Annotated in this window: 98 protein-coding genes (1 of these 98 running past the window's edge); 43 read left to right on the top strand and 55 right to left on the bottom strand. The window is 44.9% G+C overall.

Features of this window, described 5'->3' with window-relative positions; translation table 11 throughout:
• Positions 1-802: the 5' portion of a histidine-type phosphatase gene (locus ACYQ4O_RS05320; RefSeq protein ID WP_460174980.1), read on the bottom strand. It extends 368 nt beyond the left edge of the window; the window shows 802 of its 1,170 coding nt (coding positions 1-802); its start codon is at positions 800-802; its stop codon lies beyond the left edge, outside the window.
• A 449-nt stretch (positions 803-1,251) separates the two neighbouring features.
• Here ACYQ4O_RS05320 and ACYQ4O_RS05315 point away from each other — a divergent pair, with 449 nt between their 5' ends.
• Positions 1,252-1,464 (top strand): TOBE domain-containing protein, encoded by a 213-nt coding sequence (locus ACYQ4O_RS05315; protein ID WP_308513012.1) that lies wholly within the window; start codon positions 1,252-1,254, stop codon positions 1,462-1,464.
• 117 nt (positions 1,465-1,581) lie between these two features.
• Here ACYQ4O_RS05315 and mgtE read toward each other — a convergent pair whose 3' ends face one another.
• The 5 genes from mgtE to mpl form a co-directional block, all read right to left on the bottom strand.
• On the bottom strand, positions 1,582-3,039 hold the full coding sequence (gene mgtE, locus ACYQ4O_RS05310) for a magnesium transporter (RefSeq protein WP_308513013.1): 1,458 nt from the start codon (positions 3,037-3,039) through the stop codon (positions 1,582-1,584).
• Positions 3,040-3,077: 38 nt separating this feature from the next.
• Positions 3,078-3,899 carry a shikimate dehydrogenase gene (gene aroE, locus ACYQ4O_RS05305; protein ID WP_460174979.1) on the bottom strand — a complete coding sequence of 274 codons (822 nt, stop codon included), beginning with the start codon at positions 3,897-3,899 and terminating at the stop codon, positions 3,078-3,080.
• 285 nt (positions 3,900-4,184) lie between these two features.
• Complete coding sequence (locus tag ACYQ4O_RS05300) at positions 4,185-6,185, bottom strand: ribonuclease catalytic domain-containing protein (RefSeq protein WP_460174978.1); 2,001 nt, start codon at positions 6,183-6,185, stop codon at positions 4,185-4,187.
• Positions 6,186-6,213: 28 nt separating this feature from the next.
• The gene (locus tag ACYQ4O_RS05295; protein WP_460174977.1) at positions 6,214-6,795 is read right to left on the bottom strand and encodes a YqiA/YcfP family alpha/beta fold hydrolase; all 582 of its coding nucleotides are present in this window, start codon (positions 6,793-6,795) and stop codon (positions 6,214-6,216) included.
• Positions 6,788-8,149: a UDP-N-acetylmuramate:L-alanyl-gamma-D-glutamyl-meso-diaminopimelate ligase gene (mpl, locus tag ACYQ4O_RS05290; protein WP_460174976.1), complete on the bottom strand. Its 1,362-nt coding sequence runs from the start codon at positions 8,147-8,149 to the stop codon at positions 6,788-6,790. Before mpl ends, ACYQ4O_RS05295 begins: the two co-directional genes overlap by 8 nt.
• Positions 8,150-8,335: 186 nt before the next feature.
• On the opposite strand from mpl, the gene ACYQ4O_RS05285 reads away from it, so the two are divergent.
• The 6 genes from ACYQ4O_RS05285 (at position 8,336) to ACYQ4O_RS05260 (ending at position 13,239) form a co-directional block, all read left to right on the top strand.
• Positions 8,336-8,965 (top strand): hypothetical protein, encoded by a 630-nt coding sequence (locus tag ACYQ4O_RS05285; RefSeq protein ID WP_460174975.1) that lies wholly within the window; start codon positions 8,336-8,338, stop codon positions 8,963-8,965.
• Between the two features lie 224 nt (positions 8,966-9,189).
• On the top strand, positions 9,190-9,624 hold the full coding sequence (aroQ, locus tag ACYQ4O_RS05280) for a type II 3-dehydroquinate dehydratase (protein WP_308513019.1): 435 nt from the start codon (positions 9,190-9,192) through the stop codon (positions 9,622-9,624).
• Between the two features lie 14 nt (positions 9,625-9,638).
• Positions 9,639-10,100 (top strand): acetyl-CoA carboxylase biotin carboxyl carrier protein, encoded by a 462-nt coding sequence (gene accB, locus ACYQ4O_RS05275; protein WP_308513020.1) that lies wholly within the window; start codon positions 9,639-9,641, stop codon positions 10,098-10,100.
• 2 nt (positions 10,101-10,102) lie between these two features.
• Entirely contained in the window at positions 10,103-11,461 is a 1,359-nt protein-coding gene (gene accC, locus ACYQ4O_RS05270) for an acetyl-CoA carboxylase biotin carboxylase subunit (RefSeq protein ID WP_066593795.1), read from the top strand.
• A gap of 8 nt (positions 11,462-11,469) precedes the next feature.
• Positions 11,470-12,369 carry a 50S ribosomal protein L11 methyltransferase gene (gene prmA, locus ACYQ4O_RS05265; protein WP_308513021.1) on the top strand — a complete coding sequence of 300 codons (900 nt, stop codon included), beginning with the start codon at positions 11,470-11,472 and terminating at the stop codon, positions 12,367-12,369.
• A 117-nt stretch (positions 12,370-12,486) separates the two neighbouring features.
• A complete protein-coding gene (locus ACYQ4O_RS05260) occupies positions 12,487-13,239 on the top strand; it encodes a DUF3426 domain-containing protein (protein WP_460174974.1) in 753 nt (250 codons plus the stop codon).
• A gap of 103 nt (positions 13,240-13,342) precedes the next feature.
• On the opposite strand, the gene modC is transcribed toward ACYQ4O_RS05260, so the two are convergent.
• The 3 genes from modC to modA are packed head-to-tail and all read right to left on the bottom strand — an operon-like array spanning position 13,343 to position 15,888.
• Positions 13,343-14,434: a molybdenum ABC transporter ATP-binding protein gene (gene modC, locus ACYQ4O_RS05255; protein WP_308513024.1), complete on the bottom strand. Its 1,092-nt coding sequence runs from the start codon at positions 14,432-14,434 to the stop codon at positions 13,343-13,345.
• Positions 14,435-14,446: 12 nt separating this feature from the next.
• On the bottom strand, positions 14,447-15,127 hold the full coding sequence (gene modB, locus ACYQ4O_RS05250) for a molybdate ABC transporter permease subunit (RefSeq protein ID WP_282164065.1): 681 nt from the start codon (positions 15,125-15,127) through the stop codon (positions 14,447-14,449).
• An 11-nt stretch (positions 15,128-15,138) separates the two neighbouring features.
• Positions 15,139-15,888 carry a molybdate ABC transporter substrate-binding protein gene (modA, locus tag ACYQ4O_RS05245; protein WP_460174973.1) on the bottom strand — a complete coding sequence of 250 codons (750 nt, stop codon included), beginning with the start codon at positions 15,886-15,888 and terminating at the stop codon, positions 15,139-15,141.
• Positions 15,889-15,975: 87 nt separating this feature from the next.
• Between modA and ACYQ4O_RS05240 the strand changes: the two genes are divergently transcribed.
• Both ACYQ4O_RS05240 and ACYQ4O_RS05235 read left to right on the top strand, forming a co-directional pair.
• Positions 15,976-16,719 carry a TOBE domain-containing protein gene (locus ACYQ4O_RS05240; RefSeq protein WP_460174972.1) on the top strand — a complete coding sequence of 248 codons (744 nt, stop codon included), beginning with the start codon at positions 15,976-15,978 and terminating at the stop codon, positions 16,717-16,719.
• A gap of 214 nt (positions 16,720-16,933) precedes the next feature.
• The gene (locus ACYQ4O_RS05235; RefSeq protein ID WP_460174971.1) at positions 16,934-17,557 is read left to right on the top strand and encodes a cytochrome c3 family protein; all 624 of its coding nucleotides are present in this window, start codon (positions 16,934-16,936) and stop codon (positions 17,555-17,557) included.
• A gap of 117 nt (positions 17,558-17,674) precedes the next feature.
• Here the strand turns inward: ACYQ4O_RS05235 and ACYQ4O_RS05230 are convergent, their stop codons facing one another.
• A complete protein-coding gene (locus tag ACYQ4O_RS05230) occupies positions 17,675-19,105 on the bottom strand; it encodes a C69 family dipeptidase (protein WP_460174970.1) in 1,431 nt (476 codons plus the stop codon).
• 185 nt (positions 19,106-19,290) lie between these two features.
• Here ACYQ4O_RS05230 and pepN point away from each other — a divergent pair, with 185 nt between their 5' ends.
• Both pepN and ACYQ4O_RS05220 read left to right on the top strand, forming a co-directional pair.
• Positions 19,291-21,966: an aminopeptidase N gene (gene pepN / locus ACYQ4O_RS05225; protein ID WP_460174969.1), complete on the top strand. Its 2,676-nt coding sequence runs from the start codon at positions 19,291-19,293 to the stop codon at positions 21,964-21,966.
• 13 nt (positions 21,967-21,979) lie between these two features.
• On the top strand, positions 21,980-22,972 hold the full coding sequence (locus tag ACYQ4O_RS05220; RefSeq protein ID WP_460174968.1) for a class 1 fructose-bisphosphatase: 993 nt from the start codon (positions 21,980-21,982) through the stop codon (positions 22,970-22,972).
• A 57-nt stretch (positions 22,973-23,029) separates the two neighbouring features.
• Here ACYQ4O_RS05220 and ACYQ4O_RS05215 read toward each other — a convergent pair whose 3' ends face one another.
• A complete protein-coding gene (locus tag ACYQ4O_RS05215) occupies positions 23,030-23,590 on the bottom strand; it encodes a LapA family protein (RefSeq protein WP_460174967.1) in 561 nt (186 codons plus the stop codon).
• A 111-nt stretch (positions 23,591-23,701) separates the two neighbouring features.
• Here ACYQ4O_RS05215 and upp point away from each other — a divergent pair, with 111 nt between their 5' ends.
• Together upp and ACYQ4O_RS05205 are read left to right on the top strand one after the other, a co-directional pair.
• Positions 23,702-24,352, top strand: a complete 651-nt coding sequence (gene upp / locus ACYQ4O_RS05210) for a uracil phosphoribosyltransferase (RefSeq protein WP_308513032.1) — start codon at positions 23,702-23,704, stop codon at positions 24,350-24,352.
• A 167-nt stretch (positions 24,353-24,519) separates the two neighbouring features.
• Positions 24,520-25,365, top strand: coding sequence for a fumarate reductase cytochrome b subunit (locus ACYQ4O_RS05205; protein ID WP_277029977.1), 846 nt, complete (start codon positions 24,520-24,522; stop codon positions 25,363-25,365).
• Positions 25,366-25,717: 352 nt separating this feature from the next.
• Here ACYQ4O_RS05205 and ACYQ4O_RS05200 read toward each other — a convergent pair whose 3' ends face one another.
• Positions 25,718-26,986 (bottom strand): amidohydrolase, encoded by a 1,269-nt coding sequence (locus ACYQ4O_RS05200; protein ID WP_460174966.1) that lies wholly within the window; start codon positions 26,984-26,986, stop codon positions 25,718-25,720.
• A 127-nt stretch (positions 26,987-27,113) separates the two neighbouring features.
• Positions 27,114-28,388: a C4-dicarboxylate transporter DcuC gene (gene dcuC / locus ACYQ4O_RS05195; RefSeq protein ID WP_460174965.1), complete on the bottom strand. Its 1,275-nt coding sequence runs from the start codon at positions 28,386-28,388 to the stop codon at positions 27,114-27,116.
• 201 nt (positions 28,389-28,589) lie between these two features.
• On the opposite strand from dcuC (ACYQ4O_RS05195), the gene ACYQ4O_RS05190 reads away from it, so the two are divergent.
• The 3 genes from ACYQ4O_RS05190 to narL all read left to right on the top strand — a co-directional run bounded on the left by ACYQ4O_RS05190 (position 28,590) and on the right by narL (position 32,499).
• Positions 28,590-29,867 (top strand): hydantoinase/carbamoylase family amidase, encoded by a 1,278-nt coding sequence (locus ACYQ4O_RS05190; RefSeq protein WP_460174964.1) that lies wholly within the window; start codon positions 28,590-28,592, stop codon positions 29,865-29,867.
• A 157-nt stretch (positions 29,868-30,024) separates the two neighbouring features.
• A complete protein-coding gene (locus tag ACYQ4O_RS05185; RefSeq protein ID WP_460174963.1) occupies positions 30,025-31,815 on the top strand; it encodes a histidine kinase in 1,791 nt (596 codons plus the stop codon).
• A gap of 30 nt (positions 31,816-31,845) precedes the next feature.
• On the top strand, positions 31,846-32,499 hold the full coding sequence (gene narL / locus ACYQ4O_RS05180) for a two-component system response regulator NarL (protein WP_460174962.1): 654 nt from the start codon (positions 31,846-31,848) through the stop codon (positions 32,497-32,499).
• A gap of 76 nt (positions 32,500-32,575) precedes the next feature.
• Here narL and ACYQ4O_RS05175 read toward each other — a convergent pair whose 3' ends face one another.
• The 6 genes from ACYQ4O_RS05175 to ACYQ4O_RS05150 form a co-directional block, all read right to left on the bottom strand.
• Positions 32,576-32,887: a nitrate reductase cytochrome c-type subunit gene (locus ACYQ4O_RS05175; RefSeq protein WP_460174961.1), complete on the bottom strand. Its 312-nt coding sequence runs from the start codon at positions 32,885-32,887 to the stop codon at positions 32,576-32,578.
• Positions 32,880-33,785, bottom strand: coding sequence for a quinol dehydrogenase ferredoxin subunit NapH (napH, locus tag ACYQ4O_RS05170; protein ID WP_460174960.1), 906 nt, complete (start codon positions 33,783-33,785; stop codon positions 32,880-32,882). Before napH ends, ACYQ4O_RS05175 begins: the two co-directional genes overlap by 8 nt.
• A complete protein-coding gene (gene napG, locus ACYQ4O_RS05165) occupies positions 33,775-34,551 on the bottom strand; it encodes a ferredoxin-type protein NapG (RefSeq protein WP_460174959.1) in 777 nt (258 codons plus the stop codon). The genes napH and napG overlap by 11 nt, the downstream gene beginning before the upstream one ends.
• A 36-nt stretch (positions 34,552-34,587) precedes the next feature.
• Complete coding sequence (gene napA, locus ACYQ4O_RS05160; protein ID WP_460174958.1) at positions 34,588-37,347, bottom strand: nitrate reductase catalytic subunit NapA; 2,760 nt, start codon at positions 37,345-37,347, stop codon at positions 34,588-34,590.
• 19 nt (positions 37,348-37,366) lie between these two features.
• Positions 37,367-37,645 (bottom strand): chaperone NapD, encoded by a 279-nt coding sequence (locus ACYQ4O_RS05155; protein ID WP_308513040.1) that lies wholly within the window; start codon positions 37,643-37,645, stop codon positions 37,367-37,369.
• A gap of 214 nt (positions 37,646-37,859) precedes the next feature.
• A complete protein-coding gene (locus tag ACYQ4O_RS05150) occupies positions 37,860-39,221 on the bottom strand; it encodes an anaerobic C4-dicarboxylate transporter (protein WP_460174957.1) in 1,362 nt (453 codons plus the stop codon).
• Positions 39,222-39,566: 345 nt separating this feature from the next.
• Here ACYQ4O_RS05150 and larB point away from each other — a divergent pair, with 345 nt between their 5' ends.
• The 3 genes from larB to larE are packed head-to-tail and all read left to right on the top strand — an operon-like array spanning position 39,567 to position 41,906.
• Positions 39,567-40,235 carry a nickel pincer cofactor biosynthesis protein LarB gene (larB, locus tag ACYQ4O_RS05145; protein ID WP_308513042.1) on the top strand — a complete coding sequence of 223 codons (669 nt, stop codon included), beginning with the start codon at positions 39,567-39,569 and terminating at the stop codon, positions 40,233-40,235.
• Complete coding sequence (gene larC, locus ACYQ4O_RS05140) at positions 40,232-41,077, top strand: nickel pincer cofactor biosynthesis protein LarC (protein ID WP_308513043.1); 846 nt, start codon at positions 40,232-40,234, stop codon at positions 41,075-41,077. Before larB ends, larC begins: the two co-directional genes overlap by 4 nt.
• Positions 41,070-41,906 (top strand): ATP-dependent sacrificial sulfur transferase LarE, encoded by an 837-nt coding sequence (gene larE / locus ACYQ4O_RS05135; protein WP_460174956.1) that lies wholly within the window; start codon positions 41,070-41,072, stop codon positions 41,904-41,906. The genes larC and larE overlap by 8 nt, the downstream gene beginning before the upstream one ends.
• Here larE and ACYQ4O_RS05130 read toward each other — a convergent pair.
• The 13 genes from ACYQ4O_RS05130 to ACYQ4O_RS05070 form a co-directional block, all read right to left on the bottom strand.
• On the bottom strand, positions 41,896-42,546 hold the full coding sequence (locus ACYQ4O_RS05130; RefSeq protein WP_308513045.1) for a response regulator transcription factor: 651 nt from the start codon (positions 42,544-42,546) through the stop codon (positions 41,896-41,898). The genes larE and ACYQ4O_RS05130 overlap by 11 nt on opposite strands.
• Complete coding sequence (locus ACYQ4O_RS05125) at positions 42,533-44,350, bottom strand: sensor histidine kinase (protein ID WP_460174955.1); 1,818 nt, start codon at positions 44,348-44,350, stop codon at positions 42,533-42,535. The genes ACYQ4O_RS05130 and ACYQ4O_RS05125 overlap by 14 nt, the downstream gene beginning before the upstream one ends.
• A gap of 158 nt (positions 44,351-44,508) precedes the next feature.
• Positions 44,509-45,102: a TlpA family protein disulfide reductase gene (locus tag ACYQ4O_RS05120; RefSeq protein ID WP_460174954.1), complete on the bottom strand. Its 594-nt coding sequence runs from the start codon at positions 45,100-45,102 to the stop codon at positions 44,509-44,511.
• Positions 45,103-45,113: 11 nt separating this feature from the next.
• Positions 45,114-45,917 (bottom strand): ABC transporter permease, encoded by an 804-nt coding sequence (locus tag ACYQ4O_RS05115; RefSeq protein ID WP_460174953.1) that lies wholly within the window; start codon positions 45,915-45,917, stop codon positions 45,114-45,116.
• A gap of 2 nt (positions 45,918-45,919) precedes the next feature.
• Complete coding sequence (locus tag ACYQ4O_RS05110; protein ID WP_460174952.1) at positions 45,920-46,792, bottom strand: ABC transporter ATP-binding protein; 873 nt, start codon at positions 46,790-46,792, stop codon at positions 45,920-45,922.
• An 89-nt stretch (positions 46,793-46,881) separates the two neighbouring features.
• Positions 46,882-48,174: a nitrous oxide reductase family maturation protein NosD gene (gene nosD / locus ACYQ4O_RS05105; RefSeq protein WP_460174951.1), complete on the bottom strand. Its 1,293-nt coding sequence runs from the start codon at positions 48,172-48,174 to the stop codon at positions 46,882-46,884.
• Positions 48,174-48,674 carry a nitrous oxide reductase accessory protein NosL gene (locus ACYQ4O_RS05100; protein WP_308513051.1) on the bottom strand — a complete coding sequence of 167 codons (501 nt, stop codon included), beginning with the start codon at positions 48,672-48,674 and terminating at the stop codon, positions 48,174-48,176. The genes nosD and ACYQ4O_RS05100 overlap by 1 nt, the downstream gene beginning before the upstream one ends.
• Before the next feature lie 101 nt (positions 48,675-48,775).
• Complete coding sequence (nrfD, locus tag ACYQ4O_RS05095) at positions 48,776-49,714, bottom strand: NrfD/PsrC family molybdoenzyme membrane anchor subunit (protein ID WP_460174950.1); 939 nt, start codon at positions 49,712-49,714, stop codon at positions 48,776-48,778.
• Positions 49,715-49,716: 2 nt separating this feature from the next.
• Positions 49,717-50,475, bottom strand: coding sequence for a 4Fe-4S dicluster domain-containing protein (locus ACYQ4O_RS05090; RefSeq protein WP_308513053.1), 759 nt, complete (start codon positions 50,473-50,475; stop codon positions 49,717-49,719).
• A 153-nt stretch (positions 50,476-50,628) separates the two neighbouring features.
• On the bottom strand, positions 50,629-51,423 hold the full coding sequence (locus ACYQ4O_RS05085) for an FKBP-type peptidyl-prolyl cis-trans isomerase (protein ID WP_460174949.1): 795 nt from the start codon (positions 51,421-51,423) through the stop codon (positions 50,629-50,631).
• 53 nt (positions 51,424-51,476) lie between these two features.
• Positions 51,477-51,902 carry a rhodanese-like domain-containing protein gene (locus tag ACYQ4O_RS05080; protein WP_460174948.1) on the bottom strand — a complete coding sequence of 142 codons (426 nt, stop codon included), beginning with the start codon at positions 51,900-51,902 and terminating at the stop codon, positions 51,477-51,479.
• 62 nt (positions 51,903-51,964) lie between these two features.
• Positions 51,965-54,022, bottom strand: a complete 2,058-nt coding sequence (locus ACYQ4O_RS05075) for a cytochrome c3 family protein (RefSeq protein WP_460174947.1) — start codon at positions 54,020-54,022, stop codon at positions 51,965-51,967.
• 537 nt (positions 54,023-54,559) lie between these two features.
• The gene (locus tag ACYQ4O_RS05070) at positions 54,560-55,834 is read right to left on the bottom strand and encodes a nickel-dependent lactate racemase family protein (protein ID WP_460174946.1); all 1,275 of its coding nucleotides are present in this window, start codon (positions 55,832-55,834) and stop codon (positions 54,560-54,562) included.
• 283 nt (positions 55,835-56,117) lie between these two features.
• On the opposite strand from ACYQ4O_RS05070, the gene ACYQ4O_RS05065 reads away from it, so the two are divergent.
• The 4 genes from ACYQ4O_RS05065 to nadD are packed head-to-tail and all read left to right on the top strand — an operon-like array spanning position 56,118 to position 59,523.
• Entirely contained in the window at positions 56,118-56,840 is a 723-nt protein-coding gene (locus ACYQ4O_RS05065; protein WP_308513058.1) for a YebC/PmpR family DNA-binding transcriptional regulator, read from the top strand.
• A gap of 29 nt (positions 56,841-56,869) precedes the next feature.
• Complete coding sequence (gene purD, locus ACYQ4O_RS05060) at positions 56,870-58,147, top strand: phosphoribosylamine--glycine ligase (protein ID WP_460174945.1); 1,278 nt, start codon at positions 56,870-56,872, stop codon at positions 58,145-58,147.
• On the top strand, positions 58,148-58,867 hold the full coding sequence (locus ACYQ4O_RS05055; RefSeq protein ID WP_460174944.1) for a hypothetical protein: 720 nt from the start codon (positions 58,148-58,150) through the stop codon (positions 58,865-58,867). It abuts the gene before it with no gap.
• A 5-nt stretch (positions 58,868-58,872) separates the two neighbouring features.
• Positions 58,873-59,523 carry a nicotinate (nicotinamide) nucleotide adenylyltransferase gene (gene nadD, locus ACYQ4O_RS05050; RefSeq protein WP_460174943.1) on the top strand — a complete coding sequence of 217 codons (651 nt, stop codon included), beginning with the start codon at positions 58,873-58,875 and terminating at the stop codon, positions 59,521-59,523.
• A 62-nt stretch (positions 59,524-59,585) separates the two neighbouring features.
• On the opposite strand, the gene nrfD (ACYQ4O_RS05045) is transcribed toward nadD, so the two are convergent.
• From nrfD (ACYQ4O_RS05045) to ACYQ4O_RS05005, 9 genes are all read right to left on the bottom strand, one after another.
• Entirely contained in the window at positions 59,586-60,473 is an 888-nt protein-coding gene (gene nrfD / locus ACYQ4O_RS05045; protein WP_460174942.1) for an NrfD/PsrC family molybdoenzyme membrane anchor subunit, read from the bottom strand.
• Positions 60,470-61,048 carry a 4Fe-4S dicluster domain-containing protein gene (locus tag ACYQ4O_RS05040; RefSeq protein WP_308513063.1) on the bottom strand — a complete coding sequence of 193 codons (579 nt, stop codon included), beginning with the start codon at positions 61,046-61,048 and terminating at the stop codon, positions 60,470-60,472. The genes nrfD (ACYQ4O_RS05045) and ACYQ4O_RS05040 overlap by 4 nt, the downstream gene beginning before the upstream one ends.
• Positions 61,049-61,050: 2 nt before the next feature.
• Positions 61,051-63,624, bottom strand: a complete 2,574-nt coding sequence (locus ACYQ4O_RS05035; protein WP_460174941.1) for a molybdopterin-containing oxidoreductase family protein — start codon at positions 63,622-63,624, stop codon at positions 61,051-61,053.
• Positions 63,625-63,877: 253 nt separating this feature from the next.
• Complete coding sequence (nrfD, locus tag ACYQ4O_RS05030) at positions 63,878-64,765, bottom strand: NrfD/PsrC family molybdoenzyme membrane anchor subunit (RefSeq protein ID WP_460174940.1); 888 nt, start codon at positions 64,763-64,765, stop codon at positions 63,878-63,880.
• Positions 64,762-65,340: a 4Fe-4S dicluster domain-containing protein gene (locus ACYQ4O_RS05025; protein ID WP_460174939.1), complete on the bottom strand. Its 579-nt coding sequence runs from the start codon at positions 65,338-65,340 to the stop codon at positions 64,762-64,764. The genes nrfD (ACYQ4O_RS05030) and ACYQ4O_RS05025 overlap by 4 nt, the downstream gene beginning before the upstream one ends.
• Before the next feature lie 3 nt (positions 65,341-65,343).
• Positions 65,344-67,917 (bottom strand): molybdopterin-containing oxidoreductase family protein, encoded by a 2,574-nt coding sequence (locus ACYQ4O_RS05020; RefSeq protein ID WP_460174938.1) that lies wholly within the window; start codon positions 67,915-67,917, stop codon positions 65,344-65,346.
• 379 nt (positions 67,918-68,296) lie between these two features.
• Positions 68,297-69,679, bottom strand: coding sequence for a C4-dicarboxylate transporter DcuC (gene dcuC, locus ACYQ4O_RS05015; protein WP_460174937.1), 1,383 nt, complete (start codon positions 69,677-69,679; stop codon positions 68,297-68,299).
• A 23-nt stretch (positions 69,680-69,702) separates the two neighbouring features.
• Positions 69,703-70,974, bottom strand: coding sequence for a M20/M25/M40 family metallo-hydrolase (locus ACYQ4O_RS05010; protein WP_460174936.1), 1,272 nt, complete (start codon positions 70,972-70,974; stop codon positions 69,703-69,705).
• A 168-nt stretch (positions 70,975-71,142) separates the two neighbouring features.
• Complete coding sequence (locus ACYQ4O_RS05005; protein WP_308514044.1) at positions 71,143-72,270, bottom strand: metallophosphoesterase; 1,128 nt, start codon at positions 72,268-72,270, stop codon at positions 71,143-71,145.
• Positions 72,271-72,403: 133 nt separating this feature from the next.
• Between ACYQ4O_RS05005 and rsfS the strand changes: the two genes are divergently transcribed.
• The 6 genes from rsfS to pdxY are packed head-to-tail and all read left to right on the top strand — an operon-like array spanning position 72,404 to position 75,920.
• Positions 72,404-72,778 carry a ribosome silencing factor gene (rsfS, locus tag ACYQ4O_RS05000; protein WP_308514045.1) on the top strand — a complete coding sequence of 125 codons (375 nt, stop codon included), beginning with the start codon at positions 72,404-72,406 and terminating at the stop codon, positions 72,776-72,778.
• Positions 72,775-73,242, top strand: coding sequence for a 23S rRNA (pseudouridine(1915)-N(3))-methyltransferase RlmH (gene rlmH, locus ACYQ4O_RS04995; RefSeq protein WP_066593897.1), 468 nt, complete (start codon positions 72,775-72,777; stop codon positions 73,240-73,242). The genes rsfS and rlmH overlap by 4 nt, the downstream gene beginning before the upstream one ends.
• 1 nt (position 73,243) lies before the next feature.
• Positions 73,244-73,852: a Maf family protein gene (locus ACYQ4O_RS04990; protein ID WP_460174935.1), complete on the top strand. Its 609-nt coding sequence runs from the start codon at positions 73,244-73,246 to the stop codon at positions 73,850-73,852.
• Between the two features lie 27 nt (positions 73,853-73,879).
• Positions 73,880-74,476 carry a chromate transporter gene (locus ACYQ4O_RS04985; RefSeq protein ID WP_460174934.1) on the top strand — a complete coding sequence of 199 codons (597 nt, stop codon included), beginning with the start codon at positions 73,880-73,882 and terminating at the stop codon, positions 74,474-74,476.
• A complete protein-coding gene (locus ACYQ4O_RS04980) occupies positions 74,473-75,000 on the top strand; it encodes a chromate transporter (RefSeq protein WP_308514049.1) in 528 nt (175 codons plus the stop codon). The genes ACYQ4O_RS04985 and ACYQ4O_RS04980 overlap by 4 nt, the downstream gene beginning before the upstream one ends.
• A 20-nt stretch (positions 75,001-75,020) precedes the next feature.
• The gene (gene pdxY / locus ACYQ4O_RS04975) at positions 75,021-75,920 is read left to right on the top strand and encodes a pyridoxal kinase (protein WP_460174933.1); all 900 of its coding nucleotides are present in this window, start codon (positions 75,021-75,023) and stop codon (positions 75,918-75,920) included.
• A gap of 57 nt (positions 75,921-75,977) precedes the next feature.
• Here pdxY and ACYQ4O_RS04970 read toward each other — a convergent pair whose 3' ends face one another.
• Positions 75,978-76,385, bottom strand: a complete 408-nt coding sequence (locus tag ACYQ4O_RS04970; RefSeq protein ID WP_374041579.1) for an FKBP-type peptidyl-prolyl cis-trans isomerase — start codon at positions 76,383-76,385, stop codon at positions 75,978-75,980.
• Between the two features lie 123 nt (positions 76,386-76,508).
• Between ACYQ4O_RS04970 and ACYQ4O_RS04965 the strand changes: the two genes are divergently transcribed.
• The 9 genes from ACYQ4O_RS04965 (at position 76,509) to ACYQ4O_RS04925 (ending at position 89,072) form a co-directional block, all read left to right on the top strand.
• The gene (locus tag ACYQ4O_RS04965; RefSeq protein WP_460174932.1) at positions 76,509-77,861 is read left to right on the top strand and encodes a DEAD/DEAH box helicase; all 1,353 of its coding nucleotides are present in this window, start codon (positions 76,509-76,511) and stop codon (positions 77,859-77,861) included.
• A complete protein-coding gene (locus ACYQ4O_RS04960) occupies positions 77,839-78,939 on the top strand; it encodes a 3-deoxy-7-phosphoheptulonate synthase (RefSeq protein WP_308514052.1) in 1,101 nt (366 codons plus the stop codon). The genes ACYQ4O_RS04965 and ACYQ4O_RS04960 overlap by 23 nt, the downstream gene beginning before the upstream one ends.
• Positions 78,932-79,291, top strand: coding sequence for a hypothetical protein (locus tag ACYQ4O_RS04955; protein ID WP_066593912.1), 360 nt, complete (start codon positions 78,932-78,934; stop codon positions 79,289-79,291). Before ACYQ4O_RS04960 ends, ACYQ4O_RS04955 begins: the two co-directional genes overlap by 8 nt.
• Entirely contained in the window at positions 79,291-81,117 is a 1,827-nt protein-coding gene (locus ACYQ4O_RS04950; protein WP_460174931.1) for an aminopeptidase P family protein, read from the top strand. The genes ACYQ4O_RS04955 and ACYQ4O_RS04950 overlap by 1 nt, the downstream gene beginning before the upstream one ends.
• 8 nt (positions 81,118-81,125) lie before the next feature.
• Positions 81,126-82,136, top strand: coding sequence for a YeiH family protein (locus tag ACYQ4O_RS04945; protein ID WP_308514054.1), 1,011 nt, complete (start codon positions 81,126-81,128; stop codon positions 82,134-82,136).
• A 203-nt stretch (positions 82,137-82,339) separates the two neighbouring features.
• Positions 82,340-83,986 (top strand): N-6 DNA methylase, encoded by a 1,647-nt coding sequence (locus tag ACYQ4O_RS04940; protein WP_460174930.1) that lies wholly within the window; start codon positions 82,340-82,342, stop codon positions 83,984-83,986.
• 317 nt (positions 83,987-84,303) lie between these two features.
• Positions 84,304-85,410, top strand: coding sequence for an efflux RND transporter periplasmic adaptor subunit (locus tag ACYQ4O_RS04935; protein ID WP_308514056.1), 1,107 nt, complete (start codon positions 84,304-84,306; stop codon positions 85,408-85,410).
• Positions 85,411-85,412: 2 nt separating this feature from the next.
• Positions 85,413-88,508: an efflux RND transporter permease subunit gene (locus ACYQ4O_RS04930; RefSeq protein ID WP_460174929.1), complete on the top strand. Its 3,096-nt coding sequence runs from the start codon at positions 85,413-85,415 to the stop codon at positions 88,506-88,508.
• 192 nt (positions 88,509-88,700) lie between these two features.
• Positions 88,701-89,072 (top strand): NirD/YgiW/YdeI family stress tolerance protein, encoded by a 372-nt coding sequence (locus tag ACYQ4O_RS04925; protein ID WP_308514058.1) that lies wholly within the window; start codon positions 88,701-88,703, stop codon positions 89,070-89,072.
• Positions 89,073-89,150: 78 nt separating this feature from the next.
• On the opposite strand, the gene ACYQ4O_RS04920 is transcribed toward ACYQ4O_RS04925, so the two are convergent.
• The 7 genes from ACYQ4O_RS04920 to ACYQ4O_RS04890 form a co-directional block, all read right to left on the bottom strand.
• Positions 89,151-89,933: a transporter substrate-binding domain-containing protein gene (locus ACYQ4O_RS04920; protein ID WP_308514059.1), complete on the bottom strand. Its 783-nt coding sequence runs from the start codon at positions 89,931-89,933 to the stop codon at positions 89,151-89,153.
• Positions 89,934-90,014: 81 nt separating this feature from the next.
• Positions 90,015-90,743, bottom strand: coding sequence for a pseudouridine synthase (locus tag ACYQ4O_RS04915; protein ID WP_460174928.1), 729 nt, complete (start codon positions 90,741-90,743; stop codon positions 90,015-90,017).
• A 16-nt stretch (positions 90,744-90,759) separates the two neighbouring features.
• Positions 90,760-91,449 carry an AAA family ATPase gene (locus ACYQ4O_RS04910; protein ID WP_460174927.1) on the bottom strand — a complete coding sequence of 230 codons (690 nt, stop codon included), beginning with the start codon at positions 91,447-91,449 and terminating at the stop codon, positions 90,760-90,762.
• Positions 91,450-91,639: 190 nt separating this feature from the next.
• Positions 91,640-92,791 (bottom strand): molecular chaperone DnaJ, encoded by a 1,152-nt coding sequence (gene dnaJ, locus ACYQ4O_RS04905; protein ID WP_066593931.1) that lies wholly within the window; start codon positions 92,789-92,791, stop codon positions 91,640-91,642.
• Positions 92,792-92,916: 125 nt separating this feature from the next.
• Positions 92,917-94,830 (bottom strand): molecular chaperone DnaK, encoded by a 1,914-nt coding sequence (gene dnaK / locus ACYQ4O_RS04900; RefSeq protein WP_277041746.1) that lies wholly within the window; start codon positions 94,828-94,830, stop codon positions 92,917-92,919.
• 76 nt (positions 94,831-94,906) lie between these two features.
• Positions 94,907-95,473 carry a nucleotide exchange factor GrpE gene (gene grpE, locus ACYQ4O_RS04895; protein ID WP_460174926.1) on the bottom strand — a complete coding sequence of 189 codons (567 nt, stop codon included), beginning with the start codon at positions 95,471-95,473 and terminating at the stop codon, positions 94,907-94,909.
• Between the two features lie 463 nt (positions 95,474-95,936).
• A complete protein-coding gene (locus ACYQ4O_RS04890; RefSeq protein ID WP_460174925.1) occupies positions 95,937-98,267 on the bottom strand; it encodes a phosphoethanolamine--lipid A transferase in 2,331 nt (776 codons plus the stop codon).
• A gap of 113 nt (positions 98,268-98,380) precedes the next feature.
• Here ACYQ4O_RS04890 and ACYQ4O_RS04885 point away from each other — a divergent pair, with 113 nt between their 5' ends.
• Positions 98,381-99,073, top strand: a complete 693-nt coding sequence (locus tag ACYQ4O_RS04885) for a response regulator transcription factor (protein ID WP_460174924.1) — start codon at positions 98,381-98,383, stop codon at positions 99,071-99,073.
• The gene (locus ACYQ4O_RS04880; protein ID WP_460174923.1) at positions 99,074-100,357 is read left to right on the top strand and encodes a HAMP domain-containing sensor histidine kinase; all 1,284 of its coding nucleotides are present in this window, start codon (positions 99,074-99,076) and stop codon (positions 100,355-100,357) included.
• Between the two features lie 38 nt (positions 100,358-100,395).
• Here ACYQ4O_RS04880 and hemH read toward each other — a convergent pair whose 3' ends face one another.
• The 4 genes from hemH to glnE all read right to left on the bottom strand — a co-directional run bounded on the left by hemH (position 100,396) and on the right by glnE (position 106,310).
• The gene (hemH, locus tag ACYQ4O_RS04875; RefSeq protein ID WP_460174922.1) at positions 100,396-101,403 is read right to left on the bottom strand and encodes a ferrochelatase; all 1,008 of its coding nucleotides are present in this window, start codon (positions 101,401-101,403) and stop codon (positions 100,396-100,398) included.
• A 15-nt stretch (positions 101,404-101,418) separates the two neighbouring features.
• Complete coding sequence (locus ACYQ4O_RS04870) at positions 101,419-101,985, bottom strand: VUT family protein (RefSeq protein WP_308514069.1); 567 nt, start codon at positions 101,983-101,985, stop codon at positions 101,419-101,421.
• Between the two features lie 40 nt (positions 101,986-102,025).
• Positions 102,026-103,003, bottom strand: a complete 978-nt coding sequence (locus tag ACYQ4O_RS04865; protein ID WP_460174921.1) for a YheT family hydrolase — start codon at positions 103,001-103,003, stop codon at positions 102,026-102,028.
• 460 nt (positions 103,004-103,463) lie between these two features.
• The gene (glnE, locus tag ACYQ4O_RS04860) at positions 103,464-106,310 is read right to left on the bottom strand and encodes a bifunctional [glutamate--ammonia ligase]-adenylyl-L-tyrosine phosphorylase/[glutamate--ammonia-ligase] adenylyltransferase (protein ID WP_460174920.1); all 2,847 of its coding nucleotides are present in this window, start codon (positions 106,308-106,310) and stop codon (positions 103,464-103,466) included.
• 105 nt (positions 106,311-106,415) lie between these two features.
• Between glnE and ACYQ4O_RS04855 the strand changes: the two genes are divergently transcribed.
• From ACYQ4O_RS04855 to tldD, 3 genes are read left to right on the top strand one after another with little or no spacing between them, the layout of a single operon-like run.
• Entirely contained in the window at positions 106,416-110,402 is a 3,987-nt protein-coding gene (locus ACYQ4O_RS04855; RefSeq protein ID WP_460174919.1) for a YhdP family protein, read from the top strand.
• 18 nt (positions 110,403-110,420) lie between these two features.
• On the top strand, positions 110,421-111,242 hold the full coding sequence (locus ACYQ4O_RS04850) for a carbon-nitrogen hydrolase family protein (RefSeq protein ID WP_308514073.1): 822 nt from the start codon (positions 110,421-110,423) through the stop codon (positions 111,240-111,242).
• Positions 111,235-112,677, top strand: coding sequence for a metalloprotease TldD (tldD, locus tag ACYQ4O_RS04845; RefSeq protein ID WP_460174918.1), 1,443 nt, complete (start codon positions 111,235-111,237; stop codon positions 112,675-112,677). Before ACYQ4O_RS04850 ends, tldD begins: the two co-directional genes overlap by 8 nt.
• A gap of 53 nt (positions 112,678-112,730) precedes the next feature.
• Here the strand turns inward: tldD and ACYQ4O_RS04840 are convergent, their stop codons facing one another.
• Both ACYQ4O_RS04840 and ACYQ4O_RS04835 read right to left on the bottom strand, forming a co-directional pair.
• Complete coding sequence (locus tag ACYQ4O_RS04840) at positions 112,731-114,164, bottom strand: MATE family efflux transporter (protein ID WP_308514075.1); 1,434 nt, start codon at positions 114,162-114,164, stop codon at positions 112,731-112,733.
• A gap of 205 nt (positions 114,165-114,369) precedes the next feature.
• On the bottom strand, positions 114,370-115,343 hold a 974-nt coding region (locus ACYQ4O_RS04835), incomplete at its 5' end, for a zinc ribbon domain-containing protein (protein ID WP_460174917.1).

Below are 115,343 nucleotides of genomic sequence, written 5' to 3'. Positions count from 1 at the left end.
CTTTGTAACGAGCCACTTCCATATCTCGGTTAAGAATTGAGAAAACGCCAACTCGTAAAGGCATAACTTTCAGTATCTCGGTCCAGGGCATCTGACCCCAGCCCGGGAGTTGGTCAGGCCATTGTCCCCACTCCAAAGCCAAAATTTCCGTAAAGCTTGAACCATAGTAAGGCCCCCCACTCAAGCCAACTTTATGTTTACTAGCATGACCTACCATTTCGCCGGAAAAATTGCCTTCGGTAACTTTATTTAATAGAGATATCTCTTGAGCGTAGACCTCAGAGACGCCTTTAGAGTTTTGGGTCAGTTTCTCAGCTAAAGAATCTGGATGTTTAATCTTACAAACCTTGGCTTTAAGAGGGGAAAACAGCTTCGAATGTTTTGCAGAAGTAACTTTGACTTTTATTCCACACTGTGGAAATAAGCCTTCGCTTATAGCCTCAGCTGTTTTAATTGTTCGTTCGTCTACGTCCGCAATGATTTCGACTTCATTCGGATTTGGGCATTGACTAAAAACGAATGGGCTTATTTTGCTGTTTTGTTTCCACGTTCCCTTAACCAATCTATATCCTCTTGGGGTCAAATACCCTTTTTCTACTCCCCAATTTGGCCATTGACGAGAACTCCATGAAGCAAGCGTTTCAGCAGACTGAGTCGGGGATCGAACTCCGTGTCTGGAAACTACTACAACTTTCTCCAGCTCTTCATAAACCGGTGTTCCTGGAATCGGCTCTTGAGAAAAACTGGAATTACATACAGATATAACTAACGCAGAAACTAGATAGGCCCACTTATTATTCATCATCCACTCCAGGAGGTTATTAAGAAGAATATATAGCGTGGAAAACAGTTTTCGGTTTAAAACCAACCGAATCGGTTAATCAGAAATAGTCAACCAAGTAGAGTTCTAATTAAGAAGCTTTTCTTGCTTCGAATAACGGAAAATGAATCATTAGTTTTAAATCTTAGGAAATACCCTTAGAAACAAGCGGAGAATGTATCATTTTTTTCAAACAGGCTCATTACATTTTTTCTGTCAATCCGTTATTCAATTTCCAACTCTTGCAGAAGCGTGCTTCTCTTTCGCAAGCACTGATACCCAAGAGTTCCCTAATAGAATAACGCAGTTAGAAAACTTTATAACTAAAAATATTCTTCTGAGAAATAACGGCCTAAAATGTTGCTTGCTCATTATGTGTCAATTAAGATTTCTCTCACTTAATTATTTCAATTAACACATTGGAGTTTCAAATGAAATTATCTGCACGTAACGTTTTAGAAGGTAAAGTTGTTTCCATCAAAGAAGGCCCTGTTTCCACAGAAGTCACTATCGAACTCCCCTGCGGCACACAGGTAGTCTCCTCTATCACTTCTACTTCTGCCAAGTCTCTTAACCTCGAAGTTGGCAAAAAAGCTTACGCTGTGATCAAGGCTTCTAACGTTATGGTTGGCACAGACAACTAATTAATTCTCACCTCAGAGAATTAATGCGCTAAAGCGTATCAGCCTCCTTCGGGAGGCTTTGTCTTTTTCAGAACTTACTTCTGTGAGAGCCAAATTCGATTCTCAGCCAAAATAGCATTACACGCTGAAAATATAAGTAGCCAAGGCTAAGAAAATAAAGAAGCCGCCGGAGTCAGTGATGAAAGTAAGAAGAACCGAGCCGCCTAATGCCGGATCTCTTCCTAATTTTTTAAGAGTGAGCGGAACAAGAATAGCTACAACGGCACCCATTAGCATATTCAGCATCATCGCCATAAACATCGTCAGGCCGAGAAGTTTGCCGTCCGGAGAGTTGTAGTAAAGAGCCCAAGCAAAAAGCCCTGCGATAATTCCCCAGATAAATCCGTTGATAAGAGCAACTAAAACTTCTTTCTTAATAACGTCCAACTGGTTTGATTCTGTAATCTGGCCTGTCGCTAAAGAACGAACGAGCAGAGTTAATGTCTGATTACCGGAATTTCCGGCAATACCTGCAACAATCGGCATCAAAGCGGCCAAAGCCACAACCTTTTCGATTGTTCCGTCAAATGCAGAAATCACTCGGGATGCAAAGAATGCCGTAAACAAATTTATTCCAAGCCAAATCCAGCGGGCTTTTGCAGATGACCAAATGGATTCGAACAAGTCTTGGTCATCATCCAAACCGACGGCACCGAAAGCTTCTTCATCACTTTCTTCACGAATGATGTCGACGACTTCATTAACGGTCAAACGACCTACCAATCTGCCGCTTTCGTTAATTACAGGTGCACTAACGAGGTCATAACGTTCGAAAGCAGATGCCGCATCTCCGACATCTTCCAAAGGAGAAAGTGTCAAAACGTCGGCAACCATTACATTTTTAACCAACTGATCGGGAGCATGAGTAAGAATTCGATCAACCGGAAGAGTTCCCATTAATCTCTCATCTCTGTCCACTACAAACACTTGGTCAGTGTGATCGGGGAGTTTTTTTAAACGGCGTAAATAGCGAAGAACGACATCGAGCGTAACGTCTTGTTGAATTGAGACGATATCGAAGTCCATACGGGCACCCACGGAATCTTCCGGGTAACTCATTGCAGCCCGCAGCTGTGCTCTCTCTTCGTGAGAAAGACCTTCCTGAACCTCAGCAACAACGTCCGGCGGCAGGTCTTCAACAAGGTCCGCAATCTCGTCAGTGCCCAACTTTTCAACGGCATCGACAAGCTCGTCCTTGTTCATCGCATCAATAAGGGTTTCACGAACCGCTTCATTGACCTCAACAAGAATTTCACCGTCTTGACTGGACCTGACACAGTCCCAGACAATCAGACGTTCATCAAGAGGAAGAGCTTCAAGAATGTAAGCAACGTCAGCAGGATGCAGCTCAGATAGAGTATCTCGAAGATCGAGCCGAATGGCCTCTCTGTCTTTCAGATCTTTTCTATCCTCGGCCTCTTCGCCTTCTTCGATTAACTGTTGGACAAGCGCCAAAGCACGTGCCGCTGCTTCGGGGTCACGTGCTGTAATCTCTTCATCCTGGGCCAAGCCAATAGTGTTTTCTTGAAGGCTCAAGCTTCACTCCTCAAAGAGACACCTGGTCTCTCACATTTCTATTTTTTCGCTAACAGTTTCCTAATATATTCATAGACCGGCGTCGTTTCGGGCCGATGTCCAAGCCAGAAATTATAAGAATCAGCGGCCTGCTCGACAAGCATTCCCAGGCCGTCAGATGTAACTTTTGCGCCACCTTCTTTTGCAACTTGCATAAACGGTGTCGGATCAGCAGCATAAACCAGGTCGTAAGCTAGTTCACAATCTTCAAAGGCGTTTGCCGGAATTAGAGGAGCCTTATTCTGAAGGCTTGCAGGAGTGGCATTGATAATAAGATCGTATTGTTCAGAACCTGTCTCATCGTACAAAATACTTTGGATTCCGAATTCATCGGCGAGCTGCTGGGCGCGGGCAACCGAACGATTGGCAACTGAAATCTTTTTAGGAAGCTCGTCAAGAATGACCGGAAGCAGCCCTCTAACACTTCCGCCGGCACCTAAAATCAAAATATTCTTATTTTTCAAAGAAAAATTCAGGCGCCCTTTTAGATCCTGAACAAAACCAATCCCGTCGGTATTCTCTCCGAGAACCTTATTTCCTTCAAATTTGAGAGTGTTAGCGGCAGTTGCTTGTCTTGCATAGGCCGTCGTTTTAGTGGAAAAACGATAGGCATCTACCTTAAAAGGAATGGTCACATTGACGCCCTTATATCCCTCTGAGATCAGATCTTCAATGTAACTTTCAAATTCTCCTAATGGAATTTCTATTTTTTCATAAGAAATATTGTCGCCAAACTGTTTAGCAAAGGCTTCATGAATTTCCGGTGACAAACTGTGGGCCACGGGGTTACCGACTACGGCGTATTTTGATTCTTTACCCATGTTTTTCCCTTTCTTAAAAATTTTTAAAGTTTCTTTTTCCCAAATAATAACACTCTCATGGGATGGCTCAATAGCTAATTTTTCTTATGAAAAATTTAATACCTATAGAGCAAAAAAGATCCTCCGCGCAAAATTAAACCCGCGGGGTCATTCCGCGGGCATTATCCCTTGACTATCAAGGGGTAAAGCGCATCTATTTTTAATTTATGAAGCCTTAATGCATTACTTTGAATATGTAGAAATTTCTTTCAGAAACCATTTTGAATTCCCAAAAGAAGAAATCTCTTAACTTGCTTCATTGGATTTTGGTTGCTCCGAATCATTGGAGTTAGTCTCAGGGGTCGGATTTTCCGGATTTTCTTGAGGCTCCTCAACTTCGACGAGTTCTTCCTCCGGTAAATCTTCAGCATCCTCTTGATCCAAAACTTCAACTAAGCGCAATTCGAGAACAAGCTCAATGTAATCGACACCTACTACTCTCATAAGAAGGTTTTGTCCTCGGGGGTACTCCGGAAGTCCCGGTACTCTTTGCATCATTGGCAAACCTTCTAAGCGAACCAAATCTCCCTTAGCAACGGTGACTTTAATGTTTTCGATTTTCTCCTGTTCAATCCAGCGCAAAGACCAATAACGGTTCATTCGAGTTTGGAAGTCATTAAAAGCAGTGTATTTCGTATCAAAGTTGGAAATAATGCTGAATAAATCCAGATCATTAGATTTAAACGGAGGTTTCTCCTCTCTCACGGCAGCTATCAATTGACGTTGATTGACCATGTCAACATACCGTCGCAGCGGAGAAGTCGACCAAGCGTAGTACTCAACACCGATGCCGTCATGAGGTCCCGGAACGGAAGTCATCTTAACCTTGCCCATTCTCTGACTGCGGTATATGCCGGCTACCTTCTTTTTCTCCAACCACTCACCCCAAGAAGCATTGGCAAAAATCATTACCTCAGCCACCAATAAATCAAGGGGAGCACCGCGTTTTCTGCCCTTCAGCTCAACAGTTGCGTTTTCATCTTCGCCTTTCAGATCAAAATACCAATCAATTTTTCCTACCGGCTCAGGGCGCCCGCGAACTTCTTCGCGTTTTTGCTGAAGATGTTTTGCAAAGTGCCAAACCCAAGACATTTCTTTACCGAACGGTATGTCCAAAGTGTTGTCTCGGACAGCCTCTTCTGTCACTTGGCTTTCAATCTTGTCGTACCACAAGTTGGCGGCGATTTTAATTCTCTCTAATCGTGTTTCCGTCACGACTACTTCGAACGTCTCGTTATCTACTAAAGCATACAAAGATAAAACCGGACAAATGTTTCCTTCATCCAAAGAAAAGGCTTTAACCCAGCTTTTCGGCAGCATCGTCGTCTTCAGACCGGGAGCATACACAGTAGACATTCTTTCTCGTGCAGCTTTATCCACTTCAGAGTCAGTCAAGATTCCAAGACCGGGCGCTGAAATGTGAATGCCTAGCTTGGTTCTGTTGTCTCCCACGGGTGTCACGGAAACCGCATCATCAATTTCAGTTGTGTTGGAATCGTCAATCGAAAAAGCTTGGCCGTCTGCAAGAGGAAGATCCTCAAAACTTTCCTTTTGAGGTTCCGGTAAGGTCTTCGGAAATTCCTTTCCTTTAGGAAAGTTAATTGAAAAGAAATTCTCTACGTGGTATCTCCATGCGTTAGGAATCGCTTTTACTTCTAAAAGCAGTCTTAGAGGAGAACAGCTTCTAATGTCGGTTGCTTCTTTCAGCGCTTTCCACTCAATAGAGTTTTTGTCGGGCTTAGACAAAAGCTGAATTGCCTGAGCAGCGATAGCCTCGGGAGCTCGGCCTTCGAGAAGTTCCTTGACGTAAGCATCTTTTTGTTCGTCCAGCTTTCTCTTTCTTTCAATTGCCGCCAGAGCAAGTTTGAGAGTCTCTTCGGGAGCTGCTCTGTATTTTCCTCGACCTTTTCTATAAAAGTAGACGGGATTGGCATGAAGACGGAAAAGAGTTCCGGCCTGTTCAAGCTTGCCGGCTTCTTCCCCGAAATATTCCCTTGCAGCATCCTGATAAGTAAATTCTTCAGCTGCAGCGAACTCCCAAAGCAAATCTAAATCAATAGTTTCAGCTACAGCCTGAGCCTGCTGAATAAATTCGAGAGGAGAAGGGGCGGAAAATTCAAAAAAACTATGCGATTTCTTAACTTTTATTCTTTTTCCTGTCGGTAATTCAATCTGATATGCAGCATCCGTCGCGTTCAGAATGACTCCTGCCTTAAAAGCACCGTCTTCTTCGAAAAATAAATTCATTATCGTCCTTTCTTTGAGAAAGCAGATCTTACCTGGAGATCCCGCCATGAAGAAAATTCATAACATCATCTGCAAGAGAATCAAACTCTGAGAGTCTATGGTCCGCTCCGTGCACAATCTTGACATTAGTCCCATGGTAAAACTCCTCACCATCGTGCCAATTGAGCACTTCATCCTTATCGCCCAAGATTGTCAAATAATTAGCAGGAGTTTTAAGACGGTTAACTGCTAATGCCTTTAACTCTTCTTCGTACTCCGGATAGACAACGATTTTGTCACCGGTTTGTTCCACATAGTGCACCCCGACTTTGTCCTCCATAAAAAGCCAAGGACGAACGGCAGGATTTAAAAGAGCTGCCTTTTTACCGAACTTTTCCGCTGCCCAGGTGGCATAAAAACCACCTAACGATGAACCGATAAAACAAAAATCGTCCGTTTGAACCTGATCTACGGCAGCCATAATTATCTCGGCGGCTTTCTTCGGTCCTACAAAAATTTCCGGAGCAATAAAAGGAATTCCTCTTTGAAGATGCCTTTGCGCCAGAATCTTTCCTTTATTGGAATACGGAGAAGAAAGAAATCCATGAATATAGATAGTTGTGCTATTCATTAGCAGACCTCTGTCGGAGAGCTTTCAGAAGTTTTTCGTGAATATTGCCGAAACCTCCGTTGCTCATTACCAAAATTGTATCTCCCGGCTCGGCAGTCTTCACTGCTGCTTCGGCCACTTCCTCAAGATGACTAAAGACTTTAGCTTTATTTCCAAGCGGCTTGAGAGCTTCTGCCACATCCCAATGCACTGCAGGAGATTGGAAACAGACAACTTCATCGGCCAACTCCAATGATCCGGGAAGTTTGTCTTTCATGCTTCCAAGTTTCATCGTATTTGACCGGGGTTCAAGCACCGCAATGATTCTTCCCTCTCTCTGGACGCTTCTTTGTGCCTTAAGAGTCTCTTCAATGGCAGTTGGATGATGGGCGAAATCATCAATAACTTTGACTCCGTCTTCCGTTCCTCTAAGTTCCAGTCTGCGTTTTACACCTTCAAAGGATTCCATATGATGCAAAGCATCGACAGCAGAAATTCCGATTGCAGCTGCCGCAGCTACTGCGGCAATTGTATTCATCCGGTTATGATGTCCGGGCAACGGAGAAGGAACTTCCCCGATTTCCTTAGAACCGGCGAACAATCGCGAACCTTCATGATCTTTTAATTGCCAATTGTCTGAATCTGAAGTACCGAAAGATTCAGCCGGCGTCCAGAGCCCCATTTCTAATACTTCTTTAAGAGCTTCGGACTCGCCGTTGTAAATCACTCTTCCCTGCGATGGAATAGTTCTGACTAAATGATGGAACTGTCTTTGAATTGCTTGGATATTCGGAAAAATATCGGCATGGTCATATTCAAGGTTGTTCAGAATAGCCACCCAGGGGCGGTAATGAACAAACTTGCTTCTCTTATCAAAGAATGCCGTGTCGTATTCATCTGCTTCAATTACAAAATATTCTGAGTCAGTCAAACGTGCAGAACGATGGTAATTATTAGGAACTCCCCCAATTAAAAAGCTTGGATTCAAACCAGCTTCTTCCAAAATCCAAGTCAGCATGGAACTTGTAGTGGTTTTACCATGTGTACCCGCAACAGCTAAAACTTTCTTCTTCCACAAAATGTTTTCTGCGAGCCACTGAGGCCCTGAAGTATACGGAGCTCCTGAATTAAGAATAGCTTCAAGAAGAGGGTTTCCTCGAGAGATAGCATTACCGATAATATACAAGTCAGGATTTAACTTTAACTGCTCAGGATCGTAGCCCTCGATGAGGTCAATTCCAGCTTCCTTAAGCTGATCTGACATCGGTGGATAAACAGCTGCATCACACCCGCTGACCCTGATACCTAGGGATTTGGCCAGCTGAGCAATTCCTCCCATGAAGGTCCCGCAAATACCAACAATATGAATATGCACAATTTCTCCGAACATCTATCTCGTAATCAAAGAACTATAGATCGAGGCGCTCTTTAGTCTCAAGACTATACATAAGAAATTTGGTAACGATTTAGACGTCAGACAGCTCAGAATAATTTTTTCTTGGTTTTGCGGCATTCTGAGCGCCTAGAATTTGTTACGTTTTCATAAAAATCTAAGGACACCGTGATTCAGCCTAATAAATATGCAGCCCTTGCTGCCGGCATAATCGCCGAAAAAGGGCTTCCTTGGAACGAAGCCAGAAGCGAAATACTTGAAAGTAATCCGCATCTTTCCACTTCTATGCTTCCGTCGGATGAACAAATCGAGACGGCACTAAGGGAACATTACGCAATTTTTGATCCGGAAGGACATAAAGAGCGTCTAAGGGAGCTTCGGTTGATGGCTCTAACGGTCATGAAGGAGTTAGAGCAATACTCTCCGCTTTTAACCAAAGGTGTTCTCAACGGATGCGCAGATAAATTCTCTAATATTTATATCGATCTGGCTGCGGACGATCCTAAAGAAGTAGAGTTATTCTTGTTGGATAGAAATATTGATTTTGAGTCTTATCCTGTGGAAGCAAGAACTAAAAGAGATCCGGTTGAAGAACTAGTTGTCGAAGCACCTTCATTGAGAAACGGTGTACTTCGCGATCAACACATCTCTGTCTGGGTAGTATTACGCGTCTACGACGCTCGCCAGCCAGGAAAGAAAAAGCAAAACAAACTTCCTGATCGATGGCAAATCGAAGAAGAAAGCTTCAAGTTTGCCACAATTGAAGATCTTGCAAAAATTCTCGATAAAACTAAATAACCGGAAGATTTTCTGCTTTTTTCGCTTATCTTCGCCGATCTTTACATATTTCTTTAGCGTTTTAATAAGGAACTTAAAGCCCCGTTCTCCCTCTAATCAATTCGTCAAGATAGATACAAATAGCCCGATTTCTTAATGTTTTTAGAGAAAGTTAAGTACTATACTTACGAAATGAATAACTCTAAGGGGAGCTAAGAGATTTTCTTCGAGTCTCCCTGAACGTGATGAACAAAATTTTGCTGCTTAACGGCCCCAATCTAAATCTTTTAGGCAGAAGAGAGCCTGAAAAATATGGATCTGTGACCCTAGAACAAATTGAGAACGAACTTAGTCAAAAATGTGCTTCTTACGATGTTGAGCTGATTTGCTATCAGAGCAACCACGAGGGAGACCTTGTTGACAAAATTCATCAAGCCGCCAGAGAAGAAGTCGACGCAGTCATCATCAATCCCGGCGCATACACTCACACAAGCATTGCTATTAGAGATGCCTTCTTGTCAGTCAACATTCCTTTTATAGAAGTCCATCTTACAAACATCTTTGCTAGAGAACCTTTTAGACATCATTCCTATCTGTCCGATATCGCTAGAGGATGCATTATCGGCTTAGGTTATAAAGGGTATCTGCTGGCGGCTGAATATTTAATTAATTCTAATTAGAGAAGAGGATCATCATGGATCTGCGTAAACTTAAAACACTTATTGATTTGGTACAGGCTTCAGGTGTTTCCGAGTTGGAAATTACTGAAGAAGGCGAAAAAGTCAGAATCGTCAACAAACCGGTATCTGTTGCTGCTCAACCAGCCGCAGTAGAAGTTCCTCAGCCAGTTTACAGACCGGCAGAGCCTGCAGCTGCACCTGCGGCCGCACCCTCTCCTGCTCCGAAGGCCGCTGCTCCGTCCGGAACTCAGGTAACAAGCCCGATGGTAGGCACTTTCTACCGCGCTCCTAGCCCCGGCGCTGATCCTTTCGTTCAGGTCGGTTCTCAGGTAAAGAAAGGCGACACCTTATGCATTATTGAAGCCATGAAGCTGCTTAACGAAATTGAAGCAGAAGTCAGCGGTACCGTAAAAGAAATTCTTGTTGATAATGCTCAGCCTGTTGAATTTGGACAAGCCCTCTTTGTTATTGAGTAACCATGTTTGGAAAAATCTTAATTGCCAACCGAGGTGAAATTGCCCTCAGAATTCAACGTGCTTGTAAAGAAATGGGCATTAAAACGGTGGTTGCTCATTCTTTGGCAGACACTGACGCCAAGTACGTTAGGCTTGCAGATGAGTCCGTCTGTATCGGACCGGCTCCCGTTCACCAAAGTTATTTGAATATCCCAGCTTTAATTAGTGCGGCTGAAGTCACCGACGCCGAGGCTATTCACCCGGGTTACGGCTTTCTTTCGGAAAATGCAGACTTCGCTGAACGCGTAGAATCCAGTGGGTTCGTATTTATAGGGCCTCGCCCGGAAACTATCCGTTTAATGGGTGATAAAGTTTCGGCCAAACAAGCCATGATTGAAGCCGGCGTTCCTTGCGTTCCGGGTTCGGGCGGTGCCCTTCCGGATGACCCGAAAGAAATTATTCGTCTGGCGCGTGAAGTCGGCTATCCGGTCATTATTAAAGCAGCCGGTGGCGGCGGCGGCCGAGGAATGAAAGTCGTTCACACCGAAGCCGCTCTAATTAATGCGGTCAATACCACAAGGCAAGAAGCTAAAGCCGCTTTCGGCAACGGCACCGTTTATCTGGAAAAATTCCTTGAAAATCCTCGTCACATCGAGATTCAAGTACTTTCAGACTCTTTCAGAAATGCTATCTGGCTTGGTGAAAGAGACTGTTCTATACAAAGACGCAATCAGAAAGTCATTGAAGAAGCTCCGGCTATCGGTATTCCTCGCCGTCAAATCGAAAAAATCGGCGAACGCTGCGTAGACGGCTGCAGAAAGATTGGCTATCGCGGTGCTGGTACCTTTGAATTCTTGTACGAGAACGGAGAGTTCTACTTCATCGAAATGAATACTCGCATTCAGGTTGAACATCCGGTCACAGAGTTAATTACAGGCGTGGATCTGGTCCAGGAGCAGATCAAAATTGCTGCCGGCGAACGTCTAAGCTATCGTCAAAGAGATATTCAAATCAGAGGCCATGCCATTGAATGCCGACTTAACGCTGAAGATCCGTTTAGATTCACACCGAGCCCCGGAAGAATCTCAACTTTCCATGCACCGGGAGGTCCCGGCATCCGTGTTGACTCCCACATTTACCCGGGATATTTTGTACCTCCGCACTACGATTCAATGATCGGCAAGCTGATCTCTTACGGCGACACACGTGAGCAAGCAATTGCACGCATGAGATGTGCTTTGTCCGAAACTGTCGTTGAAGGAATTTCTACAAATATTCCTCTTCACAGAGAAATGATGATTGACCAAACTTATTTAAAGGGCGGTCCCAGCATCCACTATCTGGAAGAAAAGCTCTCGCACATGAACCGTAAACACGCATAGGCTGCTAAATGCTCAAAGAATTTTCAATTTTGGTCGAAAAAGACGAAGCCGAAGAACTTTCGGATTTCTTAATGGACGAAGGTGTCTATTCAGTCAGTATCGAAGATGCCGATGCCGACAGCGAAGACGAGGCCCCGCTTTACGGTGAACCCGGTCTCGAGCCCGAAAGACTGGCTTGGAATCGTTCCAGATTGAAAATTCTTGTCCCGGCAGACTTTCCTATTGCGAAAGTTTTAAATAAATGCTGCGATGAACTGCACTTTAGAGTTCCGGAGATTGAGGCAGAAACCATTGTCCCGGATAACGATTGGGTACGCATTACGCAAGCTCAATTTTCTCCAACTCAAATCTCCGAAAAACTCTGGATTGTTCCGTCCTGGCATCAACCTCCCAATCCCAATGCAATCAATATCAGACTTGATCCGGGCGTTGCGTTCGGTACAGGGACTCATCCTACAACCCATCTTTGTCTTGAATGGCTGAGTTCGCATGATCTTTGCGGCCGCAGTGTTCTCGACTACGGCTGTGGTTCTGGAATTCTTGCCGTAGCAGCAAAGAAACTTGGTGCTGATATTGTTATGGGCACCGATATCGACCCGCAATCCATCGAAGCGGCTAAATACAATGCCGAGCAGAATGGAGTTGAGGCAGGTTTCTATCTCCCGTCCAAATTGCCTGATGAAAAATTTGATGTGGTGGTAGCTAATATTTTGAGCAACCCCCTCCGAATCTTGGCTCCTGCACTCATATCCCGCGTAAAAGACGGCGGATCCTTGGTTTTATCGGGTATATTAGAGAGACAAGCTGAAGAGCTAATGGAACTTTACAACGGGCTGTGTGCTACCCTGGATCTGAAGATTTGGAAAACTTCGGAAGGATGGGTGTGCTTAGCAGGACAAAAGAAATAACCGAGCGAGCAGAATATGGAGCCGAAAATCTCTGGCAATTCAAAAGGTCTTAGATTTCCTTATGAACCGAGTCTTTCTCAACCTTTAAAGCGAAAAGAAGACTTAATTCCGAGGATTGTGCCCGCTGAACTGAATTCTCCGGTTCCGACATCTGCCAAGACTGAAGCTCCAAAAATTTCTCCCTCTCCTACAGAATCCTCTTCTGCGGGTATCCCCACGGGCAGTCCCGCCGGACAAACTCCTCAGAATCCCGTTTCTTCAACCGCTGAGCCCTCTTCAGTTAAGCGCAAAGATCCTCGTGAAATGATGGCTGCGCTTTCCAAGGATTTAGAGGAACTCTCAACGCCTTTAAGCCAAAAGCCTAAAGCCGTCATGGAACCTCCCGATGAAAATCTAGAAGCTCCCGAAGAAGCTCCGACTCCATCTGGCGTTCTGAGATCAGTGATGCTTTTTATTTGCTTTATTGTGGTTTGCTTGTGCACCTGGCAAGTTGCCTTATTCTTGCAGCCAAGCATCATGCAACAGGATCCTCTTAACTCAATTTCTGAACGAAGCTGCAAGTTCTTCTATTGCCCTCCGATGAGGCCGTTGAGAATCCTGACTTCGGAAATGAATGCCACAGGACGAGATACATGGGACGTCTCACTCCAAGTACAAAATCAGGATATGAGAACCCAGAGACTTCCTCAGTTTCAAGTCACTTTGGTCAACACCAATAAGACTATCTTCCAAAAAACTTATCCGCCTTCTGAATACACAGTCATCCCGGATATGAAGAGCATTAAAGGGGGGCTCTCTGTCAAGATTCAAATTCCTGTTGTCTATTCAGAAGGAAGACCTTCGAACTTTATGGTTAAAGTCTTGGAATAGGCAGGTTGAACCGTAAATTCAAAGAAGATCAGTCTAGAAAACTTGATCCCCTTTTGTGTTTCAAAGCAAAATTTTTCTCTGCTTCAACAAATCTTGGGCTGAATCACCGAGCGCTTAGGCTCATAGATTTAAACTGAATCCAAACATTCGAGCCCTCCTGGAGACAGAGAGAATTTAAAGATTTGTTTGTCACCAAAGACAAAAATTTCTGGCCGTTACAGTCAATTTGAACCAAGCTATCTATATGATTATCTTCTTGCCGTATTTGCGTGACCTTACCCGGCAAGATATTTAAAATTGAGGTCGATTCAGGCTTTGCCGCGGTAATAGAAACGTCTTTAGCCAGCACCTGCAAACTTACTGAGTCTCCAACCTCTTCTCCACCGTCAGGGACGGTAATATCAAAGTTTTCAATTCTGACTGTCAACAAATTCCAGTGCGAGTCTTTGTCAGTTACTTTTCCGCGCAGAACCACTCCAAGTTTTCCTTCAAGCTTAACGGGAAGATCTACGTTTGATAAAACGCTTTGCAGAGAGCCGCTGGCTTTCAAAAGCCCTTTCTCAAGCACAATGATGTGATCGGCAAGTTTAACTACTTCATTTGCAGAATGAGTCACATAAAGCATTGGTATTTTGAGTTCTTCTTTAAGCTTTTCCAGCCAAGGAAGAATTTCAACCTTTCTAGCAAAGTCCAAAGAAGCTAGTGGCTCATCAAAGAGCATAACATGAGGATCCGTCGCAACGGCTCTGGCAATTGCCACTCTTTGCCGTTCTCCGCCCGAAAGCTGAGAAGGCATGCGGTTAAGCAAAGTTCGAATTCCTAACAATTCAATAGCGGTTTCCATTCTCTCTTTGGAGTTGGGACTTTTGCTTCTCTTGATAGCGAACTCTAAATTTTTTAATGCAGAGAGATGAGGGAAAAGAGAAGATTCTTGAAATACATAACCAAGCTGGCGCTGCCAAGTCGGTAAAAAGATATTTTTCTTGTCGTCCTGCCAGAGTTCATTGCCGACGTGAACATAACCATGTGCACGTTCGAGCCCGGCTACACATCTTAAAAATGTTGTCTTACCGGAACCCGACTCTCCAAAAACAACAGTAATTCCCTCTGTGGGGAATTTAACGCTGCAGTCAAGCTTAAAACCTTCTTTCCTTTCCAGGAATAAGTTCACTTCACTTGTACTTATTGTTTCCAACTTATTCTTCTCCTAGGTCAAGAAGCGATCGTTTTTTCTATTTAATAATGTTAGTCCGAGTAGAACAAAGAAACTAAATAAGACCATACCGCCAGCCAGCCAATGGGCCTTTGAGTATTCCATTGCTTCCACATAGCTGTAGATTTCTGTGGAAACAACTTGAGTTTTTCCGGGAACATTGCCCCCAATCATCAGAACAACGCCGAACTCGCCGATTGTGTGCGCAAAAGTAAGTAAAGAAGCAGTCACGAATCCAGGCTTCGCTAGTGGTAGAATCACATTGAAGAAAGTATCCCACGGCGTGGCCCGGAGTGTTGCAGCGACCTCCAGCGGCCTTTTGCCGATGGATTCGAACGCTCCCTGCAGCGGCTGCACAGCAAACGGCATCGAATATACGACGCTGCCGATTACAAGTCCCGGAAAAGTGAATGTCAGAAGCCCTACCCCTAAAGCTTCTGTCAATTTACCCAAAGGCCCATTTGGCCCCATGGCTACTAAAAGATAAAAACCTAATACACTGGGCGGTAAAACAAGAGGTAATGTCACCACTGAACTCACTGCGGATCTCAGCTTCGACTTTGTATTAGCGAGCCACCACGCCAGTGGCGTGGCAACAATTAAAAGAAACACTGTAGTTATGGCAGCTAGCTCTAGAGTTAGTTGGATAGGCAGTAATTCTTCAGCGGTAAACATCTAAAACTCTCTTACAGTCCGTATCCGTAGGACTCAATTAACTTCTTAGCTTGAGGATTGGTTTCAACGAACTTGAGGAAGTCAGCGACTTCTTTGTTGCCTTTACCCGGGTTCAAGACAACAACGTCCTGACGAATAGGCTGATACAAGTCAGTTGGAATAATCCAGCCCGATCCTGATGTCATCTTGCCGTCCTTGAATACTTGAGATAAAGCGACGAAACCAACCTGCGCGTTAGCTGTCTTGGCATACTGGAATGTCTTACCGATATTGTCCCCGGTTACAAATTTGGGTTCCGCTTTCTTCAGATTACCCCAAGCTGTCATTGTTTGATAAGCAGCCTCTCCGTATGGAGCTAACTTGGGGTTAGCAACGGCAATCTTCTTAACTTTGTCGGAAAGAATAAAGTTCTTATCTTCTTTTACGAAGTCAGGTGCAGCGCTCCACAAAACTAACTTACCGTACGCATATACCTTATTCGTACCTTCAGCACCCAAACCTTCCTTTACAATCTTAGCCGGGGTTTTTGCATCAGCGGCAAAAAGAACCTGATAAGGAGCACCGTTTTTTATCTGTGCGTAAAAGGCACCTGTTGCACCGTAGGAAGCTAGAATCTTGTTACCGGTTTCTTTTTCATACATAGCGGCCAATTCTTTCATAGGAGCTGTAAAGTTGGCAGCTACTGCGACATTAATGTCGGCAGCATTGGCTGAGGTTGAGAAGATAGCTGCTACAGCTAAAAGCAATAAACTATGTTTCATGATGCTCCTTTAAGAAATAATTATCTTGTCGTTATTCTAGATTAGAATAACGGTATTGTATACGTAAAATAATTAATTGGTAAAGATATGAACATCTTTGATGCCCTGGGGTTAGAGAGTGTAGATAAAAGAATAGATATTCTTCAGAGAATCGACAGTCTGGGAAGTATTTCTCAAGCAGCCCGTTCAGCCGGAATCAGCTATAAAGCCGCTTGGCAGGCAATTGAAACTCTAAGCAATCTTGCCGGCGAACCGCTGGTCGATAAAGCTGTCGGCGGCTCTTCAGGAGGCGGCGCAGTCTTGACACCTGCCGGAAGACTGGTACTTGAGGCATCCGCCTCTCTGAACAAAGTCCGCTCACAAATTTTGACTGATATTGAGAACGGTCAACATTCAAAACTTGCATCTCTAGCCGCCAGTACGCTCAAAATGAGCGTAAGAAATGTGATTCCTTGCGTGATTGAAGAAATTCACGGAGGTCTTTCCCAATCCAAGGTGGTTTTAAAAGTTGCTGAACAAGCATATCTAAAAGCCAGCATTACGACAGAAAGTCAGCAGCTGCTCGGTTTGAAGGTGGGAATGGCTGTACTAGCCTTGTTTAAGGCGACCGGAGCAAAAATTCTTGGCTCCCTTCCGGAGAGCTATGACAAGGAAGTATTAAAAGGCCAGGTTGCTCGCTTACCCCAAAAAGATAAAGGCGGTGAAGTTACTCTACGACTAGCCAATGGAATTAATGTTGTCGGTTTTGTGCATAGCCCGCATAACCTGACTATCGGTTCGGACGCCTATCTTGAAGTCGATCAAACAAATTTGATTATTGGCCTGATGTGATGACCCAAAAAGATTAACTCTAATTGGGGAGAACCCAAAATTTCTAGGGTTAGTTCCATATTTTTTTTATTTCTGCTTTTTATTTCTAATTATTTCTTAAGATAAACTTAGTTCATGCCGCTCTTTCGTATATTTCAGAACAAGCATGGAGCGACTCGACTCACCCTTAGAGTCAGAACATTTTGACTAACTAACAACAGCAAGGAAGAAGAATATGTCCTCTAGAAGTAAATGGGGAGTTTTTTGGCTCTTAGTTATTGGTATTGTTGTCGGTATCGTGATTTCTGCTTCCACCGTTTCCGTCGTACAGTGGGCAGGTTCCGATAAATTCTGTACTACATGGTGCCACTCCATGGACGGCGTAGCCTATGCATGGAAACAAGGCCAGCATGCCAGAACTCCGACAGGCGTGACAGCAGGCTGCTCTGACTGCCACCTTTTAAATGAAACAAATCATCCGTTGACCCCGATTGCTTATACTCAGCTTCTTTTCGCAAAAGCTGAAGCCGGTATGGTTTCTCTCATCGGCGAAATCAAGGGCAACTATTCCACACCGGAAAAATGGCTTGAAAGACGTAAAGTTACTGAAAAACGCGTTATCGATACCATGACCGGCAACAACTTCAAGAACTGCCGCGGCTGCCATAACTTGGAAGAAATGTATGATGCCAAGAAGCCGATGATTGCTCAGTTCCACAAGGGCTTTATCGACAAACCAACCAACTGCGTACAGTGCCACAATACGGCCGGCCATAACTACAAAGAAGTTGATGCTTACATCGCTGAAAACAAGAAGTTCCCTCCTCTTGAAGATGCATGGAAAGCCGCTGCTAAATAATTAACTGAAATGCAGGATAAGGCCTCTTCGGAGGCCTTTTGTCTGCCTGGACGTTTTCGACAGCAAAAAAATACCTCCTAGCTTTACAGATAGGAGGCTGTTCTCAAAAAAGAAAGATTAGTCTTTCATTTTCTTATTTGCGAAGAAGTTTTCTTTCTCGATCTTTGTTGTGAGAACTGTAAAGAGCTCATTCATCAAACCATCGATGACTTCTTCAGTCTCTTCGAAAACTTCCAAATTGAATTTCTGAAGCAGATCATGAGCTGCCTGCTTATCAGTTGCATACACGCTGGTGTATTCTTTTTCCATAGAAGACTGCTTTTCACTCATGGCAGCTTCATGCTCAGCAAATTTCTTCTGAACAATCGGTGCAAGTGTCGGGAAGTCTGTCATAACAAGCGTTTGGAGCTTACGGAACTTCCAATAGATAGACTTGTCGTCTGCATGATCAGTTCCTTCACCGAATGCAGCAGGAACTTGATCTAAACCTTGGTAGAAAGGCATGAAGCAAGAAAGGCAAGCCATACCGAACGCAACGTAAATCACATCGCCGATTTCTCTCGGCATCCATGGGCGAACTTGAAGAATATGAGCTTCATAAGTTCTGAATACGCTGATTGGTCTCCAAGGTTCGCTTCCGTTTAATCCAAAACTGTAAGGATCGTGAGCGTAACCTTCGAAGTGGTTGCGCATAATATCTTTCAGATTTTGAAGAGTAACGGGCTGTTCAGGCTTGAGATAAACATCAAAGTTTCTTCCGTCAGCAACTTTTTGCTCTAAAGACGGATTCAAAATCTTCTGCATTACCCAAACGCGCGGATCGTTATAAATACGATCTCTGTCATCGTTGCGAGTGTAAGCGGCAGCGAAATCAAACTTGCCTGACTTAGGATCGTAGAAGCCATGTTCTTCTGCGAAAGAAATCAATGTAGGAGAACCCATCATTGTGTCGTCTTTCGGATCAAAGAAGCGCAATCTGCCTTGGTTGCCGGATGCAAAGTAGACTTCGGCCGGAGTACGCTGAGCCATCCATTGATGACCAGTTCCGGTTTCGAGATACCAGACTTCTTTGTCATCGGCAAAACCCACACCGAAACCTTCTCCGGCACCTTGTGTTTCGATAATCTTGCCAAGAAGGGCCACTGCTTCGCGAGCTGTTTTGCAGCGTGGAAGAAGAACGTCAAGAATATCGTCTTCAGTAATGCCGGATTCCTTATTGTAGGGATCAATAGCTAAAGCATCATCACGAGCAAAGATAGATTCAGTGCCGGTGATGCCGAGACCTTCGGAGTTAAATCCTACTGCACCGTGCAGTCCTGTTTTCCAGTTAGGAACCGTTGTGTAGCTCATTGCCTGTCTTGGCAACGGATAAGAAAAGTCTGTGGCGCCATCGTAGTCCTTGGTGCGGTACATCGCACCTTCGGGATATTCTTTTGCCGGATGAATTACAAAATGTTGGGCCTTTAGAGCAGAGCTGTCAGCGCTTCTGGCCATCAGAAAAGAGCCGTCGTAACTGGCCTTTTCACCAACAATGACTGTTGTGCACATAGGAATCTCCGTTAAATATTTGAGAGGATTCTAGCTATTGAAAAATTATGAAGCTACATTTTTTAGTGATTATTTGTTTCTGGAGCTTAACCTCCAGAATTTCGATGTCTATTCCGATTTGTTAATTTCTGATAACTTCCTCGATATTAATTAGAATAATCGGACAGTTTTACGCGAGGATTTCAATGTCAAACAGACAAACGGTCGTTTACCGTAAAGATTACAAAGCACCTAACCACGATGTTGAAACGATTAATCTCGTTTTTGATTTAATTCCCGATAGAACAATCGTCACCTCTACCATGCATGTCGTCCCGAGAGAAGGCAGAGAAAGCGACGAATTTGAATTAAACGGTGAAAGTCTCCAGCTTGTCTCAATAAAAATTAACGGACAACCGAGCTTGACTAATCAGTATGCCATGAATGCCGGCAAATTGATTTTTCACTCAATTAAGGAACCCACCGATATCGAAATTGTTACTCGAATCAATCCCAAAGCTAACCTTGAGCTTTCAGGTCTGTACCTTTCGAATAACAACTTCATAACACAGTGCGAAGCAGAAGGCTTCAGACGCATCACTTACTTCCCTGATCGCCCGGACGTATTAGCGAAGTACACTGTGACTCTTCATGCTCCTAAAGAATGCAAAGTTCTTCTGTCCAACGGGAACCTTATAGATCAAGGAGTGCTTCCTGACGGGCGCAAATACGCAATCTGGCACGATCCTTTCCCGAAACCTTCTTATCTGTTCGCCCTGGTTGCCGGCAACTTCACCGTCAACGAAGACAAAATTGAACTCAATAACGACAAAACCGCTCTCCTGCAGATTTATACAGAACCGGGAAACGAGAATAAGACTGTCCACGCTATGGATTGTCTTAAAAAAGCAATCCGCTGGGATGAGGTCCGCTACGGCCTTACCTTAGACCTGGAACGCTTCATGATTGTTGCCACTAACGACTTCAACATGGGCGCAATGGAAAACAAGGGATTGAATATTTTCAATGCCAAATACGTTCTTGCCGATGACAGAGTTGCGACCGATTCTGATTACGCTGCCATTGAATCCGTTATCGGACATGAATACTTCCATAACTGGACCGGTGATCGCGTAACTTGCAGAGATTGGTTCCAATTATCTTTGAAAGAAGGCTTGACAGTTTTCAGAGAACAAGAGTTCGCAAGCGATATGCTGGGCTCTGAATCAGCAAAAGTCGTAAAGAGAATAAAAGACGTCCGAGCTTTGCGCACGGCTCAGTTCCCGGAAGACTCCGGTCCTATGGCCCACCCGATTCGTCCGGATTCCTACAGTGAAATTAACAACTTCTACACCATGACCGTTTACGAAAAAGGTGCAGAAGTTGTTCGTATGTATCAAACCATGTTCGGCAAGGAAGGTTTTAAGAAAGGACTTGCTGAATACCTGCGCAGATACGACGGTTCTGCCGCCACTTGTGACGACTTCCGAACTGCGATGGCAGAAGCCAACGACGCTGATCTTTCTCAGTTCGCTCTTTGGTATTCTCAAGCCGGTACTCCTCGCGTCTCGGTGAAGACTCAATGGGACGAAGGCAAAAAGACCTTTACTATTACCGCGAGACAGTCCAACCGTACCCTACCCGGTCAACCGAAACCACAGCCCCTGATGATTCCTTTAGCTATCGGAGTCCTCAATGACAAAGGCGAGGATATTCCTTTGCAGCTCGAAGGTGAACCGCTGCCCGTCGGAACTACACGTGTCCTTCTTTTAAATCAAGACGTACAAACATGGACTTTGGTCAATGTGGACAGAAGACCACTTCTGTCTTTAGGCAGAGGCTTCTCTGCTCCCGTCATCTTTGACATGGATTTAACCAGAGATCAACTAGTCTTCTTAGCCAAAAACGACTCGGATCTGTTTAACCGGGCTGAAGCCTTTGAGAAGCTTTCTATTTTAGCTATCGACGCCTTCATCCAAGAATTAAGAAAAACTCAAAATGCGAATTCTCTTTCTCCAATGGAAGCTTATTTAGCAACTTTTGAAGAAATTCTTAACGATGAAAGATTGTCCCCCGCTTACCGAGCAGAAATTTTAAAGCTGCCTAGCGAACAAGCCATTTATGAAAGCCAAATCATTATTGAACCGGCTTTAATTCGTGCGGCTTGTCAGGCGATGCAAAAGAAGATTGGGCAAAGACTCAAGACCAGCTTTGAGGATAAGGTAAAAACCTGCACAACCGAGGGAATATACAAATATGATCCCGATCTCGCCGGAAAACGAGCTTTGAAGTTCCTTTCCTTATCCTATCTTGTCGCCTCCGGTAATCCGAAGGGGGTTCAGCAAACCCGCAACTTCTTTGAAAAAGGGAACAACATTACGGACAAACTAGGCGCCTTAAGCATAGCTGTACACTCCGGTCTTCCCATTCGTCAAGAAATGCTCAACAAGAGTTCTATCGCATGGGCAACAGAGCCTCTCCTAATTAACAAATGGCTCGAAGTTCAAGCCTTAGCGACCTCGGTTCACGGAGAGATGCCGGTTGTGAACAAAATCCGCTCTTTGATGATGGATCCTCTTTTCTCCATTAAGAATCCGAATAACGTCTATTCGCTGTTAAGAACTTTCTTTGCCAAAGGCGGTCCTGAATTCCATACTCTTGACGGCAGCGGTTATCAGCTCTGGATTGAAACTGTTCTTAATATCGACAGTTTTAACCCGCAGGTCTCTGCCCGCTTGGCCAGAACACTAGAAAATTGGAGAAGGTATGAGCCGAGACTGTCTTCAATGATGTACAAAGCATTAAGATACGTAAGTCAACAAAAGAATCTCTCAGCAGATCTCAGAGAGATTGTGGATAAAGCTATTAACGAACCCATTTAATCGGAGAAGTGTTGTGTCTATTACTCTTTCTCAATATCTAACAACTGCCGTTCAAAACAATTTGATTGACAGCGAATTATCCGCATTAATCAGTGCCGTTGCTCAGTTAAGCAAAGACATCAACGATAAAGTTACTCATGGTGCGCTGGCCGGCGTTTTGGGAATGGCCGGTACTGACAACGTCCAAGGAGAGCATCAAAAGAAATTGGACGTTATTTCCAACAAGATCTTTGTTTCCGGAGTTGAATGGACCGGTTCCGTTGCCGGTATGGCTAGCGAAGAGATGGATGACTGCCTTGTCACTCCTCCTCAGTTCAAGAAGGGCAAATACCTCATTACCTTTGACCCTCTCGACGGCTCCAGCAATATCGACATTAATGCTCCTATCGGAACAATCTTCTCAATCACAAAGGCTCCGGAAGGTGAAATCACGAACGAAAGTTTTCTGATTCCGGGACGACAGCAAGTTGCTGCGGGCTACGTCATGTATTCTCCGCAAACTATCTTGACATTCTCGTTCGGCAAAGGAGTCGTCATGTTCACTTTAAACATGAATACCGGCGACTATATCCTTACCAAAGAAAACGTCCAAATCCCAGCGACTACGGAAGAATTTGCAATCAATATGTCCAACATGCGTCATTGGGCGGCTCCGGTCAAAGAATACGTTAAAGACTTATTGGCAGGAAAAGACGGACCTTTGGGTAAAAACTACAATATGCGCTGGGTTGCCGCCATGGTTGCGGAAGTCCACCGTGTTCTTTGCCGCGGCGGCATTTTTATGTATCCATGGGACAACAGAAAGCCCGAGCAGCCCGGTAAGCTTCGTCTTATGTATGAAGCTAATCCAATGTCATTCTTAATTGAACAAGCCGGCGGAGCTGCTTCCACCGGTAAAGGCGCTATTCTTGATCTTCAACCGGAAAAACTTCATCAACGCGTACCGGTATTCTTAGGAGCTAAAGAAGAAGTAACTCGCGTTGAGGAATATCACAAAAAATTCTAATTAACTCAAAACGTTAAAGGCCGGTTTTAACCGGCCTTCCTTTTGCACTGCCCAGAATTATTGCTCTGTCTGCGGTGCGGGGGCGCTCTTAGAAGACGCCGTAACTTGTTTAACGTCGATCAATACTTTAGTGATCTTGTCATCCATCGTATCCAAAGCCGTTGTAATGTTCTTACTTAAATCTTGATTGCTTTGCTCATTATTCTTGAGTGCTTCCTTGAAAGATTCAAGTAAATTAGTTTGTTCCTGCATAATTCTCTTTTCAGAGGCTTCCAAGATTGCAGTTTGACTGTCAACGAGCTTCTGCCATTTAGCATCAAATTCAGATTTAACGTTAGTAAGGCGAGAGTCTTCAGCATTAGCTGCCAACTTTCTCTGAGCTTCTAACTCTTTGGCCATCTTATTTGCTGTAGTTAATGCTGTGGCTTGCTGCTTGACCAGACCATAGCAAACAACGAGAAACAGGATACCGAACCAGACTAAAAGCATCATCCCGAGAGGGGCTTGGGCTTTGGTAAATACCATATTGACTTCAGTCGGACTGCATACTGCGTCCCAATTCAGGAACACGAAGCCTGCTCCTAATAAAAGCAGAACTAAAAGTACAAGATAGCGCATGTAATTTCCTTTAATTTGTATCTATTATTGCAAGTTTAAACAATTTAGGAGAAGTCATGGAAACTTCCTATCAGTGGGAGGATAATTGAGACACTTTTATGGGAGTTCTAAATGAAGACAGATCCGAGATTTCCTAACCTTTATATAGTCGATCATCCACTCATCCAACATAAACTCAGCACAATGCGTCAAAAAGGTACACCATCTAATACCTTCAGACAGCTTCTTCGAGAAATATCTTACCTTTTAGGTTATGAAGTAACCCGAGATCTTCCGTTAGAAACTCGTGAAATTGAGACTCCTTTGTGCAAATGCAAGACAAATTACCTTTCCGGTAAAAAACTTGTTATCGTTCCGGTTCTCAGAGCCGGACTTGGTATGAGTGACGGACTTTTAGATTTAATGCCGTCTGCGCGTATCGGCCATATCGGGATGTACCGCGGGCCTGACCATCGTCCTGTTGAATATTTAGTTAAGCTCCCTTCCAATTTGAAGAATAGAAAGATCCTGGTTGTCGATCCGATGCTTGCCACCGGATACTCTGCAGTCGCAGCAGTGGATGTTCTTCTCAAACGCGGTGTTAAGGCAAAAGATATTGTTTTCGTAGCCTTGGTTGCAGCTCCTGAAGGAGTCCAGACATTCCAAGAAAAACATCCCGATATCAAGGTCTATGTCGCCTCCCTTGACGATCATTTGAATGAAGATGCCTACATTGTTCCAGGTTTAGGTGATGCCGGAGATAGAATATTTGGCACCAAATAGGTGCATAAGTAGATATAAATAGGATAAAACCCTTAAATTTTTACTTAATTTTCAAAATATCGATTGAAAGTCGCTTTCTTTCGATATTTTTTTATTCCTTAAAGGAAGATTAAAGAGCAAGATCCTTTTCAGTTAAATTGCTTTATTAATTGAACTAAGGTTTTACTATGGCCGACGATTTTAAGGACATCTCCCATTTATATAAGGTCACTCCAACCGCCAAAACAATTATTGACGGTGTAGATTTGACAGAAACTCAGCACAAGTCTCATGCCTATGCATGGGTTGACGTGCTTCAGAGCGGAACAGGCTTGATTCTTGGTTTGTTCCTCTTCTGCCACATGGCTTTCACAAGCTCCATCCTTCTTGGTAAAGACACCTTCTGGAATTTAGTTTCCTTGACAGGCGGCTACTTTATCGACGGTGTTGATCACCTCTGGATGCACTCCTTGTTTGTTGGAGTTATTTTCGTATTAGTGGTTATCCACGCTATCACTGCTCTTCGCAAATTCCCATCCAACTACAAAGCCCTCCGCACTATGCGCGGCCACGTTAAACTTCTCCGCCACGGTGATACAACTTGGTGGTGGTTCCAGTTCTTGACTGGTGTTGTTCTTACAGCTTTGGTTTTCCCGCACATGCTCCCAATGCTTATGAACCCGGGCGAAATCGGACCATACGGCTCCGGCCTCGAAGTTTACAATTCCTGGTTGTGGGTTGTTTACTTGTTCCTCATCGTTACTGAAGTTCACGGCATGATCGGTTTGTACCGTCTCTGCATGAAGTGGTGCGGTCCTTCCAACGCTACACGTGTTCTCCTCCGCAAGATTACAATCGGCTTGATCATCTTCATGATTGCCCTCGGAAGCTTCACAATCATGGGTTACTACAATGCTGGTAAGGAAGCTGCAGAACTTGGTAAGACACACTTTGTTCCTGGCTATCTCCAGACACCTCAGACTCAGCCGTACCCATCTTGGTGGCCTGACAGACTCAAAGGTATCTCTCACTAATCAGTAGTATAGATATCGCAAGGAGGCTGGTAATCCAGCCTCTTTTTTATGCCGTTTTTGAAGCGCAGAAAAACTTTCTCATCGAGAGAATCACAAGTCTTTCTTCCCCTCGAAAAATCGCTATTGACGTTAGCGAATTTATATTTGATTGAGTTTTCCATTAAGAAAGGTATAAGCCTAAACCTTGGAGATATATCTTAAAGATCGTCTTCTGCATTGACTTTGAAAATTAGACCTCTCTTAAGCCATTCCTTCCTAACATTCGCTAGAAACCTTCTTCTAAGCAAAATTTTAGGCTGCTTTGACTCGAACTTTCCGAGCCTCCACAGCCTATTTCAGCTAGCTATTCAGCTTACTTATTTACTTTTTCAACAATGCCTCTGTACATATCAAATGCTGTTTGCAAAGCATTTTCATCGATGTCAAAGTTTCCTTGATGGTGGCCTGCAGCTCTATCAGCGCCGCAGATGAAGAATGCAGCTTTACCGCCGTTAGCCTGTACTCTTCTGCCTAAAACAGAATAGTCTTCAGAACCGCCGAAGTTGCCATCCGGAATAATCTTATTAACGCTAGGAACTGTCTTAGCAACATTTTCAATAATGTCGCTGCATTCCTTGTCGTTGGTGAAGTCAACAGCAGCACCCATCTGAGATACTTCATATGTCACGTCAAAGCCCTTAGAAATGCCTTCAACGATGTTCATAACTTGTTCTGTCATGTAGTCGTTAATAGAGCTGGTTTCGCCGCGAACTTCCAAAGCCATATGAGCATGTGTAGGAATAACGTTACGGCCTTCGCCGGCTCTGAGGGTACCGACATTAATACGTGTCATGCCGCCGCCATGACGTGGAATACCCATCATTTGAACAACAGCATTGCAAGCTGCAGCTAAAGCATTACGGCCTGCATTTGGCTCTTTACCTGCGTGAGCCGGTTTTCCTGTAAATTTAACGTCAAATTTAGATGTGCAGAGCAATCCGTAAGGAGCTACAACGATTTCACCGCTGTCAGCCATAAAGGAGATGTGGCTGCCGAACAAATAATTGGCATCATCAAGAATACCGGAGCCGGCGATAGCGGAAGCACCGCGAACACCTTCTTCTGCTGGTTGGAAAACAATCTTGAATTTTCCTTTAAGTTCATCCTTGTGATCGGCAATCCATTTTGCCAATGTCAGACCGATAGAAGTGTGAGTGTCGTGACCGCATGCATGCATAAAGCCGTTGTGCTGGCTGCGGAAACCTTCCTTATTCGGCTTGTGATCAGCATTTGCTGTTTCCTGAACACAGACGCAATCGATATCAAAACGGAATGCAGTTGTAGGACCTTCTTTACCTGTATCCAACAAACCTACAGCACCTGTGTAACCTTCCATTTCGGCGATTAGTTCTTCGGAAACTCCACGGGCCAAAGCGTTTTTCTTACCTTCTTCAACTAATTCAACATTTCTGCCGAAAACTTGTTCTGGGTTAATAATTTTTGTTCCAAGAAGAACTTCATATCCAAAACTGCGCAGCTTCTCGACAATGTAGGCAGTAGTCCAGAACTCTGTCCAGCCTTCTTCCGGCCATTGGTGCAAAGTTCTTCTTTGTTCGATCAGCTGGGATGAATAATCTGACATTGTGTCTCCTCTTTAGGGTTTGTATTAATTATTGGATCATAGCGTTTTATTGGGAATTAAGCTAGCAATTTTTTACAAATTCCCAGTAAAAAAGGTCCCGAAGGACCTTTTTTGCGGTAGCAAAGAATTAAACCATAATCAATGCCAGTGTGAACACGGCAATAATCATTGGGATAAATGTTCTCTTAACCAATTGCATTGGCTGAACCATAGCAAGACCGGAAACTACGATCACAACACCAGCGATCGGGGACATTGTTCTGCCCAAAGAACCGGAGATAAGAGCCAAAGCACCGAGGTTAGGAACCTGCATACCGAAATCAGCAGCGTGAGGTGTAACAGCTTCATTGAAGGCGAATGTAGCAGCGTCGCCGGAGCCAGTAATAACAGCGAGGATGAATGGTCCTAAAGAACCGCCCCAACGGGCAATTTCGTTAGAAGCCTTAAGACCTGCGACGAATGCATCGACCAAACCGGCAGCTCTCAAGCCAGCAGCAAAGACACCGGCCGCAATGATGATACCCATCACAGAACCGTAACCTGAACCCATTCCCTTAAAGAATTCTTTGGAGAATTGTTGCGGATTTGTCCAGCTGACTGCTAATGTGTAGATAGCTCCGCAGACCATGGCCTGTGCCACGCCCATCTTGATAGCTGGGAACCATTGGTTGCCGGCAACCAAAATGCACAATGGAACGAGCGGAGCAAGAGCCTTGAGGATGTTGATGCGACCGATTTCGCCGGCCTGACCAGCCTGAGCATAGTAGGCATCAAGTTCTTCTTGACTTGGCTTGTTATCGCGCAAGACTAAGCAGACGATTGTGATACCAACAAGGCCGATAGCCATCATGATCAATGTGAATGGTGTATGAAGACCGATAACGTCCATAACGTCCATGTTGGAGATCTTAGCTACGAAGTTATTATGGCTCATACCTGGGGACAAGCAGGAACCATAAGTACCCATCAGAATAGCTGCGCCTGCAGCGGCCGGACGGATACCGGAGCGGATCATCACAGGGATCAAAGTTGCGCCTACGGCAGCGGCACAGCCGGCTGCGGAAGGAAGTGCAATGTTAACGAAGAAAGTAACAGCTGTAGCGGCTGGAATCAAAAGAATACCAATCTTCCTCAGAGGAGCTGCTAACAGAGAAACTAAATGCTTATCACACTGTGTGTGAGTCACGACATATGCGAAACCCATCGATCCGCAGATTGCCATGATAAGAGTTGCAGTTGTCATGCTCTTTGCGAACTGGTCCAGAGCCATCATCGGCTTCATGGAAATGCAGCAAAGGAACAAACCTGCCGTGAAGAGAACCAAGCGGGTCTCATAGCGTTTAATTAAGCAATAGACCGTGACGATAACCACGGCTACTGCTATCCAAGCGGTTAATGACATGAATAACACCTTTCAAACTAGCTAATTTTTGTAATCCCCGTAAGATATTCTCTTCCGGAGAATGCCTTACTATTTCACATCTTGTAATATCTAGTAAACCGTACTAACCCTGTAATTTACAATTTTTTTGAATAGTTATTTAATTTTCATTTGTCTCGTTCTTCTAAAATGAACAGATTTAATCCAAGGAGAATCTTAAAAATGCCTTCTGAATTCCAAAAAAAATCATCAGAATTTGCTAAAAAATGCTTCGACGACATCCGCGAGATGTCAAAAGATGGTCAAGGCGTATCCCGTCAGGGATACTCTCCCGTAGAAACCCAGGTTCTCGAATATTTTAAGAAAATCGGAAACGAACTTAATCTTGAAATTTCTACCGATAAAGCCGGAAATGTTTGGATGACCATTCCGGGTAAAAATCGTAACCTCCCCGCACTTGTCAGCGGCTCACATGTGGATTCCGTACCACAAGGCGGCAACTATGACGGGCTGGCAGGAGTAGTCGCTGCTTTGACTGTTGCTCGCTGGATGAGAGAAATCAACTACGTTCCCGAAAGAGATTACGCAGTTCTCATGATGAGAATGGAAGAAAGCTCTTGGTTCGGCAAGTGCTATGTAGGCTCTCTCGGTATGACTGGACAGCTCACGGAACAAGACCTTGCTCTCAAGCACCGCTCCACCGGCAAAACATTAAAAGAAACCATCAAGGCCTGCGGTTTTAATCCGGACGACTTAACCACAGGTGTTCCTGTCGTTGATTTAGCTAAGATGGCAGCTTTCATCGAACTTCACATTGAACAAGGGCCTACTCTCGATTCTTCCGATACAAGAGTTGGCATTGTGACAGGTATTCGCGGCAACTTCCGTCATAAAACTATCAAATGCATCGGTGAAACAGCTCACTCAGGTGCTGTTGATAAGCAATTCCGTCACGATGCTGTGTTGGCAATGGCTGAACTCGCTTACAAGATGGACTGCTTATGGGATGATTGGCTCAAAGACGGCAAAGACTTAGTCTTCACGATCGGTGTTGTCCATACCTCTGCTACTTCAGCTATTGCCATTGTTCCGGGAGAAGTCACTTTCTGCTGCGACATCAGATCTCTTCATCGTGAAACTCTTGAACAGTTCCATGCTCTCTTATTGCAGCAAGCTGAAGAAATCGGCAAGAAACGCGGCGTTAAGTTTGAATTTGACAAGACTATCATCAGCGAACCGCTGGCTATCCATGAAAACCTTATGAATCATTTGGATAAGAGTGCCCGTGAAGCCGGACTCAATGTACGCAAGCTGCCTTCCGGTGCAGGTCATGACTCCGTTATCTTCGGTAACTTGGGAATTCCTGCCGCTATGATTTTTGTGGCAAACCAAGATGGTTCTCATAATCCTCATGAAAAGATGAAACTTGAAGACTTCATCCAAGGGGCCGACGCTCTTTGGAATGCTGTCAAGAACTTCCCGATTGAAGGCCTTAAGTAACCTTTAGATCACTATCAAAAAAATCGCCCCACCTTTTTGGGGCGATTTTTTTCCTCCCCGTTGCTACAATTAGTCTCACAGCTCAGAATTCTCACGTGTAATGACCTTACTTAAGACTCTCCAAGGAAAGAAACTTTTCTTTCAATTTGCACTGTTAATGCTTATTTTCTCTCTCGGCATTACATTCACGCTTTTCTCTATTTTCTTATTGACTGGCCAGTCGTCAAATAAAGGAAGTGCCATCAACATCTCCGGCTCATTGAGAATGCAGAGCTACGTAGTTGCCCTAACCGTGGCTGAATATGCCACTAGAGAACAGGAGCAAAGAACAAAGGCAATTACGAGAGCAGTCAATGAGTTCGAGCGAAGGCTAAACAGCCCCGGGCTGGTTAAAGCTATACCAAACAAACCCAACGACTCGCTTCGAATCCTCTACCACGAAATCTATTCAGACTTTTACGGCATGCTAAAGCCCATGGCTGAACGAGTCATTGAAAATCCGTCAACAGAAGCCAAGTTTCTTAATTATGTGCCGTCCTTTGTCTCTAAAGTCGACAAGTTTGTTTTTGATATTGAACAAAGTCTGGCTGTACAAATGACTTGGCTTCGAATTGGTCTGATAGCCACTTGTATTTTGGTTCCACTCCTGGGAGCAGTATTCTTAATATATTTCCAAAGAGTATTCTTCCTCCCATTGCAAGCTCTGGCAGATGTTGCCTCTGCTGTCAGAAAAGGAAACTTCTCAGTTCGTTCCAATTACAAAAAAGAAAACGAACTTGGAGTGCTAGCAGGGAGCTTTAACTACATGATTGAAGACTTATCCAGACTTTACGAATCTCTGGAAGAGGAAGTTAAACGTAAAACCAAAGATTTAGATCAACGTAACAAGACCGTAAATTTGCTGTTTACTTTGCGCAGTATCTTCAGCAGTTCCCCAACTCTCCAAGGAGACACTTTATCAAAAGCTCTGGCAGAGTTAATGCACTATATTCATGGAAATAGGATTGCCCTTTTCGTAGTTTCCGACGACCTTGACTCTTACCGCCTCTCTACTGCATATCCTCAGTTAGATGATAAAAATAAGGAAGAATTCCTTCAAAACTTAAAAACGCAATTCTCCTCGGCTAATCAAAATAAATTAACCGAGGAAAGCGGAAACTATCTCCGAATCCAAGTCAAAGATGCCTCCAGGCTTGTTGGATATTTGGTAATCCATTTCGAGGAAACACAGGATGAACTTAGAGATTACCGGTTATTCGAAAGCGTCAGTGAAATCTTTGCGACAGCCTTAATCAATGCTCGTAAAAGAGAAGAGGGTTACCGCCTTGCTCTTTATGAGGAACGTTCAACTATTGCCCGCGAGCTTCACGACTCTATAGCACAGTCCTTAGCCTTTTCTAAAATTCAGCTTACACGCCTTTCCTTAGGCCTAAAAGAAGAACTTCCCAAAGAGCAACTTCAAGAAATTGTAAACGAGCTTAGAACCGGCGTTTCTACTGCTTACACGCAGCTCCGTGAAGTACTGACAGCCTTCCGGCTTAAACCTACTTCCGCGGACATTCGCCAATCTATTCATAAATTATTGGAAGAATTCCATGAGCGTTCCGGGATCGAATACAACCTGAAGAACGACCTTCTTGATTTTGAAATTAATGCTAACAAGCAGGTACACTTAATCCATATACTTAAAGAAGCATTAACTAATATTGAAAAACATTCTCGAGCATCAAAGGTCAACGTTTCTCTTTCCATTGACTCCGATAATTTCATTAATGTTAGTATTGCTGATAATGGAAAAGGTTTGCAACCGGCTGAGCGTGAGAAGAAAGGCCACTTCGGACTTTCGATTATGGAAGAAAGAGCAAAAGCTTTAGACGCAGAAATTAACTTCCTGCCCAATACTCCTACCGGCTTGATTGTTAATTTTAGATTTAGAACTGCAAATTAGAAAACCAGTTAATGAGGACGGATATTGGTCATGGCCGAAAATGAAATAACAAAAATCTTTGTTGTAGACGATCATCCGCTTTTTCGTAAGGGTGTCGTTCAGCTTCTCCAACTGAATCCAAACTTTCAAGTCATTGGCGAAGCCGGGACCTTTGAGGGAGCTGTTGCCGGCATAACCTCTAAAGAACCGGATTTAGTCCTCTTGGACTTGAACATGAAAGGAACGAGCGGTATCGAAATCCTCTCAGCCATCAAAAACCATGACCCTTCTATAAAAGTTGTAATGCTGACCGTATCTGACTCTCCTAACGATTTGCTGCAAGCAATTAAAACAGGAGCTGACGGGTACCTACTCAAAGATCTGGAGCCTGAAGAAATCCTGGAAAATATCAATCGAGCAATCGAGGGACAGGTCGTTTTAAGTCCTGTTCTTACCAATGCTTTAGCAGAAGCTCTTAAAGAAAAGAAAGATGAGCCGTCACGCTCTCTTCAAGGTCTCACAGAAAAGGAACTGATGGTTCTTAAAGGAATTTCTCAGGGACTAAGCAACAAACTTATTGCCCGAGAATTAAATATTTCAGACGGGACCGTAAAAGTTCATGTAAAACATATATTGAAAAAGTTAAATTTCCATTCCCGCGTTGAAGCTGCAATCTGGGTTAGTGAGAACAATATCAAGCTTTGAAATCTTCCTCTCCTTGCCAAAATGCCGGTACTCACACCGGCATTTTGTTATTAACGAAGCAGTACTGACTTACTGATTACTTCTTCTCAGGAAGTAATTCAGCATGGCAGAGCATGCATTCATAACGATTCGGATTAACCTTATCTCCTGTTACATGGCTCGGCGGCAATGGAGTCGGCATACCTTTCATCTTCTGCATTCCGGGTTTCGGAATCTGATGGCACATCAAGCATGCATTCTTTGTCGGAGTAATCGGAAGATAAGCCGCTACCGGATGCGGGATCATCGGAGGAGTAAATTGATCTGTGATGGCGGCATCGGCGGCCGGTTCTTGTGCGAAAGCAGCAAAGCTTAACGCCATCAGGGGGACTAATAAGAGTTTATTCATGAATGTCTCCTATTTTTGCGTTTTCAGTCTTTTTCTGGGGTACAAAACGCAACTTAAAATTCAAACTATTTTCAGGACAAATTGAAATACATTTTCCGCAGTTAACACACTCGCCGGAGGCAAATCTCCCGACTTTGGCGGCTTCTTTAAAGTTAATCACCTGAGGTTCAGGACAGACTTTAAGACAATCACCGCAACGGGTACAAGTATTGTCATCATAACTGACCTTCAGCTGTCCGAACCGTCCCCAAAGTGCCCAGAAGGCGCCCAGAGGACAAAGGTGTCCGCACCAGCCTCTCTTAGTGATAGCCAAATCCAGCGCAAAGATCCCGAAAACCGCGCTTAAGAATCCATAGCCGATTCCATAGACCATCTCGCGCCAGATAATTCCTTGGGGACTAACTGCTTCAAATGCGGCTTCGCCTGTAAGAACACATAACACCAAGCAAACTGCAAGCAAGACATAACGCATTGCTGAAGGGACAGCAAGCATCTGAGATTTAATATGCAGCTTTTCTCTAACCCAAAAAGCGAAGTCCGTAACTAAATTCATAGGACAGACCCAAGAACAAAATGTTCTGCCGCTGACAAGGGCATAGAAAACCAGAATGATAAAGGCACCAAGTAAGGTCTCCGGAGAAAGCCAATACTGAGCCAATACTCTTTGTAATGCCGCAAACGGATCAGAGAGCGGAACTAAAGAAAGAATTCGTGAGGAAGACAGATCCCCTTCAAGAAGAGGAAGTCCAAACAAATTCCATCCAAGTCTGAACGTACCGATAAACAAAGCGATGAGCGTAAATTGAACTAATCGTCTTGCGATGGTATACCGCAGTCGGAAAAGCCACTCCTTCAAGGTCTTTGGAGGAGGCAGATGTCTGATTTCCTTATTTGCCATTCGGACCCTCCGAATTCAAATAATCCAATCCTCCCGGAGGAAGCTCGTGTGTCGGGCCCTCTCCAAGCATTGGACTGTTAGGAATAGGTCTGGCGTCATCTGCCTCTTTCCAACCGAGACGATAATGATCGCCTATCCTGCCTATGAATTTATCCGGATCAACAATGTTGATGCATGGAACGGCTGTCGGACAGCTGTGAACGCACAATCCGCATCCCGTGCACTGATCCGGCTGAATGACCGGCAGAAACATACCGTGTTTACTAATCTGCCGAGGCTGCGTATCGATAATGATTGCCTTATTTTGTTCAGGGCAATCACGATAACAGATTTCGCATCTCAGGCCTTGCCAAGAAAGACACGTACTGTGGTCAATCGCAGCAACTCCCATCTTTGCTTTTGTAATATCCGTCAGATTCGGATCCAATGCTCCTGAGGGACACGCTTTGACACAAGGGAGATCTCTGCACATATAGCATGGAATTTCTCTTGGTTCAAAGTAAGGTGTGCCAGGTGCTGCGATGTCACCAAACTTGGCAAGTTTGAGTGTTTCGTAAGGACACGCTCTGACGCATAAACCGCATTTGGTACAGGCTGTATCAAAATCCTTGCCTTCGAGTGCTCCCGGAGGTCTCGGAACGAATCCTCTGGCTTGGGCACTTTGTTGAAGAAATAGATTCCACAGCAGACCTGCACCTACTCCTGCAGCTCCAAGCTGAACGGAACGAGTAACAAAATCTCTTCTTGATGTCTTTTTCTCAGTCATGCTTTGGACGGAGCCTTTCGGCTCCGCATACTATGGTTATTGAGCCTTATAAATCTTGACTGCAGATTTCTTGAAGTCAGGTTCTTCAGAAATCGGGTCAGTTGCGTCGATGACTACCTGGTTGGTTTGAACCTTTTCGTCAAAGAAAGCGAGCCAAGAAGAGCCCTTAGGCATGAAGTTGCGCTGATTTGTCTGGACGATCGCATTGATCTTCCCGCGTCTGCTTTCAACTGTTGCCACATCGCCGTTCTTAAGGCCGCGCTTAGCAGCATCGTCTGGGTTCATGTAAACAAAAGCGTTTGGCTGAGCTCTGTAGAGTTCAGGAACTCTCATGGTCATAGAACCTGTATGCCAATGTTCAAGGATTCGGCCTGTGCAAAGCCACAAGTCGTAGTTGGCATCCGGTTGTTCAACCGGAGCTGCATACGGACGGTAGAAAATCTTTGCTTTATTGGGCAACGGAACCGGCTTCGGATCTGTGATGCCCCAAAGGTTGCCAGTCGGGATAGCTTTAAAGAGCTTGCCGTAGAAAGCATATCCGCCTTCCTTAACATACGGGTCGAAGTCCTGATTAAAGCGGTACGGTGTTTCTTTTCCGTTCACAACAGGCCACATCAAACCACGTGTCTTGGAATTGAGATATGTATCGAAATCCGCAAGATCGTGACCGTCGCCTAAAGTGAATTGACGATATTCAGAGAACAATGCCTTTTCCGGGAACCAGTTCAGTTTAGACGGAGCCGCTGTGCTGTTGATCTTGCAGACAAAGGCAGGATCAGGCCATGCGACGTTAGTGTTGGACTTGCGGGCATACAAAACTTCATAAAGAGTCGTTTCAGGAGTGTAGCCCATCTTCTGAGCTTCATCCAAAACGCTCGGAAGCTTGCCGTCTTCGTAACCTTCTACCTTCAAACCGGGAACTGATTGTTCGCCCCACACATCTTTGAGTTTGATGCGCTTAGCAAATTCCATCATCATCCACAAGTCTGTTCTTGCTTCTCCCGGAGGAGTTGCCATCTGCTGCCAGCCTTGTGTACGTCTTTCGGCGTTGCCGTATAAGCCCCATTTTTCGAAGATCATAGCGGCAGGAAGAATCAAGTCAGCATAGCGGCAGCTGAATGTCGGATAAGCATCGGCAACAACGATAAAGTTGTTTGGATGACGGGCAGCCTTCAACCAGTGGTTGCTGTTAGGAGCGGCTTGGAACGGGTTAACAACCTGTGTCCAGACGAAATTAACGGAATCATCCTCCATTCCGCGCAGAATTTCCATAAAGGCTCTGCCGACTTTCGGATTGATAGTCTTTTCCGGGACTCCCCAAATCTTTTCAGATTTGACGCGTGCCGGTTTAGCAGCTACCAACAGATCAGAGGGCAAACGATGGCAGAAAGTACCAACTTCGCGAGCCGAACCGCAAGCAGACGGTTGACCTGTCAAAGAGAAAGCGCCATTGCCCGGACGTGCATGCTTAGCCAGCAAAAGATGAACGGCATAAATCTGTTCGTTTACCCATACGCCTCTTTGATGCTGGTTAGCTCCCATACACCAGAAGCTGAGAATATCGTTGGCCTTATCAATGTAAGTATCAGCAAGGGCGACCAATTTCTTCTTGAAGTCTTCCATGCTTTCATCAGGATCTCCCTTGGAGAGCTCAGCTACGAAATCAAGTGTATACGGTTCAAGCCCCTTCTTGAATTCTTCAAAAGTAATGGACCAGTGACCGCCGGCTTTACCGCCCTGCTGAACTTGCTTAACAACCTGACCTTCTTTGCGGCCTTGGGCAATAGCTTCCCACTTATCTAAGACGATCTCATTTTGTTTCTTTTGAACATCTTTTTCTGCCGGGAATGCAAATTTGTCGGTAGGACGCATTCCGTAACCGATGTCAACGTTACCGGTTGCGAAAATACAGTGTTTATTAACGAAATCCTGCTCAACGGCACCTCGATTAACGATTTCTCTCAAGATGTAGTTGAGAATAGCAAGATCTGTATTCGGCTTGAAGATAATTGTTGTGTCTGCCAAGTTAGAACTCATGTTCTTATAGGTAGTCACGTTAATAATCTTAGTGGCTGCGTGGGTCAATTTTCTGTCGGCGACTCGAGACCACAAAACCGGATGAGCTTCCGCCATATTGTTGCCCCACAAAACCATTGTGTTGCATTTTTCAATGTCGGAATAGTTATTAGCGGGTTCGTCAATACCGAATACTTGATAGAAGCCTACCACGGCACTTGCCATACACAAGCGGGCATTCGGATCCAAGTTGTTAGAACGCCAGCCGGCCTTTACAAGCTTGCTTGCTGCGTAAGCTTCAGGGATGGTGTACTGACCGGAACCAAGAATAGCAACAGCAGTCGGGCCTTTAGCCTTGTATGTCTGAAGGAATTTATCAGCCATAACATCAAGGGCTTCTTCCCAAGAGACAGCTTCGAACTTGCCGTTCTTGTCGTATTTTCCGTCTGTCTTTCTTAACAACGGCTTGGTAAGTCTGTCTTTGCCGTACAAAATCTTGGCGTTGAAATAGCCTTTAATGCAGTTAAGACCTCTATTGACAGGTGCGTCAGGGTCTCCTTTCGTTGCAACTACACGGCCGTCTTTTACACCGACTGACAAACCGCATCCGGTTCCGCAGAAGCGGCAGACGCCTTTTGTCCAAACAATTCCATTTTCAGCAGCTCCGGCAGCAGCCTTAGCTACTTCTGAAACAGGAATGCCAACTGTCATTGCAGCTGAAGCAGCAATACCTGCTTTTAAAAGTTCACGACGCTTGACTTGGGGTAAATTAGTCGTCATACGCTCTCCTAAACCAAAGTTATTGGGTTAACTTTTCAAAATTATCAAGGGGATTAATTTCAGCGGATTCTTCAAAATGATGGACTAAAAGGGAAACATCCATGACGGAGTCAAGGGCTGAAATTGATTTAAATATTTCTGTCTCTTCAGTGACCGACGGGGCTTCGACCACCACAATAAAACGACTGGCTTCTTCTTGTTTTTGGTGAACTTCGACACCGGAAATCGTGGAGACAGCTTCCAAGGCTTGCGAAAAGCATCCGGGTTTGCAAGCCACCAGCAGGCCAGAATAATTCATGGGGTACCTACTTACACTAGTTGTTCATTAGGGGTTTTTTAAATTATGAATAATCTTGAGTAAGGAGCAAATATTCTACCCAGAAATAACCAAAATCATTAGGTAGAAACACTTACTTTTTAAGGTATTTGTATATGATTTTTACGATTTCTCCCCATAAAAAAAGGAGGACGAGCCTCCTTTTTTTAGTTCAAAAGAACTTTTGTTTTATGAATTAGATCCAGCCGCGCAAGAATGCCATGCAGTAACCGGCAACCGTGGCGGTACACACACCAATCAAACCCGGAAGGATGAAGGAGTGGTTGATAACAAACTTACCAATCTTAGTTGTACCGGAGCGGTCGAATTCGATAGATGCTAAGTCAGACGGATAAGTCGGGATAATGTAGTAACCGTAGCAAGCTGCAGAGCAACCGACTACAACGCCTGCAGGTGTTCCAACGGCCAGAGCAACCGGAACGATGGTAGCAACTGCAGCCGCCTGAGAGTTAACCAGCTTAGAAACAAGGAGGATAACGAAAGCATAGGCCCATGGATAAACCTTAACGTATTCAACCAAGACTTCCTTAAGATCGTTCAAGTGAGCTTTAAACACTGTATCGGACATCCATGCAACACCGAACACGCAAACAACGGCAACCATACCTGAACGGAATACCGGAGTGGCGCCAATGGACTTCGGAGCAGTTCCTGTCGCGAATACGATGATCGCACCGCAAGCGAACATGAACATCTGAATTACTAATGTCATGGAGAGCGGTTTCTTTCCAACCATTGGTCTGAATTCAGAAACTGCACCAAGACATGCAACGACAGCAACAACGGCCAAGAAGATCCACATAGCAGTCCACTGTTTTGTAGGAAGCTTCTTGCCAAGGAGAGTCAATGTTTCGCCGTAGACATACTTCTTAGCTTCCGGATCTGCAATAAGAGCCTGGAATTCCGGATCTTTATCCAAATCTTTACCGCGGAAGTTAGACCAAGTTGCCATTACGAGCAAACCAATCAAACCGGCAGGGATTGTCAAAGACATCAATGTCAAAAGGTTGATTTCTGTACCGTTTGCCATTGGGTGGCCAGCCATCAAGGCGATCATAGAAACGCAAGCTACGGAAACCGGAGAGCAGATAACGCCCATCTGTGCAGCAATAGAAGAAGCTGCCATCGGACGTTCCGGACGGATTCCTGTCTTAATAGCCACGTCATAAATAATCGGGAGCATTGTGTATACAGTGTGGCCTGTACCGCAAAGAATAGTCAATGTGAAAGTGACCAATGGAGCGAGGAAGGTAACCATCTTCGGACGATTACGAAGAATTTTTTCAGCTACCTGAAGCATGCAGTCCAAACCGCCGGAGGCCTGAAGTGTGGCGCCAGCAGCTACTACAGCAATAATAGTCAGAATAACGTCAACTGGAGGTTTTCCTGGTGGGAGTCCAAGCCATGGCTTCGGGCCGAAAACGAAAATGATAAGGCCAATACCGCCCAAGAGGCCCAAACACATACCGCCTTTTCTTGCTCCGAAGCACAAGAATGCTAAAAGCAGTAAAACTTGAAACCAAAAAATAGCACCCATAATTTTCTTCCTGAATGAATTGTAAAAATGTGTCAAATATGGACAACATGAATAATTACCGAATTTACGAATTGATACAAGAGGCGAACCCAGTTTGGTTATAAATATTAGGGTAATTACTTATTAGTAGTAACCCTTATTTTTAACTAACTAAATGATTTTAAAGATGTTTGAAAAACACTGATTTTTAAGGGTTTAGACCTACCTAATTAAAAGGTACTAAGAGTTGATCCGAATTAATGAATAATCGCATTTCGAATTAAATATTAAGTAAACCAATATTTTTGCAGAGTCTTTTGCAAACTCTTGCAAGGAAAGCTAAAAACCTCTCACGTTTAGAACTTTATGAGTGAACATGTAAATTTTGATTTCGCCCGGATGGCCCGCACGGGTATCCCGGAAGTCATTTACGCAGAAGGAAAAGAAAAAGCCTCAGTTTTAAAGCTTTTAGAAAACTTCGCTTTAAAAGCCGAAAATCCCATTTTGTTTACCCGATTGGAATCTATCACCTTTAGCCAATTAGATCCTCAATTGCAGTCAAAATATTGTTTTGATTCTTTGGCTAAAACAGCGTATACGAATAAGATAGCCAAGAAAGTCGAGGGTCGGGTTGCCGTTGTTTCGGCTGGAACCTCTGACGGCTTCGTCACGTGGGAAGCCAAAAGAACTTTGGATTATCTCAATGTTGAAAACCAAGTTTTTGAAGATTGTGGCGTCAGTGGCCTATGGAGGCTACAGGAAAAAATCTCCCAGATAAATTCCTGCGACATAATTATCGCTGTCGCAGGAATGGAAGCTGCGCTCACCAGTGTTTTAGCCGGTCTGACCAGCAAACCCGTCATTGGTGTCCCTACATCGGTAGGATATGGAGTTTGCGCAGGAGGACAGACCGCGTTAAATTCGATGCTTGCCTGTTGTGCGCCGGGCGTAGCCGTAGTCAACATAGACAATGGATTCGGGGCAGCGTGCATGGCATACAAAATATTACTATCCTGCAAAGGATTCATTAAATGACAAACGAACACCACCATTCTCATCAGGACCACTCTCACTGTGATATTGAGATGCCACACCATCATCATGATTTCGGCAAGTCTTCTGAACAAAGTGACAAACTCGAAGCAGGAAAGAAGGTCTTGACCATCAGATCCCACTCAGGACTTGCGGGTGATATGTTCTTGTGTGGTCTTATCCGCACACTTGGACTTTCTTCTCAAGAGACGGACAACATCCTTAACGGCATTTTTCCCGCCTTAAAAGGATCGGTCCAGCTCGTAAAAAAGGAGGTAAATCACATTGCAGGCTGGCATTGTTCAGTTCAGCTCCCACACGAACATCAGCATAGAAATCTTGATGATGTTTTAAAAATTATTTCCCAAGCGCAGCTTTCTGAAAAAGCAAAGTCCTATGCCGTCTCGGCCTTCTCTTTTGTTGCTGAAGCTGAAGCTGCCGTCCACAGTCTTAACATCGAGGAAGTCCATTTCCATGAAGTAGGAGCATTAGACAGTATTTTGGACATCTGCTTTACCTGCGAACTGTTTGCCAGGTTAAATCCTGATTACTTTGTAGTCAGTCCTCTTCCTATTGCTGACGGTGTAATTCATTGCGCTCACGGCGCTATCCCTTCCCCGGCTCCGGCCGTCCAAGCGATGCTTCCGGGAATTCCTGTCCGGCCCTTTGGAGCCGAAGGAGAAACCGTCACTCCAACGGCATTAGCACTTCTTAAAGCTTTTAATCCGACATTCGGAGGCTGGCCCATGATAGTGGTTGAAAAAATTAATACCGTCTACGGTACTTATATTTATCCCGGAGTCCCTAACGGAGCGGTTTTTGTTTACGGAACAAGCTATGTTTAATCCGAAACTCGAAAGGTTAAGAGATTTTTTATCTGAACAATTCGGCGAGGAACCTGTAAACATAGCTTTTTCAGGAGGACTAGACAGCCGCTTTCTTGCATATGCTTCTACCTATTTAGGATTCAAAGTACGGCTGTTTCATATATCCGGCCCGCATCTTTCGCTTCAAGAAACAAAAGATGCGGAAAAATGGGCAAAAAATCACAACTTTCCTTTAGAGATTCTGGTTCAAAATCCTTTGGAAATACCTGAAGTCAAATTCAACTCAAGAACTCGATGCTTTCACTGCAAAAAAGGACTTTTCTCTTTCTTATTAACCCGTGTTAATAAACTATGCGACGGCACTAACCACTCTGATTTGGAATGTTACCGCCCGGGCATTCGAGCTTTAAAAGAGCTGAATGTTCTCTCGCCTCTGGCAGAGGCAGAACTTTCAAAGGCAGAAATCCGAGCTATTGGAAAAGAAATTGGATTGGATGACTTTAATCAGATATCTAAACCTTGTTTGCTTACAAGATTCCCTTACAACTTCGAAATCACAAAGGAACAAATAAACTCAATCGAAAAAATTGAGCAAAGAATTCAGAAAATCCTGGGGGAAGTGTCAACAGCGACGCCTTTTCGTGTCAGAGAAATAGGCGAGCCCTATCTTGCTGTTCACATTCCCGAAAGCCATAAGGCTTCCCTTTCAGATTCTTTGATAAAAAAAATTGAACAGGCCGGTTCGGTAGATTCTGCTTCAGAAAAAGCTTTAAAAGTCCTTTTTCTCCCTGCTCTTTCCGGGTATTTCGACCATTTGGACGGCTTTTCAAAGAAGGCTAGCGGATAGCTTCAGAGCTGGAATCTTCCTCGTTAATAATCGAGAGAATATTGGCGACTCCTACCGCACTCTTGACACCTAGTTTGCGGCATACCACACCTCTGTGAACTTGAACAGTTTTTTCACTGATATTCAGTTCCTCACCGATTTGTTTGTTAAGTAAACCGCGGGCAACTTTACGGGCAACCATCTTTTCTCTTGCCGTCAACGTATTGAAAGCTTGTCTGGTTTCTTCAGCCAGTTTCTTTTCTTTCCGGCGCTCTAAGTCTTTCTTAACCGCTTTCTCGATGGCCTCTAAAAGCCTGTCAGCGCTGACAGGTTTCGGCAGAAAATCAGATGCGCCATCCTTGAGAGCTTGAACGGCCATATCGATATCGCCGTGAGCAGATACAAAGATAATAGGCAAGCCATTCTTTTGCAGCATCATGACTCTTTGCAGTTCTATGCCGCTCATATCAGGCATTCGAACGTCTAAGACAACGCAACCAGGCTCTTCACGGTTGTCTTCTTCAAGAAAACGCAGCGCAGAAGAATAACAAACAGTACGCCAGCCTTCGCCTTCAATTAGAAATCTCCAAGATTTCCTCATTGCATCATCATCGTCCACAATTCTGATAAGGGCACTCTCCTGCAGCTTATCTAAGTTCATCCTCATCCTCCAAAGCTAATGGCAAAGTAACTACACAGCGAAGACCTCCTGTGGGAACCTTCGAGAGCTTAAGCGAACCCCCGTTGGCTTCTAGAAGTTCTCTAACAATTGCCAATCCTAATCCTAGACCATCTTTTTTGCTTGAATGACCAAGATTGCTCAGAGAGGCCAATTTTTCATCGCTCATTTCCGGCCCATTATCCTCGATTGTCACCTGAGCAGTTGACCCAGCCTTTGTAATTTCAACATTAATTTTTGGAGAAGGCTGCCCGGACACGGCTTCTTCCGCATTTTTTAATAGATTGATTAAAACCAGATCTACATTAAGAGGATCTGCGTAAACTATCAAATCTTTGTCACCGCTCAACGTGCAGTTCAGGTTAAGTCTTCCTAATCGCTTCATTAAACTGATAATTCTAGAGGCCGTTCCCTCCAGATTAAATTTCTTCCTTTCCCTTCTTTCTTTTCGTCCGATAGTTCGAACGAAGTCAATAATATCCGAAGCACGCGTGCTTTCACCCTTGATTTCTGAAAGGGCCTCCTTAAGAACTTTTTCCGACGGACTTTTATTCCGGTTAAGTTGTCTAAGAAGTGCTTCTGAATAATTATTAATCGCTCCCAGAGGCTGCTTTAGCTCGTGGGCAACCATGGCAGAAATAATTGCGATGGAATTCGTCTTTTCCAGATTTTCAATTCTTTCCTGAATCTTTCTGTTTTCTCTCTCATACTCTTCGTTTTCTTGATTTTTCTTCTGCAGCTGATGAGTCTTTCTTCTAACTGCAAATCCAAGATAGATCGAATTAAGAAGAATCAGAAGCAAGGCAGCCCCGCCTGCGATGAAGTACCATCGATAATAATGGAGAAGCCAGCCTAAAGTTCTATCTTCTAAATAACGGACTTGAGACTTCTCCAAGAGCAAATTCATCTGGTCATAGTCATTAGCTACTGTCCAATAAGCACCTTCATCTTTATCGACGGGAAGCTGCAGCAAACTAATGGTAATAGCTCGGAGAGTTGGGGAGTCCAACGTCGGTTGAACGGAAAACATCCACCCTGGATAAAGGTGAGTGGAGTGACGGCAACTGAAATTATCATCAAATTTTTCATTAACTACTTTGATGGAACTTAGGTCACCATCAAAGTTTTTACGCTCCATATTCTCCAGAATACAGCTGGCGATAAACGCCACTTCAATTTCTTTGTCAAGTACTCTTTTGACGAGGTCCGGCATCGGCCGATGCGTGGTGGTCACTGAACCGAATAAGTTATTGGGATTCAAGCCTTCTGCATCAATCTCTCCCATGATTGCAAGAAAGCCTGCAAAGGCTTTCGTACTGGAAACTCCAACCTTTTTACCCTTTAAGTCGGCCAGAGTATTGATGTCGGTTCTATCCTTGTGGGTGATGATAACGCCGGCATTAGCCCTATTAGGATCGGGAGTCCACTTATTGATAGCTGTCAGAAGAGAAATCCCTCCGCTGGAGGACTTCATCATAGCGGTCAAGCCGCTTGAGGCAATTGAAAGATCGAATTTCTTCTCAGCAGCATCCTTCAAGAAATCATCTTGATCATAGAAATGAACATCTAATCGACGAGGAGCGATCGCAGCACGGATGGCTGCAACAGTATTGCTAAAGTGCTTAGCCGATATGCCCGCATCATAACTATTTACTACCGCTAATTTAACCGGACGCTCATCAGGACGGGCAAAAGAAACTTTGGAAATAGAAGCAAAAAAAATACTTATGCAGAAAATAAGGAGCAACCGCCCCATATTCGTTTCTCTGTTAAACCTTAAAACCATTTTCCTAAATCAAATTGCCGTCTTATTATTTTCTTCCTTCTTATCTTATCCTTGTAAAAGAGTTCTGAGAAGCCTGACTATCGGACAGTCCCGTCAGAACTCTCTCTCATTCAGGTTCCGAGCTCTACGCTCAGCATTGCAAAAAAGTTGTAAATCTTTTATTTGGTGACCGTTGCATACTTCTTTTCCAACTCTGTAAGAAAAGGAAGGATGGTAGGATCATCCCACGGAAGAAAGCCCGGAAGATAACCGATCAAATTTCCCTTTGCATCAAGAAGAAAATTAGTTGGCACAACTTCCATCGGCATTACAGCCTCTACGGAAGTTGTCGGATCAAACCAAGTTTTAAAGTCCGTCTGTTTTTGTTTCTTCAGAAACCCTTCGACTTCCGCCGGATTAGCATCGATAGATACACCCACGAGTTCAATATTCGTACCGGCCAACTTCTTCTGCAGCTCGGCCAGTTGCGGAATTTCGCGAATACAAGGAGTACACCATGTAGCCCATACATTTAAGATAACCAACTTTCCTTTCAAAGATTCAAGATTAATGGGCTCTCCTTTGAGGTTCTTGATTTTAAGGTCCGGCATCTTACGTGCCTTGGAAAACTCTACAAATGGTTTCATCACTCTTGGTTTTTTCAGAGGTTCGCCGGTGCTGTAGAGTCCGGGGGAAAAGATCGCCTGAGCGTTGGTAGATAACGAGAAAGTTAAGGCAGCAGCAAAGCAAAGTGATTTAAGTAAAAATTTCATTTTCAAAACCTTTAGTACGTTCTTCTTACCAATAACCAACGATCAATCAAGAAGAAAACAACAAACCAAATACACAAATACATTCCCATCAGCAGAACATTCTGACTAAGAACTTGAGCTTCAATTAGGTCATGATTTAACAATCTAAACAGGGTTGAAGGGTTAATCATCAAACAAATGTTCATCAATTCATTGGTGATTTTTCCTTCAAAGGCAATTGTGAAAATCAGAAGTCCCAAATCATAGAGAAGAACTGAAATCAGCCAAATTAGCAGTAATGCAGCCAAGGCCTGGGCTTTAGTCGAGGCACAAAGACTAATTGCGTATGAAATTAAAATAAAAACCAGCCCTAATAGCCATCCGGAAATAACCAAGACAAAAGCCAGTTTACCCACTTCTGTCAAGTCATAAGGCAGCAAATGGACTGCTGACAGAATTGGTAACACAGAAGAGCCGATAAGGAGGCATAAACCGAATGCAAACCCTTGTCCTAAGAGTTTTCCAACGAGTAATGCAGTCCGGCTAATCGGATAAGTCAAAAGCAAAAGCAGAGTTCCTTGCTCCTTTTCTCCTACAAAAGCGTCGTAAGCCATCAAAACGGCGATAAGGGGAATAAGAAATACGTCCAGCATCAGCAAGGAATTCATTACAGAAGGAAGAGGTCTGAAGCTAAAATCCCCTCCTAAAGCAGCCACTCCATATATGACGGATAACGATGTCAGAACAAAAAGACAGGATCCCGCCAGAAGCCAGAAACTGCGTACTGTATCTTTAAATTCTTTACAGGCGATAACCCAAGTAGAAGCTCCTTTCACAACTAAAATCTCCCCTTTCCTATGGCTTTTTTATATATGTCTAGAAGCGAAGGGGCTACCACGCCTACACTCTTAATATCGTATTTCATCTCTAAATACTCTTGAACTTTCTCCAGCTTATTGGCTGGACAAAACAAGCGGTTTTCTCTCAGAAAGGAAGAAAGTTTTGGGTCCGTACGAGCTGCATCAACTGCCTTTGAAGAGACCATCTCATAGGGGACATCAAATTGTTCGCTCAAGCTTCTGACAGTACCGTCTGCTACTTTCACACCATTGCATAAAATAACGGCACGATCGATGAAATCTTCTACCAACAAAAGTTCGTGAGTACACACTACTACTGTACTGCCGCTATTCTTTAACTTAACCAACTCGCTGTACATTAAGTCAGAGGCTAGCGGGTCAAGACCGACGGTCGGTTCATCTAAAAATAACAATTCGGGTTTAGTCAATAGGGCCTGGGCTAAGCCGAGACGCTGACGCTGGCCCTTGGAGCACAGAGAAACTTTCTGATTAGATACTCTGGTAAGTCGGAGTGTCTCAATAAGTTCATGGACACGTGCTCTCGGAACTTGTTTGAGGTCTGCGAAGTAATTTAAGTTTTCTTGAACAGTCAAGTTGTCATAGAAACTGACATTCTCAGGTAAATATCCAATTTTTTTAGCTGCCGATCCTGGTTTAGTTCCAAGAACCGACACCGTCCCGGAGGAAGGTGCAATGAGGCCTAATAAGATTTTTATTAAAGAAGATTTACCGGCTCCATTGTGCCCGATTAGTGCCACGAATTGCCCCCTCTTGATTGAAAGAGAGATGTCTTTGAAGATACATACCTTCCCGCGCTTTAATGAAATATCTTGGCATTCAATTGCTGTCATCTTCTTTTCGCTACTTCTGTTTTAATAAGCTCTAAACCACGTTTTAGCTGAATTTTTCTCATCGAGGCATCCGGCTCAGCTTGTTCCATTTAATTGGAACTTACCGTCCAATCCTTTTTTGGTTTTAACGGATCTTGAATTAGTGGGTTTGAATCCACGATCCCTTTTCCCTTATCTAATTGAAACTGAGCATTCAAATAACGAAGAAGAGAAGCCAAAGGACTGTCCATCAGGAACCGAGCTTGCGGATACATCCAAAATAGCCTGTCGAGAGAATCGTTCGGCTGATAAGCTTGGTCTCCAATTCCATCTTGATTTAAATCCCAGCCTTGATAATTGCTCCAAAAATTTCCTACTCCGTTAATACTCCATTCAACTGAACCGGAGCCAACGTAGCGAACCTGCTGACGGTTATGGATAAAGCGGTTGCGAGAAAGAATCGTTCCTTCTCCGCCCATGGCCACCCCAACCCCAATCTCGCATTCCTCGAAGGTATTGCCATCAACGGTATTTGTTCCTCCTCCATAGATAAAGAGGCCTTTTCCTTCGGTATCCAATGAAGCCTTCCCACGCGGATTTTTGACTTTAGTCACATGATTATTTTCGACCGTCGATTTATCACTTTCGTTAAGAAGAATTCCGAACTCAACAGTACGCTTGCTGGTATTGTCAGCTACTCGAACTCTTTCAGAACTCATAACGGCATATCCGCCGATACACGCCTCTGCTTCGTTGTTAAAAGCCGAGTCACCTCGGGTGTACATATAGTGAATCCCGTACTGCAGAGCTGCAAAATAATTATCTTCCGATAAGGTATTGTCGGTATTTTCGAAATAAAAGCCGTCCCTTGTATAGAGCACGCGATTGTTTACGAGCTTAGCGTTTTTAACATAATTGAAATAAACACCGTCTCCGCGATCTAAAACATGACGGCGTTTGTATCCACGAACCTCACATCCGGAGATTTTGATATCTGAAGCTTTATCAGCTCGAATTCCAAATCCAGCGGTATTGATTTTCAAGTTTTTAATATCGATGCCGCTGAAGCCTTCTTTTATAAGAACGCCGCTCTGTCGTTCATATAAATCTTTTCCGCAATTCTGTAGAGAAAGATTTTCAAGGGTGACGTTATCAGCCTCAACTACAAGACAAGAACCTATGTCGCCGCCATCAATCACGGCTTTCTCGGTTCCTTTTAAGACAATGCTTTTGGTGATCGAGAAATTGCCTTCATAAATGCCTGAAGCAAGAGTGATAGTGTCCCCCGGCACAGACGATTTCAGAGCTTTTTCCAAGCTTGCTGCAGAATCCGCCTGCAATTCTGCGCTTCCCGCAGCTGATGCAAGAAGCGCAAGGATAAGAGCGAAAACTCTTAACGTCATTAATGACCTTTTAATGACTTCAGAAGTTCTAGGTTAACTTCAGAATAATTAACGATTTTGCCGCCATGCTCTTTGGTAAATTTTTCAACTGCTTCTTTGTTTGCGAAAGGCAGGATAGATTTACCCATTGCTCCTCGGACGTCTGAGCCGGCGTTATAGACGGCTTTTTCAGCTAAGAGCATTTTTTCGTGTAAAGGAACATCTTTGGTATTTCCGAAATCACTCACGAAGAAGGCCTCTACTTTTTTGGCATTTTCCGGCTGCAAGGAATAAACGAAACCGTCTTTTACCGAGCAGAACTTAAGCGGCTCTTTTTCGCCCTTTACATAAACCTGAGCCTTCGCTCCGGGATAGTTGAGAATAACCATGCCACAAATAAGACAACGGTCATGTTTTGTAAAAGCCGCAGGAGAAAAAGTTTTGGTTTCTTTTTCGGAAGAACAGCCTCCGATAACTAAGACACAAGCAGCGACGGCTAAAAGACTAAAAATTTTTTTCATAAGCTATTTCTGAACCCTTTTCACCTGTTACACGGTGCAGAGGGGTCTCCAAAAGAGGAACTCTGTGCTGAGAAAGTGTTCCGAGCACAGAGTTGTTTTAATTACATGCCGTTGATCTGGCCGGCGTAGATGATGAAGAGGCGCAAGCACATCATGCCGCAGATAGCTGCAATGCCTGATGTATAGAAAGCGCCAGCACTGTCTCTGAATGCTTTGCTTCCGAAGAAACTCAGAACCAATGGAACGAAGAAACCAACGCCCACGGCCCCAATCCAGAATACCTGTGCCCAAATACCTGTTGTAAAGGCTACGGAAGCAGCTTGGGCAGCAGCATTGCCGCTGACCAGAGCAACCATAATCATCAACAAGCACATTGCTTCGACCGCCATAATCGGCCATTCAGCAGCGTGAAGGACATGAAGATCTTTTCCATGACGATCTGCACCGAACAACCAAGCTGCAAGAACCTTGGTAGCTGCACAACCGGCAGAAAAGCCGGAAGCAACGAACAAAGCAGGAAGAACAGCAGTGTTGATCAGAGGGAATCTGATAAGAGCAGAAATCAAGAATCCGGTGTAGGCACAAATTGCAATTGCCAAAATTAGAACGAGCCAATCTAAGATAACTCTAAATTTGGCACAGAAACTAATAATGGGATCAAGCCATTTGAGCCAACTAAATGACGTAATTTCTGTTTGCAGAGAAACGCACATCAATACGAATACCAACGGGATGTAGAAAAGAAGTGCCATCACGCCGATACTCATCACTGAGGTTGGATTGTAGTAAACAAGAATACGCCAGAAAAAGAGCGGATTAGTTAAGTCAAGGACAAGACAGATCATCCCGAGAACGATCGTAATAAAGCCGATCAAGCTAGCTGCTTTCATAATCGGAGTATTTAGATGTGTTCCTCGGAAGAGATTTAAGCAAATAGCGATGGCTACGGCACCTCCGGAAATACCTGCTAAAAACAGATATACGGCAATCGGCCACGGCCAGGCTACGCCCTCGGATAGACCAATAGTGAAATCCAGCATAATCAGACTCCTTGTTTAGTGACAGGGACATATCTCAGGTTCGGATTCGTTCCCAAATGGGCACGAATTCGTACCGTATCCTTGACACGCAGCAACCTGCTGATAATACTTTGAGGGTCATTTAGATCGCCAAAATATAAGGCGCCATGACGGCATGCGTTAACACATGCAGGCTCCAGCCCTTTACTCAACCTGGTATCCAAACAGAAGTTGCAGTTATCGGCAACTTTAGTTTGAGAATTGATGAAACGGACATTGTACGGGCATGCCGCAATGCAGTATTTGCAGCCTACGCAACGATCCGGATCCATAGTCACGATATTTGTCTTCGGATCGCGGTGCGCTGCACCGGTAGGACATACTCTTACGCAAGGTGCATCCTGGCACTGCTGGCAGGAAACTCGAACATAAACGCGTTCACAGTCGCAGTCTCCGGGACCTCCGCAAATCGGACAAGTTGTCCCCGGAATATGGGTGGTCTGACGCTCCAACAAAAGCCTTGAAATTCCGGGAGGAAGATTGTTGGCTTCGTTACATGCATCCTTACACTCGCCGCATCCAATACATTTATTCTGGTCAAAGACCATTCCATAAACTGGATGAGGCTGGGCACTGCCTGACTCTGCTGCTACCGCAGTTTGAACTGCAGTGTTGGCTGCCTTTTTGTCGTCTCCGGGTTTACAGCCTCCCAGGGTTAACAAAACTAAGGAACCCGCGGTTGTACCGGCTAGAAATGTTCTTCTATCGATGTTTTTACTCACGGTGATTCTCCATAACGGACGAGATTGGTCTGTCAATAATTCTTTTGAGCTAAGTGCTCTGAAACTCTTATCGGCTGCTTACGCAAAGAAATTGCTTCAGAGCTTCTAAAACTTAATGTCGGGAAGGCCCCTTCATTAGAATTAGTTATTTCATTAGCCGTGCGGCCATGCCATCTTCGGACGGTTTCCTTCTACTTTAGGATGTCCGCCCGGCAATTGCCCGTCGGCAGATTTATTAGCTCCGGGTTTTTCGACCTTTTTCAATGTCACTTCAAAAACCAAAGCGGATTCCGGAGGAACTGGACCTGCTCCTTCTTCGCCATAAGCCAGGCTGGCCGGAATAACAAAAATCGCTTTGCCGCCTTCCTTCATTTGATACAGACCTTCTTTAAAGCCCGGGATAAGAGTCATAACAACATCTTTTTCCTCAACGGTCTTTCCTTCCGGATTAGTGAAAGGAGTTCCATCTACGAGCTTGCCGACATAGTCCATCGTCACTATGTCTTCTTCCTTCGGAGCAGCTCCTGTACCGGCCTTTAATTCTTCGTACTGCAGACCTGATTCAAGCTGTTTTACGCCTTTGCGAGCCTTATTTTTGTTTAAATAAGCTTCGCTTTCAGCTTTGTTTTTCTCTTTTGCCTGCTTGACTCTAGCTTCATGAAGCTTATTCAACTTTTCAGCTCTAGCATTTAAAGCTGTGATGATCTCTTCTTCAGTAAGCTTAGACTTGTTTTTCAGCGCATCTGTCAGACCTTCCATTACCTGGTCCATGTTGACAGGAACACCCAATTCAGACTGTTTATAAGCCTGGGAAGAAAGGTAGTTACCTAATGAAGCACCAAGGCTATAGGACTCTTTTGCATCCTGGGAAAGCTCTTGTGAAACGGCTGTTCCGACAAATGCGACGGCTAAAACAGCAGACAAAATAGATTTGGTGAAAATTGACATAGTGTTTCTTTCAAATGATTTTTGGTGGGGGATTAGAAATGGGGTTTATCAAGTTACGGTCTTTCAATCTTACGGCCTGAAAGCTTCCAACCTTCGATTCCGTCAGGCATCTGGCGGACGTCGGTATAGCCCAGCTTCATCACTTCTCTTGCTGCCATTTCACTTGCAGTGCAAAGTCTGTTGACGCAATAAAACACGATGGTTTTATCTTTGTCTTTCGGGAGAAGATCCTTCCAGTTTCGTACGTTGAAAAACTTAGCACCGGGAATATATCCCTGGGTCCAAATCTCGAGCGTATTTACATCAAAGAAAGGAACTCCGGACTCCCAAAGCATCTCTGCTTCACGCATCGAGATCTGATTCAGAAGTTCATCGTAGACCGGCGCCTCCACCGGCTCTCCGCCTCCGCCCGCAAAATTGATTTGCGAATAAAGGCAAAGAAAAGAAACTGCGACTATTTTGACTAACTTGTTTATCATTTTTTGTCCCGTTTTCACTTCGGACCCGAGGGTCCGAAGTAAATGTGACACTGGGTTTTAAATTACTTTGTCACTGTATTTTCAGCTTTAATGGCCTTGTAACCGCCCTTGTCAATGATTGACTGAGCTTTGGTGAGATATGCCTCAGCTGTTTCTACACGTTGTTTTGTGTAGTTGAAGGCATGGACACCCCAAGAACCGTCTTCTTCAACTTGCTTAATGATTTCTCCGGCCTTGTCAATAAGAAGCATAGCTTCCGTTCTTTGTTCCGGAGTCAGCTTAGTGACTTCAAGCAACTTGTTAATACGTGTCATGGCATCAACGTTCTTCTGATGGCTTTCCTTAATTGGGTTCTGCCACTTCATAACTTCACCGTAGATTTCCTTCTGGTCTTGGTAAATGAGACCTTGATCCAGTTCGGACTGGAATGGGCTATGGCAGCCTTTTCCTTCTGTAACTGTGAAATCGGCGATAGAAGTTCTTGCGCAGCTCCACATTAAGTCAACGTAACCGTGACCTTCTTCGTCACGAGCAATACGCCAGCCCTTAGAGCTTGCATCACGGGTTTGTCCCGGACCCGGATTCATCATCTTCTTCTCTGGGTCGACCATGATCTTGAAGAGGTGAGAACGGCGAACGGCATCGAAACCAGCCATATCCGGACGCTGAATAGCTGTGAAGTTTTCGCAGCTCATTGTGAACGGCATATGACATGCAATGCAATCAACCTTGCTGTGTGTGTCAGCCTTGGAGGCCATTTCAGCCTGAACCTTATGGCAGTCTTGGCAAGTCTGACGGATAGCCGGGCGTGTAGTACCGGATGTCCAGTCGTTGCTTGTCACTTCATGAGGATCGTGGCAAGTTACGCAGCGCATACCTTTTTCATAGTGCTTTGACATGAAGAGCTGTGCGCCTTCTGTACCGCAGGACGGGCAGGAAGATTTTGTCTTAGCATTGAAAGCTTTTTCCAATTTACCCTTAGCATCCGGACGATCGACCTCATCTTCGATGAAGTTCAAGCGCTGATGGCAGCGGTCGCAGTTAGTGCTCATGTTGTTGGTGTTGCCAATCAAGTGGCCGCCTTCACCGTGGCACTCTTCACAAGCGATACCGCGAGAAATTGTGTGCTTCTGGAGCTCTTTCGGATTACCCAAAGCGGCAAAGAATTCTCTCTTATCCTTAAAGTCAAACTTGAATGCGTGGCAGACTTCACAGTAAGAAGAAGCAGCCTGAACAAGAAGTTTTCCTTCGTAGGTAGAGCCGTAGGAAGTCATACCCCACTGGTGAGAAGCTGACGGACCGAACTGGTTGAGTTCTGTCGGGAAGTCAGGAATAAGTTTCTGAATCTCTTTTGCCTTGGCAGGTGTAAGCCATTCAGCCCAGCCGCGGGACATCTGGTTGCCGCCGGCTACGATACTGCCTGTACCGTCTTTCAGAAGACCGTCACGAACGTGATAGGAACCACGAACGAGCCATCCGTCGATAAAACCGTATTTTGTACGCGGTGTTCCGATGGTAGCGTAGATAACGTCTGCTGTAATACCGTCAGGAAGAATAGAAGCTTCCGTTCCGTACAGCTTCTTCTTCAGATCGTTATCCACTTCAGGATGTTCTCCCGGGAATCTAACGGTCTTAGCATGACGGGAACGTTTCCATTGTTCGTACTGAATAGCGTGGCATTCGCCGCACTTTTCAGGACCTACGAATTTATTCGGGAAGTCAAGAATTGAACGTTGACCTAAGCGATACTGAGATGCCATTGGGCGATTGCCCGGCTGGTGAGCGGAATATTTCTGAGCATTACCTTCTCCCAAATACTCAGAACCACGGGAAGAAATGACCGGAGTACCGATAACACGTCCGTCTTTGCCATATGTTGCAAAGATCGGGTGATTCTCGAATATGTAATCCCACATTTCCTTTTCTTGGACAATGTAGTCTTGCAATGTCCGGATGCCTTTTGATTGCTCGGTCACGTCAGGATTATCCCAGACCTTCTGAGTCAATGCGTCAACTTTCGGAGCCGGAAGCGGCTGGCCGTTAGCGGCATAGACACAAAATGCTGTCATTGTCGCTGCAATGCCAAGCCCAATTTTTGTCAATCGTGTCTCTTTTAACATTTAATTTCTCCTTGTGAGGCGCGATGATCAGCGAACGTCTATCTTTCACAAATAAATCAGCCTCTGTAGGTATAGGGTTGATACTCGATACTGGTGGGGAATCGAAATACCAAGTTCAGTTTAAGTTAAGGAAAACGGATGAAGAATAAGACTAATGTTGTACGTGTTATCCCTTAAATTCATCCTTAATTAAAGATTATTAAGAAAGATTTTCTTAAATTTTTACAAACTTGATAAAAACTATCAGTTATTAATTTTTATAGCTTTAAGTAAATAAAACCCCCGATAACTCTGGGGTTTTGAAGAAAAAATAGAATATTTTGAAATTCGAAGAGAAGATTTCTCGACCACAAGTATTAAGAATCATCGGAAAAATTGAAACAAAGTCTATTAGATGATTGTCTTAGATCGGTTACCTCTATAACACTTAGAAATAATGTAAGGAAAAGAAAAATAAGTAAACAAAAAGAGACGGATTATGATGTCCGTCTCTACCTAAAAATAGTACTGTTATTCTACTGAGAAGTTGGTAGGCAATCACTCCTTAAGACGAGGTACAGTCAAACTTCCCTCCGGCATGAGAATAACTTTTCCGTTTCTGCCGATCTTTGCTTCAGCAGCGGCCAGAGCTTCTTCAAAAGTATCAAAGGCTCCTTCAAACAACATTTCTCTAGCCATCTTTCGATCAAGACTGGATACGAGATAGAACTTAGCTTTTTTCATAAGGCGAGTAACAGCAAAAGCTTTGTTAGCGCCGATTTGGAAGTTCTTCTCTAATTCTGCCTTGATAGCATCCGGAGACCCTAAACGCTTGCAAGTTTCTTCTAACACCGCAGAGCCGCTTCCTTCCACACACTCGGCAAACAGAATAACGGCACCGTCTTGTTTAACCGCACAAACGGCATTGTCCATTGTCTTCTGCATTTGATAGACGTTAATGTCTTTCGGATAACCGCCGCAGGAAGCAACAACGATATCGGCCAATTCAGGAATTTCGCAGCCGTAGACCTTATCAACAAACTTGCAAGCCTCTCTGTGAGCTTTGAAGACATCGCCGGCAAAGACTTTCAAGATCTGATGATGAGCATTGAGGACGGCATTAAATAAGAAGAGAGAACGTCCTTTTGCAAAAAGCTTTACGCCTTCTACCTGATCCTCATAGCAGGGATTGCCGTCCATACGGCCGATTGCCGCTTCCGGCTGGAGCATGAAGCTGTGGTTAACTCGAACGGTTTCCATAGCAGCACAGCCTGGGAGGATAGCTTTTCTACCCCCGCCGTAACCGCTGAAATAGTGATGAACGATGCTTCCTGTCAAAATGACGTGGTCTGCGTCGCAAATATGCTTATTAATCCAGACAGGAGTACCGCGGGAAGAAGTTCCAAAATATCTGAAGTCTTCCGTCTGAGTAGAGATGCTGTTGTACATCTTTACTCTGGAAGCTACGTTTTCGCCCACGGCTTTAACCATTTCTTCATGAGTCATTGCGCGGTGTGTGCCGAGGGAGAAGAGAATATGCATATCCTCGTCTTTTACGCCAAGCTTGTTCATTTCATCAAGAAGAATCGGCATGAATTCAAATGAATTTGCAACTCGGGTCAAATCGTTGCAGATAAAAGCAACCTTTTGACCGGGCTTAACGATTTGATCGATAGGAGGAAGACCGATCGGGTTATAAAGCACATCATGAATCGCTGCTTTCAGATCTTTGATAGGCTCGAAAGGTTCAGTCCTAACCTCTTTAATGATTCTTTCTTCTTCCAAAGCAAAAGATTTTTTGCCTTGTCCGTAGGCAAACTCAAACGTCTTCATTTCATTTCTCCTGCACGCTGTCTGAAACGTTTTGTAAAATCTTGTGAAGCATGGCATAAAATCACAATTTTTACATTAATTAACAGGGTTAATACCTAATAGAATAGTCTTAGACTCTCTTCATCGGAACAAAAGAAATCCTTTCGACTAGAAAAGCCTTCCTAAGTTCTACCTCTCGAAAAGATGCCTCGTTGTTTTCAAAGACTTTCTTCACGGCGGACATTTTTCAAAGTAAAAAACACTAAAATAATCGTTTATCTAAATTTTAAGAAGGATTCTAAGAATGTCCGGACATTCCAAATGGGCCAATATTCAACATAGAAAAGGCCGTCAAGACGCAAAGCGTTCCAATATTTGGACAAAGTTGATTCGTGAAATTATTGTTGCCGCTCGTCTTGGCGGAGGAGATGCAGACAGCAATCCTCGCCTTAGACTCGCTCTTCTTAAAGCCAGAGGTGCCAACGTTCCGAAAGACACCGTTAACAACGCTATTCTTAAGGGAACCGGCAAATTAGAAGGCGTAAGCTACGAAGAAATTCGTTATGAAGGCTACGGTGTCGGCGGCGCAGCTCTTATTATTGACTGCACGACAGACAACAAAACTCGTACTGTTGCCGATGTCAGACATGTCCTTTCAAAGAACGGCGGAAATCTCGGTACTGACGGAAGCGTCTCCTTTATGTTCAAGCACTGCGGCTACTTTTTGTTTGCTCCCGGCCTGAGCGAAGACGAAGTCATGGAAGTCGCCTTGGAAGCCGGTGCTGACGACGTCATCACTGATGAAGAAGGCGCCATCGAAGTCATCTGCTCTCCGCAGGCCTTCGAAGAAGTCAATGCTGCTTTTGAAGCTAAAGGCTGGAAACCTGAAGTTGCTGAAGTTACATGGAAGAGCGACACAGAGACAGTTCTATCCGGCGAACAAGGCGAAAAAATGCAGAAACTTCTGGATGCTCTCGAAGATCTCGACGATGTTCAGCAAGTTTTCACAACAGCTGTTATTGAATAATTTCTAAAAATTACTTTCTCAGGGTCAAAATGAATATTCTTGTTATTGGAAGCGGCGGCAGAGAACATGCCTTGGCATGGAGACTTGCCCAATCTAAAAACGTCTCTAAAGTTTATGTTGCTCCCGGCAATGCGGGAACTGCCCTAGAGCCCAAACTCGAAAATCTACCGATTCAAGATTTGAACGAGCTTGCCGCTTTTGCTGCTGATAATGGAATTGCATTTACCGTTGTAGGACCGGAAGCTCCCCTGGCCAAAGGCGTGGTAGACCTCTTCAGAACTAAAGGCTTAAGGATCTTCGGACCGACTCAAGCAGCTGCTCAATTGGAATCTTCTAAAGACTTTGCTAAAGCCTTTATGAAGAGACACAACATCCCAACGGCTGAATATCAAACTTTCTCCGATATCGACAAAGCCCATCAGTACGTCAATGAAAAGGGTGCCCCTATTGTTATTAAGGCAGACGGTCTTGCCGCAGGCAAAGGCGTCATTGTTGCTTTAACTGAACAAGAAGCCCATGATGCTATTGACTTCATGCTTGGCGAAAACAAGCTGGGGGACGCCGGCGCAAGAATCGTCATTGAGGAATTTTTAACCGGCGAAGAAGCAAGCTTCATCGTAATGGTTGACGGTGAGCATGTCGTTCCGATGGCTTCCAGCCAAGACCACAAGAGACTTCTCGATGATGACAAGGGCCCGAATACCGGCGGTATGGGTGCTTACTCTCCTGCTCCCGTCGTCACTCAAGAAATCCATGACAAGACAATGGAAGAAATTATTCTTCCAACTGTTAGAGGAATGGCAAAAGACGGCATCCGCTATACAGGATTCTTGTATGCCGGCCTGATGATTGACAAAGACAAAGAAGGTAAACCAACCGTAAAAACTTTGGAATTCAACTGCCGTTTCGGCGACCCTGAGACTCAGCCTATCATGTCCCGTCTCAAGAGCGATTTTGCAGAGCTCGTTCAAGCAGGTATAGACGGTAAGCTTGACGAAGTTAAAGTTGAGTGGGATCCTCGTTCAGCTCTCGGCGTAGTCTTGGCTGCAGAAGGCTACCCCGCTTCTCCGCGTAAAGGTGATGTCATCACAGGAATTCCTGCGGAAGATGATTCCACTAAGACATTCCATGCGGGTACTAAATTGAACGATAAGAAAGAAATCGTTACTTCAGGCGGACGCGTGCTTTGCTGCGTCGGCTTAGGCAGCACTTTAAAAGAAGCACATGACAAAGCTTATCGTACAGCTGAAAAGATCCACTTTGACGGATGTCAATTCCGAAAAGACATCGGCCACCGCGCTCTTTAAATGAACTTTAAAAAACGAATTTTTTCTATTTTTTGTGCAGCTGTATTCTCTGCAAGCGCAGCTGCACAAACTGTTGTTCCGAAAGTAGTACCTCCGAACAACGATAAAACGCCCGCTCCTTTTTCCTATCCTGCCGATCTTGCCTCTCCGACTTTTGATCAACAGGAAAATATCGGCAGCTATCTCCAGCTAGGAGTTTTTGACGTAATCCTCGGCCAAACACCTCTTTCCATCGCAATTCATGTTTTGGGAGGAGAACTTCACTTTACCCAGGACAAGACCCCTTTCCTTTGCTATTCCGCTCCGGTTCCTGAGATTAAGCAAAAAGTGAAAGCTAAGAAGAAGTCGGAAGAGAAAGAAGAAGAGCCGCAAGAACCATTCTTTCAGAATATTTGGCTGACAGTCGGCAGCAGAGGTGAAATTTCTGAGGTAAGACTTCAGAAGCTTAATGATCCTGCGCAAATGTGCCCGCTTCTTCCTGAGGCCTACCGGGAAGTATCAATCTACGGCATATTCATCAACGAAACTTCCAAGCAATTAAAGAGCCTGATACTTCCGGAAATTTCAGCAGAAAACGAAGAGACCCAATGGAAATACTGGTTCAGTCTTCTGCCCTCAGATCGCCCCGGATACAATGTGGCAGGTTTATTCGGCATCAAGCTCGACAATGATACCGTCGACCAGATCATCTCTGTCAGCATTCCCCTTAAGGCTCAATAGTTCTCATGAGAATCGGCATCTTCGGCGGAAGTTTTGACCCTGTTCACACAGCTCATATTCAAATGGCTTTAGGAGCAAAGTCACAGCTTAATCTTGACGAACTCTATTTAGTCCCTACTCGCCCCTGGCAAAAAACGGCCAGAGCATCCGACGAAGATCGTCTGGAGATGCTGAAAATTGCCTGCGCTCCTTATAGTGCTCATCTAAGAATTGATACACGAGAGCTGGAGCGTGCAGGGCAATCTTATTCCATTGATACGATTTTCTCTTTCAGAAAGCAATACGGACCGACCTGTAAATTATTTTTTGTAATGGGGGCCGACCAGTGGCGCAACTTGACTACCTGGATTCAGTGGCAAAGGTTCCCGGAATTAACAAACTTAGCAGTCTTCAAAAGAAACGGAATAGCTTTTTCAGATCCCTATGAAGGGAAGTACAAAGTTATCCCCGCCCAAGATTCTCAAGAATGCTCGGCGTTCGGAGAAATTTTTCTTCTGAATCTTCCGGAACTGGATGTCTCTTCTTCTGCGATTCGTCAAGCTCTTTTTCAAGAACCTTCTCGAAGCTCCCGTATCGTCGGCCTTGATCCAAACATCCAGAACTACATTCTGGAGCACGAACTTTATCTTCCTAGAGAAGGCTCTCATAAGATTTAATTTTTTCGCTGCAAATATTTGAAAGGCCGCCCGAAAGCGGCCCTGTGCTCTAAGGAGAAGTCTTAGAAAATGATTGGATCGTAATAACCGGCAAAGAGAATAGATGCTCTCAGCAAGAGTGCCCCGATAATGCCCAGGACAGCACTGCAAGCTAAAATCTTGTGGCTTCTGGTCAGCAGATTCAGCAAAAGAGGAATCACTGAACCAAAAATAATCACGCCAAACCAGAACATCGTTGACTGCGGTCCGCTGATAAGACTTTCAGCCCCTGCTCTTGCGCCCGTCAAAGCGGAACCCAAAGCAACATGGACGAATGCAAAAATTGTGAATAATTCTGCGATTTCAACCCAGAAGGCAGTTCTGCGGCTCCAACGAACAGTGTCAGGATTGATCAGTTTGAAGATCATGAGCAATTCGATACAGCCGATAGAACTTGCCATACCGGACATGATCCATAGCAACGGAATCAAGGCTGTATTCCAAAGAGAAATGCCTACTGCTTGAGTCAGCAAGAAGCCGGAATAAATCGTGCAGCACACACCGAGCAATGCAAAGATACCGTTGAACCAATCAGAGTGTGCCATTGCCTGCCACTTCTCTCCTTTAAATAAAATACCGGCGCAAATCAAAGAATAGAAGACAGAGGCGATACACAAGATTGACAATAAGCAAATCCCGATTAGCATCCATGACTGAAGGTTGAGCGCCAGATCCATTACGGAGCTAAATACGGCGATCGGCAAATTCAGCATTCGACCCAAATGGCTGACAACCAAGAGAGTCCCTACAATGCCTGAGACAGTCAAAACATAAACAAAGTTTTTTTGACGAATCCAGTAATTTAAGAAAAATCCCATGCCTGCTAAACCCACAAGCCACAGGAATATGGCAATTGTCCAACCCCAATGGGCGGCCTGAAGCTGAGGTGTAAGTGAGGTTAATTCAATCATTTTGACACCACTACGTAAAAGTTAGGCTTCGTGCCTTTGTTAGGCATAAGCAATTCTGTACGACAGGAAGCAATTTTTTGAGAAATTTCGCTCTTTGGATCAAGAACATCTCCAAACAATCTGGCCTCAGCCGGACAGGCTTGAACACAGGCCGGTTGCTGACCGTCTTGAATTAACTTCATGCAGCCTTCGCTAATGCATTTGACCGGCAGCCCGCTGTCAGGATGAGACCATCTGGCATCATATGGACAGCTGGCAATGCAGTAATTGCAGCCGACGCACTTGCTCGGATCGTTGCGAACCAAACCGTTTTCATCGTAATAATTGGCACCGAACGGACATGTTTTTACGCACGGAGCATTTTCACACTGCTGGCACTGAACCAGGAGATTGACGGGACGGTTCGTCTCGGAGCGATAAATCTTGATATTGGAAGCCGGCAGGTTTGTTCCCGGAATATTTCTATTCATCATTTCCGGGAAATTAGTCTGGGAGCAGGCCAAGATGCATGCTCCGCAGCTGATGCATTGGGTTGCATCAAACAGATGTGCTAGTTGTTTTGTTTTTACAGCCATTTCTAGCCTCTCACTTTATTGATTCGAACAGAGCTGTTATTAGCCACGTTGCCGAAGAAGGGCTGAGCGTATCCCGTGGAGAACCAGTGGGAGTTGATCCCTTCTTTGACAAATTGATAGTTGGGATCGAGCAAGTTCTTTGTCCTCACGCCACCGGAGAATCCGAATGCGAAGACTGAACCTGGAATGACCTTTTTAGTCACTGTAATAGCGGCACGACCTTTCGCCTTGGTATCAATACCTTCAATCTCTACAATTTCATGGTTCTTGATGCCCAACCTTGCGGCATCTTCAGGATTCATCCAGACAGTTCGGTCGCCTAAGTAACGTGTGGGCTCCGTAAACATATTCAAGCCGGAACAGGTTTGACAATTCTTACCGGAGACCAAAACAAACTCGTTGCTGTTAGATTTCGGTGCCGTGTAAGCCGGTGACTGAATATATCCGGTAATAGGAGCGATAGCTTTTGAGCAAGCCGGATTTGAAACGCTCTTAAAAGAGTAGATTTCAGCTTTTCCGGAAGGCGTTCCGAAAGGCTTTTTATATGGATAGACATCATAGACCTTGGGCTTGATAGTAGACCATCCTTTAGTAGCCATGTCTTCGCGAATTTGTTTGCCCCACCCCGGAACAGCTTTCTCACAGTCGGCAACAAGTTTGTCGTATCCACGTTGTGCAAATGCATCGAAATACTGATTAAACTCTTCAGCAGTCTTGCATTCTTTATAGCCGACTCTTTCAGCTCTTTCCGGAAAAGCTCTGCGAAGAACTTCAAGAAGGATCCACACGTCATGGCGTGCGTCACAATCTTTAGGCGGTGTGAGCTGCGGGTCTGACAAATAAATGGATCCGTTTAATGCCCATTTAACACCTGCTATGTCTTTTCTTTCCAGGAAGTAAGTAGCCGGAAGAACATAGTCAGCATAGTCCACGATTTCTTGCGGAAGAACATCTTGTACGACACACAGTTCCAGTTTCTTCAGATGATCGGCCAGCTCCTGAGAGTTTGCTTCACGGTGGAACATCGTTGTACCAACGAAGAATGCAGCTTTGACCGGATACGGTTTGCCGGTTACAGCAGCTTCAAGGGCGACTTTAAAAGTTCCAGCAGCATCAGGATAAACAATCTTGTCGATACGTTTTTCCGGCGCCATTTTCCATGTTTCGCCGTTCGGGCCTTTACCGGCTGACACGCTTGGAACCTTCAAGCCTGCGCCTGCAGTCACAACCAAACCACCTTTAGCATCAATGTTTCCGCTGATGGTATTAGCGATGCTGATTAATTGATAAAGCTGTACATCGGTACCGTTTTTGGAACTGTACCAACCATCATCAATAACGCCTTTGAAATTGGCAAATTCTTTAGCGATTCGGCGGATTGTTTCAGCAGGAATTCCAGTGATTACAGAAGTTTTTTCAGGTGTGTACTCGGCCATTTTCTCTTTCACAAGAACAAAGGCTGTCTTCACCGGAATGCTGGTCCCGTCAGCTAAGTTAACGGTTGAGTTGGCGTTGAGATCGGCTCTAAAAGCAGGATCTTCATCGAATCCAACAACAATTCCTTTTTCATTTTTCTTGAGCCCGCGGAACGAGATATTACCTTTGGAATCCATTACAACGTACATGGATTTACTGCCGTTAGGACGAACTTCACTCTGAGTTAAAGGCTGTCCGTCTTCTTTAATTAGATAAGCACCGTTGGTATGTTTTTCAATGAAAGAAAGATCCGCAGTGCCTTGTGTGATCATCTCGTTAATCAATGAGGCTACGAAAGCACCGTCTGTTCCCGGACGAATAGCGACCCAGTCGGCATCTCCGTAAGCAATGTCGGGCATTCGAGGATCAATTGCGACTACTTTGGCGCCGTTTTCTCTGGCTTGATTTAAAGTATGAAGAGCGCCCATCGAAGCTCCCATGGAGCGTCCAATCAGGATTAAGTAACGCAAATTGGCATAATCCGGTTCCATCTTTCCTGCGCCGTCAAAACCTTTACCGAAAACCAAATTACGGCCCGCGATGCCTGCGGCATTACAAGAAGATTGATGCCCGATGTTATTCGGAGAACCGAGAGGGAAAGTCAGCCACTTGCTGTAGCCGGAGAAGCTGTGGGATGTAGAGACAACGCTGCTTTCTCCGTTTTTCTCAACGATGTCTTTAAGTCTGGCAGCAATATCATTTAAAGCTTCATCCCAGGTAACTTCTTTAAATTGGCCCGCACCCTTTTCTCCTACACGTTTTAATGGTTTACGTAAACGAAGAGGATGGTTCCACACCCACATTGCAGCAGCTGAACGGCCGCAATAACCTTGTTGGGGGTGTCCTGGGTTCGGAAAGATTCGAACGGTATGTTCGGAGAGCGGTTCGCCATCTTTACGCATAGCGAGCAGACCGCAGTAGGCGCCGCACATTGTGCAAGCGACAGGATGTTTAGTCCAACCTTCTTTTTCAAGTTTTTCAATTTTTTTGGCAAAAGCCCAATTATTAATTGCAGGGGCTGCTGCCATAGAAGCGGCAACCGCGCCGCCTTTCATCAACGTCCTCCTGGAGACAGAGAGGTCGATAATTTGATTACTCATAGTTAAAGTCCTACTTGGAATGGGGTATTACTACCTGCTAGGTAGTCCGAAAATAGTAGGCCCTTTACTATTTGAAATAAATTGGATAATTTGCTTACAACACTTATCTTATAAGGAAATCCCTAATAAATTTTTACATTAATTACTTTTGGACAAATTACGCATTATTTCTAAACTTCAATTCACGCCTGTTGCTTTTCCACAAAGACAACGGCCGCCCGAAGGCGGCCGCGTCTATCGTCTGAGAAAGGAATTAGAAAACGATTGGATCGTAGTAACCGGCGAAGAGTACGGAAGCTCTAAGGAAGAGAGCACCCATAATGCCTAGGACGGCACCGCAGGCTAAGACCTTGTGATTTTTGGTCACCAGGTTCAAAAGCAAAGGAGTTACACAACCGCAGACAATCACGCCGAACCAGAACATAGTTGACTGAGGTCCGCTGATAAGACTTTCCGCACCGACGCGTGCACCGGTCAAAACTGAACCTAAGGCAACGTGGAGGAAGGCAAAAATTGTGAAGAGTTCTGCAATTTCAACCCACAGGGCGGTTCTTCGGCTCCAACCGACACTGTTAGTATCGATAAGATGGAAAGCCACCAAAAGTTCAATACAACCGATAGCGCTTGCTAAGCCGGACATAATCCAAAGCAATGGAATCAAGGCTGTATTCCAGAAAGAAATACCGACGGCCTGAGTCAGCAAGAATCCGGAATAAATTGTGCACAAGACACCAAGGGCTGCAAAAATAAAGTTAAACCAGCTTGACTTAGCCATCTTCTGCCACATTTCTCCTTTAAAGAGAATGCCGGCGCAGATCAATGAGTAGAAAACGGAGCCGATGCACAACACTGACAGCAAAACAATACCGATGAGCATCCAGGATTGTGTATTGAACGAGCCTGCTGAAAGAGCACTGAAGATCGCAATCGGCAGGTTCAGCATACGTGCCAGATGGCTGGACACCAACAAGGTACCCAAGATTCCGGAAACCGTAAGAACGTAGACGAAGTTCTTCTGACGAATCCAGAAATTCAAGAAAAATCCCATGCCGGATAAGCCGACCAGCCAAAGGAACATGGCAATTGTCCAGCCCCAATTTGCTGTTTGAAGCTGAGGTGTAAGAGAAACTAATTCAGTCATTTGGACACCACTACGTAAAAGTTAGGCTTCGTACCTTTATTAGGCATAAGCATTTCTGTACGGCTAGAAGCAATTTTTTGAGAAATAGCGCTTTTCGGATCCATTGTGTCGCCGAAAAGTCTTGCTTCTGCAGGACAAGCCTGGACACATGCCGGCTGTTGTCCGTTTTTAATCAGCTTCAAACAACCTTCGCTGATGCATTTGACAGGCAGACCGGTATCCGGGTGAGACCATCTGCAATCGTACGGGCAGCTGGCAATACAATAGTTGCAACCGACGCACTTGCTCGGGTCGTTTCTAACCAAGCCGTTTTCATCGTAATAGTTAGCTCCAAACGGGCATGTGCTTACGCATGGAGCGTTTTCACATTGTTGGCACTGAACCAAAATGTTGACCGGACGGTTCTCTTCAGAACGGTAGATCTTGATGTTTGAAGCAAGTAAATTTCTTCCCGGAATGCTTCTGTGAGCCATCTCGGGGAAGTTGGTCTGAGAACAGGCCACAATGCATGCACCGCAGCTGATGCATTGAGTGGCATCAAACAGGTGTGCTAGTTGTTTTGTTTTTGTCGCCATTTTTTAGCCTCTCACTTTATTAATTCGAACGGAACTGTTGTTGGCTACGTTGCCGAACATTGGTTCGGCATAACCTGTTGCGTACCAGTGAGTGTTAATACCTTCTTTAACGAATTGATATTCCGGGTTAATCAGGTTCTTGGTACGGATACCGCCGGAGAACCCATAGGCAAACACAGAACCGGGAATGACCTTGCGAGTCACTGTTACAGGTGCGGTTGCCTTGACCTTTGTATCCAAACCTTCAATTTCAACAATTTCTTGGTTCTTAATGCCAAGCCTTGCTGCGTCGTCGATGTTCATCCAAACCGTTCTATCGCCTAAATAACGTGTAGGTTCAGTGAACATATTCAAGCCGGAGCAGCTGTTGCAGTTTTTACCTGAGACCAAAACAAACTCATTAGAGTTAGGTTTCGGTGCTGTATATGCCGGAGATGGTTTGTAGACAGGGAACGGAGTAAAAGATTTCAAGAATCCCGGATCAGAGAAAAGCTTAAAGGAATAGATCTCAAGTTTGCCGGACGGTGTTCCGAATGGCTTCTTGTACGGATAAATTCCATAAACCTTCTTCGTAATCGTAGACCAACCTTTTGTGGCGATATCCTCTTGGATTTGTGCTTTCCAACCCGGTTTTGCCTTGTCGCAGTTATCAAGGAATTGATCGAAACCACGCTGTGTAAAGGCATCAAAATACTTGTTGAACTCTTCGGCTGTCTTACATTCTTTATAACCTACACGCTCGGCTCTTTCCGGGAAGGCTCTGCGGAGGATTTCAAGAAGAATCCAGACATCGTGACGAGCTTCGCATCCCTTAGGAGGTTCGATCTGCGGATCAGACAGATAAATGGAACCGTTCAGAGCCCATTTAACGGTGCTCATTTCCTTTCTTTCCAAGAAATAAGTTGCCGGAAGAACATAATCGGCATAATCCACAATTTCTTGAGGAAGAACGTCCTGAACTACGCAAAGTTCAAGTTTTTTGAGGTTGTCTGCAAGCTCCTGGCTGTTAGCTTCTCTTTGGAACATTGTTGTGCCGACAAAGAAGGCAGCCTTGATAGGATACGGTTTTCCTGTCACAGCAGCCTCAAGGGCCACTTTGAAAGTTCCTTCTGCATCAGGGTAGATAATCTTGTCGATTCTCTTTTCCGGTGCCATCTTCCAAGTTTCGCCGTTAGGACCTTTACCTGCGGCAACGCTTGGGATCTTCAATGCGGCGCCGGCTGTAACTACCAAGCCGCCCTTGACATCAATGTTGCCGTTAAAAGCATTGGCGATGCAGATTAATTGATAAAGCTGAACGTCCGTACCGTTTTTAGCGCTGTACCAACCGTCGTCAATAACGCCCTTGAAGTTAGCGAATTCTTTTGCGATAAGACGAATCTTAGCGGCAGGAATACCAGTGATTTCTTCTGTTTTTTCCGGAGTGAACTTTGCAAGTTCTTCTTTAATAAGAACAAATGCTGTTTTAACAGGACACTCGGAACCGTCGGCTAACTTGACTGTGGTGTTGGCGTTAAGGTCCGCTCTGAAAGAAGGATCTTCATCAAATCCAACAGCCATTCCTTTGTCGTCTTTCTTAACTCCGCGGAATGCTAAATTACCTTTGCCATCCGTCACAACATAAAGAGATTTGCTTCCGTTAGGAAGAAGATCTGCTTGGGTCAACGGGGCACCGTTTTCCTTAATGAGATAAGCGCCGTTAGTGTGCTTTTCAATGAAGGAAAGATCGGCAGTACCTTGAGCAAGCATTTCATTGATCAGACCGGAGACAAAAGCCGTATCGGTGGCCGGGCGGATCGGCACCCATTCTGCATCACCGTAAGCCATATCCGGCATTCTCGGATCAATAGTAACAACCTTGGCTCCTCTTGCACGAGCTTCGTTCAAGGTGTGAAGAGCGCCCATAGCGGCACCCATTGAACGGCCAATCAAGAGGATGTAGCGCAGATTTGCATAATCCGGCTCCAACTTGCCTGCGCCGTCATATCCTTTACCGAATACTAAGTGACGGCCTGAAATACCGGCTGCATTGCAGGAAGATTGATGGCCGATGTTATTTGGGGATCCAAGCGGGAAAGTAAGCCACTTACTGAACCCTTGGAAGCTGTGAGAAGTAGAAACAACACTGCTTTCACCATTTTTTTGAACGATGTCTTTGAGTCGAGCTGCGATGTCGTTTAAAGCTTCTTCCCAGGTCACTTCTTTAAACTGACCTTCTCCTTTTTCACCAACGCGTTTCAAAGGTTTTCTTAAACGCAATGGATGATTCCAAACCCACATAGCTGCTGCAGAGCGGCCGCAGTAACCGCGCTGAGGATGTCCGGGGTTCGGGAAAATTCTTACTGTTTTTTCGGAAACGGGCTCGCCTTCTTTGCGCATCGCCAAGATTCCGCAATATGCACCGCACATAGTGCAGGCTACCGGATGTTTAGTCCAACCTTCTTTTTCGAGTTTTTGGATCTGTTCGGCAAAAGCCCAATTGTGGATCGCAGGTGCTGCTGCCACTGCAGCGGCCGCTGCGCCGCCTTTAATCAACGTCCTCCTGGAGACAGAGAGGTCGACAATTTTGTTGCACATAATATTAGTCCTACTATCGTTTGGGGTATTGCTACAAGTGAGTAGTTTCCCTAATTTTACTCCTTTAACCATAGCGGATAAATTGGATGTTCAACCTAAACCTTTCATATATCGGATGATTAGATGAGGGGTAGTATCCCCATAAATAGGTATACAAATTTGGAGGGTGAGGGAGACATGTTTCTATCCCTCAGGGTTGTACATATCCCTTGCACAGCAAGCCCTATCCTTAGATAGGCATATTTTCTTTAAACCTTTTTCTGAGGGGCGCCCAATAAATTAAGCCCGTCAACGTAAATTCGCCGACGGGCTTTTTCGCTATTTCTCTTCGATGAGAAAATTTTTAATTGTTACAACAGACTAACAAAATTTTTAAATGTTACAACAACATAAGTGAGCGCAGATAGGTCACCACAATCGCAATCACCATAACGGGGATTGTCCTTCTGATAAGGTCAAAAGGATTGAGTCCGCTTAAGCCGGCGACCGCGATGGTCACACCTGCAATCGGGCTGGAAGAACGAGCCATGCCGCTGGTTAACTGCAACGGCGACATCATGAACGCTGCATTAAGGCCAACCTTAGAGGCAATGTCAGGAATCATCGGCGCAAAACTGAAGAAGGCAGCATTGCCTGAACCCATCACGAAGGCGGATCCCACAACAATAAGGAACATCACCGTAAATACCGCATAACCGCCTGCCTGCATACCTGAGACGGAGTTAATAATTTCCGAAATACCGCCGGACTTTGTTAAACCTGCAGCAAAGACTTCGGCACACACAATCAGGAATACAGTGGAAGTGAACACTTTGCCCATACCTTCAGCGAAAGTCTTCAAGGTACCGATAGATTCTTTCAAGTTCATTCTTCTTAATCCGTCGCAGAATAAGGAGATGAACGTAGAAACCAGCAAAGCTGTTACGACTTCCATTCTGATGCCTTTATAGACAAGCGGAGAGAAGACGAAGAGCAGAATAACCGGGATCAGCGGGAAAAAGGCATACCACAAAGGCGCGTTAATCGCTTTGGAATCTTCCTTGGTTAATTGCGGAACTTCAAAATCTTCTTTGGTCAAAATGCCTTTAGCCAAGTCTCGTTTGTCAAACCAGCGTTGGATGAAGAAGTGAGCGATTAGCATGGCAATAACTGCCGCCCAGCCAACGGACCATTGAACATTCAGGAAGAAATCCATGACGTGCATTTTGGTCAATTCGGCGGCCAAAAGATTGTTACCGCCCGAAGGACCGAAGCAGCAGCACCCGCCCGCAAGAATGGTAGCCGCGGCAGATTGACGAGAAATGCCACCCATAACCATGACCGGATAAAGTGATACCATCAAAAGCAGTGCCAAGCCAGCTGCCGAAGGAATAAAAACATTCAGCACCAAGCTGAGTGCGAAACCTAAAACCATCACGATGTAAGGTGCCTTAATCATCTTTAGAGGTTTAACGCTAAGTCGAACCAAAGCACCTGAAGCACCGATTTTATCCATGTAATAGGTAAAGCCGGCAATAGCCATGATATTCATGCCGAGACCGGCAGTTCTGGTCTGAAGCAGATTAGTAAAGATCTGAATAACATCAAGACCGGCTAAATGCGTAGCTTTTTTACCGGTAATTAAAGGCTCCGGACTAATAACGGCAACCACGGCCAAAGTAACCAGACCGACAAACAAAAGCGCGCCGGGAGCGTAGTATTTTTTGAAAATCAGATACGCCGCCGCAAGAATTGAAACGATAACAATGCCAATACTTAGCATAGTTTTTTCCTTTCAGTTTGAGATTATCGAGGTTGTTTTTCTAATAAAGGTTCAGTGACACCGTCTACGCCGACCAAAGTCAAAGCAGTTAAGAAGGCAACCTGAGGACCTTGGAAAGCGTCTTCAGCATCCCACCATTCACTCAGAGAGTGGTTATTGGCTTCTACCCCGCCGGCTCCCAATGTTGTAGCAGGAAGACCATAGAAAAGAGGCACATTCTGGTCAGTTGCCGCTAAAGTGTATTTGTCCAAAGAAATGCCCATGGACTGGAGAGTTCCGTAAGCAGCTTGAATGACTGAAGCATCATCTTTGTTTGCCCCGGCCGGTCTGTCTCCGATTTGTTCAATTATCAAGCGGACAGCGTTTTCGCCTTCAAGGTTCCAACGATTATTTTCTTCGTCACAGGCTTCTTGAATGGCTTTAAGGACTCTTTCAACAAAAGCTTCCAAGGACGGCTGGTCCACGCTTCTGATATCAAGCTCGGCTTCTGCACGCGCTGCGATGGCATTGACGCTTGTACCGCCTTTAATAACACCGAAGTTGAAAGTGCATTTCGGATCAGTCGGAACCTGAAGATCATCTACTTTGGTAATTGCACGAGCCAGCCCGTGGATGGAAGAGCCGACAATACCGAACTTGTGAAGGCTGTGACCGCCTAAACTTTCGAAAATTACGCGGAAACGTTTGCAGCCTACGCTTCCTCTGAGAATTCTGTGAACGTTTGCAGAGTCAATTGCAAGCATTCCGTCGTAATCGTTCTTTGCTTTAAAGAGCGCTTTGCATCCGCGCAAGTCTCCGTTGCCCTCTTCTCCAAGAGTTCCTACAAAAACAATATCTCCGACAGTCTTGATTCCTTGCTGAGTAATGGAGCGGGCCACCTGAAGCAAAGAAGCTAAACCGGCGGCATCATCGGAAATTCCGGGGGCAAAATATTTGGTGCCTTCTTGGGTGACTTTAATCGGCGTACCTTCTTTGAAGACGGTATCGATATGAGCACCGATTACCAATGTCGGTCCGTTTCCGGTCCCTTTAAGTCTTCCGATAACATTGCCGATTTCATCTTGATGCACGTCCGGTATGCCAGCGGCAGCCAGAAGCTGAGCAAAAACTTTAGCTCTTTCTTCCTCATGGAAAGGAGGTGCCGGAACTTCGGTCAGTTGAACCTGTTCGTTGATTCTTTGCTGATGCTGTTCTTCCGCTTGAGCAAGGCCTTTTTCGACCGCAGGACAAGCTCTTAACTTAGCGATTAGATCATTAGTTTCTTGAGTACAAATAGGTTGATGTTCTTGTGACATTTCTGCTCCTCGAGGTGTATTTCTACGAATACATATTTGACGATTTAAGTAACCGAATTGATTACCTGAACTTAATTATTAATTAAGTACCGCCAAAACGTTATGAGGTACAACCAGAAGCCACTTTGAAACAATTAAAAATCAACAAAATAGTGCTTAAGAATGAAGCTAACCTTCCAATTTAATTAGGGAAATTTCGGATGGAACGCCTAATCTCATGGAAAAACCGTTCCAGAGGCCTGTCCCTCTGTTGACGTAAATTTGTTTCCCGTTTCTTTCATAAAGACCGAACACGAGCCCGTCATTGAAATAACCGACTAGGGGATACATAAAGAGAAGGTGACCGCCATGGGTATGACCTGACAATTGAAGCTCGAATCTTTCATTGCTCCGATAAGTCGTCTTAGGCTGATGAGTCATCAAAATTCGAACTGCTCCTGCCGGGGTTCCTTCGAATGTTCGCTGCAAATCCGGAGGGAGCATATTAAATCTCGAAGCTCCGAAATCAGTCGTACCGCCGATAACTAAAGGTGATCCATCTTTAACAAGCACTGCAGAATCATTTTCAAGCATATGGATTCCTAAGCCTCGAAGTGCGTCCATCCAAGCCTGATAACCGGAGTAGTACTCGTGGTTGCCGGGGACAGCATACGTTCCATATGCAGACTTCAATTCTTTTAAAACTTCCAAGTCCGGCAATTCTCGGCTGACTCTGCCGTCAACAAAATCTCCGGTAATTAAAACTAAATCCGGCTTTAAAGCATTAACCTTTCGGACAATTTCCGTCAGCCACTCTCGGCCCTGTACAGCTCCGATATGAAGATCGCTCAGTTGGACAATCTTCAAACCTTTCCATTGAGCAGGAAGGTTCTTAATTGTTATCGTCTGCTCTCGGACATCCGGAACTTTTATCGCCTGCCAACATCCGTAGGGACCGGCTAACAAAGCAATGCCCATCAAAGCAAATAAAAAAGAATTTTTATTAAATGAAAATGGGATAACTACGCCCCATTTCCTCAACAAAAACAATCCAATGGAAGCGATATCTTTCAGGATAAGAAGAAAAACCAGAACCACCAAGGCACCATACGCCGCTTCCATGACAATCATCATTTCTTTCGAAACAGAAGGAGTCAGCCACGTTCCGCCTCCCGCTGTATAGATGGGATACTTTAAGCCGGCAAGAACGATGACTAATCCCAGAAGAATTTTCCATCCGTAAGAAATCTTCAGAGGCAGCACTCCGCTGCAAACCGCATAAATAATTAGAAAGGCAGAAGGAACGAGAAGAAACATGTAATTTTTGTCCGCACGTTTGGTCAGAATCAGAATTATGAATATAACGATTTCCGGCTCAAAAAATCAAAATGTTTCAACTTAATAGTTTGAAACTGAATACAATAGAAATACTGATTCTCAGGAAAAGTTAATGGATATTAGAAAACTTCAAAGAATTATTGTGAATGCTTTGGAAGACGTAAAAGCTAAGGACATCCAAGTATTCAACACCACAAAACAAACCGCATTATTTGACCGCGTCATCATTGCCAGCGCTAACTCCAACCGTCAGGCACGAGCATTGGGCCACCACGTTTTCTGTGAAGTCAAGGAAAACGGCGGGGAAGCCGTAGCTATTGAAGGGTTAGAAACCGGAGAATGGGTTTTAGTTGACTGCGGCAATGTCATCGTTCACATTCTTCAGCCGGCTCTCAGAGCTTATTACAACCTTGAAGAGCTTTGGGGTGCACATCCGGTCAAGCTGAAAATGCTCGAAAAGCAGTCTGAAGATTCAGAAGAAGAATGAAAGTCGTTGTCATCGCTATCGGACAGAAACTTCCTGACTGGGCCAACACCGCCTGCGAAGACTATCTTCGCCGCTTTCCGAAAGATTGGAACGTAGAAGTCAAAGCCCTAAAAGCCGAAGATAGAAATACCAAAACAACGGAAAAAATCATGCAGGCCGAGGCAGAAAGAATTCGATCCGCTATTCCCAAGAACTCCGTTCTGGTTATTCTCGACGAACGAGGAGTCGATCTCACCAGCGTCAAACTGGCATCCAAGCTCAATAGCTGGAACGACCAGGGGAGAACGGTAGTATTCGTGATCGGCGGAGCCGACGGTCTGGACAAACATTTAAAGGCCGAGGGAGAGCTGATGCTTCGTTTATCTTCGCTTACCCTTCCCCATGCGATGGTTCGCGTTTTGATATTGGAACAGATCTACCGTTCTTGGTCTCTGCTGCACAACCATCCGTATCACCGAGCTTAAAGTGCATAATCCCGCTCAACTTTATCTTGCCTCAAAATCGCCGAGAAGAAGAGAACTTCTTTCTCAGTGGGGATTGAATTTTGAGGTGTTGCTTAATCCGACTGACGACGTGAGCGAGGAACCTTTAGCCAATGAAGAGCCGATTGACTACGCTACACGCGTCGCTGCAGAAAAAGCCCTTTCCGTCGACTCCTATATTCAAACGGCCGGAATGACTCGATTGCCCGTTCTCGCTTCCGACACAATCGTTGAACTAGACGGAGAAATCCTTCGAAAGCCGGTTGACAAAGCCGATGCTTTTAAAACTTTAAAGAAACTGAGCGGAAAAACTCACCGTGTCATTTCTTCTGTCGCCGTAATAGACAAAAACAGAAAACTTCTTCAGGATACTTCTATCTCTCAAGTGCAATTCCGGGAGCTTTCTGCAGACCAAATCCAAGAATATATTGCCACGGGGGAACCGATGGACAAAGCCGGTGCCTACGCTATTCAAGGGGGAGCTGCCAAGTTCGTCAAATCCTTCAACGGCAGTTATTCAGGAATTGTCGGCCTTCCAAAATTAGTCACTTTTTCTTTATTGCAAAATTGCGGCATTACACTTTTAGGTTAACTAGAATTCTTATTTAACCTAAAAAGAATGCCTCAAGAACCCTCTTCTATAAAACAGCCAAAGAACTGTTGGGACATCTTTTGGTCCTTCACGTGCATGGCCATGCAAGCCTTCGGAGGATCAACTGCAATTGCACAGCAATTTTTAGTCGACCAAAAGCAATGGCTGACGATGCCGCGATTTCTGGAAATGCTAACGGTTTCGCAAGTTCTTCCCGGACCGAACATCATGATTCTTTCCGTCATGCTCGGAGACCGATACTTCGGATGGCGCGGTGCTTTGGCGGCATTCTTGGGCATGATTACCTTTCCGGCAACATTGATGCTGACCGTATTCGTCATTTACGAACAGTATGCCTCCAATCCCGTCGTTTCAGCAGCGCTGGCAGGAATGGCAGCCTCGGCCTCCGGTATGGTCATCGGTGCAGCCATTAAATTAGTACCGAACATCAAAAGCAACATCATCGGCAAACCCGTTTGGATTTTGCTTCTTGCCGTGACATTCATTTCAGTCGGACTGTTTAAGATGTCAATGATCAAAGTTTTGCCTCTCGTAGGGATTCCGGCCTTTTTCTGGGCTCTCTACCGCATCGTTCAAAAAGCCAATAAGGAGCTTAAAAAATGACTCCGACTCTCTTCTTGTTGATGTTCGGCAACTTTTTTCTGATTTCTATTTTTGCTATCGGCGGCTTCATGGCAAGCTTGCCGGGCATGTATTCTTTTTTAGTAGAAAGCAGCGGGCTGCTCACACCGGAACAATTTGCTGCAACAGTGGCTTTCGGTCAATCTCTTCCCGGCCCGAACGTTCTAATTGCCGCCGTTTTAGGATGGGCAGCCGCAGGCCCCTTAGGATGTCTTGCGACCTTCGCAGGCACCTGCGTTCCCTTCACCTTGATTGCTCTTTATGCGGGCCGTTTTGTCCGCAATCATGCCGACAGCAAAAATATCAAAGCCTATAAAGCCGGGCTTGCACCTGTTGCAATTGGTTTATTATTCGCTACGGGATATCTCCTACTTCAAGGCAATCTGGATAACTACAAACTTTTATTGTGGGCAGCGATCGTCACGATCATCGTATGGAAGACCAAATTTCCGCTAATTCTGCTAATTGCCGCCGGCGGTATCCTCGGTGTCTTAGGAATTTTTTAATTGAAAAACAGGATTTAGATATGGCACGCTATGTTTTAACGATGCAGTCGCATGTAGCTTACGGTTTTGTGGGAAATACAGCTGCTGTTTTTCCATTACAGCTCATGGGATTTACTCCGATCGTCGTTAACACGGTTCAATTCTCCAACCATACAGGCCATCCGACTTTTCGCGGTGCCGTTTTCAGCAAAGAACATTTGCTTGACGTCATCCAAGGACTTAGAGAAAGAGAGCTGTTTCCTAAGATAGAAGGACTTCTTACAGGCTATTTAGGCGATGTTCAAACCGGAGAGATTATTTTAGATTTAGCCAAAGAAATTAAAACTGCTAATCCGAAAGCTCTTTGGTGCTGTGATCCGGTTCTCGGAGATACCGGCCCGGGCGTTTACGTAAGACCGGAAATTCAGGGATTTATGAAAGATGAACTGCTTCAAGGTATTGCCGATATCACAACCCCGAATCAGTTCGAACTGGAATTACTCAGCGGCAAAAAATTAACCAGCCGTGAAGATGCCGTGGCTACTGCAAGAAAGCTTTTCTGCTCTCACGGCTGCCGTACCGTTTTCGTGACTAGTCTTCGGACACCGGACGTTCCGGAAAATGAAATTGATACCCTAGCCGTCACAAAAGATGAAGCCTGGATTGTCAAGACACCATTTATCAAGATGGCCGGAGAACAAGAAGGAGCTACCGGAACCGTCACGGCCGTAGCAGGCCAAGGAGATGTGTTTACTTCGGTGGCTTTCGGTACTCTTTTGCGGACAAATAATCTAAAAGAAGCTCTGGAACATGCCGTATCCACGCTTTACATGCTGGTGAAACTTACCCCGAAAGGATCTCTTGATTTGCCTCTTATTGAGGCCCAAAAAGAAATAACTGCTCCGAGCATTCACTTCGAGGCAGAAAAAATCAATATCTAATTCGCCAGATCAGAACAGGCCTCAATTGAGGCCTGCGTTTCAATTAGATTTTGTTGATTATGGCTGTTGCTGGACCGGTTCAATCACATCTTTTTCAAGCTGCCATTTACCGTTGTCCTGTACGCCTAACAACTCAACTTCAAAGATCAATGTTGCATTAGGAGGAATTACACCGCCTGCTCCTCTTTCGCCGTAAGCCCACTGTGCCGGGATAAAGAGGCGGCGAACTCCGCCGACTTTCATGCCTGCGACTCCGCGATCCCAACCTTGAATTACCATACCTGCGCCGAGCGGGAATTCGAATGGTTCGTTTCTGTCGAGGCTGGAGTCAAACTTAGTACCGTCTTCAAGCCATCCTGTGTAATGGACGCGAACTAAGTTACCGGGTTTAGCTTCAGCACCGGTACCTACTTTCACATCAACAATCTTGAGGTCTTGGAGATCTTGTGTGTCAATACCAAACATCGGAAATTACTCCTCTAACTAGATGGTTACATTGTGAACTTTTACGATTACCCGTGGTGAGACGATCTCTCAGAATGAGAAACATTCGAAATTAGACTTTGAATGGTAAAAAAGGAGAACATCATGTCCGTACGCTTTGATAATCTTGGACTTTCGGAAAATCTTCAGAAAACCGTCACTAAGAATGGATATTCGGAACCGACCCCGGTTCAGGCACAAGCCATTCCGATTATTCAACAAGGAAAAGATCTGCTCGCAGCAGCTCAAACAGGCACCGGGAAAACAGCGGCCTTCGTACTTCCTTTGCTTAATGAAATTGAAAAAGACCCGACGAATTATCAGCCGTGTTCTCCTCGAGTTTTGATTCTTACTCCGACCCGCGAATTAGCGGCCCAAGTCGCCGAAAACATTGAAATGCTCAAAGGAGACCTGCCGGTCAGAGTTGCCTTGGCTTACGGCGGCGTAGGCATCAATCCGCAAAAGAAGGCATTAGCCAAAGGAACGGATTTTCTGGTTGCCACTCCGGGACGTTTACTCGATCTCATTGGCCAAAGAATGGCCAAGCTTTCTTCAACCCATACTCTTGTCCTGGACGAAGCCGACAGAATGCTGGACATGGGTTTTCTTCCTGACCTGAAACGCATCATGAAGTTTTTACCAGAAGATCGCCAGACCTTGTTGTTTTCAGCCACCTTCTCTCCTGAAATTAAAAAACTCAGCCTTCAGTTTCTTAATAGTCCGGAAAGCGTTGAAGTTTCCAGAAACAAAACTGCCGACCTTGTCCGTCAAACTTTCTATAAGGTTCCAAAGACGGCCAAAGCAGATGTCATCCGTGATTTGATTGTCGATAATCAATGGAACCAAACACTAATCTTTACCAGAACAAAATACGGCGCCGACAAACTATGCAAGCAGCTCCTCAGAGACGGCTTTAAAGCAAAAGCCATTCACGGCGATAAAAGCCAGAACCATAGAAGCACTGCTTTAGAAGAATTCAAGAATGGCGAACTACCGATCCTTGTGGCTACGGATGTTGCCGCAAGAGGACTGGATATTGAAAAGCTGCCTCAGGTAGTGAACTACGAACTTCCCGAACAGGCAGAAGACTATGTTCACCGCATCGGTAGAGTCGGCAGAGCCGGCCTTGAAGGAGAAGCCTACTCTTTAGTCAGCAGTGAAGAGCTTCCTCGTTTCAAGGCAATTGAAAAATTCTTAAAGACCTCATTAAGAGCTACTGAGTTTCCCGGCCTTAATTACGATAACTATAAAGAAGGCTCCGTTTCGGGCTCTGAAGGACCTTCTCGGAAGAAAAGCAGTCCGCGGACCGGTAAATCAGCGCCAAGAAACGCCAAAAACCGAGACTCAGCCTCTAAAATGGACAAAATCAAGAACAAAAGTCCTCGCGGTTCAAGAAGAAGAGCCTCGGGCAAAACCTCCGAAACGAGAAAACAGAATGAAACAACCAGAATTAAATGAAGTGAAACGCTCTGCAGGATTTTCGCTTGAAGACGTCAACATTGAGGGCTTCTCCCCGATGCCGACTCCGGCGGAAATCAAAACCATGGCACCTTTAACTGAGGCGGCAGCAGCTAACGTGGCCAAAGGACGTACAGCTGTCAAGAATATTCTTGATGGTCAAGACGATCGCTTGATCGTTATCACAGGCCCATGTTCTATTCACGATCCTAAGGCTGCTTTAGATTACGCGGAGAGATTGCTTTCTATCTCGGACCATATTTCCGAGACCATTTTTCCCATCATGCGCGTTTATTTCGAAAAGCCAAGAACCGTTGCAGGTTGGAAAGGCTTCATCAACGATCCGCACATGGATAATTCCTTCAATATGGCTGAAGGAATGCTTGAGGCCCGCAAGCTTTTGCTTAAGATTAACGAGATGGGATTAGCAGTCGGAACCGAAGCGCTCGATCCTTTCAGTCCTCAGTATCTCGGTGAATTAATCAGCTGGTATGCGATCGGCGCGCGCACAACCGAAAGCCAAACCCATCGAGAAATGGCCAGCGGCTTGTCTGCACCGGTCGGATTCAAGAACGGCACCGATGGGTTGCTCGCAACTTCTATCAACGCTATCAAAGCAAGCCGCCACAGCCACTACTTCCTCGGAATTTACGAAAACGGCCAAAGCTCCATTATCAAAACTAAAGGAAATGCTTACAGCCACTTAGTGCTGCGCGGTGGCGGCGGAAGACCGAACTTTGATACCGTCAGCATCATGCTTGCGGAAAAAGAGCTGGAAAAAGCCGGTTTGGAAAAACGCATAATTGTTGACTGCTCACACGGCAACAGCATGAAAAACCCGGCCCTTCAGCCTTTTGTTCTAAAAGACTGCATCACCCAGATTGTGAATGGAAATACTTCAATTTGCGGTGTAATGCTTGAGAGCAATATTCATGAAGGCAATCAACCGATTCCGGAAGATCTTTCTCAGCTTAAATACGGTGTTTCCGTTACAGATGCCTGCATCGACTGGGAAACAACGGAGCATGCTTTACGCCAAGCACACAGAAAATTATTGGACAAAAAATTAAATGATTAGAAGAATTCTGATACTGGCATCCTCTTTAGCCGTTCTGTTTTTAGCCGCATGTTCGACAACCGGCGACTCCTATCGTCAAGCGTTCATCCCCCATGTGGATCGAGCAGGCCTCGATCCCCTCATTGACTCTCCGGTAAGAACGCAAACGGAATGCAAGGGAGTGGAATTATTTTCAGCCGGTGAAAAGCTTGCGGGCTTTAAATTCGAATGTCCTGACCTTGACGTAGAAGCGACTCTCAATGAACTCAGAGATGCCGGATGGCGTATTGAAAAAATGAATATTGGAAAACAAGTAGTCGAATCCAATGAAAGCGGCACACCATTGAGCATCCAAATTAGAAAGGTATATTAATGACACTTCGGGCAGAAGATAAACTCAGTCTTGTTCGCACATACATGGAAGAAAAAGGGCTTGATGCTCTGATTGTTCCTACCGCCGACCCGCATCTTTCCGAATATTTAGATAAACATTACGCCTCTCGTGAATGGTTAACAGGATTCACAGGCTCAACCGGAGACGCGATCGTCACTAAAAAAGAAGCGGCTCTTTTTACTGACCCCAGATATTGGATTCAGGCAGAAAGACAACTCGCAGACACGGGAATTTCTCTTATCAAAGCCCAAGGGAGGTTGATATCAGAGGAAAGCGCATGGCTGAGAAAAAACTTATCTTCTGACTCTTCCGTCGGAGTCCCCGCGGCCTTTATTAGTGCAGCAGATGCCGACATTTTGGAAAAAGAACTGCAGAAATCCGGCGTCAAGTTAGTTCTTCTAGAAGAGGATCCCTTTGATGTTGTCTGGAAAGAAGATAGGCCGGAGGTCTCTTTCAGCCCGATTTTTGAACACAAAATTAGTCCCAGAAGCGTCAAAGACAAAATTGGGATATTAAAGCCTCTTGTTGAGAAGGAAGGTGCACAAAAGCTCTTGCTCACCAGTCTGGAAGACATTGCGTGGCTGACAAATCTGAGAGGCAATGATCTGCCGGAAACTCCTGTTTTCTATTCATTCGGAATGTATGACGTAGAAAACGGTTTGACAATTTTTGTCAATGAAAAGAGCATCTCCGTCCCTCTGGCGGTCAACCTCGTTCTGAAGAACGTTAATTTTAGGCCGTATGAAGAGTTTTCTGATTATTTGAGCTTTTTGGGTAAAGAAGAAAAAGTTCTTTATTCGCCATCCACCACTAACGCATTAATTGCAAAGAAACTTCAAAAATTTTCTTCTCCTATCGAAGGAGAAGATATTGTGGAACTTTTAAGGGCCAGAAAAACTCCTCAAGAGGTCAAGCTTATCGATGAAGCCATGCTGAAAGACGGGGTTGCTCTCGCAAAATTTTTCTGTTGGCTTGATAAAAATAAAGACAGCGGAGAATTAACGGAAGAATCGTGCGCCGAAAAACTTCTGGAATTCCGAAAAGAGCAGACCGGCTTTCTTTGTTCCAGCTTCAAGACTATTTGTGCCTTCGGACCAAATGCAGCGCTCCCGCATTACCAACCGGATCATGACAAGCCGGTAAAAATACAAGGCAGCGGATTTTTGTTGATTGATTCGGGGGCTCAGTATCCTGAGGGAACAACGGACATTACCCGAACAGTTCCGATAGGCGAAGCATCCGAACAGATGAAGGCTGATTACACGGCAGTCTTAAGAGGACATATCAACCTTGCCAAGTTAATCTTTCCTGAAAACATTTCATCACAAATCTTAGATACAGCAGCAAGGGCACCAATTTGGGAAGATTTAGCCGACTATGGGCATGGAACCGGCCACGGCGTTGGCTTCTTTTTGAATGTCCATGAAGGGCCTCAGCGAATTAGCTATCCTCGCGTTTCAAACGGGGTTAATTCATTAGTAACCTATAGAACTCAAATGAAAAAGGGCATGATTACCAGCAATGAGCCCGGTTTGTATCGTGAAGGAAAATGGGGAATTAGGATCGAAAACTTAACAGTCGCTATTCCTGTGGGGGATAGCGAGTTCGGAAGCTTCTTAGGTTTTCGTACTCTTAGTCTCTGTCCGATCGATTTGACACTTGTTAACTCAAAATTGTTCCAAGCCGATGAAATTAACTGGCTAAACGCTTACCATAGCGCCGTGTGGAAGAAACTTTCTCCACTACTTATTGATGATATTGAAACACAGGAGTGGTTAAAAGCCAAGACCTCCCCTGTGTGTTAGGAGGTTATATGGTTAGCAGAACGAAAGTCTGGCTTGAGTCCCGATGGAGGGGGACCCTAATTGCGGTCATTATTGGTGCAGCTGCACTTTATGTTTCCGAGAAGTATGGTGGCCCTGCCGTTTTGTTCGCTCTTCTGTTTGGAATGGCCTTTCATTTTCTTTCCGAAGAAAAGAGAACGTTAGGAGGCATCCATTTCTGCGCCACTACGGTTTTAAGAATCGGCGTGGCTCTGCTTGGTGCAAAAATTTCTGCAGAGCAACTTAGTCTTTTATCTCCCGCATTACTTGTAGTTATTGTCGGAGGTGTTTTCTGCACCGTTATTTTCGGTGTAATAATCAACAAATTCTTCAAGTGGCCTACTGCTGAGGCAGCATTGGCTGGTGCATCCACTGCAATTTGCGGTGCATCTGCCGCTATTGCTTTGGCTGCAACACTTAACAAGAGTCAGCTTCGCGAACAAGCATTGTTGGCAATCGTCGTTGTTGTTACCGCATTGTCAACATTAGCGATGATTATTTATCCAAGCATTTGCACTATGCTTGGATACAATAATGTTGATGCCGGTATTTTCCTCGGAGGCACCATTCATGACGTCGCTCAGGTAGTCGGTGCCGGTGCCATGATTGGTCCGGATTGTTTGGAAATTGCCAGCATGACCAAGATGCTGAGAGTTGCGATGATTATTCCAATGCTCATCATCTTCATGTTTCTTTTTGCTTCTAAGAAACACAGAGAAGCTGAAGAAGCCGCTAAGCCTTGGTACAAGAACATTCCTTCGTTCTTGATCTGGTTCATTGTTTTAGCCGGATTAAACGTCGGAGGCGCTATTCCAACCGAAGTTTCCAATGCAATGGGTGAAATCTCCAGATTGTTCATTTTGATTTCTATCGGCGCTCTTGGTCTTAAGACTTCTTTAGGTAAGTTAAAAGAAGTTGGTTGGACGCCGATTATTCTTATGACTCTTGACACTTTCTTCTTGTTGTTCTGGGTCATTATCGGTATCGCTATTATTAAATAATCCAGTTTTGCGCTGCGATGAATCCTCCTTCGGGAGGATTTTTTTGTGCCTTGGAGTTTTATTCCCGATCCTCTTCGCCGGTAAGGAAAACAGACAAAAAATTGAAGCTATGATAATATGTAGGCTTACTAAACCTAAATATTTAATAGATACTTCCCCTCCGTAATTTTTTCATTTTCATAACAACAATATAAGGCGTCAGCATGAATCCTTCCTTACAGAATATGAATCTTGCTTTAGCTGTCATCGCTTTCAGAGCATTGGCTCGGCTAAATGAAATAGAATTTAAAAGCCTCAGCAGCAATCTCACGAACTTCTTCTCGGCCATTAAAGAAAAGCTTCCTGATTACGAAGTTCAAATTTCCAAAGCTACTTTCTTGCTTGGCAAAATGCCCTCAAGGGATCAAGAGGATATTTTGGAACTTGTTCATAGTGTTTCCGGCACTACCGAATCATCATTTTCCCCAGCCAAAAGCGCCTGGAGTATCTTGAAATACATATCTTTGTTCAACAAACTATTTTCTTATTTACAAAGACCTGTTGCCGACTCTATCTCGCTTTGTTTGTCACCGTTAAATCAGAAGGTTTCAGATGAGCAAGAATTCCTTTGTTTCGGAGATATCGGACTGACTACCGCTTTTGCCCTAGCGTTGAGAGGCAAACAAGTTGATTATGTGCCCTTCTCCGCTTCTTATCAATTATCTTCGGAATTTCTCGACTTAATCGTTACCGCTGAAAAAACAAAAGGGAAGATTAAGCGGAATATCGCCGTGAGCCAAGAAGGTTCGGCATTTTCGACGAACGGGAAAAACTATGCCGGAGCGTTTGTTTTTCCTAATCCCGATGCAGCCGGTTTCAATATTGAACCCTTTATGAAAGCGATTTCTGCCCCTCTGGTTTTCTTGATTCCTGCTCCGTTACTTTGGATGAGAACAACAGAGGACAGAAAGCTTCGGAAAGACCTAATAGGAGGGAATAATCTAAAAGCGGTCATCATGCTTCCTCCGAATTCAGTGAGCGATTCGGGATGTGATTTCGCACTCTTGGTCTTGAACACGCCGAGTACAGAAAACGAAGTTTGGTTCATTGATAAATCAAATCAGAAGACTTTTCTCACCAGAAAACGAACATTGCACGATTCCTTAGAAAGTTTTGATCTGCTTGAGAGATCACAAAATTCGGGTTCTGCCAGTCGAGAAGAGCTAATTCAGAATGACTTTAATTTGAATCCTAAGCGTTATACCTCAAAAAGCAACGATTTATTTTCTAAGGTTAAGCCCGAAAATCTCATGCGTCTAAGCGAGATAGTTGAACTCATCAGAGCTCAAGAAATTCCCGCAGATGAAGATAATTGGACAATGACCGTAAAAGAAGTTCTGCCCAAAGATATCGATGAAATCGGTCTTATTGAAATGCCACAAAAAAACCTCTTCGTTGCCAAGAAAGGAGAAAAGAGAGCACTGCAAGCCACCCTCGAAGAAGAAGACGTTATCCTTTGCATCAAGAGCGGAAACTGGAAATGCGGGCTATGGACATATCCGGATAAGGGCTGCACAGCTAGTTCCTGCTTTGTTATTTTCCGAGTAAAAGATGAGTTTAAAAAGCTTTTACCTCCTTTCTACCTGATGCGACTTCTTCGGTCTTCAGCTCTTCAAGAAAGGTTCAATAGCTTGAGCATCGGCACTCGCGCCCCTCTTTTGAAGATGGAAGATCTTCGCCAGATAGCCTTCCCTTTACCAGGTGCAGATGAGATTACCCAAGAAAAGGAAAAATTTGTGCAGCAGGTACAACTTCTTAAAGAGATTCGTCGGAAGACTAAAGAGATTCAAGAACTAAATATGGATATTTAAATTATTATCGGTGCGGCTGGCTCCCGCACCTTTTTTCTGCCCACAAATCTCCTTCAGCTCATCAGCTTCCTCTAATTAACCAATAGAAAATATCAACTTCAAAAATCAACGAGTTTCATTTTTCTGTTTGGGTAAACACCGAAAATTCATTATTTTTCACGTTTGTTTTTCATAACCTTCCCGCACATCGTGAGTGCGTGGGATATTATTGAATCTCGTTAATTTATTTTCAATTTGCAACCGCGGATCTCTAGAAGGAATGAGACTTTCAAATGCGTTATCCTTGGTAATCAAAACCTTCAATCCAAAAAAAAATCATGAATAAATTTTTCCGTTGTGGCATTTTTGGAGCAGTTCTCCTCTCTATGGTTTTGAGCGGGTGTCAAGAAGAGAAAAAAACAGCACCCAAAGCCAAACCAATTCCTGTTCATACTTTAGCTGCAGTACCATCAAATCAACCTTATTGGGTCGAAGTTTTTGGTCAAACCGAAGGCAATGAAGCCGTGTTGGTTTATCCTCAGGTAACCGGTCCTATCTTGGAAAGAGTCTATCGTGAAGGACAGGCCGTCAAAAAAGGAGAGCCCTTATTCATTATTGATCCGGCTCCCTTCGAAGCTGTTTATGAAAGTGCGGCAGCCGCTGCACAGCAAGCTCAGGCGAACTTAAAACAAGCCCAAAGAGAAGCAAAAAGATATACGGAACTTCACAAAGTCAAAGCCGTAAGCAGCAAAGAATACACAGACGCAGTTTCCTCTTATGAAGTAAGCAAGGCGAATTTACAAGCTGCTCTGGCAAAAGAAAAAGAAGCAAAAATCACGCTTGGATATACAACGGTCAAGGCTCCTGTTGACGGAGTTGCCGGTCGCTCCTTAGTTAATCCCGGAACTTTAGTGCAGGCCAATTCCACGCAGTTAACGGATATTACTCAAGAAGACGTTTTGAAGGCCAGATTCTCGTTAAGCGACAGCCAACTCCATGGTTACGAAATCAATGAAAATTCGCCGGTTTTTGTTTTTAATGACAAATTAAAAGAGCCCGTCGAGGGAAAAATCAACTTTACGTCTGTCCAGGTTGATCCAAAAACCGGAACCCGTTCTTTAAGTGCAGAAATTCCTTCTGTCGGAGGACTGCTCCCTGGTCAATACGTCACAGTACGTCTTACTCTAGGCATGCAGAACGGCGTTTTCCTTATTCCACAGAAAGCTATTCGTCAGTTGTCTGACGGAACCTATTCCGTTTACCTGTTAAAAGACAATAAAGCCAGAGCTACTCCGATCACAGTCGGCAAATGGTCAGGAAAAGACTGGATTGTGACGGGAGGTCTTAAAGCCGGAGACGAGGTCATCATTGACAATATCCAGAGGCTCAAAGACAAAGCGGCCGTAAATAAGGTGTCTGACAATAACGCTTCCGGGAAGAAATAATTATGCTTTCACAATTTTGCATCCGCCGGCCAATTTTTGCCTCGGTAATGTCAATCATTATTGTGATTGCAGGTCTTTTGGCCGGCCGATTTCTGCCTGTAGGACAATATCCGGAAATTACGCCTCCGGTTGTATTCGTCTCCGCCACCTATGAAGGAGCAGACGCCGCGACATTAGCAAAAACCGTGGCAGCCCCGATTGAAGATCAACTATCCGGAGTAGAAGGTCTTCTGTATTACGAAACATCTCTTCGCTCCAACGGTACTGTCCGTATTACCTGTACTTTTGAAGTCGGAACCGATCCTAATGATGCGATGCTGGAAATCAATAACCGCGTCCGATCTGCGGAAAGACGGCTTCCTGAGACGGTTCGTCAAGGCGGCGTCAACGTTAGAAAGAGAAGTGAAGAAACTCTCATGATTGTGCCCTTCTACTCTCCCAACGGAGAACTGAAGAACATTCAACTGGCAGACTTTGTCAATCTAAACGTTATTGACGACCTTAAGCGAGTTCCGGGCGTCGGCGACGTAGACGTTTTCGGAAACTCTCAGAGCGCCATGAGAATTTGGCTCGACCCAAAGAAAATGGGGCAGCTCGGCATTACCGCAATGGACGTTCATAACGCCATTGACCAACAAAACATGCAATATGCGGCAGGTAAAGTCGGTGCCGCACCTAATGAAGATGACCAACAGCTCGTTTATACCATTCGAACCAAAGGGCAGCTTCTAACACCGGAAGAGTTCGGCAACATCACTTTGGTTTCAAAGGGTGCAGAAGGTATTCTGAGAATTAAGGACATTGCCAGAGTAGAAGTCGGCAACCGCAGTTATGAAGCCTACAACCGCCTGAATGACTATCCAAGCATTACCGTTGCCGTCTATCTTCAGCCCGGTGCTAACGCCCTGCAAACTGCTGAAGATGTCAAGGCAAAGCTTAAGGAGCTTTCACAAAGCTTTCCGGAAAATATTGCTTATACCATTACCGATGACAATTCTCTCTTCGTGGAAGCGGCTCTGAGCGAAGTTCTTCAAACTTTATTTGAAGCTGCTTTACTCGTCCTTTTTGTCGTCTATATCTTCCTGCAGAGTTGGCGCGCCACAATCATTCCGATGCTTGCCGTGCCGGTTTCCTTAATCGGAACTTTAGCGGGGCTTTGGGCATTAGGCTTCAGCATTAATACGCTGACATTGTTTGCGATGACGCTGGCTATCGGTATTGTTGTGGATGACGCCATTGTGGTGCTGGAAAACGTTGAACGTTTAATGGTCACGGAACATCTCAGCCCTTTGGAAGCCAGTAAGAAGGCGATGAAAGAAGTCGGCAGTGCTCTTGTTGCCATCGTTTTGGTCTTGAGTACGGTATTTACGCCGGTTGCTTTCTTAGGAGGCATTGCAGGTGAACTTTACAGACAATTCGCCGTAACAATCGGCGTTTCGGTTGTTTTATCCGGATTCGTTGCTCTGACCCTTACTCCGGCTTTATGCGCCATTCTGCTCAAGCGTAAAGACAGGCCGCTGAAGATATTTGATTATTTCAACCAAGGGTTTAATGCCTTTAGAAGTTTCTTTGTTTCGGGAGTTGCTTTTTTCCTTCGCAATAAATGGCTTGCCGCACTTTCCTTGCTTATTGCAATTTGGGGTTCTTGGGAGTTTCTGCAGATTGTTCCGACTTCTTTTGTTCCAAAGGAAGACCAAGGAATGGCACGCCTTGCGATCCAGCTTCCTGAGGGAGCTTCATTAAACCGTACTGGTGTCACGGTCGATGAAATTTCTAAAGATATACGCAAAATTGAAGGAGTACGTCAGGTCACGGTTCTGGTTGCCAATGACACAATTGCAAACGATACTAAGTCGAATGCCGCTACATTTTTAGTCCAGTTAGAGCCTTGGGAAGAAAGAAGCATTACTTCCAATGAAGTCATCAAGAAACTTCAAAATCTCATCAACAAGCGATCAGACTCAACCGGTCAAGCCGTTAATCCTGCCCCTATCCGAGGATTAGGACGAGCCGGTGGTTTGGATTTTTATATTCAGTCCAGAGAAAGCGACGATCCTTTGGCTCTTCAACAAGTCTCTCAAGACTTCAGAGATGCTCTAGTTAAGGAAGATTCCGTCAGCAGTGCCCGCTCCATGGTATCAGCGGATGCCCCGCAGTTATTCCTGACAGTTGATGAAGCCAAGGCCCTGGCCATGAATATTCCGATTAAAGATGTCTATAACACTCTGGCTTACTTCATGGGCGGTAAATATGTTAATGACTTCACAAGAATCGGTAAGATTTACCGTGTCTATATCCAAGCTGATGCAAAATTCAGAATGACTCCTGAAGCTCTCGGGGAACTCTACGTACGTTCTTCGACCGGACAAATGGTTCCTCTCTCGGCACTAACAAAGGTAGAAAGAACCTCAGGACCAGAATCTCTGAAAAGAGTCAACGGGTTCTTAGCAGGCTCAATGAACGTACAGTCCGAGCAAGGCTACAGTACCGGCGACCTCATTACCGCGGTGGAAGCGCACAGTGCCAACTTGCCAAGCGGCTACCATCTTGAGTGGGTTGGTCAAGCATTCCATGAGAAGCGCATGGGCAGCTCTTCGGCCAGTGCTTTTGCTTTCGGCATGATCATTGTGTTCCTTATCTTGGCAGCACAGTTTGAACGGTGGTCGCTCCCGATTGCCGTGGTTATGGCCGTTCCCTATTCCATTCTCGGTGCTCTTATTGCCACTTACTTCAGAGGATTCAACAACGATATCTATTTCCAAATCGGATTGTTGGTATTGGTAGGTTTGACAGCAAAGAATGCAATTTTGATTGTTGAGTTCGCCTCTCAACTGATGCATGAAGGCAAATCTGTCCGAGAGGCTGCTTTAGAAGCTGCCAAACTGCGTCTCAGACCAATCGTGATGACTTCCATGGCGTTTATTCTCGGCGTCATCCCTCTGGCTACCGCCACCGGAGCCGGGGCCGCTGCGAGACAATCCATGGGTACAGGCGTGCTTGGCGGAATGTTAGCAGCTACCTTCATCACCACGTTCTTTATTCCCGTGTTCTTTACTTGGTTTGTTTCCAAGAAACAAAAGAAAGTCCAAGAGAATTAGAGAGAAACACGCTGCTGAGGAGAAATTCCAAAGCAGCGTTTTTTTCAGGACAGCGCTCTGTAACAAATTCTCTCCTTTTGTTGGAAACCGTAATAACCTATGTCCCATAGCCCGAAAAAGGTCTTTGGTAACGTTATTTACACTCTCAAAATCTATCTTGACCCTCAGGTTTTTACTTTTAAGGAGACCTGAATGCAATTACGTACACTTATTGCAACCGGCTTGCTCGGCCTTGGCTTTGTTCTCGGCAATGCGCAAGCTGAGGGAGTCGAAACGGCAGCTTTCAACGGGAGCGGCCCAGTCGATAAGACAGTTCAAGATGTTGGCGTCAGAGGCGTTCCTTTCGAACTCGTCGAACTAGACGGCAACTTGATTGAAGCTGTCGGAGGCGAAGACTATATATTCCAAGATTCGACCGGTAAGATCATTGTTCACGTTCCGGAAGAACTGATGGTCGGACAAGTTATTTCCCAGAACACTCCGGTTAAAGTTCAAGGCGAAGTCCATCAAGATGTCGTCCAGCCAAAATCCGTGGACGTTTTTGATATTGAACCGCTTCAATAGCAGAAATTGAAGTATCCTAAATACTCCATGAGAGTTGAGAAGAGGAGCCTTCGGCTCCTCTTTTGGATCAATTAAATCTTATTTTATGTATTGATTTTCCCACTTGTCCATTGTTCCGTCAGCCTTGACCTTCTTCATCCAGTCATTGACTGCTTCTTCAAGTTTCGGATAGCCTTGTTTCATCAAAACGCCGAAATGATTTTCCGTAAACGGCTTATCAACTAAAGGAGCTGCCAGCTTAGGATTGTCTTTGACATAACGGCGAGCTTCCATCGTTTCGGTAATCATGACGTCAGCTTTACCTTCACCGACTAAGCCCGGAATCTCAGCATTATGTTCATGCATTGTGAGCTGAGCTTTCGGAGTGGATTCTTTAGCAAACTTTTCGTTTGTTCCACCCGGGTTGTACATGACTCTAACTTCAGGCTTGTTGACATCAGCGAGAGACTTAAACTGTCCTTCTTTGCCTTTAGTGACAAGAATAGTTTTGCCGAATGTGAGATAGCCGTCAGACATGGTCATCACTTTCTTGCGTGCGTCGGTAACAGTAATACCGCTGATGCCCACGTCAAACTTGTCGTCCATTGTGTCTTGCTGAAGAGTCTTCCACTTCGTCGGAACGTACTCGAGCTTAACACCTAAATATTTAGCCAGAGATTCCGCCATTTCAGCGTCGAAACCTTCATATTTGCCGGTTTCTTTATTGAGGTAGCTCATTGGCTTGTAATCGCCGGTAGAGCCGACTTTAAGAACTCCGCTTTCTTTAATCTGAGCTAAAGAGCGAGCGGAGACATCCATTGAAACGGTGGAAACAGCCATAGCCACTGCGGCCAAGGCCAATGGGAAGATAATTTTTTTCATGATGGGTAAGGTCAAAAACTTATACCTTTTAAATATATTGCGAAAAAATGCCCATTAGAAAAAAACGAAAAAAGGTTTTCCCTAACTCAGCGCATCAATATCTGCTTTGTAGTTCTCTGACCACCCCATACGATCCAAAACTTTTTTAAATTCATCATCTAGCGGAGCTTGGACAGTCAGCGATGCTGCACCGGGAAGCTGGATTTTCAATAAGGCACAATGCAAAAGCATTCTGGATATTCCAAAATACTCATACAGTGCTCTATTGAGATTTCCTTTACCGTATGTCGCATCACCGATTACCGGATGAGCAAGCCATTTCAGATGACGACGAATCTGGTGCTGTCGTCCCGTTTCCAACCAGAGCCGAATAAGCGACAGTCTGGTTTTGTCATATTTTCCTAACGGAACCGGAACCTCACCGACTGCAATCGTTTTGAAGTGACTGACAGCTTCCTGGGGTTCCGTTTTCTGTGTTCTTAAATACGGGTCTACCGGCGGACGGAGAGCATGATCAATAGTACCTTCTTGCGGTGCGAATCCTCTGGCTACTACGAAATAGAATTTTTCGATGCAGACATTTGCATTAAAAAAGGCAACATCTTCCGGACTAAAGACAAAAATGATTGCTCCCGAGGTACCTCTATCAAGCCTAGTTAAAGGCCAAACCTTTCGTCCGAGTTGATCCCGTACGTTCTGTAAAAGAAACTCTGTATCGCCGTTGGCAATTTCAGTTTTGTGCACGAGCATTTTCGCAGGCTTATTCACCACAGCAAATCTTTCGTTCTGATACAGAATCTCCACAGACATCTATCCGGCCTTTCGGTTATTTTTTAGCAATATCGTTTAAGAAAATTGATCTCGTTATTTTCGCAAAACTTTCCTTATTAAATGGTTTCTCACAAACTTTGCTCTTAACCTCTTCAATAATCGTTTTGTATTCCGCAAAAGAAGGAACCTTGTGACCCACGGCGATGCCGTGATCCTGCAAAAACCGCCGGCTCGGACCGTCCAATGGAAAATAAACGGCAGGACATACCCAATACATGCCAATCGTCAAATTGAACTTAATTCCATACTGAGTCGTCGTCAGGCGATCAAACATTGAGCCGACATCTTGGCTGTTATCAAGCAATGCAAGGAAAAAATTCCAAAGATTTTGAATGTCCTCAGCAGTTTTCCCGTCCTTAAATGAAAAGAACATTGAGTTTTCATTGCTTAATGGAGGAATTCCATGAAAATTTTGAGGTGTCGGTTCCTTTACATCAAAGAACTCTTTGAAAGCCTGAGCAACTAAGGATTTCTTGGCATCAGAAATGTGGCGGTTCATAACGCCAAGAAAAGTGAACGGATCAATGTCCGTAACCTTTACACCTTCAGGATTATGCAAATAAGTTGTTTCTTCAGGAAGTTTCTCAAAAAGAAAAGCTACCAAGGCTCTTCTGTCTGATGCATATTTCTTTATGCCATTGCAAACTGCAGGATAAAAGTTAACCCAACTAAAATCTTCTTTCATAACCAGCTCCAAAAGTTCCAATCAGGCTACTACGCTGACTTCTTGATCTTTCGGATATCGGCAATTTTGGGAAGACTCAAACGTGAAAGTGTTTCGGGCCGTTAACCAACCGACAGAGGAATCTCGGCAAAAATAAAGCCTCCAAAGTCATTTTCCAATGGAGGCTGAGAGAATTAAACGACAAGCGAACTTACTTAAACAAGTCGCCTAGTTTGTCGAAAAATCCTTTTTTCTCAGGTGCGTGATGGCTTCTCTTACTTTTATGGAGAGTTGCCTCAAAGTTCTTCAAAATTTCTTTTTGTTCATCAGTCAAGTTAACCGGTGTTTCAACGGCTGTATGAACATAAAGGTCACCGAAATTGCTGGTACGCAAGCTCTTAATACCCTTTCCTCTCAGACGGAAAATCTTACCGGACTGAGTTCCTTCAGGAATCTTCAAGGTTAGCTTACCGTTCAATGTCGGAACTTCAAGTTCGCCGCCAAGAGCGGCCTGAGCAAAGCTCAACGGCATTTCAAGGTGCAAGTCGGCACCGTCTCTATCAAATATGTCGTGCTGTTTAACAGAAACTACAACATACAAGTCTCCGTTGGAGCCGCCGTTTTCACCGGGATACCCGCGGCCTGCAAGACGAATCTTCTGGCCGTCGTCAATACCTGCAGGAATTTGAACCTGAATCTTCTTCCTTTCTTCCTTCCAACCTGTCCCATGGCATTTCGGACAAGGCTTATCGATGACAGTTCCTTTTCCATGGCAGGTAGGACAAGTCTGTTCAACTTGGAAGAAACCTGCTCCTACTCTTACGCTGCCTGCGCCATGACAAGTCGGACATTGTTTAGGTTTAGTGCCCTTCTTAGCGCCGGTGCCGTCGCATTCTTCACATTTTGTCCAGGTAGGAACGAGAATTTCCGTTTCATAACCTTCGGCTGCTTGTTCCAGTGTGATTTCGATTTCATACTGTAAATCTTCACCGCGGCGCATATTTCGGTTTCCGCCGCGAGATCTTGCCTGACCACCGAAGAAGTCGGCAAAGATATCGTTAATGTTGTCAAAGCCCGCAGAAGAGAAGCCTCCGAATCCGCCTTCAAATCCGCCGAAGCCGCCTTGACCGCCTCCGAATGCGGAATGACCGTAGCGATCATATGCAGCACGTTTCTGAGGATCGCTCAAAACCTCGTAGGCTTCACCGACCTGTTTGAATTTTTCTTCAGCTGCTTTATCTCCGTGATTGCGATCCGGATGGTATTTCATCGCCAGACGACGATAATTCTTTTTGATTTCTTCTTGGGTAGCGGTTCTTTCTACACCCAGAACTTCGTAATAATCGAGTTCAGCTTCTGCCATTGAATAATCTCTTTATACAAGCGAAATTTGAATAGTTTAGTGTAGTCAATAGGGCCGCTCCCTTGCAGGAGCGACCCTAATTTTTATTATCTAAATGATAACGCTATCGTGTTCAACTTTACTGATTAGACTTCTTTGAAATCAGCGTCAACTACGTCGTCATCTTTCTTCTGCTGCTGTGCACCGCCTTGTTGCTGCTGTGCACCAGGCTGAGCCTGCTGAGCGTTCAGTTTTTCACCGATCTTCTGAGCGGCAGTGTTCAAAGCTTCAGTACGTTTAACGATAAGGTCTTTGTCTTCACCTCTTGCGGCTTCTTCAAGTTCCTTGATAGCAGCTTCGCAAGCGGCTCTGTCAGTAGCTTCAACCTTTTCGCCAAGGTCAGCAAGAGTCTTCTGAACCTGGTGAATTGCAGCATCAGCATTGTTACGTGCAGTTGCCAATTCAACACGACGGCGGTCTTCAGCCTTATTAGCTTCAGCATCGGCAACCATTCTTTCAACATCTTCTTCAGTCAAACCGGAGCTTGCCTTAATAGTGATCTTGTTTTCCTTGCCGGTAGCTTTATCCTTAGCGGAAACGTGAAGAATACCGTTTGCGTCGATATCGAAGGTAACTTCAATCTGAGGCAAACCACGCGGAGCCGGAGCAATACCTTCGAGGTTGAATTCTCCAAGAAGCTTATTATCGGCAGCCATTTCACGTTCGCCCTGGTAAACCTTAATAGTTACGGCAGGCTGATTGTCTTCAGCTGTAGAGAATGTCTGGCTGTGCTTTGTAGGAATTGTTGTGTTGCGCTTGATCATCGGAGTCATAACACCACCAAGTGTTTCGATACCGAGGGTAAGCGGTGTCACGTCTAACAACAATACGTCATTGCGGTCGCCGGAAAGAACAGCACCCTGAATTGCAGCACCGATAGCAACGGCTTCATCAGGGTTAACGTCTTTACGAGGATCTTTTTCGAAGAACTTCTTAACAGCTTCCTGAACGGCAGGCATACGTGTCTGACCGCCAACCAAAATAACGTCGGAAATGTCTTGGACTGTTGCACCGGCATCCTTAAGAGCCTTCTTGCAAGGTTCAATAGTTCTTTGGATCAAATCTTCGACCAAGCTTTCGAGCTTAGAACGTGTAAGTTTGATGTTCAAATGTTTCGGACCTGTTGCATCAGCTGTGATGTAAGGAAGGTTGATTTCAGTTTCCTGACGGCTGGACAATTCAATCTTGGCCTTTTCAGCAGCGTCTTTCAAACGTTGGAGAGCCAAAATATCCTTGCTCAAGTCAATGCCTGTATCTTTCTTGAATTCGCCGATTACATAATCAACGATTCTTTGGTCAAAGTCTTCACCGCCGAGGAATGTATCGCCGTTGGTAGACAAAACTTCAAATTGTTTTTCACCGTCAACATCGGCCAAGTCAATAATGGAGATATCGAATGTACCGCCGCCGAGGTCATAAACAGCGATCTTGCGGTCGCCCTTGCCGCCTTTATCCATACCGAAAGCCAAAGCAGCAGCTGTCGGTTCGTTAATGATACGGCGAACATCCAAACCAGCGATCTTACCGGCGTCTTTTGTAGCTTGACGCTGGGAGTCATTGAAGTAAGCAGGAACTGTAATAACGGCTTCTGTAACCTTTTCACCAAGATAATCTTCAGCAGTTTGTTTCATCTTGCGAAGAATTTCAGCGGAAACCTGCTGCGGAGCCAAATCCTTGTCGCCAAGAACCTGAACCCAAGCGTCACCGTTAGGTGCCTTAATAATCTTATAAGGCATCAAGCTGATATCTTTTTGAACTTCTTTGTCGTCGTAGCGGCGGCCGATCAAACGTTTAATAGCAAACAATGTGTTTGCCGGATTTGTAACAGCTTGGCGTTTAGCAGGAGCGCCGACTAAAACTTCACCGTTTTCCAAATAAGCAACGATGGAAGGTGTTGTACGAGCGCCTTCGCTATTTTCGATAACACGGACCTTTTCACCTTCAACGACAGCAACAGCCGAGTTGGTTGTGCCAAGGTCAATACCAATAATTTTTGCCATTCTATTTTCCTCACATTGGGGCTTTCAACCCCGTTCTATTTTCAATATTGAGACGATTCTTAAAAAAACAAGTCCTTTATTGAGCGACCGCCACCATTGCGGGTCTTAGTACCCTATCGGCAATTTTCCAGCCTCTTTGGAACACCTGGGCAACGCAGCCCGATTGGACTGCAGGATCTTTCACCATTGTTATTGCCTGCATGGTATTGGGATCAAATTTGAGACCAACCGGATTCTCTTCTTTCATCCCGTTATTTTCCAAGGCACTTTTCAGTTGCCGATAAGTCATTTCCAGACCTTCTTTCAAAGGTCCTTGTTCGTTAGCACAAGCTTCCAAGGCTTTTTCCATGCTGTCGACAACCGGGAGCATAGCTTCTGCAAATTTTTCAATACTAAATTTGCGGGCTTTGGCTACGTCTTCTGCGGCGCGGCGGCGGACGTTATCTGCCTCAGCAACGGCACGAACATATAAATCGTAATTCTCAGCTGCTTTGGCCTCAGCAGCTGCCAACTCTTTAGCGGGATCGAGTTCGGGGAGTTCCGGCACTTCGGGTGCTTGGTCCTGCACTGCTTCTTCAGCGGCGCCTGGAGCTTCCTTTCCTTCCATGGTCTGTTTATTTTGATCGAATCTATTTTCTTGCATTCAACACTCCGTAAATTAAGGAGGCAAGACGAAAAATAAAGTATCTCGTCTCTATAAGGTTGCATATGGTGACAACGCCATATTTTTCAACCTTGCATGAATACACTTTAAACCACTTAGATGGAAACCCTTAAACGACCCACCCGAATTAAGCCATCCTTTGCTTTGGAGGATCCGCGTTTTGAAAACATTTGTTTCCAAAGTAAAAAAACTATTAGGAATCAAGGAGTAAAGCTTCTCTGCAGCTCTTTCTCCAAGAAGCATAGAAAAGACGAGCAAGCCTGCGAGAAAGTATCAATTCACAGATTTTTACTGTGTTTTGCTGAAGGAAAATTCTTTTTGCTCTGAATAGTCCGTCGGTGAAGTCCTTAAAAAGATTCATCCGAAAGGTGTTCATCTCCAGCTTGTATTTGTCCAAGCAATACAACCGGAAGAGCCCGAATTGCAAGCAGTTAAACCTCTTCTAATCTTCTTTCCTACACTGACTCGTAAAATCCAGAGACTTGTCGTAAGTTATTGACTTCACATCCAACAGGCCCAACAAAGAAGAGTAAAGGTTATCGTGGCTTGCTTCTTTGTCCAAGACCTTTCTAAAGCAGGCTGTATCGAGTTTAAGTCTCTCTTCCAAGCTATTCGAAAGCCAAAGGATCATTGGAACTTCTTTTTGAACGCTCGGTGCCATAAATTCAGGAGCACCATGCAGATAGAGATTGTTCTCTCCCAGGCTTTCTCCATGGTCGCTCACATAGAGAAGGCCGGTGTCCATTCCTTTCATTCCTTTAAGCCAATCAATTACGCCGGCCAAGAAGTGGTCTGTGTATAAAACCGAATTGTCATACGCATTAATAATGGACTGACGAGAACACTTTTGAAGTTGCTCATCCTCACAGACCGGCGTGTACTTTTCGAAAGTCTTGGGGTAGCGTTTGGAATAAGCAGGTCCGTGATTTCCCAACTGATGCATAAAGATAACGGTATCCTCGCCCGACTTTAATATTTTGCTGACGTCTAATCCGGCAAGGAGGGCTTCATCAAAGCATCTTCCGCCTCTGCACAGTGAAGCGACGGATTTCTTATCAATAGGGAGTTCCATGACTCCGTCACTGACGCCTTTGCTCCCTGATTGGTTATCTACCCAATAGACGTTCATTCCGGCTCTTTTGAGCACAGGAAGAAGACTTTCCTCCCGCAAAATCCTCTCTCTGTCGTAATTTTGTCTTCCGACGCGGCTGAACATACACGGTAAAGACACATCCGTGCTGGTTCCGCAAGAAATCGTCTTCTTAAAAGCATAAACATTTCTAGCCTTCAGTTCAGGTGTCGTTTGTCTCTCATATCCGGCCAAACCCCAATTAGCCAACCGAACAGTTTCTCCTACAACAACTACAAAAAGCATCCCTTTTTTGCCATTATGAGTTTTGCCTAACGAAGGCTGAGGGTCAATAACTTCTCTTTCACGGGGCGCTGAAGGTGAAGACTCTTTAACCAGGGCTTTGTAGGTAGAACTAAGCACGTTGGCAGGAGCTATGAGGTTACGGGTGACAGGTTCCGTACGAATAAGAGAGGATATTCCTTGAAAATTAGCATAGAGCATCATCAGTCCGACGATGAGAGCTAATGATATCTGTCCAAGCCAATTTAACCACGACTGACGCTTAACCTTGATAAACAAGAAAGCAAACAATCCGGGCAAAGTCAGAAAGATAATTTCTGCTACAGAAGAGAAAGAAATAAGTTCCGAAGCTTCTGCCGTATCGGTGGCAAAGGCATTATTCATCATCTCCGTATTGACGATGGTTCCAAACTCATAATTGAAGTAGAGAGCTCCGGAAGCGAGCAGAGAGAACAGAAGTATCCCAGCCTTCATGATCCATCGGAAATATAAAATTCTTACTCCGATAAACATAATGCACAGAAGAACAACAGCCAATGCAAAGATTAGCGTCAGATCTTGAAAGGAAAAATGCAAAGCTGAAAATACTTTAGAAAAAAACGGTAAGTTCAGAAAGAATGCCAAATAGACCGCAGCCGCTAACGCAAAAGATCCGGCGCTTAAGACCACTGTTGGCTTTTTAATAAAAACTCGAGGCTGAAAAAATAAAAAATATAAAAATGCGCATATCGACCAGTCAAAAAACATGGTCGCTACGGTATGAGAGATAAAGTGGGCCCCCTGAGCTTGTCTGCCTACGCCCAAAATCAAACCTAACGTAACTACTGAGCCTAAGATCAAACCGCACGCAAGGCTTCTTCCAGCGGATCCAACCGGAGACTTAGAGAATTTCAAACTGAGGAAAGCGAAAAATAGAGCAAACAATGCGAATCCGCTCGAAGCGTGTCCGGCCGGAAAACATCTGCCCGCCCCTACGGGATTTCCTCCGAATATTTCCAACGACCACGGGCATGGAGAAGAAGACAGGGCTTTTGCTCCAACCACTGACAAGGCGCAAGTCACAATGGCGACGATGACATAGGTGAACTGTTTGCGATAAGGCTTCAGAGTTTTTCCAAGCGAGAGGTAGGAAGACAGGAGCAAGACCAGTGAACCGACACCGGCGATTACCGGAAAGATTTTGCCCCCTTTATGCAAAATAGTACGGAACAACAAAACATTGGAGTCCCCGTACCACTTTCCGGCGCCCTCGTAAAAAGGAAATGCAAAAAATTGGTCGATCGGACTAGATCTAAATAATGCGATAAAAATATAAATCCACGCCGGAACCAACAGCATCCAAACAATAGGATTACTCTCAGATGCTGCAGGTTTTTCAGAGATCCTTTGAGGATCTTTCACAAGCCTTGGTAAACTTTTCACGGATTATTCACTTTTGAAACTATCGTCATCTCTAGTATGAACCGAGCCTCTGTTATGCTAAGTCATAGAAACGTGAAATAAGAGTGAAATCTATGCCCAGAATACTCATTGTGGAAGACAACGAAGACGTCAGAAGGAACATTGTCGAGTTTCTTGAACTTAAGAAATTTAAGACCGACAACACTGATGATGGCCTTAAGGCATTAGGTCTCACGTTGGTAAACTCTTATGATCTCATCCTCCTTGATGTCATGATTCCCGGTCTTGATGGCATTAGCGTATGTGAACAGCTGAAAAAACGAATGGATTCGACTCCTATCATTTTTTTAAGTGCTAAAGACACGGTAGAAGACAGAATTAACGGACTGACCGTGGGCGCCGATGATTACATCGTTAAGCCCTTTTCTCTTTCAGAACTTCTTCTCAGAATCAATGCTGTTCTCAGGCGAACCAAGAAAGAACTTTCTCCATTCTTAACGATAGGCCCTTTGAAACTGAATGCAGAAACCAAACAGGTCTTCAGGGACGATAAAGAAATTCGCGTAAATCCAACAGGTTTTAAAATTCTTCAGTTTCTGATGTCTAAAAGTCCTAACATTGTCTCTAGAGAAGAACTCGAAAAAGAGATTTGGGGTTTCAACAGAGTCGCGAGCGATGCACTTCGTGCACAAATCCATCTGCTGCGGCAACTAGTGGACAAACCTTTTGAAAAACAGCTGATTCACACCCGTCAAGGATTTGGCTGGTCAATCAAAGCTGAAGAAAAAGACGCCGGAGAAAGTTAAATGAGGAAAGAATGGTCTTTAAAGAAGCTCATAGCTATCAGTATTAGCCTGACCATCATCTGCATTGCCTTGATTTACACGGGTCTAATCTACATGACGATTCACTCGGCCGAGAACCAACTCATGGGGTCGGCTATGAGCAGCACGCTCAACGGCATCATGACCTACGATATTTCTCAAGGCCAACATCCTCGTCTTGACCAGTTCTCCCGTCTTTATATTGAGGGTGACCCGGTCCGTCCAATTCCAGAAGCCTTCAAAGATCTCCCTTTAGGATATGTTGAGGTAGTAAAAGGCGAAGATCTGCACGTCTACACCATGCTTTACGACGGTAAGCGAGTCGTTCTCACCCGCAATCAAGAACTCTTTGAATCGTGGGAAATTAAAGTATTCATCGGGACTCTGGTATTTTTTGCAGCGCTGGTCTGCTTCAGTTTCTTCTTTGCTCATTGGCTTTCCAAGAGACTGCTAAAGCCTTTGGATCGTTTAACTCTAAAAGCAGCGGAAGCAGATAAGGCACTTCAGAACGGTCAAATTTATTCAACAGATCTTTTCAAAGAAAAAAGTTGGTCTGATAATGAAATCGGGCGCCTGGCCAAGACACTTAACGATTTGACCTCCAAGATCCGCAATCTTGCCGTCAAAGAGAAAATCTTTTCAGGCGAAGTTAGCCATGAAATCAGAACTCCTTTGACCGTCATCAATACAAGCTTAGAGTTGTTGGAAACGGACCCCGACACCTCTCCGTCTCAAAGAAAATTCGTCAACAGAGCCCTGAAAGCTTCCCAAAGAATTAAAGAGTTGACTGAGGTCTTTCTGAATCTCTCACGCGGTACCCGCAACGAAGATACGCATCAGGTGACGGTCAGCGAGTTTTTCCAAGATCATCAGCAAGAATTGCAGACAAAGTTTGCCGCTAAAGGGCTGGACTTTAAAGTGAAAGTTCTTTCCAACTCGAAAGATACCTACAACGAAGTCTTAGTCGGTGCAACTTTTGACAATCTTCTGAACAACGCCTTGAAATTTACCGATAAAGGCGGAGTCACCATTTCCATTAATGCAGACTCCGTCATCATTCAAGATACAGGATGCGGCATCAAGGAAGAATACAGAGAAAAGATCTTTGACAGCGGATATCAAGCCAATCCGGATGACAAGTTAGGCGGATTCGGACTAGGCCTGGCAATTGCCAGGAGAGCCGCCGACTATTTAGGATGGACTATTAAGTTAAAAGAGTCGGGAGAAGAAGGAAGTACGTTTGTTATATCCTTCAATAAGAAATAGACTTTCATTGAAACTCGCCGTCCAGTAAGAGGCCGGAATTAGGTCTGCTCCTCCCAGTCGTTTAAATGTTTACCGAGGAAATCGCTGAATAAGTCGAGCCAATAATCTTGAGCGTTGAGACACGGGATGTAATTAAACTCTTTGCCGCCCGCATCCAAGAAGGCCTTTCTTGCTTCCCCCTCGATTTCCTCATGAGTTTCCAAACAGTCGGTGATAAAGCTCGGACAAACGATGTCAATACGTTCCGTTCCCTTTTTTGCAAGTTCTACCAACGTTGGTTCAGTGTAAGGCTGCAGCCATATATCTTTGCCGAATCGAGACTGATAAGTCCGAATCCACTGGTCGGGCCCTAAATTCAATCTATTTGCGATTAAGTCGGATTCGACGACTGTCTGATCTTGGTAAGGATCGCCTTTGTTCACATAGCTTTGGGGCATACCGTGAAAGCTGAGGATCAATTTGCCTTTTTCGCCGAGAGGAGAGTGTTTTTCCCAAAAATCTGAAATACTTTTAGCCAAAGCTTCAATGTAGGCATCTTCGTTGTGAAAGTCTCGAACCATACGAATTTCCGGCTGACTTCTCATGGTCTTAAGCACATCACACAGCGCATCCATCACGGAACCGGTGGTAGTGGCTGAATATTGCGGATTCAGCGGGACCAACAAGATTTTTTGGAAGCCTTTCTCAAGATGAAGATTCCTAACCACATTAGCGATTGAGGGATCTCCGTATCTCATCGCGTAGGTGCAAAAGAGACCCGGAAATTTCTTACCGAGGCGCTGGCTCATTCCTCCGACGAGCTTTTCGGTTTCAACAACTAGAGGTGAGCCTTCCGGTGTCCATATAGTCTCATATCGTTTGGCTGATTGCGGTGATCTAATCGGAAGAATGATGAAATTGAGGATGATTTTCCACAAAATCGGATTGACCTCAATAACACGCGGATCGCCCAGAAACTCTTTTAGGAATTGTTTGACCGCCTTCGGAGTAGGTTCTTTGGGAGAGCCCAAGTTAACAAAAACTACAGCTGTACGGTCGTATGACATATTTTTCCTATTTATTTAGCTCGAAGCCTTTAATGACTCGGCGTGCTTACGATGCATATACCCAATCAAAATAGCGACAATCAAGGACATCCAAAACTTTCCGAGGACCTGGCCGGCAATAAACTGAACGGAGCCAAAAGCCAAAGAAAGGAAAATTGCGCTGTCCACAATAGAACCAATTAACCCGCTCACCATGACAGCCCAAGCAGGCCAACGCTTACGCATAGGCGTGTAAACGATCAGGTCCGCCAATTCCGAGAAGAAAAACGCCATCACGGAGGCAATCACAAGAGACGGCTCAGAAAAGAAAGCCGACAGTGCTGCGCCAATGAGAATTGCGTACAAAGACCACTTAACACCGAGCTTGGATTGGAGACCGTCTCTTAAAACCAAAGCAATACCTGCCATCAAGACACCACTCGGCGCCTCAATCCCAGGCCACACAGGAATTAAACAAGGACCGTCCGGCGTGCACACCGTCCCTACATTCATTACCACCCAGTTCATTGCCGGAATGGTCAAAATAAAAAGGACGAAGTAAAGCAGTCCTACCTGATAATTTTTATCTGCTCGCAATGGCATCAACGATCTCCTAACCGGAATCACAAACCGGGGAAGTTAATTAGTGAAAAGAGGTACAAAATTCCCAGGTGCGTTTCGGCAGATAGCCGAGGCTTCCCGGGAACGGTCCTAATGGATAGCCGCAATGGCCGCCATCTTGCGTATATTCTAAAGTGACTTGCTTGGAAACTTCGCTTTCCATTGGTAAAGATTTTTTTCCGACGATAGGATCATTGAGAGCATTCATCGCCAAGACAGGTACACGAATACCTTTAAGCACACGGCTTGAGGAACATTTTGTCCAGTAATCATCGGCATTTTTATAACCGAACATCGGTGCCGTAACGAAGTCATCAAAATCATGAAGATTCTTTATTGACTTAATTTTCTCCGGGTCCAAAGTTCCCGGGAAAGCCAATGCTTTCTTCAGGGCTTTGTCTTTCATGGTATTGATGAAATTCATGTCGTAGACTCGGCTGAATCCTTTGGAAATGACTTTGCTGCTTTCCATCAAATCCATCGGACAACAAACGGCAACTGCTGCATCGACATATTTTGTCGCTTCCTCCCCGAGTGTCCCAAGCCAAAACAGCAGATTGTTTGCCCCTAATGAAACTCCCATCGAATAGATTTTTGATAAGGGGAACATGGAGCGGACTTTTTTAAATATCCAAGAAAGTTCCGGGACATCAGCTGCACAGTAAGCTCTTAGCTTTTTGTTATCGATTCCGCCACACCCTCTGTAATGAATTACGAGGCCACGGATTCTATTTACTGCACAAAAAGCCATCAATGCCTCTGCATAATGACTTTTAGAAGAGCCCTCCAATCCGTGGAAGTGAACCATAACCGGACTGTTAGGACTGAGTTTATCGGTTTCGCTCCAATCAACCGCTATTACGTCGTCGTCTGGGGTCGTCCATATTTCTCGGCGATATTGGACTTTAGGTCTAGGGAAGAACTCGGCAGGCACAATTGTCTGTAGATTTCCACCGGGTAACCATGCCGGAGAAACGTAACCTGAGTCACTAACTGGCATTTTTTGAACTATTTTACTTAAGAAAAACGTGAAATTTTACCGCCACAGAGCCTTGTTCCTTCACCTTTGTTTGCAAAAACAGGTACAACCTCAAGAGCAGAGGCTAAAAATAGATCTCTTGTACTTCCTCCTCGACCTAATTAAGGATGATTTTCCAGCCTGGCGAGCGCCATGGACGCTGTATACTTTGCCGAATGTCTTTCTAACAACTCATGAATAGACTTTTGTCCTTTCGAAAAACATTACATCTTCTTAATCCTTTGTTTTGATTGACTTATTTTAAAAATAAACAATTTTCAATCCATTTCCCTATCAAAATTAACATTTTTCAATCCTTTTTTTGGGTCAAAAAATACATTTTTCAACCCTAATCACCCCGCCAAAAATTACACTTTTCAATCCAAAAAAAGAAAGTGCCGAAAGTTAACAAACGATCGGCACGCTTTTCAAATAAAGATTATTAAATGTCGGAAGGAAACACATAGTCCCAAGTTTCTTTGACTAAAGCAATCTCTTGAGCAAACTCTTCTCTCTCAACTCGTACAGGAATTGAATCGGGAGCATTTAATCTAAACTCGTGTTGGAACTTCCTATATCTCCGATAGGCATCGCCAATTTCCAAACCTCTACCTTCCGGGAGAAGTCCGGCTTCTTCCATCATGCTGAGAAGTTTGATATTCCCGAAGTTATTCATCAGTTCCGGATGTTCACTTGCATGGGCTAAAACAAGGTACTGAACCATGAATTCAATATCTACCATCCCGCCTTGATCATGTTTAACGTCAAATAAAGAAGTCGTATTCGGATGTCCGTCCCGCATACGCTGACGCATCTTCAACACTTCTTCGGCGGTTTCTTTCGGATCCCTTGGCTTAGCCAAAATTTCTTTTCTAAACTGTTCGAACTCTCGGCCGATATCCACATCACCGGCAGAAAAACGTCCGCGCGTTAAAGCTTGATGCTCCCAAAGCCAAGCACCGGTACCGTCCTCGTTTCGCTCATATTTTTTATAAGCATCCAAGGAGGAAACCAACATTCCTGATTCTCCGTTAGGCCGCAAGCGCATATCGATATCAAACAGCACTCCGGAACTAGTAGTAACCGTCAACCAATTCATCAGACGGCGCGCAAAGCGGATATAAATTTTTTCTGCGTCCGGATGATCATCGTCATATAGGAAAATCAAATCCAAATCGCTGGCATAGCCGAGTTCCTTACCGCCTAATTTTCCGTAAGCCACAATTCCGAATTTCGGAATTTCTCGGAAAATTCCCGGGACCGTTTTCCAAGCTTCTTCGATGGCAATTTCTAAGGTTGAATCTGCAAGTGCCGAAAGATGATCTGCCAATCTTTCGACAGAGAAACGTCCCTCTAAATCTGCAATAAGCAGTCTGAACAGACGGGCATGATGGCACTCGCGCAGAAGGTTCATGCGGGTCTCCTGATCATTCTCGTCAACTTGAGCTAGTCGGTCTCTCGTGCGGTCCATATAACCTGTTGTATCCACCGGCGTGTAGTCATCAACATAGGTGATGCGTTCGTCCAAAAGCTCATCTAACAAAATAGGATGCCGAATCAGATAGTCAGTCGCCCATTTACTGGCCCCAAGCACTTTGCCAACCTTCAACATGGCTTGCGGGTACTGAGAGAGCAAAGAAACATAGGTTGAGCGGCCGGCGATAGCACCGAACAAATTAAAAAACCGCTCAATCAGCTCCTCTTTAGAAATCTTGTTTTTATTCGGAGCAATAAAATTATCAATATTGCTGATGACCTTCTTAGCGAGCTTTATTAAACGTTCCTTTGCACTCGGGTTAATCATCCGGAAGGTGCGTAGCCTTGTCAGCCCGAGCAAGGCAGAAGCGACCTCATCCGGTTTAACGAAACCTTTCATTTGCAGCAGTTCAACCAATGCAGGGCGCGAAGCCTCATCGCCTCTTTCCCATCCTATAGGCCAAGGATCGGCAGTTTCATCTGACTTTGTCTGGAAGATAGCATCAAAAGACTCGGCCACAAAGTTGTTTGCCTCTTTGAGTTGTTCTTCTAAAACTTCCGGAGCAAAACCCATCATTGCCGCTATTTTGGCTTTTTGTTCGGGATTGTCCGGTAGCAGCTGCGTCTGCTGGTCATCCACATATTGGATTGCATGTTCTAGGTTACGCAGAAAAACATAAGCCTGTTTCAACCGCTCTACTTTGGAAGGCTCCATCAGCCCCTCTGTTGCAATAACGTCTAAAGCTTTGAGGGTTGAACGTTCTCTGATCTTAGGATTTCTTCCGCCACGAATTACTTGGAAAGTCTGGACAATAAACTCGATTTCTCGAATACCGCCTCGGCCTAACTTAACATTCGTACCGTTCTTTAAACCGGTAAGCGCTTTCTGCTTGGTTGCTGCTCTGATTTTGGCGTGGAGATCCGTTAAAGCGCTAATCGCACCGAAATCTAAATATTTTCTGTACACGAAAGGACGCACAATGTCCTTGAGAGTCTTCGCTTGGGTCTCAAATTGTTCTTGAGACGTAAAAACCGGAGCGCTGACAATACGGCCTTTCGACCAAGCAAAACGCTCCCAGTCTCGTCCTTGCGTCATAAGATATTCTTCCAACATTTCGGAAGAACCGACAATCGGGCCGGAATCTCCGTTAGGACGAAGCCTCATATCCACTCTGAATACAAAACCATCGTAAGTGATATCGGAAATCGCCGGAATAATTTTCTTCGATAAACGCTCGTAAAACTCTCGGTTAGTTAAAATCTTTCTCTGCTTTGGAAAACGCTCAGTCGGCTTGCATTCACCGTCTTCATCGTAAAAAAAGATAAGGTCAATATCGCTGGAAACATTTAACTCTCGCCCTCCGAGTTTACCCATTCCCACAACCAGTAAATCTTGCGGCACACCAAGAGAAGAGTGAGGAACTCCGAAGCGTTCGGCAAGTTCAACGGCATGAACAGATACTGTCTTTTGAATAACAGCCTCAGCCAAATCCGACATGACCTGCACGACTTCGGCAAATTCAATACTTCCCGTGATGTCTCTTAGAATCAGGCCCATCATGATTCTTCTGCGAAGCTTTCTCATCACAGTGCCCAAGCTTTCTGCATCTTGAGCTTTATCAAGTTCTTCTCGAATTCTGTCTGCCGTCCATCTATCTTCCTGCAGCTGCTGCAGGAATCGGTTCCTTTCTTCTCCCTCCTCTCTAAACATAGCATTGAGAGAATTTCTAAAGTAGGACGAGTATTCCCCAACATTACTTGCGGGGATATTCTTGGCGGGAACTGCGGGCTCCCAAAGAGCAGGTTGTGGCATTCTGGTATTCGCTAAATGAGACAAACTAACTTCTAATGGTACATTTTTTACTTAGAATTTGTTTAATTTCCAGAACGTTCCACAGGCAAGGAGCCCGAGCAAATCATGGGCAAAAATGAAAATTCAGATCCGGCATCACAGGATCTAACAAATTTAGAAAGAAAAGGATTTTTCAGAACCCTTTTGTCTTTCTTCGGTTGGACGATAGTAATTCTTTACTTCTTAGCCCTTGGAGCACTTCTTGCTTTTCGGCTTTATGCCATCCCTTATTTGGAAAAATCCAAACCTTTAATTGAAGAAAAAGTCACCGAACTTATAGGAATGCCTTTTTCTATCGGCAGCCTCAAAGGCGGCTGGGATTTCATTACACCAATTATCACTCTAGAGAATATCCAGCTGGGAGAAGTCTCTCCTCTCAAAATTAAGCAGGCTGTTTTAGTCCCTTCTTATCTTTCAATTGCCAAGCTGAGTCCGATTTTTAGAACGATTTCCATTACCGAACCGGAAATCTCAATTGAAAGGACCGGTAATCTGCAATTTAATATCCTGGGCAAAACCATCGAATTAGACGGAATTAAATCCTCCGGGGATTCCTCCTCTTTTGACTTAGATGAGCTAGATCCTCTTTTCCAGCAAGGAGCTATTTCCATCAACTCCGGAAACATCAATTACACGGATAAGACAAAAGAGCAAAGCCTGAAGATAGAGGACATCACCTTTGTCATGGATAATTCGCTCCTGACTAAAAAGGCGGCTCTCAAATTCATTCCTCCCAAAGAGATTGCCTCTCCGGTAACACTTCAAGCGGAATTTGAGCTTCCTTCTCTGGTAAGCCCAGGCGTTGCAGACTGGAATGAACAGCTTTTCCTTTCTGTTTCTGAAGTCAACTTCGGAGAATTAGCTAAGTGGGCCCCCGACTTCAATATTTCCTACAAAGGAATAGGCAGCGGAGACCTTTGGCTCGCCTTAGACAAATGGAAGCCTTCTTCAGCTACCTTCATCGGTGCACTCTCCGACGTTAATCTCGTCTTTGACAAGAAACTTCCTCCTTTAACTTTGAACTTCTTCAAAGGCAAGCTCTCCGGAGAAATAAAAGACCATTACTACAAGGTTTCAACAGACCGTGTGGAATTCGAAATGGCTTCGGGACTAAAGGCTCCGTCGTTCACAGCTTCTCTAGCTCTAACAACTAATGCAGAGAATACAATCACCGGCGGACAGATTACAGCCGACAGATTGGACATCCAAGGCTTTGCTGCAGCGTTTCCATCTTTGCCGATCCCGGAGGAATTTAAGAAATTTATTATCGACAGAAAGCTCGCCGGGAAATTGAAAAACGTAGTTGTCGATTGGAGCGGCGATTCTGCTATGCCCTCCAAGTACAAAGCAAACGTTAACTTTGAGAATTTATCCAGTTTGAGCTACGTTGCCCCGAAAGATAAGGAGTCCCTTTGGATTCCGGGCATTAAAAATCTTTCCGGTTCGATCCAAGCCGAAAACGGCACAGGCCAACTGACTCTGAACAGCACCAATACGGATATTGCGCTGCCCGGGCTGTTTGCCGTCGCTAGCTTCCACTTTGATGAACTGGCCGCTAACGGCAGTTGGGACATCAATGACAAAATCAAATTCAAGATTGACAAGCTTGTTCTAGAAAATAAGGACTTAGCTTTCCAAGGGAACGGAGATTACGACTCGACAAAAGGCGAGTACGGTTTTCTTAATGCTAACGGTACGTTAAGCCGAGGAACGGTTGCCTCGGTTTGGCGTTATGTTCCTCTTATTGCCGGAAAAGAAACGGTTGAATGGCTGCGTTATGGTCTTCTCGGCGGAAGTATTACCAATGCCGTGTTAGAGTTCACGGGACCTCTCCATGAATTTCCATACAAAGATTCCACACTTCATAAATTCGCTGTCACCGGAAACTTCAAAGACGGCGTCATTGACTTTTACCCTATTAAATTTGATAAGCCCTCAGCCAAGAATGTGCCCGGAGCCATTTGGCCGACCGTTACAGGCGTAGGAGGAACGATATTCTTCCACGGCGACGGCTTGAGAGCGGATGTTACCGAAGGAACCTATCAAAAGGTTAAGTTAAATAAAGCCATCGTAGAGATTCCATCTTACGAAGCCGAAACCGTTCTTTTAACCGTTGATGCATCAGCAAACGGTCCTCTGCCCTCTTATCTTAACTATGTAAATACCTCACCGATCAAAGGGTACACGGCAGATATATTCGGAAAAGCCAAAGCAACGGGCGACGGTGCTTTAACACTTGAACTTACCGTTCCTCTCAGCGGCCCCGGAGACGTTCTTGTCAACGGCTCATTCGGAGTCAACGGAGCGGCCATTAACTTTAATCAATACCAGATTCCCGATCTAACGGATGTGTCAGGCAAAGTTTTCTTCTCAGAAAAAGGAGCCAATGCTCAAGACCTCATTGCAAAGACGTGGGGAGAAACGGTTACCGTCGGTCTGAACACTAATGACAAAGGTGCCTTTGAAGTAAATGCTTCCGGCATCATTCCGGCGCAAGCATTAAAGCAAGTTATTCCTGTTGAGTCCTTAGCTGCGCTCTCAACAAAATATCTGAGCGGACTTGCTCCTTTTGCGCTGAAAGGAGAAATTACATCCAATAAGGTCAACATCCATGTTGACAGCTCTCTGGACGGTTTAGCCGTAAAACTGCCCGCGCCGTTCAACAAACCGGCCAATAAAAAAGAGCCGCTTGCTTTTGACCTAACTACTTCAAAGGACACCTCTAACATTGCCCTAACCCTAGGGACGCTTCTAGACACAAAGATTCTTTTGAAGAATGATGCTTTAGCAGCCGCCGTCATCTCAAACAGCAAAGCTCCGGCTCTGCCTAAAGAAGGTCTCACGATTGACTTTAGTGCGCCTGAGGTTTCCGTTGCGCAATGGTCCGAAGTTCTTTCTTCTTTATCCAAGCAAGATAAGAAAGACGAAAAGAAGGGAGGACAGGCTAATGTTGTCACCATTCCGACTCTTAACTCTATTCGCTTAAATGTCGGCAAACTTCTTATCGACAACTTTAATCAGGAGAGTTTCCATTTGGTCGGCAATCAAACTGCTACCGGATGGCAAGCTCATCTTGAATCGAAGGAACTGTCCGGCGATTTAGATTGGCATAAAGCCCGTAACGGCAAAGAAGCTGAACTTCAAGCTTATCTCTCTAAGCTTTACATTCCTGCTTCTGCCGGCAACTTCGCAGAAGAAACCAAACCGGTTGAAGTGGCCGGAGGCTGGCCTGCCATTAACGCCGTCATCCAACAGTTTGCATACGGAAACAAAAACCTAGGAAAAGTTGAACTAAAAGCCAGAAACACTATCTCCCGTCAAGGACATTTGTGGCAAATTCAAAAGCTCAACGTCATCAATAACGATGCCACCTTGTACTCATCCGGAAGCTGGCTTAAAGGATTTGACGGTCAGAACACCACAACGCTGCTGTTAGATACCAAGATCAGCAATTTAGGACGACTTTTGGAGCGCTTGGGAGCAGGCAGAGTAATTCGCCGCGGAAACGGTTCGATCAAAGGCGAGCTTTCTTGGGAAGGCTCCCCAATCGGCTACAACGCGAACACCTTCGACGGCAAACTTAATATCGATTTAAAGAGAGGAGAAATCCTGAAGATCGAACCAGGGGCCGCTAAATTACTTACCCTGCTGTCGCTGCAATCCTTAACTCGCTATTTAAGACTGGATTTTAGAGATTTCTACTCTAAAGGCTTTAACTTCGACTCGATTATTGGTTCCACCAATATGAATAACGGCCTGATGCGTCTGAACGACTTAACCATGGTTGGAAGCGGTGCGACGGTTGTAATGAAAGGCGACATTAATGTCCGCAATGAAACAGAAAATCTGCATATTCTGGTTTTGCCGGACATCAATGCAACCGGAGCTTCCATTGCCTTAGCAATTGCAAATCCAATTGCCGGCATCGGCAGTTTCCTGGCTCAGTTGATTTTCAAAGATCCTTTGAGTAAGCTTTTCTCTTTTGAGTATTCTGTGACCGGCACGTGGTCTGATCCGGTTGTTAAGAAATTGGAAAAACACGATCCATTCTAGTTGAGAGATTTTCTGAAGATGCTGAAAATTGCCACCTGCCAAATGACTTCCGGAATTGACTTAAGCAAGAATCTGGAAGAGGCTGAAAGTTTTATTCGAAAAGCAGCCATGGAAGGCTGCAACTTAGTCTGTCTGCCGGAAACTTTTGCGTTGATGCCCAGAGGACGGCAAGACGTATTAGTTTTTGCAGAGAACTACGGCGAGGGACCTATCCAAGCCCGTATTTCCTCTTTAGCTAAGAATCTTGGAATCTGGATTATTGCCGGGTCAATTGCTTTGTTCTCCGACAAAAAAGATCACGTCACCAACACTTGTCTGGTTTATGACCCGTATGGCGCCGTCGCTTGCCGCTACGACAAGATTCACTTATTTGCCTACCACACGGAAGAAGAACGATACGATGAAGGCTCTCTTTACACACCGGGCCATGAAGCCAAAAGCTTTATTCTTCCTTTAGACAACGGAACCGACATCAAAATCGGTCTGGCTATTTGCTATGACTTGCGTTTCCCAGGCCTTTTCCGCCATTTAGGCAGTCCCGATCTCATCGTCATTCCTTCGGCCTTCACGGAAACTACGGGCCGAGCACACTGGGAGACTTTAGTCAGAGCCCGCGCCATCGAAAACCTCTGCTATGTCTGTGCACCGGCACAAGCCGGATCAAATCCGGACGGAAGAAGTTTCTGGGGTCACTCAATGGCAGTCGACTGCTGGGGTAAAATTTTAGGAGAGATGGGGCAAGACGATAACGGTGTTTTTATCACCGAGCTTGATCCGAGATTTATCGCACAAGTAAGAAACAACTTACCTGCATTAAATAACCGCGTCTTTTATGACTAACAAGAATACTGAAACTGCAATTTCTGTTTTACTTACTCCTCATGGAGTCACTATTGAAGATTTAGAGTCCGCTTTTGCCGAACTCTCAGGAAAACATATTGATTTCGCCGACTTCTATTTTCAACGAACCGTTTCCGAAGGTTATGTTTTAGAAGAAGGCATTATTAAAAACGGTTCATTTAATACAGACATGGGTGTCGGCGTTCGTGCCGTCAGCGGAGAAAAAAGCGCGCTCGCCTATTCCGATGAAATTTCTAAAGATGCATTAGTCGAAGCCGTCAGAACCGTTCGTGCTATCGGCAACTTTTCTGATGATAAGACCGTTGTTAAATTAGAAAGAAGGAGAATCCCTGACGCACTTTATCAACCGGTTAATCCGATCGAGCTTAAAGAAACCAAAGACAAGATTGAAATCATTAAAAAGCTCGACAAGCTTGCAAGAAAGCTGAGTCCTCACATCATTCAAGTGATTTGCAGTATTTCATCCGTTTATGAAGTGATTTTGATTGCGAAACGAGACGGAGCGCTTGCCGGCGACATTCGTCCGCTTGTCAGAGCTAATCTGAGCGTTGTCGTCCAGAAAGACGGCAAGACTGAGAGAGGCACTGCCGGAGGAGGCGGACGCTTCTCGCTTGATTACTTCACAGACGAAAAACTTTCCTCCTATGCAGAAGAAGCCGTTTCTTCCGCTCTTCGAAACCTGGAAGCCATTCCTGTTCCCGCAGGCGTATTTCCCGTCGTTCTCGGCCCCGGTTGGCCGGGAGTCCTCCTCCACGAGGCCGTAGGCCACGGATTAGAGGGAGACTTCAACCGCAAAGGCACCAGTGTTTTTGCCGACAAGATTGGTCAAAGAGTTGCTGCCGAGGGCGTTACTATTGTCGACAACGGAACCGTCAAAGACAGAAGAGGTTCTTTAACAATTGACGATGAAGGCAATCCCACCCAATGCACCGTCTTGATTGAAGACGGCATTCTGAAAGGCTATATGCAAGACGAGCTCAATGCCTCTTTGATGGGTCAGCAAACGACAGGCAACTGCCGCCGTGAGAGCTTTGCAACTCTTCCTATTCCCCGCATGACCAACACCTACATGCTCAGCGGAGATAAAGAGCCTGAAGAAATTATTTCTTCCGTGGATTACGGCATTTATGCCAAGAATTTCGGCGGAGGCCAAGTTGATATCACCAGCGGAAAGTTTGCTTTTTCGATGAGTGAAGCGTGGCTGATTGAAAAAGGCAAAATCACACAGCCGGTGAAAGGTGCCACATTAATCGGCAACGGCCACGAGGCTCTTTTAAAGATCAAGCTTATCGGAAACGACTCTTGTCTTGACGGGGGTGTAGGCATATGCGGCAAAGACGGCCAAAGCGTCCCGGTCGGCGTCGGCATGCCAACCCTTCGAATCGACGGCCTCACGATCGGAGGCACGAGCTAACTTCGAACCAAGCCGCTTAATGCGGCTTGTCTTCTTCTATTGCTGTAAAAAATCTAATCTTCGATTGCCCGGCGCTTGGAAAAGTCAAACCTTGACAAGGCAATCAAGAAGAATGCTCCTCTAAAGCACAACTCAGTGGCCATAGCGACCCAAACGCCAACCAAACCAAACTCAGAGGCCAAGAAGTAGGCCAAGGGAATACGAATAAACCACATACTGCCTAAGTTTGCCAAACTTGGAAGCAATGTATAACCCGCACTGACAAAAATACTGCAGCAAACAATAGCGGCCGCGAACATCGGTTCGGCGAAAGCCTCTATTCGTAGAACAGTTGTTCCCAGATTGATAATCGATTCATCAGGTGTCATAAAACCGATCATCCACGGCGCGGTTATGTACATCAGGACACCCATCGCCGACATCATTACCATCACCATGAGAACATTGATTTTGGCGAATCTTCTTGCTATTGCCGGTCGTTTTGCACCGATGCTTTGGCCAACAATAGTTGAAGCAGCATCTGCGACACCAAAACCAGGCATATAGCACAGACTTTCAGCGGTGATAGCGAAAGAGTGAGCCGCTAAGGCAATAGGACCTAACGGCGCCACAATCATGGTAGTGACAATCTGGGCACCGCTCATGGCTATTCTTTCGAGGGCGATTGGAGAACCGATTCTGAATGTTCTCCTCATGCAAAAGATTTCAGGAATAAAAGAGCCTTTCCTCCCAATCAAAGAGAGTTTTTCGGACTTGACAAGCAAGAACCACAACATCAAGCCAGCACTTACCAATTCTGCCAAGATAGTTCCCAGCGCTGCTCCGGCAACTCCCAGATTTGCTCCGGGCACAGTTAGTTTGAAACCAAGAATGTTGTAATCCGATGTGGGGAAAATAAGAAGCAAGTTGAAGAAGGCGTCCAAAAAGCACATTCCGATATTAATAATGCTCGGAAGTTTGACATTGCCGGTACTGCGCAACATGCTGGAGGCCATAAAGCCCAAAAGAGCGGCAGGTGTTCCAAGACAAAAAATCAGAAAATATACTCTCGCATCTTCGTAAAGCTCCTGGGGTCCTCCAAGCCAATTAGGCAAATATGGAGATACCATTAAACCAATAAGAGCAATAAGGATACTGACGAGAAAACCGACGAACAGACCTTGTCTCAGAACAGAGCGCGCCTCTTCATCTTGTTTTGCTCCGATACGCTGAGCAACCTGAACGGAAAAGCCTACTGTGACCGATGTAATTAAGCCCCATATTAGCCACAGAGAAGAAGAAACCAGGCCGATAGATGCGGCAGGATTTGCACCCAGATGACCAACCATTGCGGCATCAATGTATTGGACCATCACGAAAGAAATCTGCGCAAAAATAGCAGGTAAACTTAACCGCCAAACCAGATCAATCTGGTTCCAAATCGTTAATTCCGCACCATCTCTTATTAAAGAAAACAGATACTCGGTCTTTTTGCTTTTAGCGCCCATAAAGGCATTGTAGGAACTTTAATTTTTTATTAAAAGCCTTGTCTTGTTAAAGCACATTTCATCATGCCCAGTTTACCTTCTCTGTGCATTCTGACTCCAGCTTCTAGACAGGGGAGAGGAAAATCAAAGCGGTCTCGCTATCTCCACTACAACGTCTATTTCAAACCGTTTTTGAGAAGTTGAAAAAACTTGATCATCGCGAGAATCACAAGCTTTTCTTTTCCCCTTCGCTCTCATAAAGTTGAGTCTTGCAGGAAAACGGTGGTGCCTTAGGCACTTCCAACCCACGTTTGTACTGCACCATTAGCATCTCAAATACCTTCCCGGGCGGGGCATACAGTGGTATCTCCCCGCTTCGCCTGCGTAATATTTCCTTCGCAGCACACGTATCAGCGTGGCCCTCATAGCCGCATTGACGGCACTTCACACGATCTGTCGAGACTCTGTTTTCTTTGGATGGGTAAAAACAAGCTGGACAAACTCGAGAGCTGTGACACGCATTTACCTGAGTAAGCCTGATGCCAAACTGTTTGCATTTCTGCTCAAGACACTTCCGGATATATCCTCGGGCCCAGCTTGAAAGCCTTCGGTTCCAGTTTTTACTTCTTGTCTTCCCCATATGAGCAGAGAGCTTTTCTATGACGAGCTCTTTGACTTTTACGCCATCTAACCCGTCGCCTTTGCCTTGCACAATGGAATTTATCGCTTTATTGATTTCTTGCTTGATTGAGTCTTGCGCTCTTCGATATTTTGCATTGTGTTTTTTGCGGCCAAGGTTATGTTTAAATATATTTTGTGCTTTTCTCCTATCTTTCTCTTTAGCCGAGCTTTCTAACTCTCGGGCTTTGGCCCAAAGTTTATTTCTCTTCTGGCCTTTATCTTTGCAATAGTCTGAAAACCGGGTAAGTTTCTCTCCGAACTTTTGACCGACAAACGCTCCGTTGCTTAAAGCTGCGACTTCCGTATAACCGGTATCGAAGCCTACAATCTCTCCTTCAGTCCTTTCCGGTTTGCATAAAGCCTCACGGCAGACTCTCAGTTCGTAGACGTCAAGTTTTTTAATGAGCTGAATGGTTCCTCTAAGTGCTCCTTTGCCTAGGATGCGCAATGCAACGGGCGCCCGCTTCTTAGCCCCTTCTGCATATGACGTCAGCCTTAACTCATTCTGGTCTTTAGAAT

The organism is Turicimonas sp. TL08 (genome assembly GCF_054660695.1).
The sequence above is the reverse complement of the archived record's forward strand: the minus strand, read 5'-3'. Positions and strand labels throughout refer to the sequence as shown.

Excerpts from the sequence above, each read along its gene's own strand:
- ACYQ4O_RS05315 (WP_308513012.1), top strand. The coding sequence starts at position 1,252 with ATGAAATTATCTGCACGTAACGTTTTAGAAGGTAAAGTTGTTTCCATC.
- aroE (WP_460174979.1), bottom strand. The coding sequence starts at position 3,899 with ATGGGTAAAGAATCAAAATACGCCGTAGTCGGTAACCCCGTGGCCCAC.
- ACYQ4O_RS05300 (WP_460174978.1), bottom strand. The coding sequence starts at position 6,185 with ATGAATTTATTTTTCGAAGAAGACGGTGCTTTTAAGGCAGGAGTCATT.
- ACYQ4O_RS05295 (WP_460174977.1), bottom strand. The coding sequence starts at position 6,795 with ATGAATAGCACAACTATCTATATTCATGGATTTCTTTCTTCTCCGTAT.
- aroQ (WP_308513019.1), top strand. The coding sequence starts at position 9,190 with ATGAACAAAATTTTGCTGCTTAACGGCCCCAATCTAAATCTTTTAGGC.
- accB (WP_308513020.1), top strand. The coding sequence starts at position 9,639 with ATGGATCTGCGTAAACTTAAAACACTTATTGATTTGGTACAGGCTTCA.
- accC (WP_066593795.1), top strand. The coding sequence starts at position 10,103 with ATGTTTGGAAAAATCTTAATTGCCAACCGAGGTGAAATTGCCCTCAGA.
- prmA (WP_308513021.1), top strand. The coding sequence starts at position 11,470 with ATGCTCAAAGAATTTTCAATTTTGGTCGAAAAAGACGAAGCCGAAGAA.
- modB (WP_282164065.1), bottom strand. The coding sequence starts at position 15,127 with ATGTTTACCGCTGAAGAATTACTGCCTATCCAACTAACTCTAGAGCTA.
- modA (WP_460174973.1), bottom strand. The coding sequence starts at position 15,888 with ATGAAACATAGTTTATTGCTTTTAGCTGTAGCAGCTATCTTCTCAACC.
- ACYQ4O_RS05240 (WP_460174972.1), top strand. The coding sequence starts at position 15,976 with ATGAACATCTTTGATGCCCTGGGGTTAGAGAGTGTAGATAAAAGAATA.
- ACYQ4O_RS05235 (WP_460174971.1), top strand. The coding sequence starts at position 16,934 with ATGTCCTCTAGAAGTAAATGGGGAGTTTTTTGGCTCTTAGTTATTGGT.
- ACYQ4O_RS05230 (WP_460174970.1), bottom strand. The coding sequence starts at position 19,105 with ATGTGCACAACAGTCATTGTTGGTGAAAAGGCCAGTTACGACGGCTCT.
- pepN (WP_460174969.1), top strand. The coding sequence starts at position 19,291 with ATGTCAAACAGACAAACGGTCGTTTACCGTAAAGATTACAAAGCACCT.
- ACYQ4O_RS05215 (WP_460174967.1), bottom strand. The coding sequence starts at position 23,590 with ATGCGCTATCTTGTACTTTTAGTTCTGCTTTTATTAGGAGCAGGCTTC.
- upp (WP_308513032.1), top strand. The coding sequence starts at position 23,702 with ATGAAGACAGATCCGAGATTTCCTAACCTTTATATAGTCGATCATCCA.
- ACYQ4O_RS05205 (WP_277029977.1), top strand. The coding sequence starts at position 24,520 with ATGGCCGACGATTTTAAGGACATCTCCCATTTATATAAGGTCACTCCA.
- ACYQ4O_RS05200 (WP_460174966.1), bottom strand. The coding sequence starts at position 26,986 with ATGTCAGATTATTCATCCCAGCTGATCGAACAAAGAAGAACTTTGCAC.
- dcuC (WP_460174965.1), bottom strand. The coding sequence starts at position 28,388 with ATGTCATTAACCGCTTGGATAGCAGTAGCCGTGGTTATCGTCACGGTC.
- ACYQ4O_RS05190 (WP_460174964.1), top strand. The coding sequence starts at position 28,590 with ATGCCTTCTGAATTCCAAAAAAAATCATCAGAATTTGCTAAAAAATGC.
- ACYQ4O_RS05185 (WP_460174963.1), top strand. The coding sequence starts at position 30,025 with ATGCTTATTTTCTCTCTCGGCATTACATTCACGCTTTTCTCTATTTTC.
- narL (WP_460174962.1), top strand. The coding sequence starts at position 31,846 with ATGGCCGAAAATGAAATAACAAAAATCTTTGTTGTAGACGATCATCCG.
- ACYQ4O_RS05175 (WP_460174961.1), bottom strand. The coding sequence starts at position 32,887 with ATGAATAAACTCTTATTAGTCCCCCTGATGGCGTTAAGCTTTGCTGCT.
- napH (WP_460174960.1), bottom strand. The coding sequence starts at position 33,785 with ATGGCAAATAAGGAAATCAGACATCTGCCTCCTCCAAAGACCTTGAAG.
- napG (WP_460174959.1), bottom strand. The coding sequence starts at position 34,551 with ATGACTGAGAAAAAGACATCAAGAAGAGATTTTGTTACTCGTTCCGTT.
- napA (WP_460174958.1), bottom strand. The coding sequence starts at position 37,347 with ATGACGACTAATTTACCCCAAGTCAAGCGTCGTGAACTTTTAAAAGCA.
- ACYQ4O_RS05155 (WP_308513040.1), bottom strand. The coding sequence starts at position 37,645 with ATGAATTATTCTGGCCTGCTGGTGGCTTGCAAACCCGGATGCTTTTCG.
- ACYQ4O_RS05150 (WP_460174957.1), bottom strand. The coding sequence starts at position 39,221 with ATGGGTGCTATTTTTTGGTTTCAAGTTTTACTGCTTTTAGCATTCTTG.
- larB (WP_308513042.1), top strand. The coding sequence starts at position 39,567 with ATGAGTGAACATGTAAATTTTGATTTCGCCCGGATGGCCCGCACGGGT.
- larC (WP_308513043.1), top strand. The coding sequence starts at position 40,232 with ATGACAAACGAACACCACCATTCTCATCAGGACCACTCTCACTGTGAT.
- larE (WP_460174956.1), top strand. The coding sequence starts at position 41,070 with ATGTTTAATCCGAAACTCGAAAGGTTAAGAGATTTTTTATCTGAACAA.
- ACYQ4O_RS05130 (WP_308513045.1), bottom strand. The coding sequence starts at position 42,546 with ATGAACTTAGATAAGCTGCAGGAGAGTGCCCTTATCAGAATTGTGGAC.
- ACYQ4O_RS05125 (WP_460174955.1), bottom strand. The coding sequence starts at position 44,350 with ATGGTTTTAAGGTTTAACAGAGAAACGAATATGGGGCGGTTGCTCCTT.
- ACYQ4O_RS05120 (WP_460174954.1), bottom strand. The coding sequence starts at position 45,102 with ATGAAATTTTTACTTAAATCACTTTGCTTTGCTGCTGCCTTAACTTTC.
- ACYQ4O_RS05110 (WP_460174952.1), bottom strand. The coding sequence starts at position 46,792 with ATGACAGCAATTGAATGCCAAGATATTTCATTAAAGCGCGGGAAGGTA.
- nosD (WP_460174951.1), bottom strand. The coding sequence starts at position 48,174 with ATGACGTTAAGAGTTTTCGCTCTTATCCTTGCGCTTCTTGCATCAGCT.
- ACYQ4O_RS05100 (WP_308513051.1), bottom strand. The coding sequence starts at position 48,674 with ATGAAAAAAATTTTTAGTCTTTTAGCCGTCGCTGCTTGTGTCTTAGTT.
- nrfD (WP_460174950.1), bottom strand. The coding sequence starts at position 49,714 with ATGCTGGATTTCACTATTGGTCTATCCGAGGGCGTAGCCTGGCCGTGG.
- ACYQ4O_RS05085 (WP_460174949.1), bottom strand. The coding sequence starts at position 51,423 with ATGTCAATTTTCACCAAATCTATTTTGTCTGCTGTTTTAGCCGTCGCA.
- ACYQ4O_RS05080 (WP_460174948.1), bottom strand. The coding sequence starts at position 51,902 with ATGATAAACAAGTTAGTCAAAATAGTCGCAGTTTCTTTTCTTTGCCTT.
- ACYQ4O_RS05075 (WP_460174947.1), bottom strand. The coding sequence starts at position 54,022 with ATGTTAAAAGAGACACGATTGACAAAAATTGGGCTTGGCATTGCAGCG.
- ACYQ4O_RS05070 (WP_460174946.1), bottom strand. The coding sequence starts at position 55,834 with ATGAAGACGTTTGAGTTTGCCTACGGACAAGGCAAAAAATCTTTTGCT.
- ACYQ4O_RS05065 (WP_308513058.1), top strand. The coding sequence starts at position 56,118 with ATGTCCGGACATTCCAAATGGGCCAATATTCAACATAGAAAAGGCCGT.
- purD (WP_460174945.1), top strand. The coding sequence starts at position 56,870 with ATGAATATTCTTGTTATTGGAAGCGGCGGCAGAGAACATGCCTTGGCA.
- ACYQ4O_RS05055 (WP_460174944.1), top strand. The coding sequence starts at position 58,148 with ATGAACTTTAAAAAACGAATTTTTTCTATTTTTTGTGCAGCTGTATTC.
- nadD (WP_460174943.1), top strand. The coding sequence starts at position 58,873 with ATGAGAATCGGCATCTTCGGCGGAAGTTTTGACCCTGTTCACACAGCT.
- nrfD (WP_460174942.1), bottom strand. The coding sequence starts at position 60,473 with ATGATTGAATTAACCTCACTTACACCTCAGCTTCAGGCCGCCCATTGG.
- ACYQ4O_RS05040 (WP_308513063.1), bottom strand. The coding sequence starts at position 61,048 with ATGGCTGTAAAAACAAAACAACTAGCACATCTGTTTGATGCAACCCAA.
- ACYQ4O_RS05035 (WP_460174941.1), bottom strand. The coding sequence starts at position 63,624 with ATGAGTAATCAAATTATCGACCTCTCTGTCTCCAGGAGGACGTTGATG.
- nrfD (WP_460174940.1), bottom strand. The coding sequence starts at position 64,765 with ATGACTGAATTAGTTTCTCTTACACCTCAGCTTCAAACAGCAAATTGG.
- ACYQ4O_RS05025 (WP_460174939.1), bottom strand. The coding sequence starts at position 65,340 with ATGGCGACAAAAACAAAACAACTAGCACACCTGTTTGATGCCACTCAA.
- ACYQ4O_RS05020 (WP_460174938.1), bottom strand. The coding sequence starts at position 67,917 with ATGTGCAACAAAATTGTCGACCTCTCTGTCTCCAGGAGGACGTTGATT.
- dcuC (WP_460174937.1), bottom strand. The coding sequence starts at position 69,679 with ATGCTAAGTATTGGCATTGTTATCGTTTCAATTCTTGCGGCGGCGTAT.
- ACYQ4O_RS05010 (WP_460174936.1), bottom strand. The coding sequence starts at position 70,974 with ATGTCACAAGAACATCAACCTATTTGTACTCAAGAAACTAATGATCTA.
- ACYQ4O_RS05005 (WP_308514044.1), bottom strand. The coding sequence starts at position 72,270 with ATGTTTCTTCTCGTTCCTTCTGCCTTTCTAATTATTTATGCGGTTTGC.
- rsfS (WP_308514045.1), top strand. The coding sequence starts at position 72,404 with ATGGATATTAGAAAACTTCAAAGAATTATTGTGAATGCTTTGGAAGAC.
- rlmH (WP_066593897.1), top strand. The coding sequence starts at position 72,775 with ATGAAAGTCGTTGTCATCGCTATCGGACAGAAACTTCCTGACTGGGCC.
- ACYQ4O_RS04985 (WP_460174934.1), top strand. The coding sequence starts at position 73,880 with ATGCCTCAAGAACCCTCTTCTATAAAACAGCCAAAGAACTGTTGGGAC.
- ACYQ4O_RS04980 (WP_308514049.1), top strand. The coding sequence starts at position 74,473 with ATGACTCCGACTCTCTTCTTGTTGATGTTCGGCAACTTTTTTCTGATT.
- pdxY (WP_460174933.1), top strand. The coding sequence starts at position 75,021 with ATGGCACGCTATGTTTTAACGATGCAGTCGCATGTAGCTTACGGTTTT.
- ACYQ4O_RS04970 (WP_374041579.1), bottom strand. The coding sequence starts at position 76,385 with ATGTTTGGTATTGACACACAAGATCTCCAAGACCTCAAGATTGTTGAT.
- ACYQ4O_RS04965 (WP_460174932.1), top strand. The coding sequence starts at position 76,509 with ATGTCCGTACGCTTTGATAATCTTGGACTTTCGGAAAATCTTCAGAAA.
- ACYQ4O_RS04960 (WP_308514052.1), top strand. The coding sequence starts at position 77,839 with ATGAAACAACCAGAATTAAATGAAGTGAAACGCTCTGCAGGATTTTCG.
- ACYQ4O_RS04955 (WP_066593912.1), top strand. The coding sequence starts at position 78,932 with ATGATTAGAAGAATTCTGATACTGGCATCCTCTTTAGCCGTTCTGTTT.
- ACYQ4O_RS04950 (WP_460174931.1), top strand. The coding sequence starts at position 79,291 with ATGACACTTCGGGCAGAAGATAAACTCAGTCTTGTTCGCACATACATG.
- ACYQ4O_RS04945 (WP_308514054.1), top strand. The coding sequence starts at position 81,126 with ATGGTTAGCAGAACGAAAGTCTGGCTTGAGTCCCGATGGAGGGGGACC.
- ACYQ4O_RS04940 (WP_460174930.1), top strand. The coding sequence starts at position 82,340 with ATGAATCCTTCCTTACAGAATATGAATCTTGCTTTAGCTGTCATCGCT.
- ACYQ4O_RS04935 (WP_308514056.1), top strand. The coding sequence starts at position 84,304 with ATGAATAAATTTTTCCGTTGTGGCATTTTTGGAGCAGTTCTCCTCTCT.
- ACYQ4O_RS04930 (WP_460174929.1), top strand. The coding sequence starts at position 85,413 with ATGCTTTCACAATTTTGCATCCGCCGGCCAATTTTTGCCTCGGTAATG.
- ACYQ4O_RS04925 (WP_308514058.1), top strand. The coding sequence starts at position 88,701 with ATGCAATTACGTACACTTATTGCAACCGGCTTGCTCGGCCTTGGCTTT.
- ACYQ4O_RS04920 (WP_308514059.1), bottom strand. The coding sequence starts at position 89,933 with ATGAAAAAAATTATCTTCCCATTGGCCTTGGCCGCAGTGGCTATGGCT.
- ACYQ4O_RS04915 (WP_460174928.1), bottom strand. The coding sequence starts at position 90,743 with ATGTCTGTGGAGATTCTGTATCAGAACGAAAGATTTGCTGTGGTGAAT.
- ACYQ4O_RS04910 (WP_460174927.1), bottom strand. The coding sequence starts at position 91,449 with ATGAAAGAAGATTTTAGTTGGGTTAACTTTTATCCTGCAGTTTGCAAT.
- dnaJ (WP_066593931.1), bottom strand. The coding sequence starts at position 92,791 with ATGGCAGAAGCTGAACTCGATTATTACGAAGTTCTGGGTGTAGAAAGA.
- dnaK (WP_277041746.1), bottom strand. The coding sequence starts at position 94,830 with ATGGCAAAAATTATTGGTATTGACCTTGGCACAACCAACTCGGCTGTT.
- grpE (WP_460174926.1), bottom strand. The coding sequence starts at position 95,473 with ATGCAAGAAAATAGATTCGATCAAAATAAACAGACCATGGAAGGAAAG.
- ACYQ4O_RS04885 (WP_460174924.1), top strand. The coding sequence starts at position 98,381 with ATGCCCAGAATACTCATTGTGGAAGACAACGAAGACGTCAGAAGGAAC.
- ACYQ4O_RS04880 (WP_460174923.1), top strand. The coding sequence starts at position 99,074 with ATGAGGAAAGAATGGTCTTTAAAGAAGCTCATAGCTATCAGTATTAGC.
- hemH (WP_460174922.1), bottom strand. The coding sequence starts at position 101,403 with ATGTCATACGACCGTACAGCTGTAGTTTTTGTTAACTTGGGCTCTCCC.
- ACYQ4O_RS04870 (WP_308514069.1), bottom strand. The coding sequence starts at position 101,985 with ATGCCATTGCGAGCAGATAAAAATTATCAGGTAGGACTGCTTTACTTC.
- ACYQ4O_RS04865 (WP_460174921.1), bottom strand. The coding sequence starts at position 103,003 with ATGCCAGTTAGTGACTCAGGTTACGTTTCTCCGGCATGGTTACCCGGT.
- glnE (WP_460174920.1), bottom strand. The coding sequence starts at position 106,310 with ATGCCACAACCTGCTCTTTGGGAGCCCGCAGTTCCCGCCAAGAATATC.
- ACYQ4O_RS04855 (WP_460174919.1), top strand. The coding sequence starts at position 106,416 with ATGGGCAAAAATGAAAATTCAGATCCGGCATCACAGGATCTAACAAAT.
- ACYQ4O_RS04850 (WP_308514073.1), top strand. The coding sequence starts at position 110,421 with ATGCTGAAAATTGCCACCTGCCAAATGACTTCCGGAATTGACTTAAGC.
- tldD (WP_460174918.1), top strand. The coding sequence starts at position 111,235 with ATGACTAACAAGAATACTGAAACTGCAATTTCTGTTTTACTTACTCCT.
- ACYQ4O_RS04840 (WP_308514075.1), bottom strand. The coding sequence starts at position 114,164 with ATGGGCGCTAAAAGCAAAAAGACCGAGTATCTGTTTTCTTTAATAAGA.